This window comes from Compostimonas suwonensis (genome assembly GCF_002797855.1).
Classification (GTDB): domain Bacteria; phylum Actinomycetota; class Actinomycetes; order Actinomycetales; family Microbacteriaceae; genus Compostimonas; species Compostimonas suwonensis.
Map to the genome: position 1 here is coordinate 624,554 of NZ_PGFB01000003.1, position 100,901 is coordinate 725,454.

82 protein-coding genes, 2 tRNA genes, 1 other RNA gene and 1 pseudogene (1 of these 86 cut by a window edge) are annotated in these 100,901 nt (G+C 68.4%); 55 read left to right on the forward strand and 31 right to left on the reverse strand.

All coding sequences use genetic code 11. The annotated features are described in order from the left end of the window. Window positions 1–13 carry the final stretch of a hypothetical protein gene (locus tag CLV54_RS10660; protein ID WP_100344927.1) on the forward strand. 1,559 nt of this gene lie to the left of the window's left edge, so only the last 13 of its 1,572 coding nucleotides appear in the window; the start codon falls outside the window, past its left edge; the stop codon is at window positions 11–13. 10 nt (window positions 14–23) lie between these two features. After that, complete coding sequence (locus CLV54_RS10665; RefSeq protein WP_245861588.1) at window positions 24–311, forward strand: DUF3039 domain-containing protein; 288 nt, start codon at window positions 24–26, stop codon at window positions 309–311. A 126-nt stretch (window positions 312–437) separates the two neighbouring features. On the opposite strand, the gene CLV54_RS10670 is transcribed toward CLV54_RS10665, so the two are convergent. Continuing rightward, window positions 438–1,760 (reverse strand): nicotinate phosphoribosyltransferase, encoded by a 1,323-nt coding sequence (locus CLV54_RS10670; RefSeq protein WP_170061979.1) that lies wholly within the window; start codon window positions 1,758–1,760, stop codon window positions 438–440. A gap of 45 nt (window positions 1,761–1,805) precedes the next feature. On the opposite strand from CLV54_RS10670, the gene murI reads away from it, so the two are divergent. The 4 genes from murI (at window position 1,806) to CLV54_RS10690 (ending at window position 5,003) form a co-directional block, all read left to right on the forward strand. After that, complete coding sequence (murI, locus tag CLV54_RS10675) at window positions 1,806–2,645, forward strand: glutamate racemase (RefSeq protein WP_100345058.1); 840 nt, start codon at window positions 1,806–1,808, stop codon at window positions 2,643–2,645. Next, window positions 2,642–3,379: a ribonuclease PH gene (gene rph / locus CLV54_RS10680; RefSeq protein ID WP_100344928.1), complete on the forward strand. Its 738-nt coding sequence runs from the start codon at window positions 2,642–2,644 to the stop codon at window positions 3,377–3,379. Before murI ends, rph begins: the two co-directional genes overlap by 4 nt. A 2-nt stretch (window positions 3,380–3,381) precedes the next feature. Further along, window positions 3,382–3,978 carry an RdgB/HAM1 family non-canonical purine NTP pyrophosphatase gene (gene rdgB, locus CLV54_RS10685; protein WP_100344929.1) on the forward strand — a complete coding sequence of 199 codons (597 nt, stop codon included), beginning with the start codon at window positions 3,382–3,384 and terminating at the stop codon, window positions 3,976–3,978. 113 nt (window positions 3,979–4,091) lie between these two features. Next, a complete protein-coding gene (locus CLV54_RS10690; RefSeq protein WP_100344930.1) occupies window positions 4,092–5,003 on the forward strand; it encodes a cation diffusion facilitator family transporter in 912 nt (303 codons plus the stop codon). A 157-nt stretch (window positions 5,004–5,160) separates the two neighbouring features. Here CLV54_RS10690 and CLV54_RS10695 read toward each other — a convergent pair whose 3' ends face one another. Together CLV54_RS10695 and CLV54_RS10700 are read right to left on the reverse strand one after the other, a co-directional pair. Beyond that, window positions 5,161–5,901: a DedA family protein gene (locus CLV54_RS10695; RefSeq protein ID WP_425430279.1), complete on the reverse strand. Its 741-nt coding sequence runs from the start codon at window positions 5,899–5,901 to the stop codon at window positions 5,161–5,163. A gap of 297 nt (window positions 5,902–6,198) precedes the next feature. Further along, window positions 6,199–6,280 (reverse strand) — tRNA-Leu (locus CLV54_RS10700). A gap of 104 nt (window positions 6,281–6,384) precedes the next feature. On the opposite strand from CLV54_RS10700, the gene CLV54_RS10705 reads away from it, so the two are divergent. Beyond that, entirely contained in the window at window positions 6,385–7,494 is a 1,110-nt protein-coding gene (locus CLV54_RS10705; RefSeq protein WP_100344932.1) for a fatty acid desaturase family protein, read from the forward strand. A gap of 115 nt (window positions 7,495–7,609) precedes the next feature. Here CLV54_RS10705 and CLV54_RS10710 read toward each other — a convergent pair whose 3' ends face one another. The 8 genes from CLV54_RS10710 to CLV54_RS10745 form a co-directional block, all read right to left on the reverse strand. Further along, window positions 7,610–8,134 (reverse strand): putative glycolipid-binding domain-containing protein, encoded by a 525-nt coding sequence (locus tag CLV54_RS10710; protein WP_157802920.1) that lies wholly within the window; start codon window positions 8,132–8,134, stop codon window positions 7,610–7,612. A 130-nt stretch (window positions 8,135–8,264) separates the two neighbouring features. After that, entirely contained in the window at window positions 8,265–9,551 is a 1,287-nt protein-coding gene (locus CLV54_RS10715) for an APC family permease (protein ID WP_100344934.1), read from the reverse strand. A gap of 133 nt (window positions 9,552–9,684) precedes the next feature. Then, window positions 9,685–10,560: an ABC transporter ATP-binding protein gene (locus CLV54_RS10720; RefSeq protein WP_100344935.1), complete on the reverse strand. Its 876-nt coding sequence runs from the start codon at window positions 10,558–10,560 to the stop codon at window positions 9,685–9,687. After that, the gene (locus tag CLV54_RS10725; protein ID WP_170061980.1) at window positions 10,557–11,408 is read right to left on the reverse strand and encodes a siderophore-interacting protein; all 852 of its coding nucleotides are present in this window, start codon (window positions 11,406–11,408) and stop codon (window positions 10,557–10,559) included. The genes CLV54_RS10720 and CLV54_RS10725 overlap by 4 nt, the downstream gene beginning before the upstream one ends. Then, the gene (locus tag CLV54_RS10730) at window positions 11,405–12,388 is read right to left on the reverse strand and encodes a FecCD family ABC transporter permease (RefSeq protein ID WP_170061981.1); all 984 of its coding nucleotides are present in this window, start codon (window positions 12,386–12,388) and stop codon (window positions 11,405–11,407) included. The genes CLV54_RS10725 and CLV54_RS10730 overlap by 4 nt, the downstream gene beginning before the upstream one ends. A 101-nt stretch (window positions 12,389–12,489) precedes the next feature. Next, window positions 12,490–13,446 (reverse strand): FecCD family ABC transporter permease, encoded by a 957-nt coding sequence (locus tag CLV54_RS10735; protein ID WP_157802921.1) that lies wholly within the window; start codon window positions 13,444–13,446, stop codon window positions 12,490–12,492. Between the two features lie 109 nt (window positions 13,447–13,555). Beyond that, a complete protein-coding gene (locus CLV54_RS10740; RefSeq protein WP_100344939.1) occupies window positions 13,556–14,545 on the reverse strand; it encodes an ABC transporter substrate-binding protein in 990 nt (329 codons plus the stop codon). Window positions 14,546–14,641: 96 nt separating this feature from the next. Continuing rightward, on the reverse strand, window positions 14,642–15,412 hold the full coding sequence (locus CLV54_RS10745) for a helix-turn-helix domain-containing protein (RefSeq protein ID WP_100344940.1): 771 nt from the start codon (window positions 15,410–15,412) through the stop codon (window positions 14,642–14,644). A gap of 117 nt (window positions 15,413–15,529) precedes the next feature. Here CLV54_RS10745 and CLV54_RS10750 point away from each other — a divergent pair, with 117 nt between their 5' ends. The 7 genes from CLV54_RS10750 (at window position 15,530) to CLV54_RS10780 (ending at window position 20,169) form a co-directional block, all read left to right on the forward strand. Beyond that, entirely contained in the window at window positions 15,530–16,759 is a 1,230-nt protein-coding gene (locus tag CLV54_RS10750; RefSeq protein ID WP_100344941.1) for a TadA family conjugal transfer-associated ATPase, read from the forward strand. Beyond that, on the forward strand, window positions 16,756–17,616 hold the full coding sequence (locus CLV54_RS10755; protein ID WP_100344942.1) for a type II secretion system F family protein: 861 nt from the start codon (window positions 16,756–16,758) through the stop codon (window positions 17,614–17,616). The genes CLV54_RS10750 and CLV54_RS10755 overlap by 4 nt, the downstream gene beginning before the upstream one ends. Then, window positions 17,613–18,551: a type II secretion system F family protein gene (locus tag CLV54_RS10760; RefSeq protein ID WP_100344943.1), complete on the forward strand. Its 939-nt coding sequence runs from the start codon at window positions 17,613–17,615 to the stop codon at window positions 18,549–18,551. Before CLV54_RS10755 ends, CLV54_RS10760 begins: the two co-directional genes overlap by 4 nt. 111 nt (window positions 18,552–18,662) lie before the next feature. Further along, complete coding sequence (locus tag CLV54_RS10765; RefSeq protein ID WP_100344944.1) at window positions 18,663–18,857, forward strand: hypothetical protein; 195 nt, start codon at window positions 18,663–18,665, stop codon at window positions 18,855–18,857. Between the two features lie 10 nt (window positions 18,858–18,867). After that, complete coding sequence (locus CLV54_RS10770; protein WP_245861590.1) at window positions 18,868–19,266, forward strand: TadE/TadG family type IV pilus assembly protein; 399 nt, start codon at window positions 18,868–18,870, stop codon at window positions 19,264–19,266. Further along, the gene (locus CLV54_RS10775; protein WP_100344945.1) at window positions 19,235–19,723 is read left to right on the forward strand and encodes a hypothetical protein; all 489 of its coding nucleotides are present in this window, start codon (window positions 19,235–19,237) and stop codon (window positions 19,721–19,723) included. The genes CLV54_RS10770 and CLV54_RS10775 overlap by 32 nt, the downstream gene beginning before the upstream one ends. Continuing rightward, a complete protein-coding gene (locus CLV54_RS10780) occupies window positions 19,720–20,169 on the forward strand; it encodes a pilus assembly protein TadG-related protein (RefSeq protein WP_100344946.1) in 450 nt (149 codons plus the stop codon). The genes CLV54_RS10775 and CLV54_RS10780 overlap by 4 nt, the downstream gene beginning before the upstream one ends. A 1,157-nt stretch (window positions 20,170–21,326) precedes the next feature. Here the strand turns inward: CLV54_RS10780 and istB are convergent. The 3 genes and pseudogenes from istB to CLV54_RS10790 form a co-directional block, all read right to left on the reverse strand. After that, window positions 21,327–22,046 (reverse strand): annotated as a pseudogene (istB, locus tag CLV54_RS10785) (IS21-like element helper ATPase IstB); the annotation flags it as partial. A gap of 117 nt (window positions 22,047–22,163) precedes the next feature. Further along, on the reverse strand, window positions 22,164–22,496 hold the full coding sequence (locus tag CLV54_RS17515; protein ID WP_157802922.1) for a hypothetical protein: 333 nt from the start codon (window positions 22,494–22,496) through the stop codon (window positions 22,164–22,166). Window positions 22,497–22,752: 256 nt separating this feature from the next. Further along, window positions 22,753–24,021, reverse strand: coding sequence for an MFS transporter (locus CLV54_RS10790; protein WP_100344947.1), 1,269 nt, complete (start codon window positions 24,019–24,021; stop codon window positions 22,753–22,755). 125 nt (window positions 24,022–24,146) lie between these two features. On the opposite strand from CLV54_RS10790, the gene prfB reads away from it, so the two are divergent. The 4 genes from prfB (at window position 24,147) to smpB (ending at window position 28,097) form a co-directional block, all read left to right on the forward strand. Further along, complete coding sequence (gene prfB / locus CLV54_RS10795) at window positions 24,147–25,253, forward strand: peptide chain release factor 2 (RefSeq protein ID WP_100345060.1); 1,107 nt, start codon at window positions 24,147–24,149, stop codon at window positions 25,251–25,253. 114 nt (window positions 25,254–25,367) lie between these two features. Further along, on the forward strand, window positions 25,368–26,597 hold the full coding sequence (gene ftsE, locus CLV54_RS10800) for a cell division ATP-binding protein FtsE (protein ID WP_100344948.1): 1,230 nt from the start codon (window positions 25,368–25,370) through the stop codon (window positions 26,595–26,597). After that, window positions 26,594–27,508 (forward strand): permease-like cell division protein FtsX, encoded by a 915-nt coding sequence (gene ftsX / locus CLV54_RS10805; protein ID WP_100344949.1) that lies wholly within the window; start codon window positions 26,594–26,596, stop codon window positions 27,506–27,508. The genes ftsE and ftsX overlap by 4 nt, the downstream gene beginning before the upstream one ends. A 112-nt stretch (window positions 27,509–27,620) precedes the next feature. Beyond that, entirely contained in the window at window positions 27,621–28,097 is a 477-nt protein-coding gene (gene smpB, locus CLV54_RS10810; protein ID WP_100344950.1) for an SsrA-binding protein SmpB, read from the forward strand. Between the two features lie 373 nt (window positions 28,098–28,470). On the opposite strand, the gene CLV54_RS10815 is transcribed toward smpB, so the two are convergent. The 3 genes from CLV54_RS10815 to CLV54_RS10825 all read right to left on the reverse strand — a co-directional run bounded on the left by CLV54_RS10815 (window position 28,471) and on the right by CLV54_RS10825 (window position 30,923). Further along, window positions 28,471–29,160 carry a DUF305 domain-containing protein gene (locus CLV54_RS10815; protein ID WP_100344951.1) on the reverse strand — a complete coding sequence of 230 codons (690 nt, stop codon included), beginning with the start codon at window positions 29,158–29,160 and terminating at the stop codon, window positions 28,471–28,473. Window positions 29,161–29,170: 10 nt separating this feature from the next. After that, window positions 29,171–29,872, reverse strand: coding sequence for a thioredoxin-like domain-containing protein (locus CLV54_RS10820; RefSeq protein WP_245861592.1), 702 nt, complete (start codon window positions 29,870–29,872; stop codon window positions 29,171–29,173). A 103-nt stretch (window positions 29,873–29,975) separates the two neighbouring features. After that, a complete protein-coding gene (locus CLV54_RS10825) occupies window positions 29,976–30,923 on the reverse strand; it encodes an oxidoreductase (protein ID WP_157802923.1) in 948 nt (315 codons plus the stop codon). Window positions 30,924–31,081: 158 nt separating this feature from the next. Between CLV54_RS10825 and ssrA the strand changes: the two genes are divergently transcribed. The 8 genes from ssrA (at window position 31,082) to CLV54_RS17695 (ending at window position 40,459) form a co-directional block, all read left to right on the forward strand. After that, window positions 31,082–31,467: a transfer-messenger RNA gene (gene ssrA, locus CLV54_RS10830) on the forward strand. 188 nt (window positions 31,468–31,655) lie between these two features. Beyond that, window positions 31,656–32,429, forward strand: a complete 774-nt coding sequence (locus tag CLV54_RS10835) for a helix-turn-helix transcriptional regulator (RefSeq protein WP_100345061.1) — start codon at window positions 31,656–31,658, stop codon at window positions 32,427–32,429. 168 nt (window positions 32,430–32,597) lie between these two features. After that, window positions 32,598–33,629: an iron-siderophore ABC transporter substrate-binding protein gene (locus CLV54_RS10840; protein WP_100344954.1), complete on the forward strand. Its 1,032-nt coding sequence runs from the start codon at window positions 32,598–32,600 to the stop codon at window positions 33,627–33,629. Next, complete coding sequence (locus CLV54_RS10845) at window positions 33,626–34,669, forward strand: FecCD family ABC transporter permease (protein WP_342745274.1); 1,044 nt, start codon at window positions 33,626–33,628, stop codon at window positions 34,667–34,669. Before CLV54_RS10840 ends, CLV54_RS10845 begins: the two co-directional genes overlap by 4 nt. After that, window positions 34,666–35,712 (forward strand): FecCD family ABC transporter permease, encoded by a 1,047-nt coding sequence (locus CLV54_RS10850; protein ID WP_100344955.1) that lies wholly within the window; start codon window positions 34,666–34,668, stop codon window positions 35,710–35,712. Before CLV54_RS10845 ends, CLV54_RS10850 begins: the two co-directional genes overlap by 4 nt. Further along, window positions 35,709–36,533, forward strand: coding sequence for an ABC transporter ATP-binding protein (locus CLV54_RS10855; RefSeq protein WP_100344956.1), 825 nt, complete (start codon window positions 35,709–35,711; stop codon window positions 36,531–36,533). The genes CLV54_RS10850 and CLV54_RS10855 overlap by 4 nt, the downstream gene beginning before the upstream one ends. Then, on the forward strand, window positions 36,530–37,435 hold the full coding sequence (locus CLV54_RS10860) for a siderophore-interacting protein (RefSeq protein ID WP_100344957.1): 906 nt from the start codon (window positions 36,530–36,532) through the stop codon (window positions 37,433–37,435). The genes CLV54_RS10855 and CLV54_RS10860 overlap by 4 nt, the downstream gene beginning before the upstream one ends. Window positions 37,436–37,492: 57 nt before the next feature. After that, window positions 37,493–40,459: a DUF2207 domain-containing protein gene (locus tag CLV54_RS17695; protein WP_100344958.1), complete on the forward strand. Its 2,967-nt coding sequence runs from the start codon at window positions 37,493–37,495 to the stop codon at window positions 40,457–40,459. Between the two features lie 56 nt (window positions 40,460–40,515). On the opposite strand, the gene CLV54_RS10870 is transcribed toward CLV54_RS17695, so the two are convergent. Together CLV54_RS10870 and CLV54_RS10875 are read right to left on the reverse strand one after the other, a co-directional pair. Then, on the reverse strand, window positions 40,516–41,451 hold the full coding sequence (locus CLV54_RS10870; RefSeq protein WP_157802924.1) for a peptidyl-alpha-hydroxyglycine alpha-amidating lyase family protein: 936 nt from the start codon (window positions 41,449–41,451) through the stop codon (window positions 40,516–40,518). A 106-nt stretch (window positions 41,452–41,557) separates the two neighbouring features. Next, the gene (locus CLV54_RS10875; protein WP_100344960.1) at window positions 41,558–42,337 is read right to left on the reverse strand and encodes an IclR family transcriptional regulator; all 780 of its coding nucleotides are present in this window, start codon (window positions 42,335–42,337) and stop codon (window positions 41,558–41,560) included. A gap of 223 nt (window positions 42,338–42,560) precedes the next feature. Here CLV54_RS10875 and CLV54_RS10880 point away from each other — a divergent pair, with 223 nt between their 5' ends. The 15 genes from CLV54_RS10880 to CLV54_RS10950 all read left to right on the forward strand — a co-directional run bounded on the left by CLV54_RS10880 (window position 42,561) and on the right by CLV54_RS10950 (window position 58,447). Further along, a complete protein-coding gene (locus CLV54_RS10880; RefSeq protein WP_211294527.1) occupies window positions 42,561–43,358 on the forward strand; it encodes a hydroxypyruvate isomerase family protein in 798 nt (265 codons plus the stop codon). Between the two features lie 51 nt (window positions 43,359–43,409). Continuing rightward, window positions 43,410–44,312 carry a 2-hydroxy-3-oxopropionate reductase gene (locus tag CLV54_RS10885; protein WP_100344961.1) on the forward strand — a complete coding sequence of 301 codons (903 nt, stop codon included), beginning with the start codon at window positions 43,410–43,412 and terminating at the stop codon, window positions 44,310–44,312. 28 nt (window positions 44,313–44,340) lie between these two features. Then, window positions 44,341–46,143, forward strand: a complete 1,803-nt coding sequence (gene gcl, locus CLV54_RS10890) for a glyoxylate carboligase (protein WP_100344962.1) — start codon at window positions 44,341–44,343, stop codon at window positions 46,141–46,143. Window positions 46,144–46,330: 187 nt separating this feature from the next. Then, the gene (locus CLV54_RS10895; RefSeq protein ID WP_100344963.1) at window positions 46,331–47,398 is read left to right on the forward strand and encodes an ABC transporter substrate-binding protein; all 1,068 of its coding nucleotides are present in this window, start codon (window positions 46,331–46,333) and stop codon (window positions 47,396–47,398) included. A gap of 86 nt (window positions 47,399–47,484) precedes the next feature. Then, the gene (locus CLV54_RS10900) at window positions 47,485–48,564 is read left to right on the forward strand and encodes an ABC transporter ATP-binding protein (RefSeq protein ID WP_170061982.1); all 1,080 of its coding nucleotides are present in this window, start codon (window positions 47,485–47,487) and stop codon (window positions 48,562–48,564) included. Between the two features lie 35 nt (window positions 48,565–48,599). After that, window positions 48,600–50,318: an ABC transporter permease gene (locus CLV54_RS10905; RefSeq protein WP_170061983.1), complete on the forward strand. Its 1,719-nt coding sequence runs from the start codon at window positions 48,600–48,602 to the stop codon at window positions 50,316–50,318. Window positions 50,319–50,366: 48 nt separating this feature from the next. Then, the gene (locus CLV54_RS10910; protein ID WP_100344966.1) at window positions 50,367–51,554 is read left to right on the forward strand and encodes an NAD(P)/FAD-dependent oxidoreductase; all 1,188 of its coding nucleotides are present in this window, start codon (window positions 50,367–50,369) and stop codon (window positions 51,552–51,554) included. Window positions 51,555–51,629: 75 nt separating this feature from the next. Then, window positions 51,630–52,454: an amidohydrolase family protein gene (locus CLV54_RS10915; RefSeq protein ID WP_100344967.1), complete on the forward strand. Its 825-nt coding sequence runs from the start codon at window positions 51,630–51,632 to the stop codon at window positions 52,452–52,454. Between the two features lie 112 nt (window positions 52,455–52,566). Continuing rightward, the gene (locus tag CLV54_RS10920) at window positions 52,567–53,388 is read left to right on the forward strand and encodes an HpcH/HpaI aldolase family protein (RefSeq protein ID WP_100344968.1); all 822 of its coding nucleotides are present in this window, start codon (window positions 52,567–52,569) and stop codon (window positions 53,386–53,388) included. 8 nt (window positions 53,389–53,396) lie between these two features. After that, a complete protein-coding gene (locus CLV54_RS10925; RefSeq protein ID WP_100344969.1) occupies window positions 53,397–54,236 on the forward strand; it encodes an alpha/beta fold hydrolase in 840 nt (279 codons plus the stop codon). Then, window positions 54,233–55,207, forward strand: a complete 975-nt coding sequence (locus CLV54_RS10930) for a 2-hydroxyacid dehydrogenase (RefSeq protein ID WP_157802925.1) — start codon at window positions 54,233–54,235, stop codon at window positions 55,205–55,207. The genes CLV54_RS10925 and CLV54_RS10930 overlap by 4 nt, the downstream gene beginning before the upstream one ends. Continuing rightward, window positions 55,204–55,968: an SDR family NAD(P)-dependent oxidoreductase gene (locus tag CLV54_RS10935; protein ID WP_157802926.1), complete on the forward strand. Its 765-nt coding sequence runs from the start codon at window positions 55,204–55,206 to the stop codon at window positions 55,966–55,968. Before CLV54_RS10930 ends, CLV54_RS10935 begins: the two co-directional genes overlap by 4 nt. A gap of 152 nt (window positions 55,969–56,120) precedes the next feature. Then, window positions 56,121–57,359 (forward strand): cytochrome P450, encoded by a 1,239-nt coding sequence (locus CLV54_RS10940; protein ID WP_170061984.1) that lies wholly within the window; start codon window positions 56,121–56,123, stop codon window positions 57,357–57,359. Further along, entirely contained in the window at window positions 57,356–57,547 is a 192-nt protein-coding gene (locus tag CLV54_RS10945; protein WP_100344973.1) for a ferredoxin, read from the forward strand. Before CLV54_RS10940 ends, CLV54_RS10945 begins: the two co-directional genes overlap by 4 nt. 147 nt (window positions 57,548–57,694) lie before the next feature. Next, the gene (locus CLV54_RS10950) at window positions 57,695–58,447 is read left to right on the forward strand and encodes a GntR family transcriptional regulator (RefSeq protein WP_100344974.1); all 753 of its coding nucleotides are present in this window, start codon (window positions 57,695–57,697) and stop codon (window positions 58,445–58,447) included. A gap of 53 nt (window positions 58,448–58,500) precedes the next feature. Here the strand turns inward: CLV54_RS10950 and CLV54_RS10955 are convergent, their stop codons facing one another. Together CLV54_RS10955 and CLV54_RS10960 are read right to left on the reverse strand one after the other, a co-directional pair. Beyond that, window positions 58,501–59,424 carry a zinc-binding dehydrogenase gene (locus CLV54_RS10955; protein WP_211294517.1) on the reverse strand — a complete coding sequence of 308 codons (924 nt, stop codon included), beginning with the start codon at window positions 59,422–59,424 and terminating at the stop codon, window positions 58,501–58,503. Window positions 59,425–59,544: 120 nt separating this feature from the next. Continuing rightward, window positions 59,545–60,153 carry a TetR/AcrR family transcriptional regulator gene (locus tag CLV54_RS10960; protein WP_157802928.1) on the reverse strand — a complete coding sequence of 203 codons (609 nt, stop codon included), beginning with the start codon at window positions 60,151–60,153 and terminating at the stop codon, window positions 59,545–59,547. 216 nt (window positions 60,154–60,369) lie between these two features. Here CLV54_RS10960 and CLV54_RS10965 point away from each other — a divergent pair, with 216 nt between their 5' ends. Continuing rightward, window positions 60,370–60,720 carry a metallopeptidase family protein gene (locus CLV54_RS10965; protein ID WP_100344977.1) on the forward strand — a complete coding sequence of 117 codons (351 nt, stop codon included), beginning with the start codon at window positions 60,370–60,372 and terminating at the stop codon, window positions 60,718–60,720. Between the two features lie 29 nt (window positions 60,721–60,749). Here CLV54_RS10965 and CLV54_RS10970 read toward each other — a convergent pair whose 3' ends face one another. Further along, on the reverse strand, window positions 60,750–61,022 hold the full coding sequence (locus tag CLV54_RS10970; protein ID WP_100344978.1) for a DUF2277 domain-containing protein: 273 nt from the start codon (window positions 61,020–61,022) through the stop codon (window positions 60,750–60,752). Between the two features lie 509 nt (window positions 61,023–61,531). Between CLV54_RS10970 and CLV54_RS10975 the strand changes: the two genes are divergently transcribed. The 6 genes from CLV54_RS10975 to CLV54_RS11000 all read left to right on the forward strand — a co-directional run bounded on the left by CLV54_RS10975 (window position 61,532) and on the right by CLV54_RS11000 (window position 81,246). After that, a complete protein-coding gene (locus CLV54_RS10975) occupies window positions 61,532–63,847 on the forward strand; it encodes a glycosyltransferase family 2 protein (RefSeq protein WP_100344979.1) in 2,316 nt (771 codons plus the stop codon). Further along, a complete protein-coding gene (locus tag CLV54_RS10980) occupies window positions 63,844–65,427 on the forward strand; it encodes a chitinase (RefSeq protein ID WP_100344980.1) in 1,584 nt (527 codons plus the stop codon). The genes CLV54_RS10975 and CLV54_RS10980 overlap by 4 nt, the downstream gene beginning before the upstream one ends. Window positions 65,428–65,907: 480 nt before the next feature. Continuing rightward, entirely contained in the window at window positions 65,908–72,147 is a 6,240-nt protein-coding gene (locus CLV54_RS10985; RefSeq protein WP_100344981.1) for a ThuA domain-containing protein, read from the forward strand. Between the two features lie 96 nt (window positions 72,148–72,243). Beyond that, complete coding sequence (locus CLV54_RS17525) at window positions 72,244–72,843, forward strand: hypothetical protein (protein ID WP_157802929.1); 600 nt, start codon at window positions 72,244–72,246, stop codon at window positions 72,841–72,843. A 488-nt stretch (window positions 72,844–73,331) separates the two neighbouring features. Beyond that, complete coding sequence (locus tag CLV54_RS10995) at window positions 73,332–79,664, forward strand: ThuA domain-containing protein (protein ID WP_245861594.1); 6,333 nt, start codon at window positions 73,332–73,334, stop codon at window positions 79,662–79,664. Between the two features lie 103 nt (window positions 79,665–79,767). Next, window positions 79,768–81,246, forward strand: coding sequence for an MFS transporter (locus CLV54_RS11000; RefSeq protein ID WP_100344983.1), 1,479 nt, complete (start codon window positions 79,768–79,770; stop codon window positions 81,244–81,246). 40 nt (window positions 81,247–81,286) lie between these two features. Here CLV54_RS11000 and hisN read toward each other — a convergent pair whose 3' ends face one another. Continuing rightward, window positions 81,287–82,105 (reverse strand): histidinol-phosphatase, encoded by an 819-nt coding sequence (gene hisN, locus CLV54_RS11005; protein WP_245861596.1) that lies wholly within the window; start codon window positions 82,103–82,105, stop codon window positions 81,287–81,289. Between the two features lie 116 nt (window positions 82,106–82,221). Here hisN and CLV54_RS11010 point away from each other — a divergent pair. Next, window positions 82,222–82,294 (forward strand) — tRNA-Lys (locus tag CLV54_RS11010). 330 nt (window positions 82,295–82,624) lie between these two features. After that, window positions 82,625–84,298 (forward strand): helix-turn-helix domain-containing protein, encoded by a 1,674-nt coding sequence (locus CLV54_RS11015; RefSeq protein WP_157802930.1) that lies wholly within the window; start codon window positions 82,625–82,627, stop codon window positions 84,296–84,298. Between the two features lie 6 nt (window positions 84,299–84,304). Here the strand turns inward: CLV54_RS11015 and CLV54_RS11020 are convergent, their stop codons facing one another. Both CLV54_RS11020 and CLV54_RS11025 read right to left on the reverse strand, forming a co-directional pair. Further along, on the reverse strand, window positions 84,305–88,636 hold the full coding sequence (locus CLV54_RS11020; protein ID WP_157802931.1) for a hypothetical protein: 4,332 nt from the start codon (window positions 88,634–88,636) through the stop codon (window positions 84,305–84,307). A gap of 425 nt (window positions 88,637–89,061) precedes the next feature. Next, entirely contained in the window at window positions 89,062–89,850 is a 789-nt protein-coding gene (locus CLV54_RS11025) for a hypothetical protein (protein ID WP_100344986.1), read from the reverse strand. 180 nt (window positions 89,851–90,030) lie between these two features. Between CLV54_RS11025 and CLV54_RS11030 the strand changes: the two genes are divergently transcribed. Continuing rightward, window positions 90,031–90,861 carry an oxidoreductase gene (locus CLV54_RS11030; RefSeq protein WP_100344987.1) on the forward strand — a complete coding sequence of 277 codons (831 nt, stop codon included), beginning with the start codon at window positions 90,031–90,033 and terminating at the stop codon, window positions 90,859–90,861. A gap of 31 nt (window positions 90,862–90,892) precedes the next feature. Here the strand turns inward: CLV54_RS11030 and CLV54_RS11035 are convergent, their stop codons facing one another. Beyond that, on the reverse strand, window positions 90,893–91,597 hold the full coding sequence (locus CLV54_RS11035; protein ID WP_100344988.1) for a TetR/AcrR family transcriptional regulator: 705 nt from the start codon (window positions 91,595–91,597) through the stop codon (window positions 90,893–90,895). A gap of 124 nt (window positions 91,598–91,721) precedes the next feature. On the opposite strand from CLV54_RS11035, the gene CLV54_RS11040 reads away from it, so the two are divergent. Then, window positions 91,722–93,233: an MFS transporter gene (locus CLV54_RS11040; RefSeq protein ID WP_100344989.1), complete on the forward strand. Its 1,512-nt coding sequence runs from the start codon at window positions 91,722–91,724 to the stop codon at window positions 93,231–93,233. A gap of 60 nt (window positions 93,234–93,293) precedes the next feature. Here the strand turns inward: CLV54_RS11040 and CLV54_RS11045 are convergent, their stop codons facing one another. Continuing rightward, window positions 93,294–93,887, reverse strand: coding sequence for a TetR family transcriptional regulator (locus CLV54_RS11045; RefSeq protein WP_100344990.1), 594 nt, complete (start codon window positions 93,885–93,887; stop codon window positions 93,294–93,296). A gap of 121 nt (window positions 93,888–94,008) precedes the next feature. Between CLV54_RS11045 and CLV54_RS11050 the strand changes: the two genes are divergently transcribed. Then, entirely contained in the window at window positions 94,009–94,905 is an 897-nt protein-coding gene (locus tag CLV54_RS11050) for an SDR family oxidoreductase (RefSeq protein WP_100344991.1), read from the forward strand. Window positions 94,906–95,201: 296 nt separating this feature from the next. Here CLV54_RS11050 and CLV54_RS11060 read toward each other — a convergent pair whose 3' ends face one another. The 4 genes from CLV54_RS11060 to CLV54_RS11075 form a co-directional block, all read right to left on the reverse strand. Beyond that, the gene (locus CLV54_RS11060) at window positions 95,202–95,678 is read right to left on the reverse strand and encodes a DUF6790 family protein (RefSeq protein WP_100344992.1); all 477 of its coding nucleotides are present in this window, start codon (window positions 95,676–95,678) and stop codon (window positions 95,202–95,204) included. Between the two features lie 143 nt (window positions 95,679–95,821). Further along, on the reverse strand, window positions 95,822–96,667 hold the full coding sequence (locus CLV54_RS11065; protein ID WP_100344993.1) for an anti-sigma factor: 846 nt from the start codon (window positions 96,665–96,667) through the stop codon (window positions 95,822–95,824). Further along, the gene (locus tag CLV54_RS11070; protein ID WP_100344994.1) at window positions 96,664–97,266 is read right to left on the reverse strand and encodes a sigma-70 family RNA polymerase sigma factor; all 603 of its coding nucleotides are present in this window, start codon (window positions 97,264–97,266) and stop codon (window positions 96,664–96,666) included. Before CLV54_RS11070 ends, CLV54_RS11065 begins: the two co-directional genes overlap by 4 nt. A gap of 111 nt (window positions 97,267–97,377) precedes the next feature. Further along, entirely contained in the window at window positions 97,378–99,111 is a 1,734-nt protein-coding gene (locus tag CLV54_RS11075) for a cytochrome c biogenesis protein DipZ (RefSeq protein ID WP_245861598.1), read from the reverse strand. A gap of 202 nt (window positions 99,112–99,313) precedes the next feature. On the opposite strand from CLV54_RS11075, the gene CLV54_RS11080 reads away from it, so the two are divergent. Then, window positions 99,314–99,988, forward strand: coding sequence for a fasciclin domain-containing protein (locus CLV54_RS11080; RefSeq protein ID WP_100344996.1), 675 nt, complete (start codon window positions 99,314–99,316; stop codon window positions 99,986–99,988). A 171-nt stretch (window positions 99,989–100,159) separates the two neighbouring features. Beyond that, complete coding sequence (locus tag CLV54_RS11085) at window positions 100,160–100,489, forward strand: L-rhamnose mutarotase (protein ID WP_100344997.1); 330 nt, start codon at window positions 100,160–100,162, stop codon at window positions 100,487–100,489. Window positions 100,490–100,901: the final 412 nt, after the last annotated feature.

The window sequence follows — 100,901 nt, forward strand, 5'->3', positions numbered from 1 at the left end:
CATCCGCGCGTAGAATTGAAGGCATGAATTCCGAGGTGCGTATGAGTATTGCCGATCCCGGTCAGCCCGGCGGCGGAACGTCCACTCTCGACCGCGAGCTGCAAGAACTCCTCGAGCGCGAGACGATCGAGCCGGGCGACCACGAGCGCTTCTCCCACTATGTGAAGAAGGAGCAGATCCTCGAGTCGGCGATGACGGGCAAACCCGTCGAGGCGCTGTGCGGCAAGAAGTGGCTGCCGGGCCGCGACCCCGAGAAGTTCCCGGTCTGCCCCGCCTGCAAAGAGGCGTACGAGAAGCTCAACAAGAAGTAGGCCTCGCCGCTTTCGAGTTCGTTCACACGTCGAGCGCGGGTTTGTTGCCGGGCGCGGCCCCTCGGCGCTCGTCGCCCGCGAACAAACCCGCGGTCGCGAACGAGCCGGGGCTCGGCACCGGCTCAGCTAGCGGTAGACGGTCGGGATGACGGGTTCCCCGCGCCCGAGGCGGAAGGCCTCCACCGGCAGCTCCGAGATCGCGGACTCGCGGTGCTCGCGCGCGAGCAGGGTGCCCTCCGGCCCACGGTAGCGGTCGACGATCACGCCCTCGACGATGAGCGGCACGAGCAGCGGGCGGGCGCCGGCCACCTCGGCGCCGGGCGCGAACTCGCCGTGCGCCGTCGTGTCGACCGACACGACCTCCTCGAGGGCCGTGCCGCGCGCGGTGAGCCGCCGCACGGCCGTCTTGCGCCCGCCGACCGTCGCCTTGGCCGCCGACCGCTTGGCGACCGAGATCCAGTCGCCGGCGTCGTCTCTGCGCGCCACGAGCTTGTAGACCATGCCCGCCGTCGGCGCCCCCGAGCCCGTGACGAGCGAGGTTCCCACGCCATAGGAGTCGACGGGGGATGCCGCGAGAGCGGCCACCGCGAACTCGTCGAGGTCGTTCGTGACCGTGATCTTCGTGCCCGTGGCCCCGAGCGCGTCGAGCTGCGCGCGCACCTGCTGCACGAGCACCGGGAGGTCGCCGGAGTCGATCCGCACCGCGCCGAGCCCGGTGCCCGCCACCTCGACGGCGAGCTCCACCGCCTCGGGGATATCGTAGGTGTCGACGAGCAGGGTCGTGCCGGGGCCGAGGGCCGCGACCTGGGCGCGGAAGGCGTCCTCCTCGGTGTCGTGCAGGAGCGTGAAGGCGTGGGCGGCCGTGCCCATCGTCGGGATGCCCCACTGCCGACCCGCCTCGAGGTTGGAGGTCGCGTCGAAGCCGGCGATGAACGCAGCGCGAGCGGCTGCCACCGCGGCATCCTCGCTCGTGCGTCTCGAGCCCATCTCGGCGAGCGGCCTGCCCCGGCTGACCGAGACCATCCGCGCGGCGGCGCTCGCGACCGCGGAGTCGTAGTTGATGACGCTCAGGGCGAGGGTCTCCAGGAGCACGGCCTCGGCGAAGGGAGCCTCGACGATGAGGACGGGGGAGTTCGGGAAGTACACCTCGCCCTCGCGGTAGCCCCAGATGCTGCCGCTGAAGCGGAAGTCGGCGAGCCAATCGAGTGCGGCGCCCGTGACGACCGTGTTCGAGCGCAGCCAGTCGAGCTCGCGGTCGTCGAAGCGGAACCGCTCGATCAGGTCGAGCAGCCGGCCGGTGCCCGCGAGCACGCCGTAACGGCGGCCGTCGGGGAGGCGGCGGGCGAAGACCTCGAAGATGCACTCGCGTTGCGAGGTGCCGCTCGCGAGCGCGGCTTCGAGCATGGTGAGCTCGTAACGGTCGGTGAGCAACGCGGTCGAGCTGGGCACGCGGTCAGTCTACTGGGGAGGGTGCTGCGGGTAGGCTTGATCTTCGTGACGGATGCACCGATTGGGATCTTCGACTCCGGGGTCGGCGGTCTGACCGTCGCCCGGGCGGTCAAAGACCAGCTGCCGCAGGAGTCGATCCTCTACGTGGGCGACACGGCCCACTCCCCGTACGGGCCGAAGTCGATCGCCGACGTCCGCGGCTACGCGCTCGAGGTGCTCGACGACCTCGTCGCCCAGGGCGTCAAGATGATCGTCATCGCCTGCAACACCGCGTCGGCGGCCATGCTGCGCGACGCCCGCGAGCGGTACGACGTTCCCGTGGTCGAGGTCATCCAGCCCGCCGTGCGCAAGGCGGTCGCCACGACGCGCAACCGCCGGGTGGGCGTCATCGGCACGGTCGGCACGATCAACTCGCGAGCCTACGAAGACGCCTTCGCCGCGGCGCCGGAGCTCGAGCTCTTCCCCCAGGCCTGCCCGCGCTTCGTCGAGTTCGTGGAGGCCGGCGACACCTGGAGCCCCGAGCTCCTCGCCGTCGCCGAGGAGTATCTCGCGCCCCTGCGTCACGCCGGGGTCGACACCCTCGTGCTCGGCTGCACCCACTACCCCTTTCTCAAAGGCGCGATCTCGTACGTCATGGGGGCGGGCGTCACCCTCGTCTCGAGCGACGAGGAGACCGCCAACGACGTGTACCGCGTTCTCGTGAGCCAGGGCCTGCAGCGCACCGCCGCCGAGGCTCCCGACTACCGCTACGAGGCGACCGGCGCGAGCACGGACGAGTTCCTGCGTCTCGCCCACCGTTTTATGGGCCCCGAGGTCTCCACGGTCGAACTCGTGCAGACCGGCACCATCCACCTACCGCCCCGATCCCTGGAGGACACCCCGTGAGCGAGACCCGCGCCGATGGCCGAAGCGCCGATGAACTGCGCCCCGTGACGATCGAGCGAGGCTGGAGCGCGCAGGCCGAGGGCTCCGCGCTCATCTCCTTCGGCAAGACCAAGTTGCTCTGCACCGCGTCGTTCACCAACGGCGTGCCGCGCTGGATGAACGGCTCCGGCAAGGGCTGGGTGACCGCGGAGTACTCGATGCTCCCGCGCTCTACCAACTCGCGGACGGACCGCGAGTCGGTCAAAGGCAAGATCGGCGGGCGCACCCACGAGATCTCGCGGCTCATCGGCCGCAGCCTGCGTGCCGTCGTCGACATGAAGGCGCTCGGCGAGAACACGATCGTGCTCGACTGCGACGTGCTGCAGGCCGACGGCGGCACCCGCACGGCGGCCATCACGGGCGCCTACGTCGCGCTCGCCGACGCCCTCGAGTGGGGCAAGCAGCACAAGTTCATCGCCCAGCGCGCGACGCCGCTCATCGACAGCGTCTCCGCCGTCTCGGTCGGCATCATCGACGGCACCCCCATGCTCGACCTCGCCTACGTCGAAGACGTGCGCGCCGAGACCGACATGAACGTCGTGACGACCGGCCGCGGCCTCTTCGTCGAGGTGCAGGGCACGGCCGAGGGCGCGCCCTTCGACCGCCGCGAGCTCGACGCTCTGCTCGACCTCGCGCTCGGCGGCTCGGAGAGGCTCACGGCCATCCAGCTCGCGGCGCTCGCCGAGGTCGGCTGAGCATGGACGTCGTGCTCGCGACCCACAACCAGCACAAGGTCGACGAGTTCCAGCGCATGCTCGACGAGCGGATGCCGCAGATCCGGGTCGTCGCCCACGACGGGCCCGAGCCCGTGGAGGACGGCGTGAGCTTCAGCGAGAACGCGCTTCTCAAGGCGCGCGCGGCATCCGCTCACACCGGGCTCGTCGCGCTCGCGGACGACTCGGGCATCTGCGTCGACATCCTCGGAGGGGCGCCGGGCATCTTCTCGGCGCGCTGGGCCGGGTCGGCTCACGACTCGGCCGCGAACCTCGCACTGCTCATCGATCAGCTGCGCGACGTTCACCGCGAGCACCGCGGGGCGAGCTTCGCCTGCCACATCGCGCTCGTCGTTCCCGGCGCAGACGGAGCGACCGCTCGCGAGCACGTCGTCGTGGGGGAGTGGCCGGGCTCGCTCGCACGGGAGCCGCGCGGCGAGCACGGCTTCGGCTACGACCCGATCTTCGTGCCGGAGGGCGAGAGCCGCACGGTCGCCCAGCTGAGCCCGGAGGAGAAGAACCGGGTGAGCCATCGCGCCCGCGCCTTCGAGGCCCTCATCCCGGTGCTCGAGACCCTCTGAGCGTCGTGCCCCGGACGCCTCGTGCCGCCGCCCGCACCAGCTGAGAACGGCACTCATTCCTATCTAGACCGCTCGTCTTCCGCGCGCCCCGGCAGGCACCTAACCTGGAAGCGATGAGCCACGACCACAGCCACGCGACCACGCAGAACCGCACACGACTCCTGATAGCGATCGGGATCGTCGCGACGGTGCTCGTCGTCGAAGTGGCGGGCGCCTGGCTGACCGGCTCCCTCGCGCTGCTCGCCGATGCGGGCCACATGCTCTCGGATCTGATCGGGCTCGTCATCGCGCTCGTCGCCGTGGCGATCGCCGCGCGTCCCGCGAGCGACCGGCAGACCTTCGGCTACCAGCGCGCCGAGGTCTTCGCGGCGCTCGTGAACAGCCTCATCCTGCTCGGGGTGTCGGCGTGGGTCGCCTACGAGGCGATCACCCGCCTGGTGAACGCCGAGGCCGCCGAGGTGCGCAGCGGCCCGATGCTCGTCATCGCCGTCATCGGGCTCGTCGCCAACATCGCGGGGCTCCTCGTGCTGCGCGACTCGGCGGCGAAGTCGATCAACATGCGCGGTGCCTACCTCGAGGTGCTCGGCGACGCGATCGGCTCGGTCATGGTCATCATCGCCGCGATCGTCATCCTGACGACGGGCTTCGAGCAGGCGGATGCGATCGCCTCGCTCGCCATCGCGGCCCTCATCGTGCCGCGGGCGATCATCCTGCTGCGCGACGTCGTGCGCGTGCTCAGCGAGGCGACGCCCAAAGACACCGACGTCGCTCAGATCCGCGAGCACATCCTCGAGACCCCGGGGGTCGTCGCGGTGCACGACGTGCACGTGTGGGCGATCACCTCCGGCGCCTACGTGTTCTCGGCGCACGTCGTGGTGGAGCCGGAGATCTTCGTGCAGGGCCGCACGGGCGCCCTGCTCGACTCGCTCTCGGAGTGCCTGTCAGGCCACTTCGATGTGGAGCACTCGACGTTCCAGCTCGAGCCGGCCGAGCACGCCGCCCACGAGGAGACGTTGCACGACTGACCTCCCGTCGCTGCTTTCCCTCAAAACGACGGACTTTTTGCCCGAAAATGCTCTGTTTGGGCGAAAAGGGTGCGTTGTGCCGCGAATCTCCGTCGTTTTGAGAAGGGGGAAGGGTTGCTCGATACGGCGTGGCGGGCGCGTGGCCGGCGCGGCGCGATCAGTGCTTGTCGTCGCGGTTCTCGAAGACCTCGGGCTCGAGGGTGAGCTTCTCGGCCGCGCCGGTCGCCTCGACATCCTCGGCCAGCGCCGAGGCGGCGTTGCGCTTGGCGGCCCGGCTCGACCGGAAGTAGTGGATGAGCGTGGGCACGACGGTCAGGACGACGGCCGCGATGAGGATGAGGTCGATGTAGTTCTGCACGAACTCGCTCACCGGCGGGATGTAGCCGAGCAGGAAGCCGATGTAGGTGAGGCCGGCACCCCAGATGAGCGCGCCGATCAGGTTGTAGAGCGAGTACTTGCGGTAGTTCATGTGGCCGACGCCGGCCGCCACCGGGGCGAAGGTGCGCACGATGGGAACGAAGCGGGCGAGGATGACGGCGAGCGCACCGAATCGTTCGAAGAAGGCGTTCGTGCGCTCGACGTTCTTGATGCTGAAGATGCCCGACTCTTTGCGTTCGAAGATCCTCGGGCCGAGCTTGTGGCCGATCAGATAGCCGACTTCACCACCGAGGAAGGCCGAGAAGCCGATCAGCAGGCACACCCACCAGATGTCGAGCTGGATGACCCCGCCGAAGGTGAGGATGCCGGTGATGATGAGCAGCGTGTCGCCGGGCAGCAGGAAGCCGATGAGCAGTCCCGTCTCGGCGAAGACGATGGCGCAGATGACCACGAGGGCCCAGGGGCCTGCGCCCGAGATGATCGTCTCGGGGTCGAGCCAGGGGATGAGTGCGGTGTTGATCACAGGAAGACGTCTCCAGTCGTCGGTTGCCGTTTGAGGTCAATCGGCGGCGGCCAATGCGCGGTTGTTTCTCTCAGGGTAGCCGCACAACCTTGAGAAGGGAGTGGGGAAGGCCCCCGTTTTCTCGCGCGGCCGTGTGGGGCAGGAGACCACGTGGTGCGGAAGGCGGGACGTGGATCTCATCCGGGCCCGTCCGGGAGGGATCACGTGGTGCGGAAGGCGGGACGTGGATCCCGTCCGGGAGGGATCACACGTGCGGAAGGCGGGACGTGGATCCCGTCCGGGAGGGATCACACGTGCGGAAGGCGGGACTTGAACCCGCACGCTCGAAAGCACAGGAACCTAAATCCTGCGTGTCTGCCAATTTCACCACTCCCGCGTATGCCCCCTCAGTTTACGCAGGCGGCTTGCAGTCTCGGAGCGTACCGTCGCCCGCGAACGCATCATCGACACCGTTTGCCGGTACCGCGCTCGAGGTGGACGATGACGATCAACAGTGCACGATCCGCGGCTGTCACGGTTGCGGGAAGCGACCCGGCCCGCTCCGGGACAGCGCGGGCAGCAAGCGATTTCACAGAGCTGGCGCGGCAGATCCAGGCTGCGGGCCTCATGCGCCGCCGTTACGGCTACTACTGGAGCAGGCTCCTCGCCGTCCCCGTCGCCTATGCGGCCTGCTTCGCTCTCTTCGTGTGGATCGGCAACTCCTGGTGGCAGCTGTTCGTGGCCGTGCTCTTCGCGGTGCTCTTCACCCAGACCGCCTTCCTCGGCCACGACGCCGCACACCGGCAGATCTTCCGCTCCGGCCGTTGGAACGACTGGATCAGCCTCGTCGTCGGCGACCTCTTCATCGGCATGAGCTACGGCTGGTGGCAGCACAAGCACACCCGTCATCACGCCAACCCCAACCAGCTGGAGTCCGATCCGGATCTCGAGCTGCCCGTCATCTCGTTCACCCCCGAGCAGGCCGCCCGGCGTCGCGGCGGCGTCGTCGGCTGGCTGATGGCGCATCAGGGAGCCTTCTTCTTCCCGATCCTGCTGCTCGAAGGCCTGTCGCTGCACGCGTCGAGCGTGCGCCGCGTGGTCTCCCGCGAGCACGTCTCGCGGCGGTGGGTCGAGATCGGCTTCCTGACCGTGCGGCTCGGCGGCTACCTGCTGCTCGTCTTCCTCGTGCTCACCCCCGACAAGGCGTTCCTCTTCCTCGGAGTCCAGCTGGGGCTCTTCGGCTTCTACATGGGCGTCTCCTTCGCGCCCAACCACAAGGGCATGCCGATCGTGCCGAAAGCACTCCGGCTCGACTTCCTGCGGCGTCAGGTGATGATGAGCCGCGACATCCGGGGCAGCAAGGCGCTCGACGTGGCGATGGGCGGGCTCAACTACCAGATCGAGCACCACCTCTTTCCGTCGATGCCGCGCCCGCATCTGCGGCGGGCGGCGCCGATGATCTCGGCGTACTGCCGCGACCACGACGTGCCGTACACGCAGACCGGGCTGTGGCAGTCGTACGCGATCGTGCTGCGCTACATCAACCGGGTGGGGCTCGGCGAACGCGATCCTTTCGACTGCCCCCTCGTGCAGCAGCGTCAGACGGTGTGAGGGCGGGCTTCGCCGACGCGGTGCCGCTGTCGCGAGTCGCGTCAGATCGTTGTTTCCGCGCGGTTTTCGAACGATGTGGCGCGAATCGCGGGGCGTTCTGTGGGAGCCTGCCCGGTCAAGGAGTCATGCCGTCGAGCAGCCAGTCGAGCCCGCTGCGGAAGACCTCGTCTCCGGGGAAGCGCGACATCGGCTCGCTGAGCCGCCCCGTGTGGCCGCCGATGCGGCTCGCCTCCGCCCTGCCGCGGGCACGACGGGACTGCGGGTCGGGATCGTCGCGGCGCGGCACCTCGAAGGCCGCCGAGCCGATCGTGTGGATGAGCAGCACCTGGAGCGCGTGAACCGCGGGGAACGCGTTCGTCATCGCCGAGGACTCCAGATCGACGTCGGGGCAGCCGTCCGGCGCGGGCGCGGGTGCGCCGCCGACGAGCCAGCGCCCGCTGCCGTCGTGATCGAGCGTGGCGGAGTGCTCGCCCGAGACGGTGCGATTGCGGATGACGGCGTGCCGGGTCATCCATTCACCGTCGACGACGATCTCGTAGCTGACCGACCAGGCTTCGCCCTCCTCGACGGCTGTTGTGCACCCGGTGATGCGGTGCGCGGTGCGGGCGGCGGCGAGCTGCGCGCCCCACTGAACCCCCACTGAACCCCCCACTGAAAACGACGGAGATTTCGCCGGATCAGGCCCGTTTGGGCGAGAAAACCCCGATTTCGGGCGGAAAGTCCGTCGTTTTGAGTCGCTCGTTGAGTCGCGTTGTGGGTCGGCCGCCGGGTCAGGCGGAGGGCGCGGGGCGCTGCAGGCGCAGCCGGAGCAGGCGGTAGCCGACCCCGACGGCGAGCACGATCACGCCCACCACGATCGACACGGGCGGAAGCGTCACGACGAGCACGAGGCATCCGATCGCGCCGACGACCTGCAGCGCCTTGGGATAGCGCCGCTGCCCCGTCCGCTGGGTGAAGGCCGACACGTTCGCGATGAAGTAGTAGAGCAGCACGCCGAACGACGAGAAGCCGATCGCGCCGCGCAGGTCGACCGTGAGCACGAGGACGCTCACGGCCACCGCGAGCGCGATCTCCGCGTGGTGCGGAACCGCGTGCTTCGGGTGCACCGCCGCGAGCCAGGTGGGCAGGTCGCGGTTGCGGGCCATCGCCAGACTCGTGCGTCCGACACCGGCCACGAGCGCGAGCAGGGCCCCGAGCGCTGCGGCCGCCGCGCCGACGCGCACGATGGGCGCCGCCCAGCTCCAGCCGCCGGATGTCGCGACCTCGACCAGAGGGGCCACCGAGCTCGCGAGGCGCTCCGGGCCGATCACGCTCAGCACCGTCAGGGCGATGATCGTGTAGATGACGAGCGTGATGAGCAGGGCCGTGATGATCGCGCGGGGGATCGTGCGCTGCGGGTTCGTGACCTCTTCGCCCATCGTCGCGATGCGCGCGTAGCCGGCGAAGGCGAAGAAGAGCAGCCCGGCCGATTGCAGGATGCCGTACCAGCCGTCGGCGAAGAGTTCCTGCCCGAGCTGCTCGGCATGCGGGCTGCCGCCGGCCAGCCCCGCGACGACGACCAGCGCGAGCACGACGAGCACGACCGCGACGATGATGCGGGTCAGACCGGCCGTGCGGGTGACGCCGAAGCAGTTCACAGCGGCGAGGGCCAGGATCGCGGCGACGGCGACCGGCTTCTCCCAGCCGGCGGGCGCCGCATAGGCCGCGAAGGTCAGCGCCATGGCGGCGCAGCTCGCCGTCTTGCCGATGACGAAGCTCCAGCCCGCCAGGAAGCCCGGCCACTCGCCCAGGCGCTCGCGGCCGTAGACGTAGGTGCCGCCCGAGGTCGGGTACTGGGCGGCGAGCTGCGCCGACGCCGTCGCGTTGCAGTAGGCCACGATCGCGGCGATCGCCAGGCCGATCAGCAGTCCCGCTCCGGCCGCGGCGGCCGCGGGCGCGAAGGATGCGAAGATGCCCGCGCCGATCATCGAGCCGAGGCCGATGACCACGGCGTCGAGTGTGCCGAGCTTGCGCGCGAGTGCGGGGCCGGCGGGCGGGCCGGCGGGGCTGGGGGTCATCGTGGGATTCCCATGTCGGTAACCACTATGGGTGTTCCGGGTGTCTGCCGGGTGAACGGTCTGCCGGGTGAATCGTCCGGGGCGTGCGGCGAGGTCACCTGCAGTCGACGAGGGTCCCGTCATCCGTCATCCGTCATCCGTCGAACTCGCCGATCGCCGGCTCCGGCCGCATCAGCGGTACGACGAGCGGGGTGCCCGACACGGGGTCGGCGATGATCCGGCAAGGCAGATCGAAGACCGACTCGATCGTCGGGGCCGTTATGACATCCGCCGGTGTGCCCTGTGCCACGATCGCGCCATCGCGCATGGCGACGATGCGGTCGGCGTAACGCGCCGCCTGATTGAGATCGTGCAGCACCGCCACGATCGTGCGTCCCTGGCGACGGTTGATGGCCCGGAACAGGTCGAGCATCTCGAGCTGATGGGCGATGTCGAGATACGTCGTCGGCTCGTCCAGCAGCAGGGTGCGGGTGTCCTGGGCGAGAGCGAGCGCCACCCAGACCCGTTGGCGCTGGCCGCCGGAGAGCTCGTCGACCACCCGCTCGGCGAGTGCGAGCACGTCTGTCGCCGCCATCGCCCGCCGCACGGCCTCCTCGTCGGCCTTCGACCACGCGGTGAAAGGGCGACGGTGCGGGTAGCGGCCACGGGCCACGAGCTCGGCGACGCGCATTCCGTCGGGCACCACGGATGTCTGGGCGAGCACCCCGATCTCCCGGGCCAGCTCCTTGGCCCCCCGCGTGGCGATGTCGCGGCCGTCGAGCAGCACCCGGCCCGCACGCGGTTCGAGCAGCCGGGCGATCGCGCGCAGCAGTGTGGACTTGCCGCAGGCGTTGGGACCGACGATCGCCACGAACGAGCCGGCCTCGATGTCGAGGTCGAGGCCGGTGGTCACGGCTGAGCGCGCCGAGTATCCGATCGTGAGAGAACGGGCCTGGATGAGGGCCGTCGCGCCTGTGCCGCCCGCCGAGGTTCCGGTGGCAGCGGTCGTCTCCTCGCCCGGGGCGCTCACAGGCCGTGCCTCGCGAGCAGCTCCTCGGCGCGGTCGCGCTGCACCTCGGGGTCGTCGTCGGTGGCGTAGATCCGCTCGAGGCGTTGCAGGAACTCCGGCTCGAGGCTGTCGAAGCGCTCGCGCCAACGGCCGGAATCGCGCCGCCAGTAGGCCATCGTCATCCACTGCCGCGTGGGCTGCCGGAGCTCGCGCCGCACGTAGCTGCGTACAGTCCGCATATCGGCGGCCTCGCCCGAGAACCACAGGTAGCCGGGTTGATCGCGCGACGCGAGGGCCTTCGCCGCACCTGCCAGGTCGTCGCCCGGTCGCAGCCAGTCGAGGGAGTCCCCCGGTCGAAGCGACAGGTCGAGACGGTCGGCCTCGCTCTCCACGGCCACCACCACGTGCACCGGCGGCCCGCCCGGCGCCCGCTCGTCGAGCACCCGCGCTATCGCGGGAAGCGCCGTCGCGTCGCCGGCGAGACCGATCCACTGCGCCTCGGCCGGCGGGTCGTAGTGGCCGCGTGGAGCGTCGATGCCGATGATGTCGCCGGGGACGGCGCGTTGGGCCCAGCCCGACGCGGGTCCGTGGCCGTGGAGCACGAAGTCGATGTCGAGCTCACCGGCATCCGCTCGCCAGCTGCGGATCGTGTAGTAGCGCACGACCGGCGGTTGCCCGGCCTCTGCCGCGGGGATGCTGAGCGAGACGAACTCGTCGGCGCGGCCCGTGGAGACGAAGTCGGGGGCGATCTCACCGAAGGTCAGACGCGCGAGATGCGGCGAGAGCGGCGTCCGCGACATCAGGATCGCGGTGTGCAGGGGGAGGTCGTCGCCTGTGGTCTCGGTGCCGTCGGCGGTTTCAGTGGTCATGTCAGTCGTCCTCTCCGGGCGAGGGCCCACACGAGGTAGAGCCCGCCCAGGCATATGGTCACGATGCCGGTCGGCAGGATGGTGGGGGCCAGGATGCGCTGGGCCACGAGATCGCTGGCCATGAGCAGCACGGCACCGGAGACGGCGGAGGCTGTGAGCGGCACGGGGCCGGTGATCCAGAGGCGCCGGGCGATCTGCGGAGCCGCGAGGGCCACGAACGCGATGGGGCCGGCGACGGCGGTGGCGAAGGCCACGAGCACGACTCCGATGAGCATGGCGAACAGGCGCAGCCGTGACGAGCGCGCGCCGAGGCTCGTGCTCGTGTCGTCGCCGAGCTCGTGGAGGGTGAGCGCGGGATGCAGCCACGCCGTCGCCAGCGCGCAGAGCAGCAGCACCACGAGGGAGGGGGCGATCCAGAACGACTCGACCCCGTTGAGCGAGCCGGCGCCCCAGATGGCGGCGCTCAGTGCGTCGCGGTCGTCGGCGCCCGTGATCATGACGGTGTTCACGGCGTTGATCAGCGCCGTGATGCCGATGCCGGCCACGATCAGGCGGAAGCCGGCCGCACCGCGACGGATGACGAGCAGCCAGACGATCGCCGCCGTGACGAGTCCTCCGATCAGCGCGCCGATGGCGGTTGCGAAGTAGCCCGAGATGCTGCCGAGCATCACCACGAGCGCGCCCGTGAACGCGCCGGTGGAGAAGCCGAGCACGTCGGGGCTGCCGAGCGGGTTGCGTGTGATGATCTGGAACAGCGCGCCGCTCAGACCGAGTGCCGCCCCGAGCAGCGCCCCCATCACGAGGCGGGGCAGCCGCCACTCGAGCACGATGACCGAGGTGCCGCGCTCGCCGGCGCCGAAGAGTGCTGCGAGGGCCTCGCCGGGGGTGATGGCGAGTTCGCCGACGGTGAGGCCCGCGACGAGCAGGATGACGATGGCCGTGGCGGCGCCGATCCAGAGAATCGTGCGTCGGCGCGCCACCGGGCGTGCGGGGGCGAGGATCGAGCGGCGGCTGACAGCGCGACTCGCACGGGACGATCGACGGGGTCCCGGGGCACGACCGGGCCGGGCTCGAGTGACGCTCATGACGCCCTCCGCCGGAACACGACGAGCGCAACGAGCAGCGGCGCTCCGAGGATCGCGGTGACCACGCCGATCGGCACCTCGTGCGGGCGGATGACCGAGCGCGCTATCAGGTCGGCGACGAGCAGCAGGGCGGGCCCTGCGAGCAGGCTGTAGGCGAGCACCGTGCGCTGGTCGGCGCCCACGACGGCGCGTACGGCGTGCGGAACCATGAGCCCCACGAAGGCGATCGGGCCGACGGCCGCGGTGGCCGCGCCGCAGAGCACGACGATGGTCACGAGGCTCCAGCCGCGCACGGCGCGGATCCGAGAGCCGAGCGAGCTCGCCGTGTCCTCACCGAGCACGAGCACGTTGAGACCGGGGGCGAGCAGCAGTGCCACGACCACGCCGCCCGTCACGAGCGCGAGCGTCAGGCCTGACACGCCGAGGTCGCGGCCGGCGAGCGACCCGGCCTCCCAGAGGCGCATCGTGGCGTAGGCCTTGGGGTTGAGCATGCTGAGCGCCGACGTCGCGCCGGCCAGCACGGCGCCCACGGCGACGCCGCCGAGCACCAGACGCGCTGCGGATTGCGATCCGCGCGACGAGGCGCCGAGCGCCGCGACCGCGATGCTCGCCAGAGCTGCCCCCGCGAAGGCGAGCCAGAGGGTGGCCGAGTACTGGCTGATGCCGAACACCGTCATGCCCAGAGCCACTGCGAACGAGGCGCCGGCGTTGACACCCAGGATGCCGGGATCGGCGAGCGGGTTGCGGGTGAGAGCCTGCATCACGACACCCGCGACCGAGAGCGCTGCTCCGGCGGCGATGGCGAGCAGCATACGCGGGATGCGCACTCCGGTGATGACGAGGTCGCTCTCGCCGCCGGTGGGGGCGAGGAGTGCTGTGGCGACATCCGCGGGGCTGAAGACGGTGGACCCGATCATGACGCTGAGCGCGGCGAGCAGGAGCACCAGTGCCACTCCGGCCGGGATCAGCAGGGCCCCGGACACGCGCCCGGGCCGGCGGGGTCGTGTCTCCGGCGCGGCGCCGCCCCGTGGCCATGTCGGCGCCCCGCCGGAGGATTCGGCTCTAGAGGACAGCGAGAACCTTCTCCTCGACCTCGTTCAGCCACTCGGTGGCGGTCGTGTAGTCGGTGACGCTCGTGACCAGGTGGAACACGTGGTCGTTCTGGGCGACGGAGAGGCGGGTGAAGAGCTCGTTGTCCTCGATGGCCTGGACCGCCTGGTTCGGGCTGCCGTCGGCGTTCGCGAAGGTGAGGGCGACCGTCACGCCGTCGAAGATCGGCCCGAGCTGCTCGAGAGGATAGGAGCCGTAGCCGCTGTCGGCGTAGTCGGTGGGCACGCCGGGACCGTACTCGAGGCCGAGCTCGTTCACCACGAGGTTGCCGGTCGCCCCGGTCGGCTGCTGGATCGAGAACTGGCTCGCGTCGTCGCCGAGGGAGAAGTGGATCCATTCGTTGCCCGAGATGACATCGGCGTAGTCCGCCTTGATGCGATCGCGAGTGGCCTCGAACTCGGCCTTCTGCTCGTCCCACAGCTCGGATCTGCCGACGGCCGCGGCGGTGTCCTCGGTGATGGCCGACCAGTCGCCGCGCGTGTCGCCGCCCACGACCACGGTGGGCGCGATGTCGGAGAGGCGGTCGAAGGCGGCCTCGTCGAGCTCGCTGGCCTCTCCGATGATGAGATCGGGATCGGTCGCGGCGATGGCCTCGTAGTTGATCTCGCCGTAGCTGCCGATCGTGGGAATGCCCTCGACGAACTCCTGCTGGGCCGCGCTGAAGTCGCTGATCCAGCGGCCGTAGTCCTGCGCGGCGACGGGCGTGACGTCGAGCGACATCAGCTGCCACGGGGTGTCGTACGAGACCGCGGCCACGCGTTCGGGGGCGACGGGAACCTCGATCTCCCCGTAGACGGAGTCGACCGTGCGGGTCGCGGCGGCGCTACCGCCGTCGTCGGCCTCGGCGGTCGAGCTGCAGGCGGAGAGGGTGACGACGGTCAGAGCTGCGAACGCACTGGCGATGACACGGACGGCAGGACGATGCCAGGCCGGATGAGACACGGAGAACTCCTCTATTAGGTTAGGGTTACCTAATTTTTACATCTCATCTGTGGCTTCAGGGCACAATCTCTTGCGCAGAGAGGTCAAATCCTTCTTCTAATCGGCCATGACGACGGGCGTCGGCAGTTCCGTGTGGCGGGCGAAGGCCGCCGGGGTCGTCCCCGTCTGCTTGCGAAAGGCGGTCGTGAACGACGACACGGAATCGAAGCCGACCGCGTGGGCCACCCCGCGCACGCCGGCTCCCGATGCGAGCAGCTGCATGGCCGTACGATGCCGCAGCTCGGCCCGCCACCGCGAGAAGCTCATACCCGTCTCCGCCTGGAAATGCCGTGAGAAGGTGCGCAGGCCCACATTGCACTCGGCGGCCCACTGCCGTATCGAGCGTTTGTCGGAGGGATCGGCCACGAGCGCCGCCACGACATGCGTGAGCCAGGCGGTGGTGGGCTGGGGGATGTCGACGGCCACTTCGGGGCTGTGCGCCAGCACGTCGAGGGCGAAGGATTCGGCGCGGTCGCGCTCGTCGGCGGCCAGGGAGGTGGTCATCACGTGGTTCAGCACGTGGGCGAGGAGAGGCGGGGTGACGAGCACCGCCGTGCGCGTGAGGCCGCCGGGAGGGCGCGCGGCGGCGAACCAGGTGCAGTGCATCCGGTTGCCCGGCGGCACATGGACCTCGTGGACGACGCCCGCGGGGATCCACACGCTCGCACCGGGCGGCACGAGGTGGACCGCCTCCGGGGTGATGACGGTGATGCGGTCGGTGCTGGCCCAGAGCAGCTCGTGCTCATCGTGGACGTGCGGCTCCCAGCGGTCGCCGTCGCGGGCATCGCGGGCGGTGTCGATCTCGCGGGAGCGGATGCGGGAGGTCACGAGCAGGGATGGGTTCCGCGGTCGTCGGTCACCGTTCGATTCTCGCATCGTGCGAGGGCTGCGGTCATCTGTGGATAATTCGAGCGGCGTCGGCCCGCGGCATCCCAGAATGCTGGGATGGACGAGGCGCTGCGAACGATCACCGACGAGGTGCGCTCGCGCGTGCGCCGCGACGGGGTCGATCTGGGGCAGGATGCCGCGCTCGCCGGGCAGCTCGTGCGCGACGAGGTGCGGCGCTACAGCGAACGTGCCCTCGGGGGAGCCGACCCGCTCCTGGGCGACGAGCGGCGTGCAGAACGCGAGATCGTGGCGTCGCTCACGGGCTTCGGGCCGCTGCAGCCCCACCTCGACGACCCCGAGGTGGAGGAGATCTGGATCAACGCGCCGACCAGGGTCTTCGTCTCGCGCGCCGGCGTATCCGAGCTGACGACGACGGTGCTCACCGAGCGTGAGGTGCGCGATCTCGTGGAGCGGATGCTGCAGGCGTCCGGCCGTCGTGTCGACCACTCCTCGCCGTTCGTCGACGCCTCGCTGCCCGACGGCTCGCGGCTCCACGTGGTGATCCCCGACGTGACGAGGCAGTGGTCGGTCAACATCCGCAAGTTCTCCCGACGGGTGCGCGAGCTCGGGCATCTCGTCGCGATCGGCTCCCTGACCCGGCAGTCGGCGGAGTTCCTGCGCATGTGCGTGCTCGCCGGGCAGAACATCCTCGTCGCCGGTGCGACGCAGGCGGGCAAGACGACGATGCTCAACGCCCTGCTCTCGGCGTCGAGGCCGCCCGAGCGGATCGTGACGGTCGAGGAGACCTTCGAGCTCGACCTCGCGAGCCGCGATGTGGTGGCGATGCAGTGCCGCCAGCCGAGCCTCGAGGGCTCGGGCGAGATCACCCTGCGGCGGCTCATCAAGGAGGCGCTGCGGATGCGGCCCGACCGACTCGTCGTGGGCGAGGTACGCGAGGCGGAGAGCCTCGACCTGCTCATCGCCCTGAACAGCGGTCTGCCCGGGATGAGCAGCATCCACGCGAACTCGGCTCGGGAGGCGCTCGTGAAGCTCTCGACGCTGCCGCTCCTCGCCGGCCGCAACATCGACTCGGCGTTCATCGTGCCCACCGTCGCGAGCTGCGTCGACGTGGTCGTGCACTGCGAGCGCGACCGGCACGGCCGTCGCCGGGTGAGCGAGATCCTCGCGCCCAGCGGGCAGTCGAGCGGTCAGGTGATCGAGGCGAGCGCGATCTTCCAGACCCGCGATGGCGTGCTGCACGCGACGGGAGCCCACCCGATGAAACGCGACAAGTTCCGCGCGGCCGGGCTCGACCCCGCCGTGGTGCTGAACGCGGGCGCCGCATGACTCTCGTTCTCGGCTGCCTCCTGGGTGCGGGGCTGAGCCTCGTCGCTTCGCCCTTCCTGTGGCCCCGGCGGGCACGAGACACCGTGCGCCGTGCTCGGCCGAGCGCTCTGCGCGAGGCGCTGTCGCTCGCGGGTCTTCCGCGGATGCCCATCGCCCTCTTCCTGGCCCTCTCGGCTGCCGTCGGCCTGGTCGCGGCCGCGCTCGCGCAGGTGGCCCTCGCCGTTCTCGCCGTCACCGTGGCGGCTTTCGCGATCGGGGTGTTCGTTCCCACGCTCGCCGTGAACGCGCGGGCGAACAAGCGCAGGCAGCTCGGGCGCAGTCATTGGCCGGATGCCGTCGACCACCTGGTCTCGGCCGTGCGGTCGGGCATCGCGCTGCCGGAGGCCGTCGCCGCCCTCGCCCGCACGGGGCCGGAGGCCACCCGCGAGGCGTTCGCCGCCTACGAGAGGGACTACCGCGAGACGGGCAGCTTCTCGCACTCCATCGGGCTGCTCAAAGAGCGCCTCGCCGATCCGGTCGCCGACCGCATCCTCGAGACCCTGCGGATGGCACGGGAGGTCGGCGGCACCGAGCTCAGCGTCGTGCTGCGAGGCCTCGGCGTCTACCTCCGGCAGGATGCCGCGACCCGATCCGAGCTCGAGGCGAGGCAGTCGTGGGTGCACGCCGCCGCCCGTCTCGGCGTCGCGGCGCCGTGGGTCGTCCTCGTGCTGCTCGGCACCCGGCCGGAGGCCGCAGCCGCGTACAACTCCGGCGGCGGAACGGTCGTCATCGCCGTGGGGCTCGTCGTCTCCGTCGTCGCCTACCGGCTGATGCTCGCTCTCGGGAGGCTGCCGCGGGAGCGGAGGTGGTTCACGTGAGCGAGGCGCTTCCCTGGGGCATCCTGTGCGGCCTCGTTCTCGGCGTGGGCGTGTGGTCGATCGTGTCCGCTCTGCCGGGCTTCCGCAGACCACGGCTCGTCGACCGCGTGGCCCCGTTCGTGGTCGATGTCTCGGTGGGCGCCCGTGAGCACCTCGAGCGGATGCGGAGCCACCCGCTGCCTCTGCTCGGTTCGGTCGCAGCGCCGATCGTGCACGCCGTCCGCCGGTCGACGGAGAGGCTCCTGGCGGGCCAGGCCACGGTCGCCCGCCTGCTCGCGCAGGCCGGGTCGCCGCTCACGGTGGAGGCCCACCGGAACCGGCAGCTCGTCTGGGCGGGCGGGGGACTGCTCGCCGGCGTGGTGCTCGTGGTCGCGGCATCCGCCTCGGTGGGATCGCATCCTCTCGCCGGGGTGCTCGTTCCCGTGGTGGCGACGGTGATGGCGTTCACGGCCTGCGACCACCTGTTGCGGAGGCGGGCGACGAGGCGGCTGGGTCGCATCCGGGAGGAGTTCCCCACCGTGCTCGAGATGATCACGCTGAGCCTCTCGGCCGGGGAGGGGATCTTCGACGCGATCAGGCGGGTGTCCGCCGCCTCCGGGGGTGAGCTCGCGCGCGAGTTCCGTGCGGTCGTCGCGGCCGTGCACGCCGGCGTGCCGCTGAGCGACGCGCTTGTCGACCTCGAGCATCGCCTCGGGCTTCCTGTCGTCACCCGGTGCGTCGAACAGCTCGTCGCTGCACTCGAGCGCGGCTCGCCGCTCGTCGACGTGCTGCGTGCGCAGGTGGGCGACGCGCGCGAGCAGGCCAAGCGCGAGCTGCTCGAGCTCGCGGGCACCAAGGAGGTGGCCATGATGATCCCGCTCGTCTTCCTGATCCTGCCGCAGACCGTGCTGTTCGCGCTGCTTCCCGGGGTGCTCGTGTTCCAGACCGGATTCTGACCCGCATTCCCGACCGAGCCATCGACCGACCACCGAGACACCGATCACCGAGACACCGACCAACCAACCGACCGACCGACCGACCAACCAACCAACCGAAGAGAGGCCTCGATGTCCACCTCGACCGTCACCACCCGTGTGCGCCGCACCCTCCGCCGAGCCCTGTCCGACGATCGCGGTGACGTGCCCGGCTGGGTGCTCATCAGTCTGATGACCGCGGGCCTCGTGGTGATCATCTGGGCGCTCGCCGGCCCCGCGCTCAGCGGCGTCTTCGAGCAGGCCATCGACCGGGTCACCAGTTTCTGAGCCGGCCGCCGTGCCCGCCCGCGCAGTGCGCTCCGACGAGGGCTCGGCCGTCGCCGAGTTCGTGATGGTCGGCGCCCTGCTGACGCTGCTCGTGCTCGCCGTGCTGCAACTGGCGTTCGCGCTGCACGTGCGCAACACGATCCTGGATGCCGCGGCCGAAGGCGCACGTCACGCAGCCCTCCTGGGTTCCGATCTGGCGGCCGGCGAGGCTCGCACCCGTGACCTCGTCGCGACGGCGCTCAGCCCGGGTTACGCGCGCGACATCACCGCGAGTCTCACGGAGGAGGCGGGCATCCCGAGTGTGCGGATGCGAGTGGTGGCGCCCCTCCCGCTGCTCGGTTTCGTGGGCATCGACGAGGGGCTGGAGGTGACCGGGCGTGCCGCGCGCGAGACGCTGGTGGGCGGGTAGCCGGCAACGGCGCCGGGATGCCGCGGACGACGACGGCTCGGCATCCCTCGAGTTCCTGGGTGCCGGCGTGCTTCTGCTCGTGCCGCTCGTCTACCTCGTGCTGGCCGTCTCCGCCGTGCAGTCCGCGGCCTTGACGACGGAGGGCGTGGCCCGTCAGGCCGCGCGCCTTTACGCGCTCTCGGGTTCGGAAGCGCAAGCCCGCTCGGCGATCGAGCGCGCCGTCGCGGTGGGGTTCGCCGACGTGGGCGTCGATCCGGCTCAGGCGCGCGTGGAGGTGCTGTGCTCACCCGACCCGCAGCGCTGCCTCACGCGGGCGGGCCGCATCACGGTGACCGTGAGCGTGCAGGTGCCGCTCCCGCTGCTTCCGCCGGCCCTGCCGCTCGACATCCCGTCGAGTGTTCCGGTCGGGGCGTCGGCGACGCAGCCGGTGTCGCGGTTCGCGGTGATCGAGCAGTGACCGCGCGCAGACGCCACTTCGCGCCCGACGGGGAGGAGGGCTCGACGCTCCCGCTCGTGATCGCGTTCACGGCACTGTGCATCGCCGTCATCCTCGCCGTGACCGCCGCGACCTCGCTCTACCTCGAACGCAAACGGCTTTTCACGCTGGCCGACGGGGCTGCGCTCGCCGCGGCGGAGTCCTTCGGCCTCGACGATGTGCGGACCGGCGGCGCAGGAGTGCTCGTGCAGTTGCGGTCCGATGAGGTGGCGCGCGTGGCATCCGAGTTCGTCGCATTGCAAGACTCGGCGGTCGAGGGGCTCACCATCGTAAGAGCGGAGACGGTCGACGGCCGCAGCGCGACCGTCGAGCTCGCCGCACTGTGGCGCCCGCCGGTCGTGTCGATCTTCTTGCCCGAGGGCGTTCCGCTGAGTGCGACCTCGGTCGCGCGCGCGGTGTTCTGGTGACCGCTCTGACCGCCCTGAGCGCCCTCAGCGCGCCGGCCGCGGCTTGCGCGGCAGGTACCGCGGGCCGTAGCGGGCGAAGAGTGCGATGCCCACGATGCCGACGGCGCCCACGACGCTGCTCGCGAGAGCGATCGAGGCGAGGGCCGTGATGGTCGAGATGGCCAGCGGTGCGATCGCGCCGCCCGCATCGCCGATGAACCGCCAGGCGCCCAGGAACGGCTGCGCCCACCGTTCAGAGTCATGGTCTTGACACTCGCGCTGAAGACGATATTGCTCTTGTCCCCATTCGTGCCCACGGTCTTGTATCCGAGTTCGCCGCCCAACAGCGGACGAGTGGTGCAATCACTGCCGAGATATCTGGGTGTTTGTGGTGACCTGACCTTCGAATCGGTGACCCGGTCGAACTGACCGGGTCACCGATTCGAAAACTAGACCAACATGCTCAACGGTTGTTCTTATCGTGCGATGTTGACAATGGTGCCATTTCCAGGTTTCTGGTTGGTTTCGGCAGCTGCCGAACCTGTATTTAACGTAGCATTGTGATAATTATTAGACCAGTAGCTATATTTTTATTTTGCTGTATCCTTTCCGAGTGCGGATAAGGTAATAGGAGGTCGCGGACTACCGTTGCTCTGTCTCTGCGAGTTGATGGCAGTAGTGGCTCGTGGAGTTGCGGTCTGAAGAGGTCGCTCACACGGCATCCTCGTTCATCGCATCGTGACAGTCATCTGGTGGGGAGCTTGCGGTTGCAGGGGAGGGCGTCGACGGGCGCAGCGCCTCGTGGAGTTCGCCGCATCGCGGTGTCTTGCAGCCGTGTCGATTTTTCCTGCTCAACAGGGTTCCGCTCCATGCCATCTCATTCACTCGCTCGGTGTTCTGGTGACCGAGCGAGAGTGCTCGGACGGGAGTTCGACCAGCCGATCGATGAGGTGGCGAACGAAGAGTTCTGTCAGCTCGTTCGTGCGCAGGCTCGAGATCTTGCTTGGATTCAGCCCCGTGGCACACCTTTGCGTTGAGTAATACTGCGATGTCGTCGGCCGAGGGCCCGCGAGTGCGAGCGATATGCCCGGTCAGCAGCATTCGCATGACTGCTGTGTCGGCGGTGGTCGAATACTGGACACTTTCGGCGGGTGAAAAGTGGACGTTTTGTGGGCAGTCTAGTTCGAGGCCTCGTCGGTCGTGGTTCTGATGCTGGGGAGGCTGTCGATGCCGCGTCCGCGGAGCCGATAGCTGGCGCCCTTCAGCGTGAGCACGTCGGCGTGATGAACGATCCGGTCGATCATCGCGGCCGCGACGGCCTGGTCGCCGAACACCCCGCCCCAGCCTGAGAAGGGCAGGTTCGAGGTGAGCACGAGCGAGGCGTGTTCATAGCGAGATGACACGAGCTGGAAGAACAGGTTCGCGGCGTCTTGCTCGAACGGGAGGTAGCCGACCTCGTCGACGATGATCAGCCCGTAACGACGCAACCGGGCAAGTTCCTGCGGGAGCCGGCCTTGTTGGTGGGCGTCAGTGAGGTGGGTGACCCAGTCGGTCGCGGTAGCGAATAACACCCTGTGTCCGTGCCGGGCGGCGACGATCCCGAGCGCGGTTGCGAGGTGGGTTTTCCCGGTGCCGGGTGGGCCGAGGAGCACGACGTTGCGTGCTTCGGTGAGGAACTCTCCCGACGCGAGGGAGCCGAGTTGTTGCCGGGCGGCGGGTTGGGCGTCCCAGTCGAAGTCCTCGAGCATCTTCCGGGCCGGGAATCCGGCTGCTCGGATGCGGAGTTCAGCACCGGACGCGTTCCGGGCGGAGACCTCCCGTTCGAGAACGGCGGCGAGGTAGTCCTCGTGGGTCCAGCCCGCGTCACGGGCCTGGTCGGCGAGTCGGGCGGCCGCTTCGGTCTAAATGAAAACCGCCGGAAACACCGTTACCGAGATAGTCCCGAGCAATATGGCAAGAACTGAGGTGTGCTGCGTGTGCGACGACGGTTGCGCGACGGGTGCTTCTTGAGTTGCCTATGCGGGCATGAGCATCCAGGTGATGAGTGCGTTTACCGGGGGAGTGGGTGTCAGGGTTGCCGAGAGCAGTGTGCCGTCATCGGCAAAATAGCCGGTCGCTGGTTCATTCCCGTTCCAGATCGCTTCCGCTTCTGCGGGGTCCTGAGTCGTTGCCAACTGGATGAGGGTGCTTTCGAGTGTCTGTTCTGGTGAGGTTGAAGCGGTCACCTGGCTCGGTGTGATCTCCGCAATGGAGTTGTCTGAGGCTTGGGCGCCGGTGGCGGTGGCGGTCGCCAAGATGAGAGCAAGTCCAGCGAGTACGCCAGCGGTGCCTCGGATAGTTCGTTTCATGAGGAGCCCTTCTTGGATACTGAATTCGTCAACATAGCCTCCTTGCAATTATTAGACATTAGTTTCTTTTTTTACTGGGAGAACCCCTAATCTCGAGCCGGGAGCCGAGGCTACGGTGCAAAGCTGTCGCGCGGGTGGCGTTGTTCATCGTTTCACTCCGCTCGGCCTTCGAAGGTCTTACGATCCTTTTAGGCGGGTTCCACTGCACGCCGAGTCGGTCGCGCACTCGATGTTCTGGGGATTCGGTGCTCCGCCCTCAGCGCGCCGGCCGCGGCTTGCGCGGCAGGTACCGCGGGCCGTAGCGGGCGAAGAGCGCGATGCCCACGATGCCGACGGCGCCCACGACGCTGCTCGCGAGAGCGATCGAGGCGAGGGCCGTGATGGTCGAGATGGCCAGCGGTGCGATGGCGCCGCCCGCATCGCCGATGAACCGCCAGGCGCCCAGGAACGGTGCCGGGTCACCTTTCGGGGCGAGGTCGGCGCCCGAGGTCATCACGAGCCCGCTGCCGATGCCGTTCGCCGCGGCGAGCACGATCGCGATGACGATGAACCAGGTGACCGAGTCGGGCAGGTCGTGGCTGAGGGAGAGCACGAAGAAGCCGAGCGACATGCCGGCGAGCGAGGGGATGGCGCTCCACATCCTGCCCCAGCGGTCCATGATCTGGCCGCTCGTGTAGAAGAGGCCGAAGTCGACGGCCGCCGCGATGCCCACGATGAGCGCCGTGTTGGCCTCGTTGATGCCGATGCTCACGGCCCACAGCGGCATCATGACCGTGCGGGCGGAGCGGAGCGCGGCGACGACGGCCACGGCGCTGCCCATCCGCACGAGCACACCACCGTACGTACGGATCGTCTGGAAGAGCCCCTCCGACTCCTCGGCGGCGAGCTCCTCGCCCTCCGTGCGCAGCTCCCCGGCGCGGTCGGCGACCATCCGCGGCTTGCCGAACGTCGCCGCGGGGTCGGGCAGCACGAGCAGGATGACGGCGCAGCCGAGGCACGAGGTCACCATGACCCAGAACACCGACTGCGTGCTGCCGGTGAGGTGGATGATCCCGGCCGCGACGAAGGGGCCGATGAACCATCCGGCGCGGAAGACGCCGCCGAGGGTCGACAGGGCACGGGCCCGGAAGTGCTCCGGCACGAAGCTCGTCATAAAGGCATGACGGGCGAGACCGAACACGGCGGTCGAGATGCCGATGAAGAAGATGCCGATCGCGAAAACCCACGGGTTCGGGGCCGCGATGCAGACGACGACGGCCACGATCGAGAGCAGAGCCGCCCAGATCATGGCCGTGCGCTCGCCGATGCGGCTCACCACCCATCCGCTCGGGATGTCGCCGGCGAGCTCGCCGAGCATGATCATCGCCGCGATGAAGCCGGCCAGGGCGAGGGAGGCGCCGAGGTTGCTCGCGACCGCCGGGATGATCGGGATGATCGTGCCCTCGCCGATCGAGAAGAGGAGCGTGGGCAGCAGCGCGGGTAGAGCTATCGAGCGGAAGCTGAAGCCGCGCTCGTTCTCTGACATACCTTTCCGATCGTACTCCCGCCTCCCCGCGTACGATGCGCACGCCGTCGCCTCGCCTGCACGACGTGCACGACCCGGCCGACCCCGTCGCCGCCATAGGCGCGGCCGGGTAGGCTATGGGGACGATGATGGACCTGGATTTCTCTGAACAGATCGCTGCCCTCCGCTCGACCTTCAACGACATTCGCTCCGTCATCGATGTCGACCGGCTCCGGGCCGAGATCGCCTCGCTCAACGAGCAGGCGACTGCACCCGACCTGTGGGACGACACCGAGAAGGCGCAGAAGGTCACGAGCGCGCTCAGCCACCGCCAGTCGGAGCTCGCGCGCATCACGAGCATCGAGTCCCGTCTCGACGACCTCGAGGTGCTCATCGAGCTCGCGATCGAGGGCGACGACCAGCAGTCCGCCGACGAGGCCCTCGTCGAGCTGCAGGGCTTGCAGAAGGTGCTCGGCGAGCTCGAGGTGCAGACCCTGCTCGACGGCGAGTACGACAACCGGCCCGCCGTCATCACGATCCGTGCCGGCGCGGGCGGAGTGGATGCCGCGGACTTCGCCGACATGCTCTTCCGCATGTACCTGCGCTGGGCCGAGAAGCACAAGTACCCCGTCACCGTCATGGACACGAGCTACGCGGAGGAGGCCGGCATCAAATCGGCCACCTTCGAGATCGACGCCCCCTACGCCTTCGGCACGCTCAGCGTCGAGGCCGGCACACACCGCCTCGTGCGGATGTCGCCCTTCGGCGCCGCGGGCAAACGCCAGACCAGCTTCGCAGCGGTCGAGGTCATCCCTCTGATGGAGGAGGCGGCGACCATCGAGATCCCGGACAACGACATCCGGGTCGACGTCTTCCGCTCGTCGGGCCCCGGCGGCCAGTCGGTCAACACGACCGACTCGGCGGTGCGCCTCACCCACCTCCCGACCGGGACGGTCGTCTCGATGCAGAATGAGAAGAGCCAGATCCAGAACCGCGCCGCCGCGATGCGCGTGCTCCAGTCCCGCCTGCTCATCTTGCAGCGCGAGCAGGAGGCGGCCACCAAGAAAGAGCTCGCGGGCACCATCACGGCGAGCTGGGGCGACCAGATGCGCAGCTACGTGCTCGCGCCGTACCAGATGGTCAAAGACCTGCGCACCGACTACGAGGTCAACAACCCGAGCAACGTCTTCGACGGCGATCTCGACGGCTTCATCGCCGCCGGCATCCGCTGGCGCAAGAGCCACAAGGACTAGCCGGCGCATCCCGCGCTCCCGAGCGGGCGACGGATGCCGCGAAGCTGAACGCTTGACACGCTGCGGTATGTCGCTGCGGCGAAATCACGGAAGGCTGCTTAAGCTCTACTCGTCATGATCCGCTTTGATCACATCACCAAGCAGTATCCGGGCACCAATCGGCCCGCCCTCAACGACGTCACGCTCGAAATCCTGCGCGGTGAGTTCGTCTTTCTGGTCGGAGCCTCCGGTTCCGGCAAATCGAGCTGCCTGCGGCTCGTGCTGAAGGAGGAGAAGCCGACGCGCGGGAGCATTCACGTGCTCGGGCAGGACCTCGGCTCGATCTCGAGCCGCAAGGTCCCCTACTTCCGGCGCAACCTCGGCGTCGTCTTCCAGGACTTCCGGCTGCTCACCAACAAGAGCGTCTACGACAACGTCGCCTTCACCCTGCAGGTGATCGGCAAGTCGAAGGGCTTCATCCAGGAGGCCGTGCCCGACGTGCTCAAGATGGTGGGACTCGCCGGCAAGGCGTCGCGTATGCCCAACGAGCTCTCCGGTGGCGAGCAGCAGCGCGTCGCCATCGCCCGCGCTGTCGTCAACAAGCCCGCCTTGCTGCTGGCCGACGAGCCCACGGGCAACCTCGACCCGGCCACGAGCGCGGGCATCATGGCGCTCCTCGAGCGCATCAACGCGGCCGGCACCACGGTGCTCATGGCCACCCACGAGGCCGGCATCGTCGACCAGATGCAGCGTCGCGTGGTCGAGCTCGTCGGAGGCCAGATCGTCCGCGACGAGCGCCACGGCGGCTACGGCTTTACCGCGGCGATCCCGACCCAGGCGCCCGCCCGGGGCAGCGGGCCCGTCGACATCGTCGAAGACCCCGACTTCGAGACGGTCATGGTGAAGCAACGTGCCGCCGTCGTCGAGGCGGAGGCGCGTCAGACCCGTCTCGCGGCCGCAGAGGAGTCGCTCGCGGCTCAGGAGGCCGCAGCCGCTCCGTCCGTGCCCCCCGCCCCGCAGCGCCCCGCGCCGGCCCCGCTGCCGACCGTCGAGCGCCCCGCCCAGCGCCCGGAGCGCCCCGACACCGCGCCCGTCGAACAGCAGCGCTTCGTTCCCGCGCCTCCTCCGCAGCCGACGCCTCCGCCGGCTCCCACGATGCCGGTGCAGCGCCCCATCCTGCCGCCGCCCGCGGCCCCGCTGGCCGCCCCGCCCCCTCCCGCAGCGCCGCCGTCGACGCAGAGCATCCCGGTCGTGGACGACGAAGACGTCCCCGAGCAGCTGTCGCTCGCCGAGAAGCTCGGCCTGCGCGCCCCCGGCGAGAACCATGACCAGACCGGCGAGCAGAACGTGGGACCGACCCGATGAGATTCGCCCTGATCTGGTCGGAGGTTGCGAGCGGCCTCCGGCGCAACGCCTCGATGGTCGTCTCCGTCATCCTCGTGACCTTCATCTCCCTCACCTTCGTGGGTGCCGCCGTGCTGCTGCAGATGCAGATCGGCCAGATGAAGAGCTACTGGTACGACCGCGCGCAGGTCGCCATCTACATGTGCACCGACTTCTCCTCGCCCGACGCCTGCCCGGGCGGCGAGGCGACCCAGGAGCAGATCGACGGCGTGAAGGCGGAGCTCGATTCATCCACTCTCTCGCCGTTCATCGACGAGTACTTCTTCGAAGACCGCGACGCCGCGTTCGCGAACTTCCAGGACCAGTTCAAGGGCAACCCGGTCGCCGAGTCGGTGACCCCGGATTACCTCAATCAGACCTACTGGGTGAACCTCGTCGACCCCTCGCAGTCCGATGTGCTAATCGAGAGCCTCACGGGCATAGCCGGGGTCGAGGGCGTGACCGACCAGCGCAGCTACCTCGACCAGATCTTCTCGGTGCTCAACGCCGCCAGCTACACGGCGATCGGCATCGCGGCGCTGATGCTCGTGGCGGCCGTGCTGCTCATCGCCACGACGATCCGGCTCTCGGCGTTCTCGCGCAGGCGGGAGCTCGGGATCATGCGCCTGGTGGGAGCCTCGAACCGGTTCATCCAGACCCCGTTCATCCTCGAGGGCGTCTTCGCGGCGCTCATCGGCTCGATCCTGGCCGGCGGCGCGGTGGTGGCCATCGTGCACTTCTTCGTGCAGAACTACCTCGCCAAGAACCTGCAGTTCACCTCGTTCGTGGGCATCGACGACGCCCTCGTGGTCGTTCCGATCCTGCTGGTCGTGGGTGTGGTGCTCGCGGCGCTCTCGGCGAACTTCGCGATCACGCGCTACCTGAAGGTCTAGTCGGCGGCTTCGGCTGTCGGAGATCGAACTCCGGATGACGCGGCGGCACGATAGACTAGTGGGCTGCCTGGGCAACCGCCCGGGCAGGCATCCGTTGATCGAGGAGTGAATCGTGCCCAGGGAACGTGGTCAAAAGGTTGTGGCCACCAATCGCAAGGCGCGCCACGACTACCTCATCGAGGACACCTTCGAGGCGGGTCTCGTGCTGTACGGCACCGAGGTGAAGGCCCTCCGTGCCGGCCGGGCCTCGCTCGTCGACGGCTACGGTTTCGTCGAGAACGGCGAAGCCTGGCTGGATGCTGTGCACATCCCCGAGTACAGCCAGGGCACCTGGAACAACCACGCCCCGCGCCGCAAGCGCAAGATGCTCCTGCACAAGGCGCAGATCCTCAAGATCCACAACAAGATCAAAGAAGGCGGATACACGCTCATCCCGCTGTCGCTCTACTTCAGCGACGGCAACGCGAAGGTCGAGCTCGCGATCGCCAAGGGCAAGCGCGAATACGACAAGCGCCAGACGCTGCGCGAGCGCCAGGACCGGCGCGAGGCCGACCGCGCGATGTCGAGCCGCCGCCACCTGGGCGAGTAGCGCCCCATCACCCGCCGCCCCGGGATCCCGAGTGGCGCCGAATGCTCTCTTCACTTGCGCCATTTGGCTGCTATGGCCGGCTTATAAGGGTTCGATGGCGTAACTGGACGGGCGAGGAATCCTCACATGATCCCGGATGGATGAGGCGTGGATGCCGGGACGTCCCAGCACTCACTGCTCGGCATCCGCGGCGCCGCGGCATCCGCGGTTTCGGCGACGCGGCCAACCTGCCGGACGACTTGCGCCACATCGTCCATCGACGCACGCCAAAAGACCCTGAGGGGCGACCGAGATCGGCCAAATGGTGCAAATCGGAGAACGGGGAAGGGAAAGGAGGGGGGAGGAGAAAGGGGAGGGACGCGGGAGAGGGGGGTCAGGCGGCGGGCAGCTCGTCGAGCATCGACTGCATGAGCTCGATCTCGGAGCTCTGGCTCGTGATGACGCCCTTGGCGAAGGTCACGACCGAGGTGTTGGTGCTGCGGTCGACGGCGGCCTCGGCCATCTCGATGGCGCCCTCGTGGTGCGCGATCATCAGCTGCAGGAAGATCCTCTGAGCCTCGACGCCCGTGGCGGCCGTGAGTCGGGCGATGTCCTCGCTCGATGCCAGGCCGGGCATGGGCGCGCCGGGCTCGTGGGCGGAGTCGCCGCTGTGCTCGTGGGTCTCGCCGCCGTCGAGGGGCGGCCGGGTCATCCAGGTCATCGACGGCTCGCCGGGCGCCTGAGGGAGGCCCCACTGCGTGAGCCAGCCGTAGAGCTGGCCGGACTGCTGGGCCTGGGTCGTCGCGATGTCGTAGGCGAGCAGGCGGGTGGCCTCGTCGTCGGTGCGGTCGCGCACGAGCAGCGCGAGCTCGACCCCCTGGTTGTGGTGGGTCTGCATGTCGCGAGCGAAGCCGGCCTCGGCGCTCGTGGTCGTGGGCGTCGGCTCGTCGAGGGTGCTCAGCCGTCCGACCGCGAAGGCGAGCACGGCGACGACCACGATCGCGACGGCGCCCACGACGATCACCGGCAGCAGCCGACGCCGTGGGGCGAGGGTCGTCTCGCTCACCTCGTCGGGGTCAGTCATGGATGAGGGCTCAGTCGACGCGGCCGGGTGCTTCGAAGGCTCCCGTGCAGGGCGCGCCGGGCTCGGGCGCCTTCTCGCTCTTCCAGTACTCCTCGAAGAACTGCGCGAAGCGCGGGTCGTCGACGCTGTCGAGCTGCAGCTGCGCGTTCCACGCGCTCAGCACGATCGGCGAGGGCAGGCCGTCGAACGGCGAGAGCACCTCGTAGGTCGACGGCATCTTGGCCCGGATCGCGTCGACGGTCTCCGCGTCGAGGCTCGGATCGTAGGTCACCCAGACGGCGCCGTGCTCGAGGGCGTGCACGGCGTTCTCGTTGGGCACCGGCTGGTCGTAGATGCCGCAGTTGAGCCACGCGGCGTTGTGCTCTCCACCGGCGGGCGGGATCTGCGCGTAGTCGACCGTGCCCTCGACGTGACCGGCGGTGTTCTCGAAGGTCTCGACGCCCTCGATCGTGAGACCGTCGCTGCCGGCCTCGTAGCTCGCCGACGGCTTGGGCGCGGTGACGATGATCGATGTCACGACGAAGGCGGCCACGGCGACGACCGCGACGCTTCCCGTGATCCAGGCGATCCGACGGTTGCGACGACGCTGCGCTTCCTTCTTCTTGAAGGCCTCGACCTTGGCGGCCCGCTGCTCTGCGCGCTGCTGCTTGACGGTCGACTGCTTGACCTGGGGCGGAACCGCAGGCTCGTCGCTCTGTCGGGGTGGGGTCATCGTGGGCCTCATCTCTCGGCTGTTGTCTCAAGAAAAACTACAGGGTGACGCCTCACCATTTGCTGTGGAGTTCCATCCACAGACTTTTCACAGCATGGGTGTCTCAGGCCGCCGTCGATCGGGGGATGTCGATTGCCCGGTCGAGCAGCCTTTCCGTCGCCCTCCACAGTCGGGCCGCCGTCTCCGGGTCGCGCGCGTGGGGCTTCGTCGTGACGAGGGCCGGCGCGCCGCGCAACTGCTCCCAGCCGCCCGGACCCCAGTAGTCGCCGCCGGCTGCGGCGGGGTCGGTCATCGCGCGCGCGACCGGCCAGGCGCCGGCATCCTTGCCCTGGGCGAAGCCGCCGAGCGCGGTTCGGATGACGGGGTTGGGCCGCTCCGGGACGACACCGGCGCGGGCGGGGGAGAGCTCGTCGACCGAGTACCCGGGATGCGCCACGAGGCTGCGGATGCCGGAGCCCGCCTCTCGCAGGCGCCGGTCGAGCTCGAAGGCGAAGAGCATGACCGCGAGCTTCGAGCGGCAGTAGCTGCGGAAGCTACGGTACTTCTCGCTCTGCAGGTCGGCGAAGTCGAGGCGCTCGAAGCGGTGGGCGATGCTGCCGAGGTGCACGATGCGCGAGTCCGGAGTGGCCGCGAGGGTCGGCAGCAGCTCGGCGATGAGCGCCGCGTGGCCGAGATGGTTGGTGCCGAACATGAGCTCGAAGCCGTCCGCCGTCTCGCCCCGTGTGCGGGCGCCCAGAATGCCGGCGTTGGCGACGAGGCCGTCGATCGCCTCGGCGCGCAGCTCTTCGGCCGCGGGAGGCACCGTCGAGAGGTCGGCGAGGTCGAGGCGCACGAACGAGACGCGAGCGCCGGGAACGGCGGCGCGGATCGCCTCGAGGGCGAGCTGCGCCTTCTGCGGGCTGCGAGAGGCGAGAACCACGGATGCCCCGGCCGCCGCCAACTGCTCGGCTGCGAAGTAGCCCAGCCCCGCGTTCCCTCCCGTCACGACGAACCGCTTGCCGGTCTGGTCGGGCAGGGCGGCAGGGTTCCAGGTGTCGTGCGAGGGGAGCATGAGGAACACTCTAGAGGCTCGAAATGTTGTAAGCTGGTGTGCTCGTCGAAAGACGGCAACTCGTCGAAAGACGGGAGCGGTTCAGCAGCAACTCAACAGCGTGTGACAGCGGCCCGACGTGCGGGTGCCCTTGCGGCATCCATTCGTTCGCCTCGCAGGGGGATGATCGGTTTCGACATTGCCTGCGTGAGTGTGAGAAGCGGGCCGAGGATGCAGGGTTATCTCGTAAACGATCTCTGCAACATATAAGTGCCAATTCAAAGCGCACTGACTCTGCTTCTGCTTACGCCCTCGCGGCCTAAGTAAAGCACTTATAGAGTCCGTCAGACCGGGGACGCCCTCTACCCGGATCCTGACGTCATTATGAGGGATTGCTTCTACGTTGCGCCTCGGGGCGTAGAGGGACTCACACCGAGACTGGGCTCGTCGGATTAGGTGCCAGTGACACATTCCGGAGCCGAGTAGAACGCTTTCACTGGCTACGCCCGTAGAAGGCGCATGACCACAGCAGTGGACGGGGGTTCGATTCCCCCCATCTCCACCATGGAGGGCTTCTCGAGACGCCGCGTCATCGACGCGGTGCCCATCGGGCGGCCCGGTCGCTGTCACACGTTGATAAGAACCGGCGAAGAGCGAGGCGGCCCACGGGCGGCCTCGCTCTCTGCGCCCTCGCGGCTGCGAGAATCGAGTCATGGGCGAAGTGAGCTGCCGGCCGTGTCCGCGGGCTCGGGCATGACGACGGATCGCCGATCGCTGCCGGTATACGCGGCGGGGGCGATCGACGTGCCGTACACCATCGACGGCTTCGACGAGCGGGTCGAACACGACACGCACTGGTCGGAGCACTCGCATCCGACCCACGAACTGCTCTGGAACGAGCGGGGCATCTCGCGGGCGACGACTGCGTCGCGATCCTGGACCATCACCCCGGTGCTGGGCCTGTGGATGCCGGCCGGCGTGATCCATTCGGCGTCGGCGACGGCCGGCACGTGGTACCGGACCGCGCATTTCAGCGTCACCGTCGAGTCCATCTCCGAGAGGCCCGTGGGGGTCGAGGTCACACCCCTTCTCAAACTGCTTCTGCAGAGACTCGTCGCCCCCGGACTGCTGCCGCGTTCCCGTGAGCTGACGGAGGCGCTGATCCTCGACGTGCTCGAGCCCTCGCCTCGCGAGCTGTTCGTGCACATCCCGGACTCGCCGCTGCTGGCCCCGATCGTCGAGGCCGTGCAGCAGCGCCCCGGCGAGGCGCGGGCTCTGTCGCAGTGGGCGCAGCAGTTGGACGTGAGCACGCGCACCATCACGCGGGCCTTCCGTGCCGAGACGGGTGTCGGTTTCGTTCAGTGGGTGGCGACGGTCCGAGCCCAGCGCGCGATCCCCCTGCTGGCTCGCGGTGATGATCTCGAGGACGTCGCGGCCGAGCTGGGGTACCACTCCACCAGCGCCTTCGCTGCGGCTTTTCGGCGAACGACCGGTTTCACGCCCAGCACCTTCCGCCCCTCTCGCTAGCGCCCACCGTGTCTGAATCGCTACATCCTCGTCAGAAAAGCACAATTGCGTCTCTGTCGTCGGTTGTTTACCTTAGATAGGTAAGCCTTGCCTAAGCAAGCCAGGTCGTTGCTGATCGTCGGATCGATGCAGCAGGTCGTCTGTCGAACCAAGAGTGGAGTTCCTTCTATGCGTGTATCCCGTTTCTTCGCGGTCGGCGTCGCAGCCGCGATGGCCGTGGCACTGGCTGCGTGCAGCAGCAGTGGCAGCAGCCCGTCCGAGACCGACTCGGGCGCGTCGGGGGAGGACTATCCGATCACCATCGAGCACGCGCTCGGTACGACGACCTTGACGGAGAAGCCCGAGCGGGTGGCCACAGTGAACTGGGCGAACCACGAGGTTCCGCTCGCGCTCGGCGTCGTCCCGGTCGGCATGGCGGCCGCGAACTTCGGCGATGACGACGGCGACGGCCTGCTGCCGTGGGTGAAGGAGAAGCTGGACGAGTTGGGCGCAGAGACGCCGGTGCTGTTCGATGAGACCGACGGCATCGACTTCGAGGCGGTCGCCGACACCGATCCCGACGTGATCCTCGCGGCCTATTCGGGTCTCACACAAGAGGACTACGACACGCTGAGCGAGATCGCGCCGGTCGTGGCGTACCCGGAGGGCGCGTGGGCGACATCGTGGCGGGATGTCATCACGTTCAACAGCAGGGGGATGGGAATGGAAGCAGAAGGCGAGCAGCTCATCGCCTCCATCGAGCAGGAGATCGACGACGCGATCGGCGAGTACCCGCAGCTCGACGGGAAGGCGACCATGTTCCTGACCCATGTCGATCCGTCGGATCTGAGCGAGGTCAGCTTCTACACCTCGCACGACACCCGATCGGCCTTCTTCGAGGATCTCGGCCTGTCCACGCCGAAGAGCGTCGCCGACGCGTCCGCAGCCAACGACGAGTTCTCGGGCAGTGTGAGCGCTGAGCAGGTGGATGTCTTCGACGATGTCGACATCATCGTCACCTACGGCGACGAGGAGCTCATCGCCCTCCTGGAGGGCGACCCGCTGCTGTCGCAGATGCCCGCGGTCAAGAACGGAGCGATCGTCGCGCTCGACGGGTCGGGTCCGCTGGGAACGGCGGCGAACCCGACCCCGCTGGCGATCTCATGGGTGCTGAAGGATTACGTCGCGCTGCTCGCCGCGGCGGCCGACAAGATCCAGTGACACAGACCGTCTCGGCGGTCGGTTCGGGCGTCGCCATCGTGCGACGCCCGAACCGAGTGCGTATGCTCTGGCTGCTCGTGGTCGTGGGGGTTCTCGTCATCCTCGTGCTGATATCGCTGGTGATCGGCTCACGGGACGTCTCGCTGGACGACATCGTGGCCGCGCTCGGCGGATCGACGGACAACATCGGCCAGGCGGCCGTGGCGAAACGGGTCCCACGCACGGTGCTCGCCGTCGCCGTGGGTGCAGCGCTCGGACTGGCCGGTGGGGTCATGCAGGGCGTCACCCGCAATCCGCTCGCCGATCCGAGCATCCTCGGGGTGAACATGGGCGCCTCCCTCGCCGTGGTCGTCGGGATCGCGTGGTTCGGGCTCGCGACGGCCACGGGCTACATCTGGACCGCGATCGTCGGTGCCGCGGTCGCGGCGGTGTTCGTGTACACGATCGGCTCTCTCGGCCGCGGCGGCGCCACCCCGCTCAAACTCGCTCTGGCCGGGGCCGCGACCTCGGCCGCGTTGGCGTCGTTCATCACGGCTGTGGCGTTGCCGCGCGCCGACATCTCGGCGACGATCCGATCGTGGCAGGTCGGTGGAGTCGGTGGCGCCTCCTTCGGCACCATCGGGCAGATGCTCCCGTTCTTCGTCGTCGGATGCGCCATCTGCCTGTTCTCCGCCCGCAGCCTCAACTCGCTCGCTCTCGGCGACGAGCTCGCGGCGAGCCTGGGAGAACGCGTCGCGATCGTGCGCGGAGTCGCGGCGTTCGGCGCGGTCGTGCTGTGCGGGGCGGCCACTGCGGTCGCCGGTCCGATCGGTTTCGTCGGTCTCGTCGTGCCGCATCTGTGTCGCTTGCTCGTCGGTGTCGACCAGCGCTGGCTCCTCCCCTTCTCGGCGCTCGCCGGTGCCGGTCTGCTCGTCGTCGCCGATGTGATCGGGCGGATCGTGGCCCGCCCCGGTGAGCTGGATGTGGGCATCATCACGGCGCTGATCGGCGCGCCGTTCTTCATCGCCATCGTCCGTCGCCAGAAGGTGCGCGCCCTATGACGGTCGCACCGACATCGCCCACGGCGCAGCGCGTCGCCCGCAGCCGGGCGCAGCGTGCGGCCCGCCGCCGGCTCGTGATCGGCATTCTTCTTGCGCTCATCGTGGTCGGATTCGCGGTGACGCTGATGGTCGGCCAGACGTTCTATCCGCCGGTGGATGTGATCCGTGTCATCGCCGGCGAGGAGGTTCCCGGCGCCGCCTTCACCGTCGGGCGGCTCCGCCTGCCCCGGGCGGTCCTCGCGATCGTGGGGGGCTCGAGCTTCGGCCTGGCCGGTGTCGCCTTCCAGACGATGCTGCGCAATCCTCTTGCCAGCCCCGACATCATCGGCATCAGTGCGGGCTCGAGTGCCGCCGCGGCCTTCGCCATCATCATGCTCGGACTGAGCGGCCCCGCCGTCTCGCTCTTCGCGATCGTCGCCGGCCTCGGGGTCGCGCTCCTCGTGTACCTCCTCGCCTACAAGGGCGGTGCAGCCGGCACCAGACTGATCCTCATCGGGATCGGCATCGCAGCGATGCTCGACAGCGTCATCAATTACGTGCTGTCCCGCGCGGGACAGTGGGATCTGCAGGAAGCCCTCCGCTGGCTCACCGGCAGCCTCAACGGAACCACCTGGGCTCAGGTGCTTCCCGCAGCGGTTGCGCTCGTGATCCTCGGGCCGCTCCTGCTGAGCCGATCACGATATCTGGGGTCCATGCAGCTCGGAGACGACACTGCCGCCGCTCTCGGCGTGCGGGTCGAGCGGACTCGGCTCATCGTCATCGTCGCCGCGGTCGGCCTGATCGCCTTCGCCACCGCAGCGGCCGGTCCCATCGCGTTCGTCGCGTTCCTCTCCGGCCCCATCGCCGCCCGGATCGTCGGGCCGCGAGGGTCGCTGTTGCTGCCGGCCGCGCTCATCGGCGCCGCGCTCGTGCTCGTCGCAGACTTCTGCGGCCAGTACGCATTCGGCACCCGCTTCCCCGTCGGCGTCGTCACCGGGGTTCTCGGCGCACCGTATCTGATCTATCTCATCGTGCGCACCAATCGTGCAGGAGGTTCGCTATGACGGCATCCCATATGCTGATCGCCGAGCGCCTGACGCTCGGCTACGGCGATCGCACCGTGATCGAGGGGCTGGAGCTGGCCATGCCGCCGGGCCGGATCACGGCGATCGTCGGGCCCAACGCCTGCGGCAAGTCGACACTGCTGCGATCGATGTCGCGGCTGCTGGCGCCGCGCGAGGGGCAGGTGCTTCTCGACGGCGGGCTCGTGCACCGGATGCCGGCGAAAGAGCTCGCCCGCACCCTCGGGCTGCTGCCGCAGTCCCCGATCGCCCCCGAGGGGATCACCGTCGTCGACCTCGTGGGCCGGGGTCGTCAACCCCATCAGGGCATCTTCTCGCGCTGGTCCGCAGCCGACGACATCGCCGTCGCCGAGGCGTTGGACGCGACCCAGACCGCGGAGCTCGCCGATCGGGCCGTCGACGAGCTCTCCGGCGGACAGCGACAACGCGTGTGGATCGCAATGGCGCTCGCCCAGCAGACCGACCTTCTGCTGTTGGACGAGCCGACCACCTTCCTCGACGTCAGTCACCAGATCGAGGTGCTCGACCTCCTCACCGACCTCAACAACACTCGCGGCACCACGATCGTCATGGTGCTTCACGACCTCAACCTCGCCGCCCGATACGCCGATCATCTCGTCGCGCTCGTGGACGGCGGCGTTCGGGCGGAGGGCGAGCCCGTGGCCGTGCTCACGGAGGATGTCGTGCGCGACGTCTTCGGCATCGAGAGCCGAGTCATCCCCGACCCGATGTCGGGCAGACCGCTTATGCTGCCGATCGGCCGTCATCATATGACCATCGCGCACCCCGGGGAGAAACCGTGACCAGATCCGCGTCCCGGATCTTCCCGGCCACAGTCGCCGCCATAGAGCGGCTCACTCCGCATTTCGCGCGTGTCACTTTCACCTCGCCCGAGCTCGCCGATGTCGGCGTGGGCGGGCCCGATCAGCGAATCAAGGTGATCTTCCCTCTGCCCGGCGCGCAATCCAGTGAGCTTCCGGCGGGGGAGGACTGGTACGCACAATGGCGGCGACTGCCCGACGGACGACGCAACCCCATGCGCACTTACACGATCCGGCATGCCGATCCCGTCTCCCGGCGGCTCGTCGTCGACTTCGTCGCCCACGGCGACTCAGGACCCGCGTCTCGGTGGATCACGCATGCCGCACCCGGTCAGACCCTTCTGGTCGTCGCTCCGGATGCCGGCTCCGGAGTCCCGTCCGGGGGATACGAGTGGAACCCCGGCCGAGCCACGACGCTGCTGATCGCCGGCGACGAGACAGCGGCGCCCGCGATCTGCGCGATCATCGAGTCCCTGGACGATCACGCACAGGGCGCGGCCTTCATCGAAGTGCCCCAGGCGGAAGATGTACTGCCGATCACCGCGCCGCCCGGAATCGAACTGACCTGGCTCTTCCGCGATACCCGGCACTCTGCCGGACACGGCGAGCTCGTGACGGAGGCGGTACAGGAATGGGCCGACGCCTGGATGGTGGCGCAGACGGCGAAACGCGGCCGCGACATCGACGACGCCCTGCTGAACCCCGGCACGGACGTGCTGTGGGAGGTGCCACCGAGACCAGGAGACGACGGGCTCTACGCCTGGCTCGCCGGTGAGGCCGGTGCTATCACCGGCCTGCGTCGGCACCTCGTGCACGACCTCGGCATCGCCCGCTCGCGCATCGCTTTTATGGGGTACTGGAAGCTGGGGAGAGCAGAGAACTAGCGTCGCAGCAGGCGCGGGGAGCGCGAGCCATCGCGTGCCGTCATTAAACTCGAAGCCGTGACCTCCGACGCTCCCGACGACCCGCAGGATCGTTCGGACGCCGCAGGCGCGGAATCGCCCGATGACGCGGCCTCCCACCGGGCGGAGGCGGACGAGTCGGAGCGCATCCCCGACGAGGCTCCCCAGCACACCGCCCTGTGGGTTCTGCTGTCGCGGTGGCTGCTCGGCGCGGAAGCCTGGCTGAGGTCGCACGGTGGCCGCGGGCTGCGTCTCGGGCTGCTGGGGTTCTGGTCGCTCGTGGCGCTCGCCGGTGTGGTGCTGCTGATCGGACCGGTGATCAACAAGCCTCTCAGCCTCGACGACATCACCGGCTCGGCGGCGGGCGTCACCGATCGCTGGATCGCGCGCGAGTTCGCCGTCGACTACCGTCTCTCCCGCACACCGGACGGCGCCCTGACGGCCCGCGTCGAAGAGCGGATCAGCGCGAACTTCCCCGAGGGCACCGACGAGCGGGGCATCCAGCGGATGCTCGCCAGCCAGTACCAGGGCCACGCCCTCGACCCCTCGGATGTCGAGGCCACACTCGACGGGATGCCGGTGGACGTGGGCCGATCCGAGACCGCCGACACGCTGACGCTGACGATGGATGCCGCGCAGCGCCTGCAGGGCGACCACGTCTTCGTGCTGAGCTACGACCTCAGCCACCTCGCGTATCCGGCGACCGACACCGCGACCGGGCAGCCCGTGGATCTGCTCCAGTGGGACGTGTTCGGGCCGTCGTGGCCGCAAGGGCTCGCGGGGCTCGATGTGACCGTGACGATGCCGGACGACCTCGACGGGCAGCTGATCAGGCAGCCCCGCGGCAGCCTCGCCTGGACCATCGTGGGCACGGGGGAGTGGCTCGACCCCGAACCCGGCGGTGCCGCCGACGAGGTGAGCTACCGGTTCACCAACGATCAGCGGCTTCCCCCGCACGCGCAGGCCTGGTTCACGATGAGCTTCGAGCCCGGCACCTTCGCGATGCCCGCTCCCACACCGCTCTACTGGGTGCAGACGTTCGGCCCGCTCGCCCCGCTCGCGTTCCTCCTCGCCACCCTCCTGCTGGCGTTCGCGGCACGCGCGGTTGCCTGGGGCGACGCCCGCGGGCGGCCGTGGTTCGTGGCGCAGTCCGATCCGCCGAAGGATGTGACGCCCCGGATGGCGGCACAGATCCTCCGGACTCCCGCGACCATGGAGCTCGCCGAGGCACTCGAGGCCGCGAGGAAGGGCGCGCGCGGCACGGAGCGCCGGGCCCGGATGATCGAGGCGGCGAGGGTCGCACGGCGCACGGGGCGGATCGGCGACCGGCCGCGGGCGCTCTCGCGCTACCTCGCGGCATCCGAGCGCCGACGGCAGCTGAAAGACGGATTGCGGCGCATTCCGCGCGGGTTCGTGCGCGACCTGTTCATCGCGGCGCCCCTCGCCCTGACGATCGTGCAGTGGGGGATCGTGCGCCAGCTCTCGTACCAGGTCGTGCTGGCCGTGGTCTGGTGGCCGTTCGCGTTCGTGGTCGTCTCCTCGGCGATCGCCGCCGTCATCGTGTGGATCGCGCTCTCCTCACGACCGCTCACGCGGCGGGGTGCGCTCGTGAGGCAGTACCTGCTCGGCATCGGTGTCCACGCCGAGCGCACCCGGCTGCTCGACCGGGGCTCGATCGGCGACCGGGCGCTGCCGTACGCCGTGCTGCTGGAGCCTCCGCGAAGCGCCGGGGCGCGGGTGGTCGAACGGATCGAGGGCGAGCTCGGTGAGGCGGATGCGTCGAGCCGCTGGCGCACCCAGGAGTTCCTGACCGGGCCGCGTCTTCTCATCCGCGCTCTGTCGGTGGTTCTCGTGGCGGGTGCGATCACCGCGGTGTCGGCGCTCCCGGGCCCGTATCCGCAGTCGGATCGCGCGCTGTCGTACTCGGGCGACGTTCCCGGAACCCTGTGGACGAAGGTGCAGTCCGTCGACGTGGTCGGGGAACTGAGCCGCGCAGACGACGGCCGTGCACGGGTCGACGTGACCGAGCGGCTCGAGGTCTCGTTCTCCGACGAGGGATCGCGGGTTCCGCAGTTCGCGCAGGAGTGGCCGAACAGGCTCGACGGGCAGGATCTCGGCCTGCGGGTGGAGTCGGTGACGATCGACGGTCGTGAGGTGCCGTTCACGACGCAGCAGGAGAAGGGCACCCTGCTGATGTCGACAGCGCTAGCCGAGGTCATCACGGGCAGCCATGAGGTGCAGCTCGACTACGCCCTCGAGTCGGCCGCGGCCGCGGTGGACTCGAGGAGCGGCGTCGTCGACCGGGTGCGCTGGGCGGCGCTGCTCGACGGCTGGGAGTACGACTCGCAGTGGGGCGAGGAGCCCGTGCCCGACCCGATCCGGGTCGAGCTCCGCGTGGACGACGAGCTCGCGGCGCTGGCGACCGCATCCGGCTGGATCTCGCGTGACGCGCAGACCGATCAAGGCGCACGGGACTGGAAGCCCTCCATCGTGCCGTTCGACGCAGCGGATGCCGCGACTGCAGCGGATGCCGCGGGCTCGGCCGATGGCGCACGATCCCACGTTCTCGAGTTGACGGAGAACGAGTTCGGGGGATGGCCGTTCGAGCTCACCGTGGACGACGTCGGGGTCAGCCTGGACTTCCCGGCCGGCACCTTCGCCGGGCCCGACGCCGACGCGATGCGGATGACGCAGCTCCTCGCGATCCTGCCCGTGCTCGTCGTCGTGGCGCTGGGCCTGCTGGCCTTCGGGCTGGGTGCGGCCAGTGTCATCCGGGCTCTCGCCCGGCGGGGCAGGAGAGTCGCGCCCGGCCCCTTCCGCGACCTCCTGTGGTGGCTCACCCCGAGCGCCACGCTCGCAGCGATCATCCTCTTCGTCTGGGCGACCTCCGACATGCCGCCCGACTACCGGGAGTTCGCGCCGCTCGGCCTCTCGACCCTCGCCGCCCTGCTCGGCTGCGCCGCCGCCCTCACCTTCACCCGCCCCCTCACTCCCTCCCGCGAGTAGACGTGAATTGTGGGTGCGGGGTCACTCGCACCCACAATTCACGTCTACTCGCGAACTCACAACCGCTCGAACTTCTGGAGGCTCGTCGTCCCGGGCGGCACCAGCCCGCGCGTGACGGCGAAGGAGCCGGTGATCTCCGCCACGTAGACGGAGCCCTCGTCGTCCACCCAGATGCCGTGCGGTGCGCTGAAGTGGCCTGGAGTGCCCGGGGCGCCCGACCAGCGCAGAAGCAGATTCCCGTCGCTGTCGAGCACGCTCACACGCGGCGGCAGGTAATGCTCCACGACCCCGCGGCGGGGGGCGATGTCGCCGGCATCCCAGGAGAGCTCGGCCACGTAGACGAGGCCGTCGCGATCGACGGCGAGGTCTTGGGGCCGTTGCACGTCGGTCCACTCGGTCAGGTACCGTCCGTCGCGGTCGAAGATCTGGATGCGCTCGTTCTGGCGGTCCGCCACGAGCACCCGCCCGTCGGGGAGCACGCAGAGACTGTGCGGCAGGATGAACTGGCCGGCCTCGCTCCCGACGCCTCCCCACGACTCGAGCAGCGCGCCGCCCTCACCGAACCGGTGGACCCGTGCGTTCCCGTATCCGTCGGAGACGTAGACCTCTCCGTCCGGTGAGACGGATGCATGGGTCGGCCGGTTGTACGGCCCTGCTGCGCGGAGCGGGCGCGGATGCTCGGGGGAGTAGCCGGTGTCGCTCGGTGCGTCCACAGGCCCGATCGTCTGGAGCTCGGTGCCGTCGAGTGCGTAGCGGCGCACCGAATGGGTGCCGTGATCGACGAGGATCAGCGTGTCGTCGGGGGTCATGGATGCGCCGTGGGCCAGGTAGCGCGACGGGACGCCGTCGCGCGGCGCGGCGAGCTCTTCTCCCCACGAGCCGAGGAAGAGTCCGCTCCGGTCGTAGACCATCACCGGGTGCTCGCTCCGTGAGTAGACGTACACCCTGCCCGAGCTGTCGGTGCACACGCCCGAGACGTTGGGATGATCCATGCCCGGAGGGATACGCTCCCATCCCTCGACGAGCGCGAACGCAAGCGATCCCGACCCAACCTTCATCATCGATGTCCTTTCGTCGAAACCGCGCTGAGCACGGGGGTCACATCAGGTCTGCGGAGAGGGCCTGCCCCGCCGCCATGAGCACGGGAACCGCGCGAGCGACCGCGCTGACCGTCATGCGGGTCGCCGGCCCCGACACCGAGAGCGCGAGGCGCGCGGGCGCGTTCGGAACGACGACGGCGACGCAGTGCACGCCGACCTCCTGCTCGCCGTCGTCGACGGCGTATCCGAGCTCGCGCACGCGATCGAGTTGTCCGAGCAGCACATCCGGATCGGTGATGGTGTTCTCGGTCTCGCGCGGCATGCCGGTGCGTCGCAGGAGCTGAGCGACCTCCTCGGCGGGCATGCCCGCCATGATGGCTTTGCCCACGGCGGTGCAGTGCGGGCGTACACGGCGGCCCACCTCGGTGAACATCCGCATGGACTGCTTGGAGTGCGCCTGTGCGATGTAGATGATCCGGTCGCCGTCGAGCATGGCGAGGTTAGCGGACTCGCCCACCTGCTCCACCACGCGCTCGAGATGAGAGGTCGCGAAGACGGTCAGCATCTTCGCCGAGCTCTCTCCCAGGCGGATGAGCCGGGGCCCGAGCACATACTGCCGGGAGGGCTCCTGGCGCAGATAACCGATCTCGACGAGTGTGCGGACGAGCCGATGGATCGTGGGCAACGGCAGGCGGGACTCATGAGCCATCTGCGAGATGCTCATCACTCCACCGTGGTCGGCGAGAAGCTCCAGGAGTCCGAATGCGCGCTCGACCGACTGCACAACGGGACGGCCGCGATCCGCCGGAGCTGTTGACGTATTCTCATCGTTTCTCATGGTGATTGATACTTTACCTTCCGTATCGCGAAATACCAGCGCGCCTTTTTATCGTTGCGTTGCGGATGCCCTTCGCCTGGCATGAGCATCAACCCGCCTATCTCCGCGGGTTACGGATATCAAATGGACGAATTTTTGCGTCTTGACGCAGGATCATCCAATTAGTATCTTTCTGACATACAAGATTAAGTTTCCGTATAGAGGAAAAACTGTGCCCCATTCTTTGCGTTACGCGGTGAACTGCTCGATGCTCTTCACCGAGTTCCCGCTCCTCGAGCGAGCTGCCGCGGCCACGAGCGCGGGATTCGACGGCGTCGAGTTCTGGTGGCCGTTCGCGGTCGCCGTGCCGCCCGACGACGAGGTCGACGCGTTCGTCACGTCGATCGCCGACGCGGGCGCCCACCTCGTCGGCCTCAACTTCTTCGCGGGCGACATGGGCGGCGGTGATCGCGGATTGGTGTCGTGGCCCGGTCGCGACTCCGAGTTCCTCGACAGCGTGGACGTAGCGATCGGCATCGCAGCCCATCTCGACTGCCGCGCCTTCAACGCGCTGTACGGCAATCGCGTCGACGGCTTCTCCGCCCAGCAGCAGGACGAGCTCGCGATCGAGAACCTGTCGGCGGCGGGAACCGCCGTCGCTGCGGCCGGCGGCACCGTGCTGATCGAGTCGGTGAGCGGCGCGCCGCGCTACCCGCTCCTGACCGCCGCCGACGCGCTCGGCACCATCGATCGCGTCGCCGACCGCACGGGGGTGCGGAACCTCGGCTTCCTCGCCGATCTCTATCACCTGGCGGTCAACGGCGACGACCTGGACACGATCGTGCACAACGACGCGCAGAGGATCGCGCACGTGCAGATCGCCGACAGCCCCGGCCGCCACGAGCCCGGAACGGGCCTCCTACCGCTTCAGCGCCATCTCGACGCGCTCGAGGCGGGCGGGTACCGCGGCTGGGTCGGGCTCGAGTACACACCGACGACCGACTCGATGAGCTCCTTCGACTGGGTGCGACAGCACCGCTGAAGCCGGACCCCGACCACCTCACGACACGTCACAAGACAAAGGAGTCAGACAGTGACATCCATAGGCTTCATCGGCCTCGGCATCATGGGCAGCCCGATGTCCGTCAATCTGGTGCGCGCGGGCCACACGGTGCGCGGCTTCAACCGCACACCTGAGAAGGGTGCTGCGCTCGCAGAGGCGGGGGGCACCGTCGTCGCCTCGATCGCCGAAGCCGTCGCCGAGGCCGACATCGTGTGCATCATGGTTCCGGACTCCCCCGACGTGGAGGCGGTGATGCTGGGCGACGGCGCGGTGCTTCAGAGCGTCGGACCGGGAACGCTCGTCATCGACTTCTCCACCATCCGGCCGGATGTCGCGGTCTCGATCGCTGCGGCCGCGCGCAGCCGGGGGGTCGGCTTCCTCGACGCTCCGGTCTCCGGGGGCGAGGCCGGGGCGATCGACGCGGCGCTGTCGATCATGGTGGGCGGCGACCCCCGCGACGTCGATCGTGGCCAGACGGTCTTCCGCGCCGTCGGGAAGACGATCGTCCACGTGGGAGACAGCGGGGCGGGGCAAACGGTGAAGGCGGCGAATCAGCTGATCGTCGCGGCGAACATCCAAGCGCTCGCCGAGGCGGTCGTGTTCCTGGAGGCCCAGGGTGTCGAGCTCGCGACCGCCCTCGACGTGCTCGGTGCCGGGCTCGCCGGATCGAAGGTCCTCGAGCAGAAACGCCGGAACATCCTCGAACGCGGCTTCGCCCCCGGCTTCCGGCTGAGGCTCCATCACAAAGACCTGGGCATCGCGATCGCGGCGGCGCGTGCGGCGGGTGTCGTCACCCCCGTGGCCGCCCTGACCGCCCAGCTCGTGGCGTCCGCGGTCGGCGTGGGCGACGGCGAACTCGATCACTCGGGACTCGTGCGCGGCGTGGAAAGACTCTCGGGACGTCGCATCGACGCGACGCCCGCAGACGCGTGAACGAAACGAACAAGGGAGAACGTCAGTCATGGCACGTATGCGCTCAGTAGACGCAGCAGTACTCATCCTCGAGAAGGAGGGGGCGACACAGGCGTTCGGACTTCCGGGTGCCGCGATCAACCCCTTCTATTCCGCCCTGCGCGCTCACGGCGGGATACGGCACGTGCTCGCGCGGCACGTCGAGGCGGCCTCCCACATGGCCGAGGGGTACACCCGTGCCGAGGCCGGCAACATCGGAGTCTGCATCGGCACTTCGGGCCCTGCGGGAACCGACATGATCACCGGGCTGTACTCCGCATCGGCCGACTCCATCCCGATCCTGTGCATCACGGGGCAGGCGCCGGTCGACAAGCTGCACAAGGAGGACTTCCAGGCCGTCGACATCGCCTCGATCGCACAGCCGGTCACGAAATGGGCGGCGACGATCCTCGAGCCGGCCCAGGTGCCCGGGGCGTTCCAGAAGGCCTTCTGGCTTATGAGGGAGGGACGGCCCGGTCCCGTTCTCATCGATCTCCCCATCGACGTGCAGCTTGCGGAGATCGACTTCGACATCGACACCTACGAGCCGCTCGCGGTACAGCGTCGTGAGGCGACCCGCCCGCAGATCGAGAAGGCGCTCGACATGCTCATCGCCGCGGAGCGCCCGATCATCGTCGCCGGTGGCGGGGTGATCAATGCGGATGCCGCAGAGCTCCTCGTCGAGTTCGCCGAGATCCTCGGGGTTCCCGTCGTGCCGACCCTGATGGGGTGGGGCATCATCTCCGACGACCATCCGCTCCTGGCCGGGATGGTGGGGATCCAGACCTCGCATCGCTACGGAAACGCGACGATGCTCGCCTCCGACTTCGTGCTCGGGATCGGCAACCGCTGGGCGAACCGCCACACGGGAAGTCTCGACGTCTACACGAGAGGCCGCTCGTTCGTGCACGTCGATGTGGAGCCCACCCAGCTCGGCCGCGTGATCGCCCCCGACTACGGGATCGCCTCCGACGCCAAGGCGGCCCTCGAGCTGTTCGTGGCCGTCGCGCAGGAACGGGCTCTCGCAGGGCGTCTGCCCGACTGGTCCGAATGGGCAGGGCAGTGCAGAGCGCGCCGCAGCACGATGCTGCGCAGGACCGACTACGACGACGTCCCGATCAAGCCGCAGCGGGTGTACCAGGAGATGAACAAGGCGTTCGGGCCCGAGGTGCGATACGTGAGCACGATCGGGCTCTCGCAGATCCAGGCGGCGCAGATGCTGCACGTCTACAAGCCGCGCCACTGGATCAACGCGGGTCAGGCCGGTCCGCTCGGTTGGACGGTGCCGGCGAGTCTCGGCGTCGCGACAGCCGATCCGGAGAGCATCGTGGTCGCGCTGTCGGGCGACTACGACTTCCAGTTCCTCATCGAGGAGCTCGCCGTCGGAGCGCAGTTCAAGATCCCGTACATCCACGTGCTCGTGAACAACGCCTACCTCGGGCTCATCCGCCAGGCCCAGCGGAGTTTCGACATGGACTACTACGTGCAGCTGTCGTTCGAGAACATCAACACCCCCGAGATCGGCGCCTACGGTGTGGATCACGTGAAGGTGGTCGAGGGCCTGGGCTGCAAGGCCATCCGTGTCACGGATCCCGATGAGCTCCTCGCCGCGTTCGAGGAGGCGAAGAGGCTCCTCGCGGTGCACGAGGTGCCGGTCGTCGTCGAGGTGATCCTCGAGCGCATAACGAACGTCTCCATGGGAACCGCGATCGACAACGTCATCGAGTTCGACGAGACGGTCGACCTCTCTGCGGACGGCACGGTCGAAGCCGAGGCCGGTTCATTCGAGTCCGTGTACGCCCTGATGGAGTGATCGCAGTGACATCCGCATGCGAGAAAGGAGCCGGCTGCACACGATGACATGACCGCACAGGATGCCGGGGACACCTCGATGTCCACGGCCGTCCGCTCTGAACATGCACAAGTCCCGCATTCTCATCCATCCCATGAACGGGCGTGGCCAAGGCCGCATCTGCCCGACTCTATAAAGGAGGACAGCGTTGTCCAGCAACTCGAAATCGAAGATCGTGGTCGGAGCCGCGATCGCCGCACTGGCGCTCACGATCACAGGATGTTCGTCCGGTGGGGCGACTCCCACGCAGGAGTCGTCCCAGAGCGCATCGACCGACCCCGCACTCCAGACGCTCATCGACGCCGCGAAGGCCGAGGGAAGCGTCACATGGTATTCCGGATTCTCTCCCGCTCAGCTCCAACCCACGGCCGACCTCTTCCAGAAGACCTACGGGATCACCGTCGACCTGGTTCGTGTGTCATCCGGTCCGCTCGTCCAGCGGTTCACCGCCGAGATGCAGAGCGGTGCGCCGGCCGCGGATGTCCTTCTGCAGGCGGACCCGGCGTTCGCGACGGATGCGGGCGACCAGGGCTGGCTGCTGCCTCTCGACGAGGAGCTCGTGCCCAACGTCGCGAACTGGCCCGAGGATCTCGTCGACGGGAGCTATCTGAAGGCGATCACGATCCCCTGGCTGTGGAACTACAACACCGACAAGCTGAGCGAGGGCGACGCGCCGAAGTCGGTGGAAGACCTGCTCAAGCCGGAGTTCACCGGTCAACTCCTCCTCAACGACCCCCGCACGAGCGGTCCCGTCGTCATGGGGTTCTTCAACTGGCTGTACGACGAGTACGGCGCCGACTTCCTCACCGATCTCAGCAAGCAGGATCTGAGGGTCTACCCGAGCACTTATCCCGCGCTCGAATCGTTGGCGGCGGGCGAGGGACAGGTCGTCTTCCCGGCTCCCGCCGGCGGTGACGCCGACCTCATCGCGGCCGGCGCGCCCCTCAAGAGCATCATGCCGACCGCGACGGTCGGATTCAACCAGCTGCTGAGCGTGGTCGCGGACTCCCCGCATCCGAACGCTGCCCGTCTGTTCGCGAACTTCATCCTCTCGCCGGAGGGCCAGGGACCGCTCACGAACGGGGCGGCCGCATCGCCGCTCGGCCACGACGCCGTGCCGGACTCGCTCGTCACACCAGAGGGGATGCCGCTCATCGACCCGGCGCAGACTGCTGAGAGGTCCGATGAGATCGTCAAGCTCCTGGGGCTGCAGTGATGCAGGGCTCCTTCGTGCCTCTCGAGGTCGGAGACCTCACCCGTACGTTTCAGGATCCGGACCGAAAACGCAAGACCTCCGGTGCGGTGTATGCCGTCGCCGGGGCCAGCATCGAGGTTCGCGAAGGCGAGTTCGTCGTCCTCCTCGGCCCGAGCGGTTGCGGCAAGACCACACTGCTGAGGTGCGTCGCAGGACTCGACACACCCCAGACCGGTGAGATCCGCGTCGCCGGAAAGCTCGTCTTCTCCGGCGGCGCGGGTCGCGAATCCCGATACGTGCCGGCGGCCAAGCGCGGACTCAGCATGATGTTCCAGTCGTACGCGCTGTGGCCGCACATGACCGTTGCGCAGAACATCAGCTATCCGCTCGAAGTGCGAGGCGTGTCATCGGCCGCGCGTGCCAAACGCGTCTCGACGATGCTCGAGCTCCTCGGGCTCGAGGCTGTGGGAGGCCGCTATCCCTCCCGGCTGTCGGGTGGACAGCAGCAGCGTGTCGCGCTCGGCCGGGCGCTGATCTCGGAGAGCCCGCTGATCCTCTTCGACGAACCGCTCTCGAACGTCGACGCGAAGGTGCGCGATCAGCTCAGGGGAGAGCTCGCCCGGATGCAGCATGAGCTCGGTTTCGCCGGGCTCTACGTCACCCACGACCAGCGCGAGGCGTTCGGCCTCGGCAAGAGGGTGGCTGTCATGCGCGCAGGCCGGGTCGAGCAGATCGGCGCCCCCAAGGAGATCTATCAGGAGCCGCGAAGCCTGTATGTCGCTCGATTCGTCGGGACGACGAACGAGCTCCCCGGCACGGTCACCGCGCTGAGGGACGGACTGGTGGAGATGACGACGGAGATCGGAACGATAACCGGCCGCGTCGGTGAGACCGTGCCGGCGTTGGGCGATGTCGTCGTCGCCGTCTTCCGGCCCGAGGTGTGCAAGCTCGTCGACGACGACGACCTCGGCCCGACGGGGACGAACACCTGGACGGGTCGCGTGGAGTCGACGATGTTCGAGGGAGCGGTCGCGGTGCACACCGTGCGCGTGGGGGATCATCGGCTCCTCGTCTCCGCCGCGGCGCTTCATGCAGCCGACCTGCGCGGTCGCGAGGTGCGTGTGCGCGCAGACACGCGCAGCGTGCTCGTCCTCCCGGACGACACCGACCCGAGAGCCGATTCATGAGCGCGGTGGTGCGGGAACGGACGACTCGGGCGACGGTGGACACAGCCGGCGCGCCGAGGAGGAGGTTCCGGGGCAAGTGGATCGTCGGGCTCGTCATCGCTGCGTTCTTCGGAGCACTCCTGGTCTACCCCGTGGGCTCGATGCTCGTCCGTGTCTTCTTCGTCGACGGCTCCTTCAACACGGATGCGTTCGTCTCCGCGTGGAATCAGACCGGCATCGCGACGGTGCTGCTCAACACGCTGATCTTCGTCGTGGGCACGGGTGTCGTGGCGATCGGTTTCGCTCTCGTCCTGGCATGGATCAACGAGCGCACGGATGCCCGCTCAGAGGTGTTGAGCCGGTTCCTGGGCATCGCGCCGCTGCTGCTGCCTCCGATTGCGACGTCGATCGGTTGGGTGTTCCTCCTGTCGCCCGGCGCCGGATTCATCAACGGGATCCTCCGGACGCTGCTGGGCGCTGCGGGATTGCATCTCGAGGACGGCCCGCTCAACATCTTCACCTGGCCGGGTATGGTCCTCGTCGCCGGCATCACGACGATGCCGTTCGCCTACCTGCCGATCAGTTCCGCGCTTCGCAACATGAGTCCGGCACTCGAGGAGGCGTCGACGATCGCCGGGGCGAGCACCTTTCGCACGTTCCGCAAGGTCACCGTGCCGGCGATCGCCCCGGCGATGGCGAGCGCGGCGGTCCTGGTGTCCATCCTGACCCTCGCCCTCTACGCCGTTCCGTCGATCATCGGCACGGGAGCCGAGATCGAGGTGCTGGCGGCCCGGATCGTCGGGCTCCTGACCTACAGCTACCCGCCCCAGACGGACTCGGCAGTCGTGCTCGGCCTGATCGTGCTCGTCGTCGTGGCGATCGGATCCTTTGTGCAGAACCGCCTTCTGCGCCGCGGCGACTTCGCGAAGGTCGAAGGCAAGGCCACACACGCGACGGTGGTGCGACTCGGCAGATGGAGGTGGCCGGCCCGCGTGTTCACGATCGTCTTCGTGTGCTGCATCTCCATCCTGCCCTTGGCGGCGATGCTGATCGTCTCGCTGCAATCGTTCTGGTCGTCGACCGTCCGCTTCGACACCTTGACGCTCAAGTCCTACGGCGAGGTCTTCGGCGACGACCCGGTCGTGGCCGATGCGCTCGTGCGCAGCGTGGAGATCGCCGTCATCGGCGCGACGGTGCTCATCATCTTCAGCCTCACCATGTCGCTGTTCGCCCGGTCGTCCGGACGGGTCGCGAACACGCTCGTCTCGTGGGCCGCTGCCGCCCCGGGAAGTCTCTCGCACATCATCGTCGGTGTTGCGTTCGTGGTGGCCTTCTCGGGCCCGCCCTTCCACCTCGGCGGAACGACGTTGATCATCCTGCTGTGCTTCATCGCGATGTACGTGCCCCAGTCGTACTTCGCTGTGTCGAGCTCCGTGGGACAGCTCGGACAGGATCTTCTCGACTCGTCCGCGATCAGCGGCGCGAGTCAGGCCCGGACCATCCGCAGGATCATCATCCCGCTCAGCATCGGGGGCATCGTCGCGGGCTGGACGCTCACCGTGAACATGATGCTCAGCGACGTGACCGCGTCGATCCTGCTCTCGGGCACGAACAACGCGGTCCTGGGTTACGAGATCCTCGATCTCTACCAGAACAGCGGATATTCGCGACTCGCCGCGCTGGCGATCGTCGTCGTCCTCGTCACCGCGGGCGTGTTCCTGATCGGACAGATCATCGACTCGCGCTCGCGCAAATGGAGGTCGCACCGTGCATAACGGCTCAGGGAACGTGTATGTCGGCACCACGGACGCGGAGGGATCGAGATGAGAATCGTCGTAGTGGGTGGATCGCTCGGTGCGCTCAGGGTCGTCGAGGCCCTCCGCGCTCGCGGCTACGCCGACGAGCTCGTGGTCGTCGGCACCGAGCAGACGATGCCGTACAGCAGGCCGCCGTTGACCAAGGGAACGCTTCCGGGCGCCGGCGACATCGAGTCGGTTCTGCTCAGGATCAAGCCGAGTATCGCGAACGTCGAATGGCGGCTCGGCGTCACCGCGACATCCGCCGATCTCGAGGCGGGCTGGATCGAACTCGACACCGGCGAGAGGCTCGGCTATGACGGGCTCGTGATCGCCACCGGTGTGCGTGCGCGGCAGCTTCCGTTCGACGCCCCGACCGTGCCGCGCCTCTCGTTCCGCACCTACGCCGATTACCTCCGCTCACGGGAGTTCACCTCTCCGGGCGGGCGCATCGTCTGCGTGGGGGCGGGATTCGTCGGATGCGAGTTCGCCGCGACGGCGATCGAGTTGGGATGTCGGGTGACGGTCGTCGATCCGCTCCCCACCCCGATGGGACGCGTGCTCGGGCACGAGCTGGGCGCCGCGATCCAGCACAGGCATGAGGAGAGCGGGATCGCCTTCCACATGGGCCGGGGCGTGGCCGCCTACCACGGCGCCGATACCGGCATCGCGGAGGTCCTGCTCGACGACGGTTCGGCGCTCGAGGCGGATCTCATCGTCGAGGCGCTCGGGACACGTCCCAACACCGAATGGCTCGCGGGCACGTCGCTGGACATCTCGGACGGCGTGCTGTGCGACGGGAGGCTGCGTGCGGTCGGTGCGGAGAACGTCGTGGTCGTGGGAGACGTCGCACGATTCCCGAACCCGCTCTTCGACGAGGTTCCCCGCCGTGTCGAGCACTGGACGATGGTGCCGGAGACCGCCAAACGCGCGGCTGCCACACTCGTCGCCCTGCTCGGCTCCGGCGAGCTCGACGAGACGCCGTTCGCGCCTCTGCCCGTGTTCTGGTCGGATCAGCACGTCGTCAGGGTGCAGGCGTTCGGCTCGCCTCATCTGGGCGACTCGGCGACCCTGCTCGACGGCGACGTGTCCGGCGACGTCGCCTACGCGTATTGGCGCGGAGACCAGGCCGTCGGGGTGGCGATGCTGGGGTTCGCGACGAAGGCTCCCGAGTATCGCGCCTGGATCGTCGACCAGCTCGGCGGGAGCCGCTGAACTCGTGTCGGATTCGAATCGACTCTGCGTGCCCCGCAGCGGGTGCGCCGGCTGTACAGCAATGGAGGACACCGAATGATCGTCGACGCCCAAGTGCACATCTGGGAGGCGGATCGGCCCGAACGGCCGTGGATCCCCTCGGGCGCCAGTTATGCCCACAGACCCGAGCCGATCACGCAGGAGACGCTCACCGCCGAGATGGACAGGGTCGGAGTCGATCGCGCGTATCTGGTTCCACCGACGTGGGAGGGGATCCGCAACGATGTTGTGCTTCGCGCTGCGGAGACGGAGCCCGAGCGGTTCCGCGCGATCGTGCGGTTTCCGATCGACGACCGCGGCTCGGTGTCGAGCCTCGAGGCCTGGGCGAGGGATCCACGGGTGGCGGGGGCGCGGCTCGTCTTCACCCGCCAGGCGGCGGTGTGGCTCACCGACGGGACCGCGGACTGGTACTGGGATGTCGCGGCGGATCTCGGTCTGCCGACGATGGTGTTCGCCCCGAACCTCACACGCGAGCTCGGTGCCGTCGCCGCGCGCCATCCGCGGGCGCGCATCGCGGTCTGCCATGTCGGCCTCGAGACCTCCAAACGCGACGATGAGATCGATGAGGGCTGGGCCGACGCCCTGGCCCTGGCCGACCTTCCGAACGTCGCCGTCAAGGCGACGTCGCTTCCGTCGTTCACGACCGAGGACTATCCGTACCCACTGCTCGCGGAGAAGATCCACCGTCTCATCGACGCATACGGGGCCGATCGTGTTTTCTGGGGCAGCGATCTCTCCCGTCTGCGGGGCGACTACGCGCAGCTTCGCCGGTTCTTCGAGGAGGAGCTCGATCTGACGGACGACCAGTCGCGTCTCATCATGGGCGAAGCCGTGCTCGGGTGGTTTCCCTGGAGTCGGTGAGGCGGTATGCACCAGGACCCGGCGGTCGCATGAACGCGATCCCGCCGCGCCGTCGACGACCGCACTCCATGCGGCCGGGACGGGCAAGGACGAAGCAGAGAAAGAGAGAGACATGAAACGGAATCGCGTCAAGGAGATCATGGACCGCGGCGATCTGGCGCTTATGAGTCACGTCACGATCGCCGATCCGGCGGTGGTCGAGCTCATCGCCCTCGCCGGATTCGACGGAGCCTTCATCGACATGGAGCACTCGGTGTTCGACGTCGGCCTCGTCGCCGAGATGATCCGCATCGCGGATCTGAGCGGCATCACGCCGGTCGTGCGGATCCCGAGTGTCGACCCCGGTCTCATCCAGCGCCTTCTGGATGCGGGCGCGCAGGGCATCCAGATTCCGCACGTGGACGGCGTCGACGGCGCCAAGGCGGCCGTCCAGGCCGTGCGCTATCCGCCGCTCGGCGAACGTGGGGCGCACGGCGGCACGCGGGCCGCCGGGTACGGAACCGTTCCGTGGGATGAGCACGTACGCACGTCGAACTCCGAGATCCTGCTCATCGTCATGGCCGAGGACACCGAGACGATCGACCAACTCGAGCAGATCGCGGCAGTCGATGGGATCGATCTCGTCGCCTTCGGGCCTGCCGATCTCGGAGTCGCGCTCGGTCTCGCCGGCAAGCCGCAGGAGCTCAAGGCCGCGTTCGTCGACCTCGTGACCCGGGTGCGCTCGGTCGGCAAGGCGAAGGTGTACGTGCCGTTCAACACGGCGGTTCTGCCGTTCACGCCCAGCGAGCTGCGTGACATCGGCGTCAGCTACTCCACGGTCTCGCCCAGCCCGATGCTCGTACTGCAGCGCGCGCTCAAGGAGGCCGCGAGCAGGATCCGGGACGAACTGGCGAGCGGGGGCGCCGCGGGCGTTCCCGCCGATCGCCGGGGCTGAGGGCCGACATGCCAGAGTTCGCGCTCGAAGACGGCCGCACCCTCTTCTACCGGGTCGACGACTTCACGGAGCCGTGGGGTCGGCCGGAGACGGTCGTGATGCTCCACGGAAACGCCGAGAGCTCGGAGTCGTGGTACGGATGGGTGCCCGAGTTGAGCGGGGATCTGCGTGTCGTGCGTCCCGACATCCGCGGATTCGGTCTGTCGACGCCCATGCCCGAGGACTTCCCCTGGACTCTCGACGTGATCCGGAAGGACCTGATCGGGCTGCTCGACTCCCTGGGGATCGACCGCTTCCACCTCGTCGGAGCGAAACTGGGCGGGACGATCGCGCGACACCTCGCGAGCGCGCATCCCGACCGCGTCTCATCGCTGGTCGTCGCGGGAACCCCCGCGCCGCACCGCGGTGTCGGGCCACGGCCCGAACTCATCCGCGAGGTCCTCGAGCACGGCGTCGAGGCGTGGGCGCGGCGCAGCATGGCCGGGCGTCTCGGACCCGGCTTCCCCGATCAGGGCGTCGAGTGGTGGATCTCCTACATGTCGCGTACGGCGCCGTCGACGGTGGCGGGGTTCCTCGCGAGGATCGCCGACGCGGACATCGCCGACGCGCTTCCCCTCATCCGTTGCCCGACGCTCGTGATCACGACGGAGGGCAGCGGGCTCTCCAGCGTCGAGGAGACGCGGGAGTGGCAGCGGCGCATCCCGCTCTCCGAGCTCCTCGTGCTGCCGGGCGACTCCTACCACGTCGCCGTCAGCAACGCCCGCGAATGCGCGCGGGCCGCCCTCGAATTCATCACCCGTGTGCGCGAGAACGCGGGGACACCTCAGAAAGGTCGACCGATCACATGAAAATCCTCATCCTGCAGCCGCTTCCCGACTCCTCGGTGGCATGGCTGCGCAACGCCGGAGCCGACGTCGTCCTCGGCTACGAAGACGACAGCTGGAGGCAGGAAGGCGCTGGGATAGCCGGTCTGCTCTATTACACCGTTCCCGTCGACAAGGCGACGCTCGACCTGCTTCCCGACCTCCGTGTCATCGGGAAGAGGGGTGTCGGGATCGACTCCGTCGACCTCGACGAGCTCGAGCGTCGTGGGATCGCTCTGACGAATGTCGCCGGCGTGAACTCCAATTCCGTCGCGGAGCACGCGATCACGATGCTCTTCGCGGCGACCCGCGACATACCCGTGCGCGATGAGCTCACGCGCGCGGGACGGTTCGAGGAACGTGTGACGCTGCCGCTCGTGCAGGAGGTCTCCGGGTCGCGGATCGCGGTGGTGGGTGCGGGGAACATCGGCCGGCGTATCGCGGCGATCCTGAGCGAGGGATTCCAGTGCGAGATCCGTTTCTACGACCCGTATGTGCCGGCGGATGTGCGAGCGACTCTTCCATACGAGTTCGACGACGATCTGCTGGCGCTGTTCGAGTGGGCGAACAATGCCGTCATCGCCGCGCCCCTCACAGCGGAGACGCGCGACATGGTGCGACGAGAGCACTTGAGGTCACTCGGGCGCAAGGGCGTTCTCACGATCATCAGCCGCGGCGGTGTCGTGAACGAAGGCGATCTCGTGGAGGCACTCCTCGAGAAGGAGATCGCGGCCGCCGGCGTCGATGTCTACGACCATGAGCCGCCTGCCCCCGACCATCCCTTCTTCGCGATCGAGAACGTCGTGCTCACCCCTCACACGGCCGGCGGCAGCGAGACCTCGCGCGAGAAGTCGTCTCTGCTCGTCAGCCAGCAGGTCTGGGATCATCTGCACGGCCGGCAGGTTCCTCTCGTCGCGATTCCGGTGCGCCCGAGCGCGAAGGAGGCTGCACGGTGACGCAGTCGGAGCCCGCCGTCCCGAGGCGTCGCCTGGACGGCAAACGGGTGCTTCTCACAGGAGCGGCGCAGGGTATGGGGGAGGCGACGGCGCGGATGTGCGTCGCCGAGGGGGCATCCGTCGTGCTCGTGGATCGAGAGCCGCACGTCGAAGAGGTCGCGAACGGCCTGGGCATGCCATGGCTCGTCGGAGACGTCTCCGACCGCTCGACGGCCGCGAAGGCGGTCGACCTCGCCCGCGCCGAGCTCGGCGGCCTCGACGCGCTCGGCAACATCGCAGGGACCCACTGCGCGGGCGACATCATCGAGATGAAGGAGGAGGACTGGGAGCGCGCCTTGGCGGTGAACCTCCTCGCCCCCCTCTGGTTCTCCCAGCTGGCGATCCCGCTCATGCTCGACGACGGAGGCGGGTCGATCGTCAACATCTGCTCGGTCTCGGCTGTCGCGATCATTCCGGGCAGGGCGGGTTACAACACGACCAAACACGCGCTTCTCGGTCTCACCCGGTCCGTTGCGCTCGATTTCGGGCCGCGGGGCGTCCGCTGCAACGCGATCTCGCCCGGGATGACGCTGACCCGGTTCTCCAAGCGCTCGCTGAACGAGCCGGGGAGACTCGAGCACCTGCTCAAATCGAGCTTCGTCGGTCGTCTCGGTCAACCGGAGGACATCGCGCCGGCGTGCGTCTATCTCTTCTCGGACGAGTCCGGGTTCACCAACGGCGCGAACATCGTCATCGACGGCGGGCGCACGGTGTTCACCTGATCGGCGCGCCTCTCATCCGCTCATCCGCTCGGGTAGATGCGGGTAGATGGATCGAGATAATCAGTGGACATTAATGGCTATTTGTACAACTATAGAAGTGATTTGTACGGCCAAATATGCGAAACGTTGGAGAGAGGACTGACATGGCCACGATGGAACATGCACATGCCGAGGAGGTCATCGGCTTCCCGATGGCGCGTGCGGAAGGATGCCCCTTCGATCCGCCACCGGATCTCGCGCAGTTGTCGAAGGAGGGAGCCATCACCCGGGTGCGCAACTGGGACGGCTCGCTCTGCTGGCTCGTGACCCGGTACGACGAAGCCCGCGAGGTTCTGAGCAGCCCCGACATGAGCGCCGAGACGCACCATGCGGGCTATCCGCACATGAGCGCGGCGGTCAAGGTGCGGCGCTCGACGGAGCAGAACATCATGACGATGGACAATCCGCAGCACGACATCCAGCGTCGACTCATCAGCCGTTTCTTCACCCTCAAACAGGTCAACCTGCTCCGTCCGAGGATCCAGGCGATCGTAGACGAGGTCATCGACGACCTCCTCACGCAGGCGCCCCCGGTGGACATCGCCACGGCATTCGCGCTGCGGATCCCCTCCACGGTGATCTGCGACATCCTCGGGATGCCGCATGAAGACCAGGACTTCTTCAGCGAGCGCACGATCACCCTGATGAACCACCAGAGCTCTGCGGAGGAGGCGGGAGCGGCCCACGACGACCTGCGACGCTTCATCGAGGAATTCATCTCGACCCGAGACGACCATGGCGACACCCTCACCGGCCACCTCGTCGCACTGATGAGAAGTGGTCAGCTGACCTCGAAGCAGGTCGTCGACACCATGATCCAGCTGGTCACCGCCGGCCATGAGACGACCTCGAACATGCTCGCGCTGGGCACACTGGTGCTCCTGCAGGATCCCGCTCGTCTGGCAGAGATCCGGGACACCGATGATCCGGAGGTCCTCGGCAACGCGGTCGACGATCTGCTGCGCTATCTCACGGTCTCGCACGTCGGACGGCGCCGTGTCGCGCTGAAGGACATCGAGATCGGCGGGCAGCTCATCGCCGCGGGAGAGGGGATCATCGTGGCGCTCGACATCGCCAACCGCGATCCGCACGCGTTCGAGCACCCGGACGAGCTCGACTTCGCTCGTTCCGCCCACCACCACCTCGCCTTCAGCTACGGCATCCACCAGTGCCTCGGTCAGTCGCTCGCCCGCGCCGAGCTGCAGATCGCGTACCAGAGCCTGTTCCGGCGCATCCCGTCGATCGAGCTCGCGGTGCCGCTCTCAGACATCCGCTTCAGGGATCGCATGATCATCTACGGGGTGTGGAACCTGCCGGCGACCTGGGAGACCCGAGAGGCCGTGGTCGTATGAAGGTCGTGATCCATCAGGACCGATGCATCGGCGCCGGGCAGTGCGTGCTCTCGGCGGGCACCGTCTTCGACCAGGACGACGACGGCATCGTCATCCTGCTCGATGACGCCCCGCCCGAGTCGGACTACGCCGCCGTGCGCGCCGCAGCGAAGGTCTGCCCGGCCATGGCGATCGAACTCGTCGAGTGACGATCCGGATGGGCGGTCACCGGTGCGCACGCCGGCGACCCGCCCATTCGTCGTTGGCGGGATGCTCGCCCCGTCCCGCAGGGCGGGCTAAGTTGGCAGTGCAGGTGGCGAGGGGTTCCATCGCCGCGTGGACCCTAGAGGACGGCAATGCCCATCAAGACCGAACGCGAGGAGAGCAGCTATCGCGCCCTCGCCCGGAGCCTGCGCGAGGCGCTGGTTCGGGGCGACTATGCGGACGGGCGGGCGCTGCCCACCGAGGCGAGTCTCGCGCAGACCCACGGCATCGCCCGACAGACCGTTCGCCAGGCCTTTCACGAGCTCGTCTCCGAGGGGCTCGTCTATCGTGTGCGGGGCAGGGGCACCTTCGCTGCGCCGCAGGACGGCGCTTACATCATGCAGCTCGGCACGATCGACGATCTTATGGGCCTCGCCGTCGACACGGTGCTCGAGGTCGTGGAGCCGCTCCGTCGTCAGGTGGACGTCGAAGCGGCGAGCCGGTTGCAGCTCTCCCAGGACACGGTGTCGTGCCTCGTGTTCCGACGTCTGCACGACGAGGTGCCGTTCTGCCTCACGACCGTCTACCTCCCTCCGGACGTCGGCGCTCTCCTCGCCGAATACGACGAGTTCGGCGAGGCCGGCTCCTCGTCGCGATCGACGATCATCGGCATCCTCGATCAGCGGCTGGAGTCTCCCGTCGCCGAGACCCAGCAGAGCATCACCGTCGCCCTCGCCGATGAGGCCACCGCGCTGCATCTCGCATGCGAGGTCGGCGACCCGCTGCTGCGGATCGATCGTGTGCACAAAGACCTGCAGGGCCGTGCGGTCGAGCTCGCTATCAACTATTTCCTGCCGAGCCAGTACTCCTACCGCACCCAATTGAGGCGTCGCGCGACGATGTGACCCTTCGGGGCACCGATGGCGGTCACGATGTCGGTGCCCCGGCCGCGGGCGCGCTACTCGGGGAGGACGGCGACGAGCCGGCCGACGACCTCCCCGCGCTGCAGCCGCTCGATCCCCTCGCCGATCTCGTCGAAGCCGATCTCGGTGAGGATCGACGAGGCCTTTCCCGCTGCGATGAGGTCCATCACGGCCGCGCAGTCCTCGTGGCTTCCCGCGGAGGAGCCGAGGTAGCGCAGCTCCTTGAAGACCACGTTCTGCGAGGAGATGTCGGCGCGCTCGCGCCCGAGGCCGACCTGCACGACCGTGCCCTTCGGCGCGACGGCGTCGATCGCGCCCGCCGTGGTCGTGCCGAACCCGGCGTAGTCGACGATCACCTCGAGACCCGTGTCGGCGAACTCCATGATGTCTTTCGCGACGGCCGTGGCGCCGTATCCTCGCGCGTTGTCCCAGACCGCCTCGTTGATCTCGGCGACGTACACCTCGGCGCCGAGACCGACGGCGAACTGGATGGCGAGCGAGCCGAGACCGCCCGCGCCAATGATGCCGAGCTTCGTGCCCGCCGTCACCCCGCCGAGCTTGAGGGCGTGATACGCGGTCATGCCGGCATCCGTCGCCGGGGCCGCCTGTTCGAAGGAGATCCCGTCGGGCAGCGGGAGCACCCAGTCGGCACCGACCTTGACCTTCTCCGCGAAGCCGCCGTCGATGGCCTGGCCCGGCCCGCCGAACGCCGTGGGCACGCCGACGCGGTCGCCGACAGCGACCGAGGTGACGTCGGCGCCGATCGAGGCGATGACGCCCGCGATCTCATGACCGAGGGTGATGGGGGTGAAGCCGAGGATGCCGGTGAGGGTTCCGTCGAGGAACCCGACGTCGCTGTGGCACAGGCTCGCCGCTCTCACGTCGATCACCACCTCGCCCGGGCCCGCCACCGGCTCATCGACCTCGGTGAGCACGAGAGGCTCGTGAGCTGCGGTCAAACGCCATGCTTTCATTGCCGTTCTCTCTTTCTTTCTTTTCTTCGCGTTTCGGGTGCCGGAGATACCGGGCCGAACGAGGTGACGACACCGCGGGCATCTGTCAGCAGGAGTCATCGCGGGTCATCGCGGCGATTGCGCACCGGGGAGCAGCCAGCTCGAGTAGACGAGGTCGAGCACGGCCTCCAGCTGGCGTGGGTCGCGAGGCGCCGGGGTGTTCAGCCAGACCGAGATCGCCCCGACGATCCCGTGGGCGATGAACGCCGCGAGGTAACTCCGGTCCAGCTCGGTGCCGGTCTGCGCGCGCCCCGTTCCGAGGTCGGCCAGGTGGCCGAGCACCAGCTCGAGCGAGGTGCGCACGTGGTCGCTCAGCACGGTGTGCAGGGCGGAGCTGGGGCGCCCGCTCGCGCGGTCGGCGTACACCGCCTCATATCGTTCGAGGTGGTCGATGAGGCGGGCGTTGAGCATCCTGCCCGCGTCGGCGAACGCGTCGGGCGTGCCGTCGACGAGCTCGTCCGCTTCGACCCGCAAGGGGTCGAGGTCCTCGCTCAGCGCCGAGCGCAGCACATCGACGGGCGACGCCGCATGCGCGTAGAAGGTGCTGCGGTCGATGCCGGCCTCGCGTGCCAACTCCGCGACGGAGATCGTGCTCACGTCTTTGCGCGCGGTCAGTCGCAGGATCGCCTCATGGAGCCGTCGCCGGGTCGCCTCGATGCGGGCGTCCACCTTCAACGGATCTCGCTGCGTGTCGGACTCACCGTCCCACCGTATGCCGACGTCTCACGATAATCAACAGGTGTTGGATTACTCGCGTCCGTCCCCTTCGGCTGCTCGCCGCTGCGCGACGGCTCGGAGAGCTGATCGACTGCCAGGAATAGCCCTCGTGGGGTTACGTTGTGTCAGACATGACGCCGCAGCCGCGCGACGTCGATTCGAGGAGGCCGTGACATGGTCGAGATCTCCGATGACGACTTCGAGAAGATGGTCACCGAGGAGTACGACGCCATCCCGGATGACATGGTCGGCGAGCTCCAGAACGTCGCCATCCTGATCGAGAACCAGCCGCCGGGTGAACGCCCGCGGCTCTTCGGCCTGTACACCGGGCATCCGCTCACGAGCCGCGGCGTCTACGGCTTCGGCGAGCTGCCCGACCGGATCACCCTGTTCAAGAACAACATGCAGGAGCACAGCGCCGACCTCGACGAGCTGCGCACTCGCGTGCGGATCACCCTCGTGCACGAGATCGGGCACTACTTCGGGCTCGACGACAAACGCCTGCGCGAGCTCGGCTGGGCCTGAACCCGGGCCCGGGATCGAGCGAGCCCGGCTCAGGCGGTCGCGAAACGCTGCTGCGAGCGGGCCTTGGCCTTCGCCGCCTCGACCTCGCGGTTCTTCGGCGGCGCCGTGCTCACGAGGTCGTCGAGCAGGTGGCGGGAGATGTGCGCGATCTCCTCGACCGCACGCTCGAACACCTCGGCGTTGGCTTTCGACGGTTTGGTCGAGCCGCTGATCTTCCGCACGAACTGCAGCGCTGCGGCGTGCACCTCGTCGTCGGTGGCGGCCGGCTCGAAGTTATGAAGGGTATGGATGTTCCTGCACATGTCTCGAGGCTACGCGCGTCGTCGCGGCGTGTCACCGCTGCCTTTGCGAACGGTTGGCCGTGGAAAGGCCAAGGATTTCCGCAGTTTTCTCTGAAGGAATCCGCTGATCAGGTGCACTTTGTGAGCGGAAGGGAGATGATCGAGGTGCGTTCGTGCTAGTAAATGCCCTGGTCATAAGGGATTTTGGGCGAGCGGAGAGGCGCTCGCTGAGTGCTCCGACAGGCCCGGAAAGGGCCGGATCCCTCCTCGGAAAGTTCCGGTGAGAGCGGAGTAATGTCTCGAAAACAGGCAGCGACGGCCCCCCAGAACGACGGATGCCGGCGCAGCCCGAGCGAATACGAACACCCGAACACAACCCGAACACAACCCGAACCCGATCACCCGAGTCGGGGCGGGCACCCACCGGCGCCGGCCCGGGCATCCTCGATGCCGTGATGCGCGCGGCGAGCGATCGATGCCCGCCGCACGCTCGATCTCCCGCCGCATTCGTCGTCCTACCCGAGGAAACAATGTCAACGAAGTCCCTAGCTTCGACCGCCCGCAAGCGCCAGTGGGGCGCCGAGCGACGCACCGAGCCCCTGTCCACTGTTCACGCCAGGCCGAGCGACGCCACGATCACCTGGGGCCGTCTCGCGATCGTCATCACGGTCGTCGCCTGGGTCACCTACGTGGTGTCGACGATCCTGCGGCAGTTCCTGAACAACGGAACCGAGAGCTTCCGGTTCACGACCGAGGCGGTCTCCTACCTCGTCGTCGTCACCTTCCTCACCTTCTCCGCCCTGATGTACCTCGTCGCGAGGCAGGGCGCACTGCAGCGCTTCCGTGCCCACGTGCGGGTGCCGCGTGCAGAGCTCGACAGCCACTTCGGCGAGCACCACGAAGACATGACCGTGCTCGTCCCCTCGTACAGCGAGGAGCCCTCGGTCGTGCGCAAGACCCTCTGGTCGGCCGCGCTGCAGGAGTACCCCTCCCTGCGCGTCGTGCTGCTGCTCGACGACCCGCCCTACCCGACAGACCCCGCCGTCGCCCGGCAGCTCGAGGTCTCCCGCGCGATCACCGAGCAGATCGCCGAGCAGCTGCGTGAGCCGCGAACCCGCTTCGCCGACGAGCTCATGCTCTGCGAGCACGAGGCCCAGATCGGCTCGGAGGTCACCGACGAGGCAGTGCGCAGGCTCGCCGCCAACTACACCTGGGCGGCGGCCTGGCTGCGCGAGATGGCCGCAGCCGAGGAGAACACCGACCACGTCGACGTCTTCTTCATCGAGCAGGTGCTCGGCGGCCTCGCCGACGATCTGATGGTGACCGCCATCGCCCTCGAGGCGGCCGCCGAGGAGCGCGGTGCGCCGTCGATGCGCCGTATGCTCGAGCTGCACCGCCGGCTCGTCTGGATCTTCTCCGCAGAGCTCGAGACCTTCGAGCGCAAGCGTTTCGCCTCGCTGAGCCACGAAGCCAACAAGGCCATGAACCTCAACGCCTACATCGGCCTGATGGGCGGCAGCTTCAGCCGAGAGGAGAGCCCCGACGGCATGATCCTGCGCCGGGTGGCAGACACCGAGAAGGCCGACCTCGTCGTGCCGGATGCCGGGTACCTGCTCACCCTCGACGCCGATTCCCTGCTCCTGCGCGACTACTGCCTGCGGCTCGTCTACTTCCTCGAGCAGCCCCGCAACGAGCGCGTCGCGGTCACGCAGACGCCGTACTCCTCGTTCCGCGGCGCCCCCACCCGCATCGAGCGCCTCGCAGGAGCGACCACCGACATCCAGCACATCCTGCACCAGGGCATGACCTACTACGGCGCGACGTTCTGGGTCGGCGCGAACGCCGTCATCCGCAAGATCGCGCTCGACGACATCGTCGAGGTGGAGATGGTGGGCGGCTTCGAGGTGCGTCGTTACGTGCAGGACCGCACGGTCATCGAAGACACCGAGTCGAGCATCGACCTCGGCCTGCACGGGTGGACGCTCGTCAACTACCCGGAGCGCCTGAGCTACAGCGCGACGCCGCCCGACTTCGGCTCGCTCATCGTGCAGCGCCGGCGCTGGGCGAACGGCGGCCTGCTCATCCTGCCCAAGTTCTGGCGGCAGCTGCGGGCCCGCAAGAAGGCGGGCAACCCGGTGGGGCTCAACGAGCTGCTCCTGCGGGTGAACTACATGGCCTCGATCGCCTGGGCGAGCTTCGGCCTCGTCTTCCTTCTCGTCTACCCCTACGACAGCCGGCTGCTGAGCCCCGTCGTGCTCTTCGCGGCACTGCCGTACTTCATCGCGATGGGCAGCGATCTGCGCTACAGCGGGTACAAGTTCACCGACATCTTCCGCATCTACGGGTTCAACCTGATCCTCCTGCCGGTGAACCTCGCGGGTGTGTTCAAATCGATCGAGCAGGCCATCACGAGCAAGAAGATCCCCTTCGCCCGCACGCCGAAGGTCAGGAACCGCACCGCTGCGCCCCTGCTCTACGTGCTCGCCCCCTACCTGATCGTCGCGTTCTCGGCGTTCACCTTCTGGCGCGACTACAACGCGCAGAACTGGGGCAACGCGGCCTTCGCCGCCTTCAACGCGACGTTCGCCACCTGGGCGATCCTCGCCAACATCGGCGTCTGGAACTCGCTCATCGACATCTGGCTCGGTCTCACCAAGTGGCTGTACGTCGACCGCACATCTCCGGTCGCCGCACCGACCCCCCTGGCCGTGCCGATGACCCAGTCGGTCGACTGGCGCGCCGTGCTCTATCACGGGCACACCACGAGAGCGGATGACGGGGCCGGCGTGACCCCGTCGGTGCTCCGTGCCTCCGAGCTCGCCGAGTCGGGGAGCCGTGCAGCATGACCGCGCCCGGAACTCAGACGACCCGTACCGGTCTCCACGGCGGAAAGCGGCTCTCGCCACTGCGCGTGATGCTCGCCTTCGTGATCATCCTGGCCGTCGCGGCGGGCGCCTTCCTCGGCTTCCACGCCTTCGACTCCGCGAAGGCGGAGTCGGCGAGCCCGTGGTTCGCGGGCTACGTCGACGTCACGGCGACGCCGAGCTATCCCTTCGAGACGCCGGCGTCGACGGCCGGACGCGACGTCGTGCTCTCCTTCGTCGTCGCATCCGACGACGACCCGTGCGCGCCGAGCTGGGGCGACGCCTACAGCCTCGACGACGCCTCGCACGAGCTCGACCTGGATCGCAAGCTCGCCCGTCTGCGCCAGGGCGGCGGCGACGCGATCGTCTCGTTCGGCGGCCAGCGGAACGACGAGCTGTCGACCGCGTGCGCCGACCCCGCCGCGCTCCTCGCGGCGTACACCTCGGTCGTCGACCGCTATCAGCTGACGACGATCGACCTCGACGTCGAGGGGGCGAGCCTCAGCGACGCTGCGGCCGGCCTGCGCCGAGCCGAGGCCGTGAGCGCCCTGCAGTCGTCGAAGCGCAAGGCCGGCGGCGACCTCGCCGTCTGGCTCACCCTTCCCGTCGCGCCGAGCGGCATGACGAAGGATGCGACGGACGCGATCGCCCAGATGCTCACCGCGGGCGTCGACCTCGCCGGAGTGAACGTCATGACGATGGACTACGGCTCGAGCCTCGACGGGAAGACGATGGCCCAGGGCTCGATCGACGCCCTGAACGCGACGCACCGCCAGCTCGCGAAGCTGTACTCGAACGCCGACATCTCCCTGAGCGACCAGACCATCTGGTCGAAGATGGGCGCGACGCCCATGGTGGGCCAGAACGACGTGCGCAACGAGGTCTTCGGCATCGCCGACGCCCAGAAGCTCAGCGCCTTCGCGCAGGACAAGAAGCTCGGCAGGATGTCGCTGTGGTCGCTCAATCGCGATGCGACGTGCGGGCCCAACTACGTCGACCTCACCCATGTCTCCGACGCCTGCAGCGGCATCGATCAGGGCGACGCCTCGTTCGCGGGCATCCTCTCGACCGGGTTCGCCGGGCGGCCGCACCTCTCCGCCCCGGCGGTCACGACCTCCGAGGCGGTCGAGCCGATCGTCGACGATCCCGCGACGAGCCCCTATCCGATCTGGGCGAAGACCTCGGCCTACCTCGAGGGCACGAAGATCGTCTGGCACGGCAACGTGTACAGCGCCAAGTGGTGGACCCGCGGCGATCTGCCCGACAACCCGGTGCTCAACGAGTGGGAGACGCCGTGGACGCTCATCGGCCCGGTGCTGCCGGGGGAGAAGCCCTATGCTCCGCCGACCCTGCCCGCGGGAACCTATCCGGACTGGAGCGGGACCGTGCAGTACGACACCGGCGACCGGGTGCTGTTCGAGGGCACCCCGTACGAGTCGAAGTGGTGGAACCAGGGGGCGAGCCCGGATGCCGCGTCATCCGACCCCGACGGCTCGCCCTGGGTGCAGCTGACGGCGGACGAGGTCGCCGCCGTTCTGAAGGGCGCGACCGCCGCCGGCTGATCCGTCGCGAGACGGGCACGTTTGTGCTGCGTGTGGCTTTTCGGCTTTCGCGGAACGTCATATTCCACAAAGGGATGGCGAGCGACTAGTATCTCTGATTGATCAACTTATCAATGGTCGGACTTATATGTGCGGTTTACCCGTATAGGTGCCGAGATTCTGGTGATCCCGCTGGGAGTTGTCCGAGCGCTTGCCGTTTAGATGAGCATCGGTGAACGACTTCTGTTATTTGGCTTGACTTACAACAAATAGCGACCTTAGGATCGAGCCCATGAGTCCGGTCACCGGTGACCCTTCTGCCGCACCCACGGTACGGGTCGACGAGACCAGACGAGTACTCCCTTCGTCCCGTCGATTCTCAGAGCACTCCGCATCGACGAGGCGTGAACCGTAACCGAGGAGAACACCACGTTGAACAGAGTCGTCCAACCCAGGCGATCGTGGCGGTCACGTACCGTTGCGACGATCGCAGCCATAGGCATGGTGGCCACAGGCCTCCTGGCCTCTGCGACGCCGGCGAACGCGCAAGCGGCGCCGGCTGTCGTCCCCCTGGCCGAACCAGTACCGGCTTCCGACTTCAAGGCCCTCGTCTTCTCGAAGACGGCGGGCTTCCGTCACGGCTCGATTCCCGCCGGCATCTCCGCGATCCAGCAGCTGGGCGAGGAGAACAACTTCGAGGTCGACGTGACCGAGGACGCGACCGCGTTCACCGCGGAGAACCTCAAGGACTACGCCGTCGTGATCTGGCTGTCGACCACGGGTGACGTGCTCAACGCCGAGCAGCAGACGGCGTTCGAGGAGTACATCCAGAACGGCGGAGGCTACGCGGGCGTTCACGCGGCATCCGACACCGAGTACGACTGGCCCTGGTACGGAGAGCTCGTCGGCGCCTACTTCTCCGGCCACCCGGCCGAGCAGAACGCCGTCGTCAAGGTCGAAGACCACGCGCACCCCTCCACCGCGCACCTGCCCGAGGAGTGGGACCGCTTCGACGAGTGGTACAACTTCCGCACGAACCCGCGTACGAACGTGCACGTTCTCGCCGCGCTCGACGAGAAGTCGTACACGGGCGGAACGATGGGCGTCGACCACCCGACCGCCTGGTGCCAGAACTACGACGGCGGCACCTCGTGGTACACCGGTGGCGGCCACACGGACGCCTCGTACGCCGACCCCGCGTTCCTCGAGCACCTGCTCGGCGGCATCCAGACCGCTGCGGGCGCCGTGAGCGGCGACTGCAACGCGACGCAGAGCGGCAGTTACGAACTCGTTCCGCTCGACACGGAGACCGGCAACCCGATGGCGATGGACATCGCGCCCGACGGCTCGGTCTTCTACGCCGAGCGCAACGGCCGTGTGCAGCGCATCGACCCGGTCAGCCTCGACCGCAACACCGCGCTCACCCTCAACGTGACGACGGGCAACGAGGACGGCCTTCTGGGCATCGCGCTCGACCCCGACTTCGCGACCAACGGCTGGGTCTACGTCTACTGGGCGCCGAACACGGTGACCCCGCAGGACGGACCCCACAACCGGGTCTCGCGCTACACCTACAACACCGGGACCAAGACCTTCGACCCGGCGAGCGAGAAGGTCGTGCTCAAGGTCACGACCCAGCGCAACACCTGCTGCCACGCGGGTGGAGACATGCTCTTCGACAACGACGACAACCTCGTTCTCGCCCTCGGCGACAACTCGAACCCCTTCGAGTCGGACGGCTACGCGCCGATCGACGAGCGCGCCGGACGTCAGGACTACGACTCGCAGCGCAGCTCGGCCAACACGAACGACCTGCGCGGCAAGGTTCTGAAGATCCACCCCGAGGATGACGGCACGTACACCATCCCCGAGGGCAACCTCTTCGACGAGGCCGACGACACCGCCGACAAGACTCGACCCGAGATCTTCGCGATGGGCTTCCGCAATCCGTTCCGTATCGGTCTCGACCCTTACACGAACAACATCCTCGTCGCCGACTACGGTCCCGACGCCGGCTCCGCCAACCCCAACCGGGGCCCGGGTGGAACCGTGGAGTGGAACATCCTCGACGAGCCCGGCAACTACGGCTGGCCGCTCTGCGTGGGCATCAAGTGCTACAAGGACTTCAACTTCGAGACCCAGGTCTCGGGCGCGGAGTTCAACCCGGCGGCGCCGGTCAACAACAGCCCGAACAACACGGGTCTGACCAACCTCCCGCCGGTCATCGTGCCGGAGTGGTGGACGGAGAACGGCACCACGGCTCTCTACCCGGAGATCGGCAACAGCGGCGCGCCCATGGGCGGCCCGGTGTATCAGTACGACCCCGACCTCGACTCGGACACGAAGTGGCCCGAGTACTGGGACGGCAAGGCGATCTTCGCCGAGTGGAACTCGGGACGCATGTTCTCGTTCCAGCTCAACGAGGACGGCCCCGCGGATGAGCGCCACAGCAAGATCCAGGACATCAACCGCATCCTGCCCGACATCTTCGACCCGTCGAAGGGCTTCAACAAGTCGATGGACTTCGAGTTCGGCCCGGATGGCGCGCTCTACGTGATCGACTGGGGCTCGGACTTCGGCGGCAACACCGCGAACTCCGGCATCTATCGTGTCGACTACGTGCAGGCGAACCCGTCCCCGATCGCGCGCGCCTCGGCGAACGTGACCGACGGCCCGGGCCCCTCGCTCGAGGTGCAGTTCAGCTCGGAGGGCACCCGTCACCCGGTCGGCGTGCCGTACACGATCGAATGGGACTTCGGAGACGGAACCCCCCGCTCGACCGAGCAGGACCCGATCCACACCTACACGCAGAACGGTGTCTACACCGCGAAGCTGACGGCGACGGATGAAGACGGCAAGACGGCCATCGCGAACGTGCAGATCGTCGTGGGCAACGCCCTGCCGACGGTGAGCATCGAGTTCCCGGAGAACGGAGGCTTCTTCACCTGGGGCGACGACGTCGCCTACAAGGTGACGGTCACCGACCCCGACTCGAACACGCCGATCGACTGCGAGAAGGTCACGCTGGTTCCCGCACTCGGACACGACTCGCACAACCACGACTTCAACGAGGTCCACGGTTGTGAGGGAAGCTTCCCGACGGCGCGCGACGCCGGTCACGGCCTCGAGGCGAACCTGTTCTGGGTCGTCAACGCGAGCTATCAGGACGACGGCGGCCAGGTGGGCGTTCCGCTCACCGGCTACGGCACGAACGTGCTCAACGCGACCCACATGGAGGCCGAGTACTTCGACCAGACCGGTCGGGTGAACGGCACGGGCGGTGACGCCGACGGCGTTCGCACCGAGGGCACTGGCGACAGCGCCGGCGGCGGACGCAACCTGAGCAACGTCGAGGGCGGCGACTGGTGGTCGTACACCCCCGTCAACCTCAAGGGCATGGAGGGCGTCACCATGCGCCTGGCCAAGGGAACGGCCGGCGGCGGCAACATCGCCGTGCGCTGGGGCGACCCGGTGAACGGCCAGCTGCTCGGCAACCTCGCGTTCACGCCCACGAATCGCAACGGCACGCCCAACTGGCAGGAGTACTCGGACTTCACCCTGAACTTCGACCAGGCGACGCTGCCCACGGGAACCGGCGAGATCTACTTCATCCTCACGCAGGGTGGAGTGAACGTGAACTACATGAACTGGATCGGTGAAGGCGTCGACTCCAACTCGCCGCCGACCGTCGAGCTCGCCGCGACCCCGAAGGTGGGCTCCGCCCCCCTCGTGGTCAACGCGACCGCGACGGCCGCCGACCCCGAGGGCACTGCTGTCACCTACCGCTGGGATCAGGGCACGGGCGACGGCTTCGTCAACGGCACCGCTACTCAGCAGTTCACGTACGACACGCCGGGCAACTACGCGCTCAAGGTCCGTGCGGTCGACGCAGAGGGTGCGTACACCGAGAAGCAGGTGACCATCGCGGTCGCCACTCCCGGCAGCACGATGTGCCTCACCGGCCGTTCCGACGGCTTCGACGGCACGACCCTCGACACGGGTCGCTGGAACCGTATCGTCCGCCCCAACCAGGACGCCCGAGTCGAGAACGGTCACCTCGTGATCCCGGCCTCGAAGACGGACATCTACGGCGGTGGCGGCACGGTGCCGAACATCGTCCTGCAGGATCTGCCGAGCGGTGCCTGGCAGGCGACCACCAAGGTCACCTTGGAGGCTCGCACCCAGTACCAGCAGGCCGGTCTGATCGTCTACGGCGATGACAACAACTACGCCAAGGTCGCTCTGCAGGGTCGTGGAACCGGTGAGGATGCCGCACAGCGCGTCATCCAGTGGATCCGCGAGGTCGATGGCACGCCGAACGAGGGAGCGCAGTCGAACTCGCCCGCACTGGGCAACGACTTCCCCGACACGTTCTACGTGCGCCTCACGAGTGATGGCACCAACCTGAACGCCTCGTACTCGGCCGACGGAGAGAGCTTCACCGTCATGCCGGAGACGAAGCCGCTGGCTGGCATCGTCAACCCGAGGATCGGTCTCCTGGCCTACGCGAACGACGGCTCACCGGCCGACGTGATCGAGGCGCACTTCGACTGGTTCTCGATCACTCCGGATGACACGGCCGTGGCCGAGACGCCGAATGACGAGTTCGACGGCACCTCGCTCAACAGCTGCCGCTGGGCAGTCGTGAACGAGCAGCCCGCCGGCTACCGCGTCGCGGATGGCGGTCTCCAGATCGACACCACTCCGAACGACATCTACGGTGGCGACACCGGCGTGCCGAACTTCATCGTTCAGGCTCAGCCGGAGGGCGACGAGTGGGTCATCGAGACGAAGGTCGACGCGTCGGCGTTCGATCGCCAGTACCAGCAGGGTGGCCTCATCCTGTACGGCGACGACGACAACTACGTGAAGATGGACATCCTCTCGACGAACCAGTCCGGTTCGCCGGTCGCCCGCAACGTCGAGCTCCGGAACGAGATCGGCGGCGTGGTGCAGAACCCGCAGCCGAACGGACCGGCGCCCGACAGCGGCATCGTCTGGCTGCGCCTCGCGAAGTCGGGCGACGTCTTCACCGGCTGGTCGAGCGTCGATGGCGAGAACTGGACGCAGATCGCCGAGACGGTGACCAACGCGACACTCGGAGCCGCACGCGTGGGCCTCTACGCGCTCGGCAACGTCAACCAGGGCCAGGTCTCGAACACCGCCGTCTTCGACTACTTCCACGTGGTCGAGGAGGAGGAGCCCGAGCCCGAGCCCGTCGAGGTGAGCGCGACCGTCGCACCCGCTTCGCCCAACGGATCGAACGGCTGGTACACGCAGAACGTGTCCGTCACCGTCGAGACGACGGGTGGCGGCGACAGCACGGTCTACCGCGAGTACAAGCTCGACGGTGCGGCCAACTGGTCGGAGTACACGGGACCGGTCGTGGTCTCCGCGGATGGCGAGCACACGGTGCAGTACCGTGCCTCGGCTCCCGGTGACACGACCGAGGTCGAGTCGGTGTCGTTCAAGATCGACAAGACGGCCCCTCAGGCGAGCGCAGCGCTCAGCCCGCAGCGTGCCGTGACGATCACCTCGACCGACGCGACGAGCGGCCCCGGTTCGGTGCAGTACAAGATCGACGCCGGCGAATGGGTCACCTACAGCGCTCCGTTCACGGTCGACGACACCGAGCAGACGATCACCTACCGTGCAACGGATGCCGCGGGCAACGCGGGCAGCGAGAACACCCTCGGTGTTCCGGCCGTCCCCGTCGACCCTGAGGACCCGGTGCTCACGGTGGACGTCACCCTCACCCCGGCTGACGCCAACGCCAACGGCTGGTACAAGGAGAACGTCACCGTCACCGCAGTCGGAACCTCGACGAGCGGCGACAGCCCGGTCGTCGAGTACTCGACGAACGGCGGCGAGACCTTCCAGCCCGTGGGCAGCGGATACGTCATCTCGGCCGAGGGCACGACCACCGTTCAGGTTCGGGCCACCGAAGGGGAGTTCCACTCCGCGACGGTCTCGAACACGGTCAAGCTCGACAAGACCGTCCCGACGGTGACCGGCTCGGCGTCCGACGCCAGGCTCGTCACGATCGCCGGGACGGATGCCGGCAGCGGGATCGACACGGTCGAGTACGCGCTCAACGATGGAGAGTGGACGGTCTACGCCGCCCCGATCCAGATCGGCGACGAGGCCGCCACGGTGGCGTTCCGCGCGACCGACCTGGCGGGCAACGTGAGCACCGATGGCTCGGTCTCCCTCGAGGCCGTCGAGGAAGAGCCCGAGCCCGAGCCCACCCCGTCTCTCGTGGTCGACGACCAGTCGGTCGAACAGGGCGGTCTCATCACCGTCACGGGCGCCGACCTGGCGCCGAACACCGAGTACGAGGTGTGGCTCGAGTCCGAGCCGATCCTCCTGGCGACGATCGTGACCGACGAGGATGGCGCGTTCAGCGACACCTTCATGGTTCCGCTCGACTTCGCTGTCGGAGAGCACCACATCGTGGTCTACGACGCCGAGGGCGCCGAGGTGGTCCGCAGCGCGACCATCACGGTCACCGCCGCGGAGATCGTCGACCCGACCGATCCCGGTGAGGGCGACGGCAACGGTGAGGGCGACGGCTCCGGCAACGGAGGCAACGTCGGTGCGGGCAACGGCGGCGGCTCGCTGCCGAACACCGGTGCCGACCAGTGGCAGACGATGCTGCCGCTCGCGATGATGCTGCTGATCGGCGGACTGGGAGCTCTCCTGGTCGTGCGCCGCGCACGCAAGCTCGGCGAGCAGGAGTAGCCGTCGCACTGACGCAACACTGAAGTAGTGAACGGGTTCTCCCCGTGGGCCGCCTAGGCTCACGGGGAGAACCTGTCTGATGAAGGGTGCACAACGATGCCAACTCAAACCACACGCCGCAGGGTCGCGGCCGCGATCGTCGGCGCCGTGCTCGTGGTGCTCGGGTTCGCGATGACGCCGTCCGCCGCGCAGGCGCACAGCGGTCCGTACGAGCTCAGGGTGTCGACGGACGGCGCGGGCGGGCTGAACCTCACAGCGCAGTACGTCGAAGACCAGCACGTGGTCGACGCGATCATGGACCCGGTGGCGACCGCCACGGCGACCGACGGCCGCACGGCAGGGCCGGTGCCGCTCATCTCGTCATCCGAGGGGGAGGGCCTCTGGATCACCGAGGAGCCGTTCCTCGACGAAGGGCAGTGGAGCGTGACGGTCACGACGACGACCCCCGAGGCAGCCACGGTGACGGTCGACATGGCCGTGGTTCCGCTCGCCGACGCGCCGGCCACGACGGCCGAGACCCAGTCGACGGCCGAGGCCGACGGCGGGGCTCTGACCGCGTGGCTGTGGGTCATCGTCGCCGTGGTCGCCGTCGCCGTGGTCGCCGCCTGGTTCCTCGTGGGCCGTCGACGCTCGGGCGCGGCATCCGCGCCGGCGAAGCAGAAGACGGATGCCCCGGGCGGGACGAAGTCGAGCTGACCCCGTCTCGCTGAGCCCAGCCGCAACTCCGCGGCCGACGCCCCCGCACGATCGCTCCGGTGATCGTGCGGGGGCGTTCGTCATGTTTGGAACCACATTTCGACAAACGAACAACTTATTCAATTTACGCAAAAGCAAATGGATTCTCACGGGGCCAAGATTTTTATAGGTTGCGTAAAACGACGAAAAATCGCCCGGGGTGAGCAAAAAGTCGGTCAGGGCATATTTCCTGGTAAAACCAGGGAGGATCGGCGCATATCCGACCACCTCGAGGTTTTCCGGGTCGCTGTGAGAGCGATCGTCACGCTCAGTCCGCTTGACTCACAACAAATACCGCTCATACAATGACCACGAGTCCGGTCAGTGTCGACATTCGGAAGTGCGCGTGTGCGAGCAGCTCGATACGACCAGGCGAAGTTGTCCCTGTCCACCACCACACGAGCAGCATCGGCGACTGGCCGAAGCCGCGCATCCGAGGAGATAACACAGTGAAGAGAACTGTCCATCCCGCCCGATCGCTACGGTCTCGTGCCGTAGCGACGGCCGCCGCACTGGCCATGGTCGCCACGGGCGCGCTCGCGACTGCCGCCCCCGCCTTCGCGGCGCCGGCGCCGGCCGCCGCGCCCGTCATCGTTCCCGCCGCCGCCGAAGACCCGGCCGAGTTCAAAGCCCTGGTCTTCTCGAAGACGGCCGGCTTCCGGCACGACTCGATCCCGGCCGGGATCCAGGCGATCCAGACCCTCGGACAGCAGAACGACTTCGACGTCACGGCGACGGAAGACGCCACGGCCTTCACCGAGTCCAACCTCGCCCAGTACGACGTCGTGATCTGGCTCTCGACGACCGGCGACGTGCTCAACGCCGAGCAGCAGGCGGCATTCGAGTCGTACATCGAAGGCGGCGGGGGATACGCGGGCGTTCATGCGGCATCCGACACCGAATACGACTGGCCCTGGTACGGCGACCTCGTCGGTGCCTACTTCGACAGCCACCCGGCGGGCACCCCCAACGCCGACGTGACCGTCGAAGACCACGCGCACCCCTCGACCGCGGGCCTGCCCGACACCTGGAACCGCACCGACGAGTGGTACAACTACCGCGACAACCCCCGCGGCGACGTGCACGTGCTCGCCTCGCTCGACGAGTCGAGCTACGCGGGCGGCAACATGGGCGCAGACCACCCCATCGCCTGGTGCCAGATCTACGAGGGCGGGCGCTCCTGGTACACGGGCGGCGGCCACACCCAGGCCTCGTACACCGAGCCGCTCTTCGTCGAGCACCTGCTCGAGGGCATCCGCACCGCGGCGGGCGTCGTCGACGGCGACTGCGCCGCGACGCAGGACGAGAGCTACGAGCTCGTGCCCATGGACGACGACACCAACAACCCCATGATGCTGGCCGTCGCGCCCTCGGGCGACGTCTTCTACGCCGAGCGCGACGGACGACTGCGCCTCATCGACCACGAGACCAACACGACCACGACCGCCCTCACGCTGTCGGTCTTCACCGCGAACGAAGACGGTCTCGAAGGCATCGTGCTCGACCCCGACTTCGAGACCAACAAGTGGATCTACGCCTACTGGTCGCCACTCGACGTCGGATCGTTCGGGCCGCACAACAAGATCTCGCGGTTCACCTTCAACGAGGCCACGGGAACGATCGACCCCGCGAGCGAGAAGACGATCCTGCGCGTCACCGTGCAGCGCAACACCTGCTGCCACGTCGGCGGCGACATGGTCTTCGACAGCGCGGGCAACCTCGTGCTCGTGACCGGCGACAACACGAACCCCTTCGAGTCGAGCGGCTACAACCCGATCGACGAGCGCCCCGACCGCGTCGACTACGACGCCCAGCGCTCCTCGGCCAACACCAACGACCTGCGCGGCAAGGTGCTGCGCATCACCCCGCAGGATGACGGCACTTACACGATCCCCGAGGGCAACCTGTTCCCCGAGGCCGACGACACCACGAACAAGACGCGCCCCGAGATCTACGCCATGGGCTTCCGCAACCCGTTCCGCATCGGCATCGACCTCGAGACCGACAACCTCATGGTCGCCGACTACGGCCCCGACGCCAACGCGGCGAGCGCGACACGCGGCCCGGACGGCCGGGTCGAGTGGAACCTCATCGAGGAGCCGGGCAACTACGGCTGGCCGTACTGCCATTCGAACACCTGCTACAACGACTTCAACTTCGCGACGAACCAGTCCGGGCCGAAGTTCGACCCGCTGAACATCGTCAACTCCTCGCCCAACAACACGGGCCTGACGAACCTGCCCGACGTCACCTACCCCGACGTCTGGTACGGCTACGGCGCCAACCCCGAGTTCCCGGAGATCGGCGGTGGAGGCGCGCCCATGGGCGGCCCCGTCTACCGATATGACGAGAACCTCGACTCCGAGGTCAAGTGGCCCGAGTACTGGGACGGCAAAGCCCTCTTCGGCGAGTGGAACCAGGGCAAGATGTACTCCTTCCAGCTCGACCAGGAAGAAGCCGGCGAGCTCGTCGACATCAACCGCATCCTGCCGGGCATCTTCGACCCGAGCGCCGGCTTCGCCCGTGCCATGGACTTCGAGTTCGGCCCCGACGGAGCGCTCTACGTGATCGACTGGGGCTCCGGCTTCAGCGGCAACAACGACGACTCCGGCATCTTCAAGGTCAACTACATCCAGGGCGACCCCTCGCCGATCGCCCGTGCGTCCTCCGACGTCACGAACGGCGCGGGTCCGCTCACGGTGCAGTTCAGCTCGGAGGGCACGCGGCATCCCGCCAGCAAGCCCATCTCGCTGCAGTGGACCTTCGGTGACGGCAGCCCGGCGTCGACGGAAGCCGACCCCGTGCACACCTACGCCGTCAACGGCGAGTACGTCGCCCAGCTGACCGTGACGGATGACGACGGCAAGACCGCCTTCGCCAACGTCACGATCGTCGTCGGCAACCAGGAGCCGATCGTCACGATCGACTTCCCCGACAACGGAGGCTTCTTCGAGTGGGGCGACCAGGTGCGGTACGAGGTGAGCGTCGTCGACCCCGACGGCGAGTTCGACTGCTCGAACGTCAGCCTGCACCCCGCTCTCGGCCACGACTCGCACGCACACCCGATGGAGGTGCTCGACGGCTGTGAAGGCGTTATGCAGACGAGCCGGGACGACGGTCACGGCGCCGACGCCAACATCTTCTGGGTCGTCGACGCCCGCTACACCGACGACGGCGGCGCGGCCGGCATCCCCCTGACCGGCTTCGGCCTCGGCATCCTGCAGCCCAAGCGCCTGCAGGCCGAGTTCTTCAGCGAGACCGGCCGGGTCGGCGGAACCGGCGCAGCCGGCGAAGGCGTGCAGATCGAGAACACGACCGACTCGCAGGGCGGCAGCCGCAACATCGGCTTCATCGAGCCCAACGACTGGTGGTCGCACGATCCGGTGAGCCTGCGCAACGTCGACGGGCTGAGCCTCCGGGCCGCGTCCAACAACGGCGCCGGCGGTGTTCTCTCGGTGCGATGGGACTCGCCGACCGGTGACGAGCTCGGACAGATCACCATCCCGAACACGGGCGGCTGGCAGACGTTCAACGACTTCGCCCTCGATCTGCCCGACGACGCTCCCGTGGGAAGCGGCGCGCTGTACTTCGTGCTGCTCTCCGGCGGGATCAACGTCAACTGGATCGACATCGACGGCCGCGGCGCGACCGACAACGAGCGGCCGACGGCCGAGCTCACGCTCGACACGAGCTCCGGCACGACCCCGTTGACGGTCAACGCCTCGGTCGAGGTGGGCGACCCCGACGGTGACGCCTCGGCGATCTCCGTGAGCTGGGATCAGGGAACCGGTGACGGATTCGTCGCGGGCGATGCATCCGAGCAGTTCGTCTACACGGAGCCCGGAACGTACCGTCTGACGGTACGGGCCACGGATGCCGGCGGAGCCTACGTCGACGCCTACGAGACGGTCACCGTGATCGAGCCCGACTCCGGCATGTGCTTCGCCGGCCGGTCGGACGACTTCCTCGGGACGAGCCTCGACGAGGAGCGCTGGACGAGCGTGCTCAACCGCGACCAGAACCTGGCCGTGAGCGACGGACGCCTCGTGCTGCCTGCGACGAAGACCGACATCTACGGCACGAACAACCTGAACCCCGCCAACGTCGTGCTGCAGGACCTGCCCGACGGCGCATGGGAGGCGACCGCCAAGGTCACCCTGCCGGCGCGTGCGGGCTACCAGCAGGCCGGCCTGATCGTCTACGGCAACGACGACAACTACGGCAAGATCGTGCTCCAGGGGCGCAACACCTCGGGCGAGTCGTCGGCCGACCGGGTCTTCCAGTTCATCCGTGAAGAGGGCGGCGTGCCGAACGAGGTCGCGGCGTCGAACTCGCCGGCGCTCGGCGCGGCCTTCCCCGACACGTACTACGTGCGGCTCACGAGTGACGGAACGAACCTCAACGCCTCGTACTCGGCTGATGGGCAGGTCTTCACGGCCATGTCGCAGACGAAGACGATGGCGGGCATCACGAACCCGAGGATCGGCCTCATCTCGGTGGCGGGCTCCGGCTCGATCCCTGCGGTGATCAATGCCGAGTTCGACTGGTTCATGATCACGCCGGACGACACGGCCGGTGCCGCAGGCCCGAACGACGAGTTCGACGGCGAGAGCCTCGACGCGTGCCGTTGGTCGGTGCTCAACGAGAACACGGCCGGTTACCGGGTCGCCGACGGATCGCTGGAGATCGACACGACTCCGACGGATGTCTACGGCACGGCCAACACCCCGGTCGAGAACCTCGTGCTGCAGAACCAGCCGGGAACCGACTGGACGATCGAGACGAAGGTCGACGGCTCGACCTTCGACCGCCAGTACCAGCAGGGCGGCATCATCCTGTACGGCGACCAGGACAACTACGTGAAGATCGACCACATGACGACCAACACGGCGGGCTCCGCCGAGGTTCGTGTGATCGAGCTGCGCAGTGAGATCGGCGCGGTCGTGCAGAACCCCCAGCCGCAGGTCACGGTCACGGGCGACGTCTACTGGCTGCGCCTGACCAAGGCCGGCTCGACGTTCACCGGCTCGTACAGCACCGACGGCGTCAGCTGGACGCCGTTCGCGCAGACGGTCGCGAACCCGGGGCTCGGAGCGGCGAAGGTGGGCCTCTACGCCCTCGGCGCGGCCCAGACCGCGGCGGCGACGGCCTCGTTCGATCACTTCCGGGTGATCACCGATCCGCTCGTCGTGTCGGGAACCCTCGACCCGGCGGCGCCGAACGGCTCGAACGGCTGGTACACGAGCGGCGTCTCGCTCACGATCGACGCCGAGGGAGGCTCCGGTGACGTCTACCGCGAGTACAAGCTCGACGGTGCGGCGAACTGGTCGGAATACACGACGCCCGTCGTCGTGAACACGCCCGGCGAGCACGAGATCGAGTTCCGCGCTTCGGCGTCGGGCGAGACGACCGAGAGCGAGACGGTGTCGTTCAAGATCGACGGCTCGGCCCCGACGGTCGACGCCGAGCTCGTGAGCGACGCGGATGACGCGTCTGTCCGTTCCGTCGAGATCACGGCGTCCGACACCCCGAGCGGTGTCGACACGGTCGAGTACCGCATCGGCTCCGGCGCGTGGACCGAGTACACGGCCCCCGTCTCGGTGACGATCGACGCTCAGACGGTCGCCTACCGGGCGACGGATGCCGCGGGCAACGCCTCTGCGGAGGAGACCCTCGTGGTTCCCGCCGCACCCGAGGAGCCGGAGCCCGTCGTCGAGGTCGAGGTCTCCCTCGACCCTGCGACGCCGAACGGCGCGAGCGGCTGGTACACGAGCCCCGTCACCGTGACGGCGACGGGAACGTCGACCGTCCCGGGCGCGGTCACGGTCGAGGTCTCGACGGATGACGGCGAGAGCTGGAGCCCGCTCGGAGCCTCGCACACCGTGTCGGCTCAGGGCCAGACGAGCCTGCTGGTGCGTGCGAGCGACGTCGACGGCAACCACTCCGCCTCGGAGCCGGTCGTCGTCAGCGTCGACACCGTCGTGCCGACGGCGTCCCACACGGTGACCGACCGCGCTGTGACGCTCACGGCGGCCGACGCCGAACCGAACGCCGGCGCGGCGACGGTGCAGTTCAAGCTCAGCTCGGACGCGGATGACGCGGCCTGGCGGGTCTACTCGGCACCCATCGCTGTGGCCGCGGACGAGAGCGAGACGGTCAGCTACCGTGCGCTCGACGCCGCGGGCAACACGGGCGACGAGCACACCGTGACCGTCGACGCGGAGGAGCCCCCGCTGGTTCCCTCGCTCACGGTCGACGACCTGAGTGTCAAGCCGGGCGAGACCGTGACCGTGACCGGTTCCGGCTTCGAGCCGGGCGCGACGGTCGACGTCTGGTTCGAGTCCGACCCGGTGCTCATCGAGAGCGTCGAGATCGACGAGAACGGCGGCTTCGAGCTCGACATCGTGGTTCCGGCCGGCACCGACCCGGGGGAGCACCACGTCGTGATCCGCTCGGGTGAGACGGTGCTCGTGCAGAGCCAGACGATCGTCGTCACGGCGGCGGACGTCGACCCGGGCCCCGGTGACGGCGATGGCGATGGCGATGGCGACGGTGACGGACCCGGCGCGGGCAACGGCAACGGGAACGGCAGTGGCAACGGTGCCGGAACCGGCAACGGCGGCACGGCCGGATCGGGGTCGGGCAGCGGCTCGCTCTCGAACACCGGTGCCGACCAGTGGCAGACGATGCTGCCTCTCGCCCTGATCCTGCTGCTCGGCGGCGCGGGCGGCCTGCTGGTCACCCGTCGTCTGCGGGCGCAGAGGGCAGAGCAGGGGGAGTAGCCGCGGCACGGAGAGACCCGAGGCACTGAGACGGTGAGGCCCCGGAGCGCGAGCTCCGGGGCCTCACCCGTGCCGTTTCGCCCCGGGGTATATCCTGCAAGACATGGCCGACCCCACCGCCGCACCGAGCCCCGACCGTGTGCGATGGCAGGCCTTCGGCGTCTGCGTCGGGGTCGCGGCCCTCACCATCCTCGACTTGTCCAAGGTCAACGTGGGGCTCCCGTCGATCGAGAAGTCGCTCGGGGCGGGGCCGACCGAGCTGCAGCTCATCGTCGCCGGCTACGCGCTCGCGTTCGGGCTCGCGCTCGTGCCCTCGGGGCGGCTCGGCGACATCCACTCGCGTCGTACCCTCTTCATCGTCGGGCTGAGCGCCTTCACGGCGGCGAGCCTGCTGTGCGCGCTCGCTCCCAACATCACGGTGCTCGTGGTGGCGAGGATCCTGCAGGGCATCGCCGCCGGCATCCAGATGCCGCAGGTGCTCGGCCTCATCCAGCAGCTCTTCCAGGGCGCGGCCCGCGGCCGGGCGTTCGGTGTCTTCGGCGCGACGGTCGGAGTCGCGACGGCGTTCGGGCCGACCCTCGGCGGCCTGCTCATCGCGGTCGGAGGCCCGACCGACGGCTGGCGGCTGCTGTTCTGGATGAACATCCCGCTCGGCCTGATCGCGATCTTCTTCGCCATGAGGCTGCTGCCCAAACGGCAGGCCCACGATCGCGGGCGCACCGAGCTCGACCTGATCGGCATCCTGCTGCTGGGCATCACGACGTTCAGCCTGATGCTGCCCTTCGTGCTCACGACGGGCGGACCCGACGACGACCCGAACCGCTGGTGGTGGCTCGTGGGCTTCGCGCTGGGCGCCGCGGCCTTCGTGTGGTGGGAGCGCGACTACAAACGGCGGGGCAAGTCTCCCGTCATCCACTTCTCGCTCTTCGCCCTCAGCTCGTACCGCAACGGCATCCTCGTGGCCACCGCCTACTTCGCCGCGATACCGGCGGTCTTCCTGCTCACGACCCTGTACCTGCAGCAGGGGCTCGGCCTCGCGCCCGTCTTCGCCGGCATGGTGAGCATCCCGTTCGCCCTCGCCTCGGCTGTGACGGCCTGGATCGGCGGGCGGCTCGTCGAGCGCTACGGCCGTGCGCTCGTCGTACTGGGCCTGGTGCTCGTGATCGTGGGCTTCCTGCTCGTGCTCGCGGCCGCCGTGCTCTCGCCGCGCGAGCTCACCCCGTGGCTCATGGCCGCGGCGATGACCGTCGCCGGCGCGGGCGGCGGTTTCGTCATCTCGCCGAACCAGACGCTGACCCTCGCCGAGATCCCGGTGACGGAGGGCGGCGTCGCCGGATCGATGGCCCAGGTCGGCCAGCGGGTGGGCACGGCGATCGGGGTCGCGGCGGCGAGCTCGACCTTCTTCGCGACGCTGTACCGGGAGTCGGCGGCATCCGACCAGCTCGCGGTCTACCACGACGGGGTGCGCAACGGCTTCACCGTGGCGATCGGGCTCATGGCTGTGGCGCTCGTGCTGGGGCTCGTTGATCTGGGGCAGCGCCGGCGGCGGCAGAAGACGGGCCGGCCGGAGCCGACGGCCTAGCCGCGGCCCTGCCGACGGCCCGCAGAACCCCGGATGCCGCTCAGCCCCGGTTCAGCTGGGCGAGCACGGCCTCGTGCAGCAGGCCGTTGGTGGCGACGGCGCTTCCACCCCACGGGCCGGGCTCGCCGGTGGCCGAGGTGAAGCGCCCGCCCGCCTCCTCGACGATGGGAACGAGGGCAGCGAGGTCGTAGGGCTTGAGGTCGAACTCGCCCACGAGGTCGAGCAGGCCCTCCGCGAGCAGCATGTACGACCACATGTCGCCGTACGCCCGAGTGCGCCAGACGGCCCGCGAGAGGGCGAGGAGGTCGTCGAGGCGGCCTTCCTCATCCCAGCCCTTCAGGCTGTTGTAGCTGAGCGAGGCGTCGGAGAGCTCGGAGACGCCCGAGACGGCGAGACGCCGGGGAGCGGATCGCTCGGGATAGTCGCCCTCCTGCACCCAGGCGCCGGCGCCGATCGACGCCCACCAGCGCTTGCCGAGGGCGGGGGAGCTCACCACGCCCACGACTGGGCGGCGGTCGATCGCCAGGGCGATGAGGGTGCCCCAGACCGGCACCCCGCGCATGAAGTTCGCGGTGCCGTCGATGGGGTCGATGATCCACTGCCGTGCGGCGTCGCCCTCGGAGCCGTACTCCTCGCCGAGAACGGCGTCGCCCGGCCGGTGCGCCGCGATGCGCTCGCGGATGGCCCGTTCGACGGCCCGGTCGGCATCCGTCACGTGGGTCGTGTCGGGCTTGGTGGAGACCTCGAGATCGACGGCGCGGAAGCGCGAGCGGGTGATGTCGTCCGCGGCATCCGCGAGCTCGAGCGCGAAGCGCAGCTCGTCGTCGAGAGGGGGCAGGATGTCGCGTGCTGAGGTCACGTCTCAACCCTAGTTGCCCGCCTGCCTGCCCGCCTGCCCGCCCGCACTCGGTTGGACTCGGCCCCCTGCGGCTGATAGTGTTGACCCTCGGTTCGAGATGCGTTCTCGAACCGATCGCACCTCTAGCTCAATCGGCAGAGCAACTGACTCTTAATCAGTGGGTTCTGGGTTCAAGTCCCAGGGGGTGCACATTCGCCCCGTCAGCTTCGTTCGCTGGCGGGGCATCGTCGTTGGTGAACCAATCCCAGAGGCGTCGAGTGCTCGGCGTGCGGCACTCGTTCGGCGAGCGACCCCATCCGCTCGCGTCCGGCGAGTTCCTGCGCGATGCGGAGCCGGTCCTTCGACCGTCGATGACCGCGATTGCCGAGCGTGGCAGCCATGACCACGCTAGCGTCTAGGTGAGGGCAGGCAGCTGACAGGTCGGTCCGGTACAGGACGCAGAGCTAAGGGGTGATCGGACGGATGGTGATCGGCCGCGTACGGCAATCAGCCCGGGATCGCGATTCCGGAGCCGAGGTCGTGGAAGCTGCACTGCAACGAGCGGAGGCAGCCCAGGATGTCGCTCTTCGCGCCGAGTTCACGACCCGGGCGGTTCGGATCGCCTACCGAGCACGGCAGCTGCATCGACTGATCGGTCATGAGGCCCTCCTGCTGGAGCTCAAGGGACCGGTTCTCGATCTGGTCGACGTCTCCCGAGCCGTGGTCGCCGGCGACATCGGCGGTGCGATAACCGTGCTGCGACTCGCGGCCACGCACACCGACAACTCCGTGTGGGTGGCGGCCGTTGCCGGCGACGTGCTCATCGCCGCCATTACGCTCGGGCTGTGGCGGGACGCCGCCGAGGTGCTCGGACTCATCCGCGCGCTTGTGTCTCAGGCGGGAAGCGACGCGGCGTCAGACCCGGAGCTGGCAGAGATCGTCCGCCGGGTCGAATTCGACGCTCTCGGTGCTGCTGCTCTGATCGAGCACCACACGGCTCCCACCTCGCCGACGGCACCGGCCGCGCTCGAGGCATTGGCCAGAGCCTTGGAACGCCCACGGATCCGCCACCTCCTCAGCCACGAGCACGGTTTTGCGCTTCTGGCCTTCGGCAGTGTCCTGAACGGGCGCCGGGATCTCGGAGGCTCCGCGGTCGCGTTGGCTCGCGCGGCGCGACTGATCGACGCAGACCGCGAGATGCTGCTGCAGTGGGCGCGCGCGGAACTCGCCTTGGTCAGGGTTCGGCAAGCCCGCTGGGAGGACGCCCGCCGTCTGGCCGACGAACTCGACCATGACGCCGGAACGGAAGAGTCCCCAGCTGCACGGCGATCCGTGGCTGCTGCGGTTCGGGCCGTTCTCGCCGCACTCGACGGGCGCTTCGCCCACGCCGAGAGATTCTCCATCCGAGCGCTCGACGGCACGGGGGACCGCGGTGCCGTGATCACCTCGGTGCTGCTGACCCACGCGCGGATCGCCTCGGCGATCGGCCGTAACGACTGGGCCGCCCTCCTCTACGCGCTCGATGACCTCGAGCAGCAGAACCACCGCCACATCTTCGACCAGCACGAGTGGCACGCCCTCCGCGCCATGGCTCTCTGGCACCTCGACCGACTCACCGAATACCGCGCTCTCTACGCCTCCTGGAACACCATCCCCGGCGCAGACGGACACGCCTATCGGTGGGCGCATGCCGCGATCATCGCCCGCATCGACGGCGACACCGTCACCGCGCTGGACTGCACCCGAGAAGCCGTCGATGCGCTGACGGACGACTACGATCCTCTGGGCCGCACCTGGGTGCGCATTCTCGCCGGCACCCACGTCTCCCTCCTCGGCGACCCGGTCCGCGGACTGAGCCACTACGAGGACGCCCGCACCGAGCTCATCGCCCTCGGCGCGAACGGATTCGCGGCCCTCTGCACGAACATCATCCGGACCACCAGCAACGAACTCGCCCGTCGCCGGCAGGACGACCCGCTCGCCGCGCTCACCACCCAGCAACGTGACATCGCCGGCCTCGTCGCCGCCGGCTACACCAGCACCGAGATCGGCGAACTCCTCCACCTCTCGCGCAAGACCATCGACTTCCACGTCGCCAACATCCTCGTGCGCCTCGGCATCCGTACCCGCCGTGAGATCAGCCGCGTCATCAAACCCGCAGCCCCGACGGGGCCGGAAGGGAGTCTCGTCTCGAACGGGCCCAACTCGTCGTGACCCCGCTCATCCGACGCGGCGCCGGCGGCGGAGCACCGCGATGCCGCCCAGCCCCATCGCGGCGAGCGCGATGGCCACCAGGATCACCGCGTCGAACCCGGTGGAGGCGAGTCGCCCTCCGTTCGATCCGGACGCGTCAGACGAGGGCTGCGGCGACGACCCGGGATCGGTCGGCGGGGTGGGGTCGCCACCGCCATCCGCCGGATCGACGACGTTGACACGCACGATCTGCTCGTCTTTGTCGCCCGCTGCTGCGGTTCCCAGCACCACCTGATGCAGCTCGTGGACGCCGGGCGTCGTCGGCGTCCAGGTGTAGGTCGCGTGGCCTCCCGACGCGGCGGAGACTCCGCGGAGATAGGTCGCCGCGATGACGTTGCCCTCCGAGGGGTCGCCGTCGTATACGAGCACCAGCTGCTGGTCGCGGGAGTCGGAGTCCGCAGTCGCGTGCACCAGCCCCGTCACGCTTTCGCCCGCGATGACCGAGGGGATGTCGGATTCCACGCCAATCGTCAGGTCGTCCGGGTTCCCCGTCGTGAGGCCGGCGCCGGCGAGCTGCACGTTCGCGCGGTCTGCGGTCGAGACGGCGTCGGCCTGCACGTCGCCGCTCATCACCACGATCTCGCCGTAGCCCTGGTTGTTCTGCCCGCAGGCGAGCTGGTCGGCGGTCCCGGTCATCGGGTCGATGAGCTGGCTTCCGTCCTGCACCGACGATGTGGGGCACGGGGCGTCGCCGGCATCGGTCGGCTTCCACTCGTGTACCTCGGGAATCGCCCCGGCGGCATCGAGAACCACGAAGATCCGCCAGTTCTGGCTTCCGGAGCCATTGCTCGGTCCCACGGCATCCCACTCCGGCGATGTCACCGTGACGTCGCTCTGCGCCGCGATCCCGCCGACGGTCTGCGTGCCGATCGGCTGTGCAGGTCCGGTCACGTTCAGGTTCTGGCCGTCAACCGGAACCGCGTAGAAGTCGACCGTGAACGGCGCGTCCAGGGAGTCGAGGCTGTAGTTGTGGACGTCGACGTTGAAGAAGACCGGGTCGCCCGCATTCGGCGCCGTCGCGTAGATCGCCCCCGATGTCGTCGGCGACGAGGGGTCGACGGGCCTGGTCGCCGTGAATCCGCGGATCAACTGCCGGCTCTGCTCGTCGTTCCACACGACCGTGCCGAGATAGTTGTGGGAATCGTAGGTGAGCAGAGAATTGTCAGGAAGGTTGAGGGCGAGATCGGATTTCTGCCCGTAGTTGTCCGTCCACCATTCCTGGGACTCCTTCACCGCGGTCACGTCGACCGCGTACGTCACCTTCGGATAGCCTCCCGTGCTGTAGTAGTACGCTGCCGCGACGTCGTAGCCCCGATCCTCGGCCACTTCCGGCATGTTCAGCTCGAACGTGCCCGAGTGCGTGTTCGTCGTCGACCCGGTCGTTGTGTTCGTCGACGCTTTGCTTGCATTGAAACCGCCCTCGAGCGACGCATCCACCTGCCCCTTGCCGAAGGGACCGAATCCTGCCTGCACACTCACACCCGCCGTCACGTCCACCCCGACGTCCCAGCTTTTGGTGCTGGTCTCCGAGGTCGAGGTCGAGGTCGAGGTGTCCACGTCGAGCTCCGCCATCGACTTCGTTCCGGCGAGTGTGTTGTTCTGGTTGAACAGCGTCGCCTGCTGGGTCGCGCCGCTCGAGTCGGTGTACGACCCGAGGTCGTCGATCGGCACGGCGCCGTCCTGGATCGCCGGGTACGACAACGCGTTCCCGTTCTGCCACGGCGGCTGGAAGTAGGCCAGGGACCTGCCCGACGATCTGATCGGATGCACGTCGCCCGAAGCGCTCGGGATGACGACGTCCCAGTAGCCGTAGCAGCCGGTGCCGCAATCCGCTCCGGCCTCGGGATTGTCATAGGACGAAGTCGAGAGCACGGGGTAGCGCAGGATCCGGAAATCCTGCACCTCGGCGTTCACGATGTCATCGTCGACGGCGGTCTGCGTGACGGTCTGCGTGGTTGAGCTCGAGTTCGAGCTCAGGCTGGTGCTCACGGTATTCCAGGTGTAGTCGAACGACTGCTTGACCTCCAGGCTCGCCTCGCCCTCCTCGATCCCGGGGATTCCTTCGCTGGCGGTCGCCTTCACATCCGCGTTCTCGGTGATCTGGTATGTGCTGTTCGACTCGTGCGACGACGAGTTTTCGTAGGTGTCAGTCGAGGACGAGCCGAGCTGGAGTGAGAAGTCCTCGTTGCGGGAGATGTTGACGAATTCGCCGTTGAGCCAGTCGGCGTGCGCCGGCGGTTGGCCTCCGACCAATTGCAGGTCGACGAGGTTCTGAACGGTGAGCACGAGGGGCGGCCCGACGACCATCGAGTCTCCGGCGCGGTCGTATGCCGTGAGGCTGGGCGTGGGGAGGTACGGTCCTCGGTTGTCGTTCTGCTGCACGATTCCCGTCGACGGCGTGATCACGGTGAACAGGCCCTGCGTGCTGGCCGCCGCGACGCTCCAGGCGGTTCCCGGAGCCGGCGCGCCGAAGGCTCCAGCGGTCAGGGCGAATCCGTCTTCGGGGGTGACATCCCAGTACGGCCACTCCGGCACGTCCGGCATCTCGAGCTCCCATGAGGGGATGAGTGAGACCGGGCTGTCACCGGGCGTCATATCGGAGGCGACGATACCGGTGCCGATCGCCGTCGCAGGGTCCGAGATCACGGCTACCAGAGGGGTGAAGATCAAACCGCGCTCACCCGGCAGACCGGTCTGAATCCCTGTCCACCAGCCCGCCGCGAGCTGGCGGTGGCCCAGGGGGTCGTCCGCGGCGGTCTGGAACGCGCCGGTGGCCAGATGCATCCGTCCGCGGCCGGAACTCCACTCGTCGAGGTAGCCTGCGGCGGCTCCCGTGATGGACAGGGTGGAATCGAACGTCACCCGGGCGAGGGAGGCAGACGACGATCCCACGAAGCCCAGCACGAACTCGGCGATGCCATCGCCGTCGAAGTCCCAGGCGGTGGAATCGCTGTATCCGTTCAACGGTCCGCTGCCGGCGCCGTTCGGCACAGCGGTGTCGGCGGCGAGCACGGTCAGCGTACGAGCGCCGGTGTCAGGATCGGCGGCGTACTCGAGCAGCGCGAGGTGCAGCGCACCGCTGCCGTCCTGGAAGCTGACCACCAGCTCGTTGCCTCCATCGCCGTCGAGGTCGGCGGAATCGATCGTCAGGGAGCCCCGTTTGCCGGAGGAGCCCGCCCCGATGACGCCCAGCGCGGCCGAGGTCACGAGCAGGTGATCATCGTTCGCGTTGTAGTCGATCACGTCGATCTGCGCGGAGCCATCGGCGCCGACATAGGCGACCGCCGCCTCGTCGTGGAAATTGCCGGACGCATCGACCGCCGAGTCCAGGTCGCCGGTCGCGAGATCGAACGGGGCGGTCGACTCGCCGGTCGGATTGAGCGCGGACCACGATGGGGCGATGGAACCGGGCTCGACGACCTGGGAGATGCCCACCGGCATCGAGATGCCGGGTCCGACGATGAGCGGAGCCGTTGTGCCCGGCTCCCAGCCCGGGATGTCATCGGAGACGGCGATTCCGGTTGTGATCTGCTCGTTGATCAAGAGCTTGACATTGCCGCCCGGGCCGTACGCGTAGTCCCATTTCTGACCCAACCCGTTGTCGCATACCGCTGTCACGACCGCTGCGCTTCCGTCGGACTGGTCCCCGACGTCGAGGCACAGACCGTCGGCGCGGTTGACGAGCGAAAAGCCGACCAAGCCGAGCTCGTTGGCGCTGCCGCCGAGGATCGTCCATTGCCCGGCGAAGCCCGGGGTGCCGGATATCCCGGCCTGCGCCACGACCTGCGTACCGAGGTCTGCCGAGTCGCCGATGGCGGCATTGACGACGGGAAGGCCGGGGTCTCCTGTGGCCGCATCGATTCCCGCGTTCAGCACGACCGTCATGCCGTTGGCGGGGACCCCGATCGGTGTGAGCTGGTTCCAGCCGGCGCTCGCGGTCTCGGCCATCGCGTTGCTTGACACGAGCTGCAGAAGCGACTGGGGCCCGGCCTGGGTCAGCTGGAACGCGAGGACCGAATCGTGGAGGACGTCGAGGAAGCGACCGGCCGAGGTCGGGTACTCGGGCCTCTCGAGTGCGCGGGTCTGCTCCTGGGTGGCTGAGCCCGTGGCACTGAGGTCGGCCGTTGTGCCCGTCAGTACCGTCGATGCCGCTGACGATCCGTCGTCCTGGCTGAACAGGAGCTGATGCGCAGGAGCGAGATTGCGGTTGACCGGAGCTCCGACCACGTCGGTGGGAAGATCGCCATCTGTCGTCGCCGGCACGTCTTCGACAGCGGCGAGCGGTTCGGCGGCACTCACCGGAGCCACCGCGCTTACCCCGAGGGCCGCCAGTGTGCCGACCGAGAGTATAAGCGCCACTGCGCTCTGCACTCGGACCACTGCCGGAATCCTCAGCTCGATTCCCCTGTGCTCACGTCGTCGTTCCCCAGCCATCAGACCCCACCTTTCGCACCTGGCGTCCGCGCCCAGGTTGCAATCGAGATCCTTCCACGCTGCGTCGCACCAGCGCACTGGGAGTCGATCCCAGTCATTGGGGAAGCGCCTGCGCTCCTCTCGCGCGACGGCCAGGGGGTTTCGTGCGACTACGCGCGCCGCCAGCTCTCTCAAGCACAGCTCACCGCCGACTGCGCAACCGAGCGCTGCCGTCCGGGCTCTTCTACGGCTACGACCACCGACGGGCGAGGCCTCCGAGGCGATCATCGAGAACGGGTGGCGGACCTATTTCATCGAGGATCCGGCGAGGATTTCGGTGCCCGGATCTCCTGCATCGGCTGCGAACCCGAACGCTGGGCGCGGCGGGACGCCGTGCGAGGCGTGCGTGTCGTCACGCCGGCTGCGATGATCATCGCGAGACCGGCCGCGGCCGTGGATGCCGCGACGATCGTCTCGGTCCACGGGGTCGTGTCGTACGACTGATAGCCGGCGATCATGGGCGCGATCTCGAACGTGGCCACGAGGTAGCCCGGAAGGGTGGCGCCGAGCAGGAAGAGGCACGCGATGGAGGAGGCCGGCGACGTGCGAAGCCAGTACACGGCGAGGATGATGAGCCCGACGAACCCGATCAGGCTCAGGATCCCCTGCACCGGCAGCGACTGCGCAGGAGACGGAGCGCCGGTCAGCCCTGAGACGAGGGCGTGGGCGCCGGTGAGCCCGAACGAGGCGGCGACGGCGACGGCGAGCACGCGTTCGAGTATGCCGCCGCGGCGCGCGGCGCGGGCCATGGCCAGGATGCCGGGTGCCAGGAGCAGGACGCCCGCGCCGAAGAACTGAGCCGTCGTCGCCAGGTTCTCCCAGGGATCCGCGGGGTAGGAATAGTCGAAGAGATGGTCTTCGACCGAGATGTCGTCCCGTGTCCACGAGCCGCCGAGCACGACCCATCGCTCGAGCGAGGCCACGAGCTGCAGCGCCGCCGAGCCCAGCAGCAGTCCGGCCGCGGCGAGCGACCAGATGACGGAGGCCCGGGGAGAACGGACCATCCGCACCCGCGGATCGGCACTGTCGAGGGCGGCCATGCGCCCAGGCTAACAATCCCAGGGCGTCTCCTGGGCGAACAGTGGACGAATGCTCGGCGGAGTCCACAAGCGTGGCGACGCGGAGCATCGGAGCGTCGAGCTCGTCTGCTCCCGACGGCCGCGAAGGTGTTGACTGGTGCTGTGCCGGCAGCGGTTGCCGGTTCGGAAGGGAACACGATCATGGCCACCTGGCTCATCACGGGATGCTCGACGGGACTCGGTCGTGCGCTCGCTGCGGCGGTGCTCGCGCGCGGTGACAACGCCGTCGTCACCGCACGCGACGTGGCGACGGTCGCCGATCTCGCGGACGCCCATCCGGGCACGGCTCTTCCGCTGACGCTCGACGTGACCGACGAGATCCAGATCGCGACCGCGGTCGCGAGTGCGACCGAGCGCTTCGGGGGTATCGACGTGCTGGTCAACAACGCCGGCTACGGATACCGCGCCGCCGTCGAGGAGGGCGACGAGTCCGACGTGCAGGAGCTTTTCGCCACGCACTTCTTCGGGCCCGTCGCGCTGATCAAGGCCGTGCTGCCCGCCATGCGCGCCCGCCGGTCGGGCACGATCGTCAACCTCTCGTCCATCGGCGCGCGACTGAGCCCGGCCGGCTCCGGCTACTACGCCGCCGTCAAGTCCGCCGTCGAGGGGATGACCGCGTCGCTGCGCAAGGAGGTGGAGCCCCTCGGCATCACGGCGCTCGCGATCGAGCCGGGCGGCTTCCGCACCGATTTCGCCGGCCGATCCCTGGCCCAGTCGGCCGAGGCCATCCCGGACTACGCCGACACCGCGGGTCGGCGCCGCAAGGAGAACGACAGGGTCCACGGCACCCAGCCCGGCGATCCGGCGAAGGCGGCCCTCGCGATCATCGCCGTCGTCGACGCCCCGGATGCGCCCGAGCTTCTCGTTCTCGGCAGCGATGCGGTGGCCGCCTACCGCAGTGTGCTCGAAGGCCAGCTGGCGTCGCTCGACGCCTGGCGGCAGCTGAGCGAGAGCACCGACATCGACGTCTGAGCGCGTGGGGTGCGGTTCGCGTCCGGCGCCGTCAGGGGCGTTCCGACCTCGAGGGTGACAGCAGGGTCGAGAGCACGTCGCCGAAGGGGACGCGGAGCTCGTCCTCGGTCGCCGAGGTGAGCGGTTCCAGACCCGTCGACGAGCGCAGGATCACGATCCCCAGCGTCGTGGCGAGGGCGATCTGGGCGCGCAGCAGAAAACGGTCGTCATCGGCGTCATCGGCGTCGTCGGGGTGAGAGTCGGATGCCTCGGCCATCCGCTCGGCGAAGGAGCGGAGTGTGTTGCGACGGATGCCGTCCGCCCTGTCGTCGCCCGACGATCGCAGCAGCAGGAGCAGCATCAGGGACTGGTCGCCGTTCGACGACCCGGATGCCGGGCCGATCACCTTGTTCAGGATCTGGTCGACCGTGGAGCCCTGGGACACCGAACGGCCGAACTCTTCGGCGACCGTGCTCAGGCAGGCTTCGAAGAGCCCCTCTTTCGAGATGAAGTAGCGGTTGATGAGCGCGACGTTCACACCGGCATCCGCTGCGATGTCTCGAACGGTCGTCGTCGTGTAGCCGTCCCTGGCGAAACGGCGGCGTGCGGCCTGCAGCAGGAGCCGGCGGGTCTGGTCGGCGTCGCGGGACCGGAGGCCGGTGGATTCTCCGGACGGCTGCTCGGCCGGCGAGCGCTCGGCGGGCGACGGCGCGGCAGGCGCCTGCTCGGTGTCGGGGGTCGGCGGGTGAGGCGTCATTGCTTCCCTTTCGTTCCAGGAACACGGTACAGGGTGCGCGACGCGATGTAAACGCACATTGACTTGATAGCCTTCCCGACTAGACTTCGTAAGTCAGCGATTGTTTACATCGACCCGGAGAGTAATGTCACACACGATTCAGGAGCCCGCGACGGGCTCCGTGCCGCCGGCCGGACGCCGCCGGCCCAACACCGCGCTCATCGTCATCTACCTGTCGTTGGGCGGTCTGTCGTTCGCAGTCCTCCAATCGCTCGTCGCCCCCGCGCTCGCCACGATCGGCGGCGACCTGGGCGTCTCGACCAGCGACGCCTCCTGGGTGCTCACCGCCTATCTGCTCTCCGCTGCCGTGCTGACCCCGGTTTTGGGCCGTCTCGGAGACATGGTCGGCAAACGGCGGATGCTCATCGTCGTGCTCGCCCTCCTGCTCGTGGGCACGGTGCTCGCCGCGCTGGCGCCGAACCTCGGTGTGCTCATCGTCGCCCGTGCCCTGCAGGGTGCCGCCGGCGCGATCATGCCGCTCTCCATCGGCGTCGTCCGCGACGAGCTGCCGCGCGACAAGGTCGGCGTGACCATCGGTCTGCTCTCCGCGATCTTCGGTGTCGGCGCCGGCGTCGGCATCGTGGCGGCCGGCCCGATCGTCGAGAACCTGTCCTGGCACTGGCTCTTCTGGCTGCCCGCGGTGCTCGTTGTGGTCGCACTGCTCGGAGTGATCTTCGGGATGCCGGAATCCCCCGTGAAGAAGCCGGGTCGTCTCGACATCCTCGGCGCCCTCATCCTCTCGGTCTCCCTGGTCTCGCTCCTCCTCGCGATCAGCGAGGGAGAGAACTGGGGCTGGGACTCGTGGAACACGCTGGGCCTGCTCGTGCTCGGCGCGGTCGCGCTCGTGGTCTTCGTCTTCGTCGAGCTGCGGGCCAAGGAGCCCCTCGTCGACATGCGCCTCATGAAGGTGCGCGGAGTGTGGACCGCTCACATCGTGGCCCTGGTCTTCGGCTTCGCGATGTTCGGCACCTTCGTGCTCGTGCCCACCCTGCTGCAGCTGCCGGCCCAGACCGGCTACGGCTTCGGCGAGACGGTCTCCGAGGCGGGCCTCTTCCTGCTGCCCACCGTCGTGATGATGGTCATCTTCGGCCCGGTGGCCGGAATCCTGGTGCGCAAGGTCGGCCCGAAGCCGCCCATGGCGCTCGGCGGGATCTTCGTCACCGCCGCGTTCGTGCTGCCCGCGATCGTCCACGTCGAGCTCTGGCAGATCGTCGTCTCCGGAATCCTCACCGGCGCCGGAATCGGCCTGGCCCTCGCATCCACGTCGAACGCCATCATCGAGAGCGTCCCGGCCGTGCAGACCGGCGAGGCGATCAGCGTGAACACCGTCGCCCGGACGATCGGCAGCAGCATCGGAACGGCGGTCATCGCCGCGCTGATCACCTCCAACAGCACGGCGCAGGGGCTGCCGAAGGATGACGCGTTCACCATCGGTTTCTGGGTCTGCGCCGGTGTCGCCGTCCTGGCTGTTCTCGGCGCCCTCGCGGCTCCGTCGATGCGCCTTCGCCGCAAGCAGGCCCTCGCCCTCGGCATCGACGATCTCCCCGACGAGGCGGACGAGCTCCACCTGCGCCGCGGTCACGACGGCAGCAACTGAGCGGGACGGCACGGCCCCGGCGGAGCGTCGAGAACGGCGCTCCACCGGGGCCGATCGTCGTCAACGGCGCTCGTCGGCCGCCCCGGTCGCCGCGCCGGTCAGCGTGAGCAGCTCGCGCAGCACGGCGGAGGTGATCTCGGTGAGGGATCGTCTCTCGCCCTCGCGGATCCACTGCGCGAAGGCGATCCGGAACACGGTGCCGCCGGTCTCGGCCGCGAGGGTGGCCGCCGTCTCGTCGAGACCGCGCGTGCGCAGCGTCTCGGTGACCGCGGTGACGAGGCCGGCGAGCTTGTGCAGCTCGCGTTCCTGGAGCGCCGGGTTGCTGTCGATCACGGCCTGGCGGGTGCGGGAGTAGGGCCGACGCTCGTCGGGGAAGAGGGCGGCCCCGCTGCGCAGGGCGGCGGTGACGACCTCGAGCGGGGAGGCGTCGGCCGGCGCGTCGTCCACGCCGTCGAGGAACGCCTGCAGGAAGAGGTCCTGCCCGTAGAAGAGCACCTCGCGCTTGTCGCTGAAGTGGCGGAAGAAGGTGCGCTCGGTCAGGCCGACGGACTGCGCGATCTCCGCGGCGGTCGTCTGCTCGAAGCCCCGAGTGGCGAACAGCTCGAGTGCCGCCGCCTGCAGGCGCTCGCGCGCGCCCGGTTCCCATCGCACCATACGGTCGAGTCTAGGTGATGACAGCAACTGACTTCAGGCGTAGAGTGATGTCAGCAGATGACATCAGTCACTGACATCACATAGCGCTCCGCGGCTCGCGGAGCCGAAGGAGAACACTGTTATGCGCGTTTTCGTCACCGGGGCCTCCGGATGGATCGGATCGGCCGTCGTCGATGAGCTGCTCGCCGAGGGGCACGAGGTCACCGGGCTCGCGCGGTCCGAGTCATCCGCCGCCGCTCTCGAGGCCACGGGGGCTCGTGTACGCCGAGGCGACCTCGACGACCTCGACGGCATCCGCGCGGGGGCCGAGGCCGCCGAGGCGGTCATCCACCTCGCGAACAAACACGACTTCTCTGATCAGGCCGCCTCGAACGCGGCCGAGCGGGCCGCCGTGCAGACTCTCGGCGACGCGCTCGTCGGCACCGGTCGCCCGTTCCTGTTCGCCTCCGGCGTCGCCGGGCTCACCCCGGGCAGGCTCGCGAACGAGAACGATCCCTCCCCGTTCCACGGCCCCGACGCACTCCGCGGAGGGGCGGAGAACCTCGCCTTCGAGTTCGTCGAGCAGGGCGTGCGCAGCATCGCCCTGCGCTTCGCGCCGACCGTGCACGGGGTCGGCGACCACGGCTTCATCGCCGCGATCACGGCGATCGCCCGGGAGAAGGGCGTCTCGGGCTATCCCGGCGACGGCACCAACCGCTGGGCCGCCGTGCACATCTCCGATGCCGCTCGCCTCGTCGCGCTCGGGCTCACCGAGGCGCAGGCCGGCGCACGCCTGCACGCCGTCGCGGAAGAGGGGATCCCGAGCCGGGAGATCGCGGAGACGATCGGCCGTGCGCTCGGCCTGCCGGTCGTCTCGATCCCCGCCGACGACGTCCCGGCGCACTTCGGCTGGATCGGAGCCTTCTTCGCCGCGGATCTCGCGGCCACGAGCGTCCTGACCCGCGAGTCCCTCGGCTGGACGCCGACCGGCCCGACCCTCATCGAGGATCTCGAAGCGGGCGCGTACTCGGCGAGCTGACGACCGGGAGCTCGGCGTCCCCCAGCCCGCTCACGAACCGGCTCCAGCCGCGCTCGCAGCGCTTCGTGCTCGACCGTTCGCCCGAGGCCGCACGCCAGCTCGCCTCGCGCGCGTCGTCTCGATCATGGCCTCCGACATCGAGGGCGACCGGATCGTGGGGCTCGAGGTGCTCGCCGACCCCGCTCGTCTGGAAGCCCTGGGGAGGTCGTCGATGCCTCGGGCCGGTAGCGGAGCTCGCGGGTCGCGAGGCCACGCGCCGCGACCCGCCCTCGGCGTGAGGCCCGGGGATACGGCCGCTAGGAGGCTCCGGAGATCCAGACGTAGAGAACGAACGCCAGCAGCACGAGAAAGACCACGAGGTCGCTGAGCGTCGCGATCCACTCCTTGGTGTTCTTGCCCGGCTTCGCGATGTGGCGGATGCCGGAGAGACCGAGGAACAGGCCTCCGGCGACGGCGGCAGGAACGATCCATCCCGACAGAGGCAGAGACAGGATGCCGATGAGCCCGACTCCGAGGTTCGCGAAGCCCAGCTCCTGCACGATCTGGAACACCGACCGGTCGGGGTTCGTGCCGAGGATGCTGCTCGCCGTGAAGCCCGGTCGCAGGATCTGGGACAGGCCGGCGGTGAGAAGCCGCACACCCACCGCCCAGAAGACGAACCACTTCCCGGCCAGCAGCAGCAGATCGCCGGTGCCGCCGCCCGCTGAGAACTCGCTCACGACAGACACGATGGGCGCCACGATCATGAGCCCGAGAACCATCACCGGATACATGGCCTCAATAGTGTCGGAGGCGTCGCGACGGGGTCAAGAAGAGGGCCGACGCCCGTCACGGGTCCGGTCTTGCGCCCATTCGTGGAAGCCTGCTCGTGGACGTCGAGCGTCATACTGGGTCGGCCGGCTGAGGGCCCTCGGGCTCAGGCGCTCTGCATCACGAGGATCGGGTCGGTGGTCGGCTGCTCGGAACCGCCGGCCGGTTCGACCGTGACACCGACCGCGTCGCCTGCCGACATGGTTCCGTCGAGCACGTGCCAGGTCGTGCCGTCGCCCGCCGCCGTGAAGGTTCCTGCGGAGGCCGCAGCACCGGAGGCGTCGATGTACCAGGCCTCGTAGGCCTTGCCGGAGGGGAGCGACGGCAGCCCGTCGACGAGCACGGCCGAGCGGCCGAGCTCGTTCGACCACACGAGTGTGGCTGTTCCGCCACCGTCGACGGAGGCCGAGGCGCGCTGGCTGTCGGGTGCGGCCGCGATCTCGGCGAGAGCGGCGGCGGCCTGGTCGGCGGGCGTCGTCTGATTCGCCGCGTTCAGGGCGCTGCCGACGAGGCTCCCGCCCACGAAGAGGGCGATGGCAGCGGCCGCGGCGACGGCGATGCCCAGAGGCCTGGCGAACCAGCGGGTGCGGGCTCGGTGCTCCGCGGATCCGGCGGGCGCCGCCGACGGCCCGGCCGCGGCAGGTGGCTGCTCGCGCTCGCCGGTGACAGCGCGTACGACGTCGGGCGCGGCATCCTGCGGGGTGGAGGCGATCGCTGCCATGAGGTCGAGTTTCATGCCCGCCGACGGGCGCGCCGGCTCGGCGGCGAAACCGAGCAGAGCGGCCGTCTCGGCGAGCTCATCGGCCTCCGCGCGCACCTCGGGCGCCTGTGCTGCCGCTCTCTCGAACTCGGCTGCCTCGTCGGGGGAGAGCGCGCCCAGGGCGTGGGCGCCGCTCGCGAGCCGAGGTTCGCGTTCGGCGGCGCGTTCGTCGTCGTCGCGTTCGCCGGTCACGAGGTCACCCCCAGCTCGTCTCGGAGCCGCATCATGCCGTCGCGCAGCCTGGTCTTGGCCGTGCCCACGGGAATCGACAGGATCTGCGCGACCTCGGTCTGGGTGTAGCCGCCGTAGTAGGCGAGGGTGATCGCTTCGCGTTGCCGCTCGGTCAACTGCGTCATGGCCTTTTTCACCCTCTCGTGCTCCATGCGAATCTCGACGGATTCGCTCACTACGTCGTATTCGGGCTCGATGTCCCGGATGCCTATCTTCTCGTCTCTGTCATGATCGGCCTGCGATGACCGCACCCGGTCGATCGCCCGCCGGTGGGCCATCGTGAGCATCCACGACAGCGCCTTGCCCCTGCCCGGGTCGAAACGGGCGGCCGTCTTCCAGATCTCGAGGAAGACCTCCTGAGCCACCTCCTCCGATTGCGCGTGATCGACGAGCACCCGTTTGACGAGACCCAGCAGTCGTGGTGCGCTCCGGTCGTAGAGCTCCGAGAACGCCTGCTGGTCGCCGCGCGCGACCCGCGCGAGCAGCTCGTCGAACGTGGTCGCGATCGTGTCGCTCTCCAGCTCGGTCGGCTCTCGGGGGGAAGTCACACGACCCAGCATGACAGTTCGTGCGCGACTGTGCCGTGCGGGGGCGGTCATTGTCTCGATCGTCACGCTTGGTGTTCGTTGTACAGGGGCAGACGGATTGCCCGCGCGAACGATCGCGGCGGGTCATCCGAACGTGAAGGAGTAAGCCTCCACCCCGGGCGAGACCTTCACCTCGAGAGTCCCGGATGCCGCGCCCGCCGTCTTCACGAGCTCATACGAGTCGGGGGTGCCCGAGACGGCGATCCGTCGGGGCGAGCCGTCGACGGTCACGGTGACCGTCCCCGTGCCGGAGAGGACCATCCGCACCTCGGATGCCGTATAGCGCAGCCGCACCTCGGCCGGATCGCCACCCGACGGAGTGATCGACTGCGAGCCGAGCGTCCACGCGCCGTCGAGGGAGAACGAGTCGGCCGGCTGCTCGTCGGGGAACGCGAAGGAGCTCGTCATCGTCGAGTACTTCTCCGAGCCGGCGAAGTTGAGCTGCTTGGTCGAGCCGAGGAAGGTCTCCGGGGTCGTGCTCCCCACTTCGGGTGTGAGGTCGGCGATATCGGTGGCGGCGGGCAGTGTCACCTCGGGGTCGGCATCCGTCAGCAGCTCGCGGATGAGCTTCTCCGTCGTCGCGTAGTCGCCCTCGCCGAGCGTGATGTTGCGGACGACCCCGTCAGCGTCGATCAGATAGTGCGCGGGCCAGTAGCGGTTGCGGTAGTTGGTCCAGGTCGAGAGCGTGTTGTCGATGGCCACCGGATAGGTGATGCCGAAACCCTCCGCGCCCGCCTTGACGTTCGCCGGCTCCTTCTCGAAGGCGTACTCGGGGGAGTGCACGCCGATCACCTCGAGGCCGAGATCCTTGTACTTCTCGTACCAGGCGACCACATGGGGCAGGGAGCGCTGGCAGTTGATGCAGGAGTAGGCCCAGAAGTCGACGAGAACGACCCGTCCCCTCTCCTCGGCGAGATCGATGGGCTGGTCGCCCGGAGTGTTGAACCACTCCTGGATCCCCGTGATGGCGGGGGCGATGCCGCAGCTCTCGAGCGCGGTCGCGCCATCCGTGCATCTGTCGAGGTCTTTGTTCTCGTCGGTGACGAGCCCGCCGAGATCGAGCGCGTCCTTCACCTCGTCGGAGTCGGCGATGCTGCTCTGCAGATCGCCCGTGTAGTCGGGGATGAGCCGTTGCAGCGCCTGCGGCAGGTTGAAGACCAGGCCCACCGAGAGGGCGATCATCAGCACGCCTCCCGTGATCCGGATGCCCTTCTGATGCCTGCGGAAGCTCTTCATCCGCTCGGCGATGCCCCGGCCGGCGAGGGCGAAGACGAGAAGGGGGATGGCGGCGCCCACCGCGAAGGTCACCGTGAGCACGATCGTCTCCACGCCGATCCGGCCGGTCGACCCCGCGACGGTGATGGCTGCCAGGACCGGCCCCGCGCACGGAACGTAGACGACGCCGAGCGCGAGCCCGAGCGGGAAGCCGCCGCGGTCGGTGCCCACCGCCCGCTGCGGGATCCAGGAGAACGGCTTCTCGAGGATGTGTTGGAAGCCGGGAACGATGAGGCCGAGCCCGATCAGAACGAGCACCACGATGCCGGCCCAGCGCAGCACGTCTTGCGGCAGGCCGAGCAGGCTCAGGATGAGCGAGCCGACCAGTGTCGCGATGCTGAAGCTCGCCACGAGTCCGAGGATGACGAGGTAGGGCCGCCATCGCGACGGCTGCTTCACGCCGGCGCCGTCGCCTCCCGCCCCCGGTTCCCGGGCCCCCTGCACACCGCCCGAGAAGAAGATGACGGGCAGCACAGGGAGGATGCACGGGGAGATCCCGGTGATGAGGCCCCCGAGAAGGCCGATAAGAGCGAGCGTGAACACAAGTCCTCCAAGTTTCGTCGGAGGGTTCTTCGGCGCAGGAGGCCGGGGGGATTGGAACGGGTGGCGCGGGTACGCCGGCCGGGCCGGCCTCTCATCCGTTTCCAATCCGGATGCCGCGCCCTTCCGAAACACAGGGGAAGGCACGGACGACCGACACGATGTGCGGCCGCCGTCTCGCCCCACCACACAAGGAGAAGATCCCATGCGCATCACGACACGTCACACCCTCGCGGCACTCGCCATCGCAGCCGTCGCGACGTTCGGCCTGGCCGCCTGTTCGAGCCCGAGCTCGGCCGGCGACGAGAACGCCGCAGCCGAGACGAACGAACCCATGCCGTCGGCGACCGCCGAGACGACGGACTCCGCGATGGATCCCGCCGCCGACCTCGTCGGGCCCGGGTGCGCGGCCTACGCGGCACAGGTGCCGGACGGCCCCGGCTCGGTCGTCGGGATGTCGGCCGATCCGGTCGCGGTCGCGGCATCCAACAACCCCCTGCTGACGACTCTCGTCGCCGCCGTCTCCGGGCAGCTGAACCCGGAGGTCAATCTCGTCGACACCCTCAATGGCGACGAGTTCACGGTGTTCGCACCCGTCGACGACGCCTTCGCGAAGATCGACGCTGCGACACTCGAGTCGCTCAAGACGCCCGAGGGAGCCGCGACGCTGACGTCGATCCTCACCTACCACGTCGTTCCCGGCCAGATCGCTCCCGACGCGATCGCAGGAACCCAGACCACGGTCGAGGGTGGAACGGTCACCGTCACCGGCAGCGGCGATTCGATGAAGGTCAACGACGCCAACGTCATCTGCGGGGGAGTGCACACGGCGAACGCGACCGTGTACCTCATCGACTCGGTGCTCATGCCCCCGATGTGACGAGGGTCGACCCGATTCGGGTCGCACACGACGGGCCGGCCGCTTCTGCTGCCGGCCCGTCGTCGTCTCGGGCGTCGTACTCGGTCGGCTCGGGTGTCGCCGAAGGCGGTCGAAAGGATGCCAAGCTAAAGAGAATCACTCCATCACCACTCGGTCAGAGAGGACACCACCATGCGCGTAGCGCTGCACTCCGTCATCGTCGAAGGGCGAGAGGACGGCTACGAGCAGAACCACCGTTCGATTCCCGACGACCTCGTCGAGACCTTCGCCCGGGTCGGGATCCGCGACTGGACGATCTGGCGCAGCGGGCGCGATCTCTTCCACCTCGTCGATTGCGACGACTTCGTGGCGGCCATGACGGCGCTCGACACCGATCCGGCCAACGCGCGATGGCAGGCGGCGATCGGGCCGTTCGTCGACCACTTCGTGACTCTCGGCGACGACCATGCGGGCATGATCGTTCCCGAGGTCTGGAGGCTCGAGGAACAGCGCTCGCGGTAGTGCGCCCGGCGGTCGTTCACGAGGGCCTCTCGCCCGGAATCCGGCGCGACACGCCCGGCCTCCCGAGGCGACTTGCACCGGCCCCCGGAAACACGTAATGTATCTACCTGTCACCCCAAAGGTGCGGGAAAGCCGAAGAGCTTCCCGGCCTCAAGCGGGACCACTCCAAACCTTAGTAACAAAGCTTCGCTTTTGTGGAGTTCTTGTTCTATGTTTGGAAACCATTCACTTTCGACAGTCGAAGCCACGGGTTTCCTGACTCCGATCGTGGGTGTTGGAAGACAGCTCCGAATGACGACTCGAAAGAGTTCGAAGCGGGTGCGTCCGTTCCTTGAGAACTCAACAGCGTGCACATTGTCAAATGCCAATTTTTACCTCGGGCACTGGCTGGCAGTTTTTTTGTTGGTTGGTG

Coding starts and splice junctions, on each gene's coding strand:
- CLV54_RS10750 (WP_100344941.1), top strand. CDS start 15,530: ATGGACGAGGCGCTGCGAACGATCACCGACGAGGTGCGCTCGCGCGTG.
- CLV54_RS10715 (WP_100344934.1), bottom strand. CDS start 9,551: ATGACCCCCAGCCCCGCCGGCCCGCCCGCCGGCCCCGCACTCGCGCGC.
- CLV54_RS10940 (WP_170061984.1), top strand. CDS start 56,121: ATGGAACATGCACATGCCGAGGAGGTCATCGGCTTCCCGATGGCGCGT.
- CLV54_RS11070 (WP_100344994.1), bottom strand. CDS start 97,266: ATGCTGGGTCGTGTGACTTCCCCCCGAGAGCCGACCGAGCTGGAGAGC.
- CLV54_RS10840 (WP_100344954.1), top strand. CDS start 32,598: ATGCGTGTATCCCGTTTCTTCGCGGTCGGCGTCGCAGCCGCGATGGCC.
- rdgB (WP_100344929.1), top strand. CDS start 3,382: ATGGACGTCGTGCTCGCGACCCACAACCAGCACAAGGTCGACGAGTTC.
- CLV54_RS10825 (WP_157802923.1), bottom strand. CDS start 30,923: ATGCTCCCCTCGCACGACACCTGGAACCCTGCCGCCCTGCCCGACCAG.
- CLV54_RS10950 (WP_100344974.1), top strand. CDS start 57,695: ATGCCCATCAAGACCGAACGCGAGGAGAGCAGCTATCGCGCCCTCGCC.
- CLV54_RS11030 (WP_100344987.1), top strand. CDS start 90,031: ATGGCCACCTGGCTCATCACGGGATGCTCGACGGGACTCGGTCGTGCG.
- CLV54_RS10790 (WP_100344947.1), bottom strand. CDS start 24,021: ATGTCAGAGAACGAGCGCGGCTTCAGCTTCCGCTCGATAGCTCTACCC.
- CLV54_RS11045 (WP_100344990.1), bottom strand. CDS start 93,887: ATGGTGCGATGGGAACCGGGCGCGCGCGAGCGCCTGCAGGCGGCGGCA.
- CLV54_RS17515 (WP_157802922.1), bottom strand. CDS start 22,496: ATGAAACGAACTATCCGAGGCACCGCTGGCGTACTCGCTGGACTTGCT.
- CLV54_RS10910 (WP_100344966.1), top strand. CDS start 50,367: ATGAGAATCGTCGTAGTGGGTGGATCGCTCGGTGCGCTCAGGGTCGTC.
- CLV54_RS10930 (WP_157802925.1), top strand. CDS start 54,233: ATGAAAATCCTCATCCTGCAGCCGCTTCCCGACTCCTCGGTGGCATGG.
- CLV54_RS10945 (WP_100344973.1), top strand. CDS start 57,356: ATGAAGGTCGTGATCCATCAGGACCGATGCATCGGCGCCGGGCAGTGC.
- CLV54_RS10975 (WP_100344979.1), top strand. CDS start 61,532: ATGTCAACGAAGTCCCTAGCTTCGACCGCCCGCAAGCGCCAGTGGGGC.
- CLV54_RS10765 (WP_100344944.1), top strand. CDS start 18,663: ATGTCCACCTCGACCGTCACCACCCGTGTGCGCCGCACCCTCCGCCGA.
- CLV54_RS10920 (WP_100344968.1), top strand. CDS start 52,567: ATGAAACGGAATCGCGTCAAGGAGATCATGGACCGCGGCGATCTGGCG.
- CLV54_RS10915 (WP_100344967.1), top strand. CDS start 51,630: ATGATCGTCGACGCCCAAGTGCACATCTGGGAGGCGGATCGGCCCGAA.
- CLV54_RS17525 (WP_157802929.1), top strand. CDS start 72,244: ATGCCAACTCAAACCACACGCCGCAGGGTCGCGGCCGCGATCGTCGGC.
- CLV54_RS10705 (WP_100344932.1), top strand. CDS start 6,385: ATGACGATCAACAGTGCACGATCCGCGGCTGTCACGGTTGCGGGAAGC.
- CLV54_RS10725 (WP_170061980.1), bottom strand. CDS start 11,408: ATGACCACTGAAACCGCCGACGGCACCGAGACCACAGGCGACGACCTC.
- CLV54_RS11085 (WP_100344997.1), top strand. CDS start 100,160: ATGCGCGTAGCGCTGCACTCCGTCATCGTCGAAGGGCGAGAGGACGGC.
- CLV54_RS10970 (WP_100344978.1), bottom strand. CDS start 61,022: ATGTGCAGGAACATCCATACCCTTCATAACTTCGAGCCGGCCGCCACC.
- CLV54_RS10980 (WP_100344980.1), top strand. CDS start 63,844: ATGACCGCGCCCGGAACTCAGACGACCCGTACCGGTCTCCACGGCGGA.
- CLV54_RS10755 (WP_100344942.1), top strand. CDS start 16,756: ATGACTCTCGTTCTCGGCTGCCTCCTGGGTGCGGGGCTGAGCCTCGTC.
- CLV54_RS10965 (WP_100344977.1), top strand. CDS start 60,370: ATGGTCGAGATCTCCGATGACGACTTCGAGAAGATGGTCACCGAGGAG.
- CLV54_RS10875 (WP_100344960.1), bottom strand. CDS start 42,337: ATGAGAAACGATGAGAATACGTCAACAGCTCCGGCGGATCGCGGCCGT.
- CLV54_RS11040 (WP_100344989.1), top strand. CDS start 91,722: ATGTCACACACGATTCAGGAGCCCGCGACGGGCTCCGTGCCGCCGGCC.
- CLV54_RS10870 (WP_157802924.1), bottom strand. CDS start 41,451: ATGGATCATCCCAACGTCTCGGGCGTGTGCACCGACAGCTCGGGCAGG.
- CLV54_RS10690 (WP_100344930.1), top strand. CDS start 4,092: ATGAGCCACGACCACAGCCACGCGACCACGCAGAACCGCACACGACTC.
- CLV54_RS10665 (WP_245861588.1), top strand. CDS start 24: ATGAATTCCGAGGTGCGTATGAGTATTGCCGATCCCGGTCAGCCCGGC.
- CLV54_RS10850 (WP_100344955.1), top strand. CDS start 34,666: ATGACGGTCGCACCGACATCGCCCACGGCGCAGCGCGTCGCCCGCAGC.
- CLV54_RS11080 (WP_100344996.1), top strand. CDS start 99,314: ATGCGCATCACGACACGTCACACCCTCGCGGCACTCGCCATCGCAGCC.
- prfB (WP_100345060.1), top strand. CDS start 24,147: ATGATGGACCTGGATTTCTCTGAACAGATCGCTGCCCTCCGCTCGACC.
- CLV54_RS10815 (WP_100344951.1), bottom strand. CDS start 29,160: ATGACTGACCCCGACGAGGTGAGCGAGACGACCCTCGCCCCACGGCGT.
- ftsE (WP_100344948.1), top strand. CDS start 25,368: ATGATCCGCTTTGATCACATCACCAAGCAGTATCCGGGCACCAATCGG.
- ftsX (WP_100344949.1), top strand. CDS start 26,594: ATGAGATTCGCCCTGATCTGGTCGGAGGTTGCGAGCGGCCTCCGGCGC.
- CLV54_RS10985 (WP_100344981.1), top strand. CDS start 65,908: ATGGTGGCCACAGGCCTCCTGGCCTCTGCGACGCCGGCGAACGCGCAA.
- CLV54_RS10855 (WP_100344956.1), top strand. CDS start 35,709: ATGACGGCATCCCATATGCTGATCGCCGAGCGCCTGACGCTCGGCTAC.
- CLV54_RS10925 (WP_100344969.1), top strand. CDS start 53,397: ATGCCAGAGTTCGCGCTCGAAGACGGCCGCACCCTCTTCTACCGGGTC.
- gcl (WP_100344962.1), top strand. CDS start 44,341: ATGGCACGTATGCGCTCAGTAGACGCAGCAGTACTCATCCTCGAGAAG.
- CLV54_RS11050 (WP_100344991.1), top strand. CDS start 94,009: ATGCGCGTTTTCGTCACCGGGGCCTCCGGATGGATCGGATCGGCCGTC.
- CLV54_RS10835 (WP_100345061.1), top strand. CDS start 31,656: ATGACGACGGATCGCCGATCGCTGCCGGTATACGCGGCGGGGGCGATC.
- CLV54_RS11025 (WP_100344986.1), bottom strand. CDS start 89,850: ATGGCCGCCCTCGACAGTGCCGATCCGCGGGTGCGGATGGTCCGTTCT.
- CLV54_RS11000 (WP_100344983.1), top strand. CDS start 79,768: ATGGCCGACCCCACCGCCGCACCGAGCCCCGACCGTGTGCGATGGCAG.
- CLV54_RS10820 (WP_245861592.1), bottom strand. CDS start 29,872: ATGACCCCACCCCGACAGAGCGACGAGCCTGCGGTTCCGCCCCAGGTC.
- CLV54_RS11060 (WP_100344992.1), bottom strand. CDS start 95,678: ATGTATCCGGTGATGGTTCTCGGGCTCATGATCGTGGCGCCCATCGTG.
- CLV54_RS11035 (WP_100344988.1), bottom strand. CDS start 91,597: ATGACGCCTCACCCGCCGACCCCCGACACCGAGCAGGCGCCTGCCGCG.